Below are 112572 nucleotides of genomic sequence, written 5' to 3'. Positions count from 1 at the left end.
CGCCCAGGGCCGGCAAGGCGTGGACTGACGATGGGCAGCCTCATGAGCGGCGCGGCCTCAAGCATCGGGCGCGCAATGACACCCGTCCGGTGCCGATCCCGCCGCCGCTCGTCGCGCTCCTGCATCGGCACATCACCGAGTACGGCATGGCCCCGGATGGCCGACTGTTTCGAGGTCTGCACGGTGGGCCGTTGTCCGAGTCCGTCTATGACCGTTGGTGGAAGCTCGCGCGGGAGAAGGCGCTGACCCCCGCTCAGGTCGCCTCGCCTCTGGCACGCCGCCCGTACGACCTGCGCCACGCGGCTGCCTCGCTCTGGCTGAACGCTGGCGTCCCGGCTACCGAGGTCGCTCGTCGACTGGGCCACAGTGTCGCCGTGTTGCTGCGGGTCTACGCCAACTGCATCGACGGGGGAGAGGATGGAGTTAACGACCGGATCGGTAAGGCGCTCAGTTGAGGTGTTCCCGCTGCGGGAGCATCGCGGGAACACGGGGGGTTGAGTGCTCATGATCGATGCAAAGTGGCTGCTCAGGGGCGGTGTGGTTCCCAAGATCGTGCGTTCCCTGTAAATCCGTCGCGAAAGCTACAGAGGTTCGAATCCTCTACCCGCCACCAGGTGCACAAAGAAGCCCCTGACCAGCGTTAACGCCGGTCAGGGGCCTCTTTCGTTGGTTGCGCTCGGTCTCACCGAGGACCCTTCGAATGGCCACGGTGAGGGTCCGAATGCAAACGTGTCGCTCCCGTTCAAGCTCTACCTGCTGAGCGGGGAAGGGGTCCTCGGCTTCTACCCGGTGGTGGAGCGCACCCTCACCATCAAAGGGTGAGCCGATGGCGAGCTATGACCTGGTGGGGCAAGGACGTGCCGCTCTTTCACTATGCCGTGACCGACGACGACACGTCCGACGGCACACAGTTCGTCGAGGTTGCCCGCCAGTGGTCCGACTCGGTGTGGTCGACCATCGGTAGGCGTTGCCCGGGATCTGCTGGCCGGCGGTGAGGACGTACCGCCCACCGGGGCCGCGTCGGGTGACGAAGAGCGGCCCGCCGACTGAGGTTGCCCGGCACCTGGGCCACGGCGTCGCCGTCCTGCTCCGGGTCTACGCCAACTGCATCGACGGGGGAGATGACATCATGAACGACGAGATCAGCGATGCGCTCGCAGATGCGCCGGCGGTTCGACCCGGCAGAGGTGGGACTCGGGATCAATAGAGAGTGCGGTGCACCGTCGATCGAGAGCGGCTTGACCAGGTGGGGACACTCGTAATCATGTGGCGGCCATGTGTAGCTGGCTCGGCGTCGAGAGTTTCAGGTCAGGCAGGCGGTACACGGTGAAGGTGCAGTCCGCCTACGGTCGGGGGGTGGCAACGGCGGGTGCCCGGAGCCTTGCACCAATACGGCGATATCGAGACTGCGCCATATGGTTGACGCTCATTCCTCTGCTTCTGGCGCTGGTACTTGCTGGCTGCGACCCAGAGGGAGAGGGTAAGGGCAAGGTCAAATACAAGCCTGCGCTGCTGCCGGTGGCCCTGACAGTCGGTCCGGATGGCGTTGCGGTTGAGGGCGAGGCGAGCATCGTCACCCCGATCGGCGAGTTCTCGATCGGAGCGGAGTACTCCCTCCCACCTCGAGATGGAAGCACGATCTACGTCTTGCTTCGGGATCGCAAGAAGGGTGCCACCGGGTTTGACAGGGTGTTCAAGGTCCAGACCGGACGCGACCAGCTCACCGTGGTCGTGAACGGAACCACCACCATCCAGGTCAAGGATGGCCAGGTGTTGATCGACGTCACCGGCGGCGCCGTCAAGAAGATCCAGTTCAAGCGAGTGGATCAAGCGAACGTGAAGGAAGGTGGGGACTCGTACTGGTCCAGCATCGGCGCGAAGTGGAGTCGGGGTTGGGACTCCTCCCTCTACAAACCCTTCGTGTTCACCCGCTGGGCATACGACGACTCGACAATCGACAAGTGGTGCGGCCTGGGGTTTGTCTGGTTCCTGCTGCGCTTGGCGCTCACCCTCGTGCTACTGCTCGTAGATCTGGTGCTGAGTTCGGTCTTCTTGCTGGCGCAGATCGCCTATTTGATCTTCGGCTCGACTGGACGGAACGTTGTCTGGGGGATTGCCATCCTGCTGGCGGTCGTCACGGTGATCCGCAGGTTCCTCTACTACTGATTTGGACGTTCTGCGCGTGGCAGATGGTGGGCGGCCAGCACCTCCAACCGTGCGGCGGGATGAGAAGGAGCAGGTCAGCACACCTGACGCGGCCAACATCACGAACGCCCTGTGGATCCGTCGCGAAAGCTACAGAGGTTCGGATCTTCTACCCGCCACCAGGTGTACGAAGAAGCCCCTGACCAGTGTCAGCGCCGGTCAGGGGCTTGCTTTGTCAGTCTCGCTTGCGTCTCACTCCGACCGGGTCGACCCAGCCCACCGTGTCGCACACGTGTCACCGTTCGATCATGTTCGCCTCAGGAGTGAAGCCCGATCCGTCGGCTGCCTGTCGGTCGGGAAACCGGGTGCACCAGGCCAGCGTGGCGTCGTCGTACGCCTTGGCGCGCGGCCACCGTCTGCCCTGCGGATCGCCGGCCTCTGCCGTCCGGACCCGCCGGATGATCCCGCTTGGCCCTTCCGCAGCGATGAGCGCGAGAACTGCCGGCCAGTCCGCCAGAGCGAACTGGTCCATGATGCGGCTGGCGCCGTCACTGAGCAGGACGGCACCCCTGAGTCCCGAGACAGGCCGGCTCCCGGTCAGCGCTTCCGCCGCCACCCCCGGATCGTCGGCGGCGACCCAGAACCCGCCGGGCCGGTTGCGATGGACGCGCATGGTTTCGATGTATTCGCGCAGCGACCGGTCGTGTTCTGGGCTCCCGTTCGGGGTGGCGTCCATCGCGGCGCGGTAGCGGCTGCCGACGGCGTCTACCCGCCCGTCGCTGACCACCTCGGGGGCGTTCCCGGCGTGGTCGAGGACCAGCACGGAGTCGGCAAGCGCGAGGTAGTCAGCGCGGTCGTCGTTGATCCGAAAGATGGTGACGGTTGCTGACGGACTGCTCGGGTCACTGATGTCGCAGGTGTCCCGGTGCGCGTCGGCAACCTGCGCGATCGCCTGACCGAGGATGGCGGTGAGGTCTTGGCCGTCGTCGGCCGCCAGTTGGGCGAGCAGCGCCCCGCCGAGCCGGCGGGTATACCAGGCGACGCCGTGAAGACAGGTCGATGTGGTGCCGGACAGGCCGGCACCGTCGAGCAGGACGACGGCATTCGGTACGGCACCGGTGAAGTCTTCGTTGGGCTGGTCGGGCTTGGCCGGGCTGGTTGCCATGACGACCTGCATCAGCGTCCTCCATGCGGTTCAGAGCCGATGATCCGATCCGACGGCGAGTATCGGTGGCCGGCTTCGACTCGGTGACCATCAGGACGGGCCGGCCATTCCACCCACCCGGGTACGAGGATTGCTGATCGATGTGAAGTGCGGGTTATCCGATTTCGGTGGACTGTCGTCGGGTCAGGGTGACCCCGGCGAGGACCAGGGCGATTCCGGCCACGATCGCGGTCGTGACGGCCTCGCGGAGGATCACCCATCCCAGAATCACGGCGACGACGGGCAGCAGGTAGGTGACCACCGAGGCGGCGGTCGGCCCCTCGTCGTCGATGATGCGGTAGTTCAGCAAGTAGGCGGCCCCGGTGCCGAGCACCCCGAGGACTAGCAGGCTCGCCACCGCGTCGAGCCGCCACACCGGCGACTCCAACCCGGCGAACGGCAGCGCCGGGACCAGCAGAACGGTGGCCGCGCCGAGCTGAGCGGCCGACAGCATGAGCGGCGGGATCCCGCGCCCGGTCAGGAAGCGGCCCATGTAGACGTAGCCAAGCCCGTAGCTGGCGGCTGCGGCGAGGCAGGCGAGGCCGCCCCAACTGGCGATCTCGCTCGCGGACTCCCACGGCGAGAAGATGACCACGACGCCGATGAACCCGAGGGCGAAGCCGGCGGCCTTCTTGACGGTGACGGCCCGGTCGACGCCGACGAGGAATGCCAGCAGCAGCGTCCACAGCGGCGTGGTCGCGTTCAGCACCCCCGCCACGTTCGACCCGATCGTCTCCTCCGCGACGCTGAACAACAGGTACGGCACGGCGTTGGCGACCAGGGCCGCGACGAACAGGTGACCCCAGAGCCGCCCCTGCCTCGGAAAGCGGAGTCCCCGGGACAGCGCGATCGGGGTCAGGACCAGGAAGCCGAGCAGGAGCCGGGCGAACACGATCTGCACCGGGTTGAAGCCGCGCAACGCGAGCTTGATCCAGAGGAAGCCGGAACCCCACAGCAGCGCGAGACCGGCCACCCGGGCGATGCCTGCCCGGGTGACCCGTTGACGTTCAGTCTTCAACGGGCATCTCGTAGTCCAGGCCGTTCACGTCGGCGCGCATGACGAACCGGGTCACCTCGAAGGCTCGTCCATCACCATCGAGACTCGTGTGCAGCAACTCGATCACGGGTACGCCCGGTGGGATCGAGAGCCCCTTCACCTCTTCCGGTGTCGGCATCCGGGCGCTCAGCTCCTCCCGGATGCGCGCGATCGGGTAACCCAGATCCTCGAACCGCTGGTAGATGCTGCCTCGGCCGAGCTTCTTCTCGGTCGCCAGTGGTGATCCCTCGACCACCGTGGTCGGGATGTAGGTCACGCCGACCTGCATGGGCTCGTCGTCGGCGAAGTACCAGTTCTCCCGCCGGATGACCTCTTGGCGGGCGTCGAGCCCCAGCCGCTGGGCGACCTCGGCTGGCGGCTGCACGGTGGTCACCGACCGGCACTCAGTGTGCGGGGTGCGTCCCTGCCGTTCCACCTCGATGCGGAACGGTGAAAGCCCGGTCTCGTTCCGCGCCCGGCGGGAGTACCGGTCCCGGCCCATCCTCATCAGCGGACGCCGCAGGCGTACGAACACGCCTCGGCCGTGTTGGGCCTGGGCGAGGCCCTCGGCCTGCAAGATGCCCAACGCCTCCCGGGCGGTGTTGCGGGCCGTGGCGTATCTGGCTGCCAGATCGCGTTCGGAAGGTAACTGGTCGCCGTCGCCGAGGTCACCGCGCATGATCGCGGCCCGTAGCTCCTCGGCGATGCGGCGGCTCGGAGGCTGCCGCTCCTGCTGGTCACTCATCGGATCACCACTCCTCAAGGTGGTACCCAGGCTAGCGCAACTGGCTCAAGCCAGCTATTGACAGCCTGCCACCCTTCATCGAAGCTGGCTTAAGCCAGTTGCCGCCAATGTCGGTCCTGTCGTGAGCCGGTCTTGGACTCAGGCCGTTCGGAGGGCCAGGCCACGCCGCTGGCAGCCAAGCAACCCGGGGTCCTCGCCCCCTTGCCTGTGGAGGTGTGATGTCCGGCACTCATCGTCGATGTGGTTGGTTCTCGTCCTGGCGGTCTCGAAGGCGCTCACCGTCGCGCCCCGGCCGTCACAGCGCCCCGACGGGCCCGCCCAACGCCGCTGCCCTGCCCACGCCGTGGTGGTCGGTGGAGGTGACCCGCGAACTGCCCACCCTGCGGTGTGCCCCACTGCTGACGGTGGGCCAGGCACGCCGGGGTAACGGTGGGCGGTGGCGGCGATGACCCGTACCAGTAAGCCGACCACCAGCCACCCGCCGTGGTGTACCCCCGAGCGCTGCGGTTTCCTGGTCCCGCCGGTGATGCCGCACATGGCCCGCCGGCACCGTGGCCCGATGCTGCGGGTCGGTGAGAGTCGGGCGAGTGGCCTCGTCGTCACGTACCTCATCAGCGCGGAAGTCCCGGGTGCGCCGCTCGTCGGGGTGCACGCGACCTGCCGGGCTGGCAACGCCTGGGCCGAGTTGTCGCTGCCCCAGGCCGCCGAGCTGGCGGACCAGTTGCGCGACCTGCTGACCCAGGCCGCCGACCAGGGTGATCCGGGCCGGGGCGACGGTGGCCCGTTGGGGGCCGATCGGGTCGCCGGTCAGGGTGACGGCCGTCCGGGGGCCGGCGATGAGTGAGGGTGGTCGGCCGGTCGTCTGTCCGGTGTGGTGCCGGGGGTGCGGGCCGAACGACCCGATGCACCGGGGGTTCCTCGCCACCGTGGGGCGGGAGCGGACCGGCTGGGTGAGCCTGCAACTGCTCGTCGACCGGTTCGTCCGGCGCGAGGCGGCGATCAAGCTCGACGCGACCCGGTACGGCGCCACCCAGGCCGTGTTGCTGTCGCTCGGGCAGGTCGACCGGCTCATCGAGGAGCTGACCCAGGCGCGTCGGCTGATGCGGGCACCGGGTGGCCGGGCGGGGGAGGGGCGGTGACCGTCGGCCCGCAGGGTCGGGCGCCGGCGGTGTCGGCGAGGATCGCGGGATGTCCGACGACCGCTTCATGCGCATCCACAGCCCCGAGTTCCAGGCGATGGCCGCGAGGGTGCTGCGGGCCACCGAGCTGACCTCCCGGCTGAACGTGCTGCCCTTCGCCGACGAGGCCGGCCGGGCGGAGCTGTTGGCGCAGCTCCTCGGCCGGCCGCTGCCGGCGCGGGTCACCATCTATCCGCCGTTCTACACCGATCACGGTCTCAATCTGGAGATCGCGGAGCGGGTGTTCATCAACCAGAACTGCACGTTCCTCGACTACGCCGGCATCCGGCTCGGCGAGGGCGTCATGGTCGGCCCGAAGGCCACCTTCATCACCCTCGGCCACCCGGTCGACCCCGTGCAGCGGCGGGAATGGCTGACCGGTGCGCCCATCGACGTGGCGGAGAACGTCTGGATCGGGGCCGGCGCGACGATCCTCCCCGGCGTCCGCATCGGCCGGGACGCCGTGGTGGCGGCCGGCGCCGTCGTCGCCGACGACATCCCGCCCGCCACCCTGGTCACCGGTCCCAAAGCGACGGTACGCCGCCAGTGGTGACCCCCACCCGCCTTGCCGGTGGGCCGGGGTGACCTCACCCGCCCCGCCCGGGGGCCGATGTGGCGGTATTCAGGCTGGCCGGATACCGCTACGTCGCCTCCCCTGAGTCGATCGTGGGTCCCGCTCCGCCCCCGTGGCGTCGGTTCCGTCACGCAGCCCGTCGCGGCCGGGTCGGTCAGCGGCCGTCGCGGTCGGGCCGCGCCGACTCCGGCGTGGCCTCGTGGCCGGGCATGCCGTGGGTACGCCGCCGCTGCTTCATCTCCGCCTCGTAGAGGTGCCGCCGGCCGCCGGCCAGCGTGTCCCGGGCGTACCGTTCGATCTCCTGGAACGTGGCGTAGTAGCCGTCGTCGAACTCCTCCACGATCTGGAAGGTCCACCGGCCGGGCAGCAGGTTGCGCCCCAGCAGCTCGTGTTCGACCCGGTCTGCCACCTCGTCGTGCCCGGCCCCGCGCAGCAACTCCACCACCTGGTCCAGGGTGAGATCCGCGCCGCCGACGAGCTGGTGCGCGGAGTAGAGGTGCCCGCGCACCCGGTGGATCGTCTCCAACGCCTCACTCAGCTTGCCCAACGCCTCGACCGTCGCGTCGTCGACTCCCGCCGGGCGCGCGTGCTCCTCGTCCATCGCACCGTTCTGACCTGCCATAACCCCCGACATACCCCCAAACCATCCCAGGTATCCCCTGGTCCCGGTGCCAGCAGCACGGCCGGGGTGGCCCGCAGGAACACCGCAGACCCCGGGGGCGGTCGTTCAGGCGGGGGTGATGGCTCAGCCGTTTCCCGCTGTGCCGCTGATCAGCCGCCGCGCCTCGGCGACCACGTCCGCATCGACTCCCGCAGCCGCATCGCCCGGGTACGGCTGCCCGTCGTGGACGACGGCCTCGACGATCTCGTACGCGTACTCAAGGTCGATGAGCCCGGCCGCCAGCGGAGTCCCGTCCCAGGTGATGAACCCGTACGCCCAGGAGGTGAGGGCGCGGGCGGTGATCGTCCGGTCGAGCAACCGGCGGGCCATGATCCGGACGGCTTCGTCCTCACCCGCCCGGCTGCCCTGCGGGAAGAAGGTCAGCGAGAGTTCTGCCAGCGCGTCGCCGAGCCACCGACGCAGTTCGTCGCTCTCGCTGCCCGGAGTGGGCGAAATGCCGGCCAGGATCCGGAGTGTCGGGGTGTCCACACCGGCCACCAGGCAGTCGCAGGCGGCCCCGATCACCCCGGCCGGCGTGCCCGACCCGATGCTCCACAGGACGGCGGCCTCCTGGAGACGGGTCAACGCATCGTCGGGTCGCATCGGCACATGGTCCGCTGTCCGGCCGACGATGTCTCGGGGATAACGCCCACGACAACCCATCGCACCGTTCGCGGTCGCGCGGTGGCGCGGCTTCCCGGCCGAGCGGTGACCCGGCCGGGCGGTGGCGCGGCCTCGCGGTGGCGCGGCCGGGCGGTGACCCGGCCGGGCGGTGGTCCGGCCGGGCGGTGGTCCGGCCGGGCGGTGGTCCGGCCGAGCGGTGGTCCGGCCGAGCGGTGGCGCGGCCGAGCGGTGGCGCGGCCGGGCGGTGGTCCGGCCGAGCGGTGGCGCGGCCGGGCGGTGGTCCGGCCGAGCGGTGGCGCGGCCGGGCGGTGGTCCGGCCGTACCCTCAGTCCGCCAGTCGGAACGCCAGCTGCGTCTGCCACGTGCTCCGGTCTGGGTCGTCGTCCGGGCCGAGGTGGAAGATCTCCAGCCGGCAGCCCCAGCGCTCACCCGCCGCGGTGTCGCTGACGTCCCAGCGCAACCCGTTGCGCTCCGCCCACTCCAGGAACGCCCCGGTCACCGCGACCAGTTCGTCGGGGTCGCCGACGTGGGTGGTGGTGAGGTAGCGGCCGGCCGGCAGCACGCCGGTCCGCATGGGCGTCTCGACGGTGATCTGCGCGTCGGCCGGGACCGGTACGCCCGCCTCGACCTCAAGCTCCCGCGCCATGTCGATCACGTGGTAGCGCAGGAAGTCCGGGCCGGCCGGGGTGATCCCCTGCGCCGCCAGCCAGCCGAACAGGTCCGACAGGGCGTCCGTGGCCTCGCCGATGGTGCCCATCGTCACCGTGCGTCGGATCCCCACGTAGGGCTGGACCGCCCGTTCCTCGATCACCGGCGTCACCGGTGTCTGCGATGTCATGGATTCACGACACCATCGGGGTGCGACATCACGGGGTCCGACCGCCTCTGGCGGGTGTTTCGCCTGCTCGCGCCGGCTCGCCACCGTTAGCGCGTTTTGTCGTTGATCTGGTGCGGAGTCCGTCGACTCCCGACAGGCCGCTTCCGTACCTGACGAAATGAGCTATGGTGATCGATGTGACGGTTCCGGGAGCAGTCGTCGCGACCCTCGAATACGACGGTCGCCCTGCCGCCCGGGCAACGGCCCCGCGCCGTTAAAGATCGGGTTTGCGTCGATAGTGACATTGGGCGATTCGTGGAGGCTGTTACCCGTCCTGGTGCCGCTGATCTGGCACGGGGAGGTGACGGCGGTGGTCCGAACGGCGGAACCTCTCCGCTGCTCGGACCAGCGCCGCTCTCCCCGCTTTTCTGGGTACCCGAGGTGTGGCACGATCGTGGAACCTCCACCATCCCCCGTGAACACTCTCTCGACAGGAGCAATCATGTCTGGTCGAAGGCTGGGCCGGCTGTTTGGCTCGCTCCTCGTGCTCGCCACCATCCTCGGTGGACTCGCCGTAGCCGGCGTCCAGTCCATCGACGGCAGCGCGCAAATGGCGGACGTCGTCTGGACGATGGGCGGCGCGCGCTAAGCCCCCGCGTCGTCCCCGCTCCCGGTGTCCTGGGGGTGACGTCTCTCAGGGAGAGGGTGGCGCATGGCCAGCCGAGATCAGCGGCGTAAGTCCACCGAACGCGCCTGGTTCATCACCGCCCCCTTAGCCTTGCTGGCCATCGTCTTCAGCACCGCGATCGGTGTCCTGCTTCCCGAGTTCGGGGAGTGGGGCCTGGCGTTCGTGCTCTTCGTGGCGATGACGGGGATCAGCATCCCGGTTCTCAACGTGATCGTCCGACGGCAGTCGGTCGGGGTGACGTTGACCGAGGTGCCCCTCGTCGTCGCGCTCTTCTTCCTGCCACCGTTGACGGTGGTGCTGATCTACACGCTCTCCGTGCTGATCTGGAGCGCGTCGCACCGGTTCGCTCCGGCCAAGCTGTGGTTCAACGTCGCGAAAGCGGCGGCGGCCACCTCGCTGGCCGGGCTGCTCCTGCTGGCCCTGCCCCCGATCGAGGGGGTCGGGCCGGGCACCTGGGGCAGCCTGTTCCTGGCGGTCAACACCATCACCCTGGTCAGCCTGCTCTCGGTGGCCGGGGTGCACGTACTGCTCCAGGGCTGGCAGGCCGGCCGGGAGGCGCTGCGTACCGCGCCGTCGGTCTTCCTCACCACCTCCATCAACGCCTCGGTCGGCCTGCTCGTCCTGATCGCGTTGAAGACCACCTGGTGGTCGGCGCTGCTGTTGGCCGCGTTGTTCGCGGCGTTGTTCCAGGTCTACCGCTCCTACTCGCAGTTCTTCCGGCAGCACCGCACCCTCACCGGCATGTACGACCTGACCCGGTTGCTCACCAACAGCGCCGAGGGGGCGATCGCCGACATCCTCCTCGACCGGGTACGGGGCCTGATGCAGGCCGAGTACGCCACCCTCTGGCTGCCCGCCCAGCGACGGCACCCCGAGGTGCTGCTGACCGCCCGGGTCGACACCCCGGGCCTGCTCGACGTCGCACCCACCCCGACGGTCTTCCGGGAACAGGCCCGTGAGCTGGGCAAGACGCTGTCCATCGGCCGGCTGCTCGGCGACGACACCGCGCTGCGTCGTGAGGTGGGCGCCCAGCAGGTCAAGGACGCCATCGTGGTGCCGTTGCGGTCCGGCCAGGCGGTGATCGGCACCCTGGAGGTGACCAACCGGCTCAGCGACATCGGCCACTTCACCACGAGCGACATCCCCGTCTTCGAGACCGTCGCCGCGCACGCCGCCGTCGCCCTGGAGAATTCCCGGCTGGTCGACCGGCTGCGGCACGACGCCTACCACGACGCGCTGACCGGCCTGCCCAACCGGCGGCGGATCACCGCCGCGCTGGCCGAGGCGGTCAAGATCCGCGCGCCGGGCGAGGTGGTCGCCGTGCTGCTCTTCGACGTGGACGGGCTGCGGCAGGTCAACGAGTCGTTGGGGCACGCGGCGGGGGACAAGGTCCTCGTCGAGGTGGCCGAGCGCCTGCGCGCCTGCGCCCCGTCGTCGGCCCTGGTGGGTCGGGCCGGTGGCGACGAGTTCCTGGTGACGCTGCGGTTGGAGAACGCCGAGGCGGCCCTGGAGTTGGCCGGCCAGCTCCGCGAGCAGATCCGCGACGAGATGGTCTTCGACGCGCTCACCCTCGACGTGGACACCGCCGTCGGGGTGACCGTGCATCCGGATCACGGCAGTGACGCCGCCGTGCTGCTGCAACGGGTCGACCTGGCGGCCACCGCGGCCAAGGCGGTGCCGGGCAGCGTGCAGCTGTTCAACCCGGCGCTGGAGTCGCGGTCGCTGCGCCGGCTCGGGCTCGCCGGTGACCTGCGTCGCGCCCTCGACGAGGGGGAGCTGGAGGTCTACTTCCAGCCGAAGGTGACCCTGCGGGACCGTCGCCTGCTCGGGGTGGAGTGCCTGGCCCGCTGGGAGCACCCGGCGCACGGCACGGTCTCCCCGGAGGACTTCGTCGCGGTGGCCGAGCACACCGGCCAGCTGGGTCGGCTCACCGAGTTCGTCCTACGCGAGGGGCTACGCCGCAGCCGGGACTGGAGCCACACCGGGCAGCCGCTGGCGGTGGCGGTCAACATCGCCGCCCGTTCGCTGACCGACCGGCACTTCCCGGACCGGGTGGGGGAGCTGCTGACCGAGTACGGCGTCCCGCCGCAGCTGCTGACCGTCGAGATCCCGGAGGCGGCGGTGCTGGACGGCACCGAGCGGCCCATCCCCACCCTGCGCCGACTGCGGGACCTCGGCGTCCGGCTGGCGGTCGACGACTTCGGCACCGGCAACTCGTCGCTGGCCCAGCTGCGCCGGCTGCCGGTGCACGAGGTGAAGGTCGACCAGTCGTTCGTGCAGGGCATGGCGACCGACCCCGGGGACCTGGCGATCGTCAACGCGGTGGTGTCGCTGTCCCAGCAGTTCGGCCTGTCCGTGGTGGCCGAGGGGGTGGAGAGCGAGCTGACCCTCGAACTCCTCCAGGACATCGGCTGCGAGATCGGGCAGGGCTTCCTGTTCAGCCGGCCGCTGCCGTACGAGCGGTTGGAGGCCTGGTTCGGTGCCCAGGCGGACCAGGAGGCGACCGGCGCGGATGAGCTGCCGAGGCTCCGCGTAGTGCCCTGAGCTGTGCCGACGCGGTATCGGGGGATCCCATTTCACCCCCGGCGCGGTGCCGTGTAATGTATCCCCTGCGCGACGCCCTCCGGGGTGATCGGGTAGGCCCCCTTAGCTCAGTCGGCAGAGCGTCTCCATGGTAAGGAGAAGGTCTACGGTTCGATTCCGTAAGGGGGCTCAGAGGGTCCTTTGGGACCCGCCTCGGCGGTGTAGCTCAGATGGCAGAGCAAGCGGCTCATAATCGCTGTGTCGCCGGTTCAATTCCGGCCACCGCTACTCTCGTCCTCCGGGCTCATCCCGGTGGTGAGTGGGACGGGCGCCACAGGCGCCCGCTTTGCGTGTCCAGGCATCGTCCGCGTAGGCTGATGCGCTGTAGTTGATATCCGTAGCGAGGAAGGCACTCCGCCGTGGCGAAGGCGACCGATGTCCGGCCGAAGATCACTTTGGCGTGTGTGGAGTGCAAAGAGCGCAACTACATCACGCGTAAGAACCGCCGTAACGACCCGGACCGCATCGAGCTGAAGAAGTTCTGCCCCCGGGACGGCAAGCACACGGTCCACCGCGAGACCCGCTGACCCTCGGCCGGCCACCGGCCGGCCCGGTCCGCAAGCGATCACCTCGGACGCCGATCCGCACGGATGGCGCGGCCTTCACAGCCGCCTGCCCGTACGGGTCGGCGTTCGTGCGTCCCGTGTAGGTTCGGCGGCATGTCCCTGGACCCGTCCTTCGTCGGCCGGACGTATCCGCCGACCGCCCCCTACCAGGTGGGCCGAGAAAAGATCCGCGAGTTCGCCACCGCCATCGGAGCGACCGAGGCGGCCCACCACGACCCGGCGGCGGCCCGTGCCCTCGGCCACCCGGACGTGGTCGCCCCGCCCACCTTCCCGGTCCTGATCACCATGGCCGCCAGCCAGCAGATCGTCGACGATCCGGCGCTCGGGGTCGACTACAGCCGGGTGGTCCACGGCGACCAGCGCTTCGCGTACACCCGGCCGGTGGTGGCCGGGGACGAGCTGGTCTGCGTGAACACCATCGAGGAGATCAGCAACCGGGGTGGGCACGCCTTCCTGACCACCCGCACCGACGTGACCACCTCGGCCGGTGAGCCGGTGGTCGCCGTCTGGTCCAAGCTCGTCGTACGTGGGGAGTCCTGACGTGGAACTGTCGACCCGGACGTTCCGGGTGACCCGGGCGGACCTGGTCCGCTACGCGGGCGCCTCGGGCGACTTCAACCCGATCCACTGGAACGACCGGACCGCCACCAGGGTGGGTCTGCCCGGGGTGATCGCCCACGGCATGTTCACCATGGCGCTGGTCGGTCGGGCGGTCACCGAGTGGGCCGGCGCACCCGACGCGGTGGTCGAGTTCGGGGTGCGCTTCACCCGGCCGGTGGTCGTCCCGGACGACGACGAGGGCACCGAGATCACCGTGGACGCGGTGGTCAAGGAGGTCACCGAAGCCGGGCTGACCAGGCTCGATGTGACCGCCCGGTGCGGTGCGGAGAAGATTCTCTCGCAGGCGCGGGCGGTCGTGCGGACGGCCGGCTGACGGCCTGTCGAAACGTACCGGGCGGGACCGGTTGGGAAAGTCGGGGCGGTACCCGTACACTGGTCCGCCGTGGGGCAAGTGACCCCTGCCCGGCCGTGCAGGTCGGGTGGGGAGAGCGTTGCCGCACAGGGGTGTAGCTCAATTGGCAGAGCAGCGGTCTCCAAAACCGCAGGCTGCAGGTTCAAGTCCTGTCACCCCTGCGCCTCAGGCCTGACCGTTCCCGTGGGTCGCGCCGCCGCAAGGCGGCGTCCGGCCCGTGGTGGTGGCATCGGCGGGGTGGTTCCGGGGCGACCCGGGGCCCTTCGTCCGGTCCGCCGGCCGCGGCCCGTCGCGGGACGGTTGGTCCGGCCGGCGTGACCAGCGCCGCGTACGCCTCCCGGCGTACGAACCGACATCCCGCGACGGAGGGCGAAGTGGCCGAGAGCAAGCGGCGCGGCGAGGACGCCGGCGACGACGGTCTGCGCGACGAGCGCGACGAGGTCGTCGACGAGGTGACCGCCGACAACGACGCCCCCGACGACGACGCCCCCGACGCGGACGAGCCGGTATCCCGGGGCGGCACCGCGACCCGGTCGCGGACCCGTGCGGGTGCTGCCGACAGCAAGCCGAAGACCCGGTCCGAGACCGACCGGGTGGGGCCGTTCGCCCGCATCGCGCGTTTCTTCCGCGAGGTCGTCGCCGAGCTGCGTAAGGTCATCTGGCCGACCCGCAAGGAACTGCTGACCTACACCGCCGTGGTGGTCACCTTCGTCGCGGTGATGCTGACGATCGTGGGCCTTCTCGACTTCGCCTTCGCGAAGGGCGTGCTGTGGGTCTTCGGCAGCCCCAGCTGACCGGCCGACTGAGCCGATAGTGACGGAAGTGAGCAAGCGTGCCTGAGTACGACGAGACCGCCGGGACCACGGACGACCAGTCCACGGTCGCGACGGCGGCGAGTGACGAGTCGGTCGAGGCCGCCAGCGAGCCGGAGTTCCCGACCACGGAGCCCGAGCCGGACGAGGACTACGACCCGGTCGCCGAGCTGCGCCAGAAGCTGCGCTACGCGCCCGGCGACTGGTACGTGGTGCACTCGTACGCCGGTTACGAGAACAAGGTCAAGACCAACCTCGAGACCCGGATCACCTCCCTCGACATGGAGGAGTTCATCTACCAGGTCGAGGTGCCGACCCGGGAAGAGGTCGAGGTCAAGAACGGCAAGCGTTCCCAGATCCAGGCGAAGGTCTTCCCCGGTTACATCCTGGTCCGGATGGAGCTGACCGCGGAGTCCTACTCGTGTGTGCGCAACACGCCGGGGGTCACCGGCTTCGTGGGGGCGACCGACCGGGCCGACCGGCCGGCACCGTTGAGCCTCGACGAGGTGCTCAAGTGGCTGGCTCCGGCGGTGGAGACCGAGCAGAAGAAGGTCAAGCCCGAGATCAGGGTCCTCGACTTCGAGGTGGGCGACTCGGTCACCGTCACCGACGGGGCGTTCGCCTCGCTGCCGGCGACGATCAGCGAGATCAACGCCGACCAGCAGAAGCTCAAGGTGCTGGTGTCGATCTTCGGCCGGGAGACCCCGGTCGAGCTGAACTTCAACCAGGTCGCCAAGATCTGACGACGTTCGTCGCCGGCGGTGGGGCAGCAGCCCGCCGCCGGCGACGTCGTTACTCCCGGCGCGGACCTCGGCGCGGGGCGCTGTCGGGCGCTGCGCTACTCTTGAACGTCGCTGTGGTACCGCGCTGACCGTGCGCGCCCGTGGCCGGCACCTTTCCCAGTTCCAAGCCCCAGGAAGTGACATGCCTCCGAAGAAGAAGCTCGTCAAGACGTTCACGCTTCAGCTGAAGGCGGGCCAGGCGACTCCGGCTCCGCCGGTGGGCCCCGCGCTCGGTCAGCACGGCGTGAACATCATGGAGTTCTGCAAGTCCTACAACGCGCAGACCGAGGCCCAGCGGGGCGACATCGTCCCCGCCGAGATCAGCGTGTACGAGGACCGGTCCTTCACCTTCGTCCTGAAGACCCCGCCCGCCGCCCGGCTGCTGCTCAAGGCCGCCGGCGTCGACAAGGGTTCCGGTGTGCCGCAGAGCCAGAAGGTCGGCTCGGTGAGCCAGGCCCAGGTGCGCGAGATCGCCGAGAAGAAGATGGTCGACCTCAACGCCAACGACATCGACCAGGCTGCGAAGATCATCGCCGGCACCGCCCGGTCGATGGGCATCGTCGTCAACGACTGACCCCGGTCGGTCCTCAAGATCAGTTCGTGGGAGGGCGCGCGTCACCCGCGGCCCGCCAGAGACCACAGGAGTAACCCGAGATGCAGCGCAGCAAGACGTACCGCAAGGCCGCCGAGGCGGTCGACAAGTCGAAGCTCTACACCCCGGCCGAGGCGGTCAAGCTCGCCAAGGACACCACCAGCGCCAAGTTCGACGCCACGGTCGAGGTCGCCATGCGCCTCGGCGTCGACCCCCGCAAGGCGGACCAGATGGTCCGCGGCGTGGTCAACCTGCCGCACGGCACCGGTAAGACCGCCCGCGTGATCGTCTTCGCCGCCGGCGCGAAGGCCGAGGAGGCCGTCGCCGCCGGTGCCGACGAGGTGGGCACGGACGAGCTGGTCGCCCGGATCCAGGGCGGTTGGCTGGACTTCGACGCGGCGATCGCCACTCCGGACCAGATGGCCAAGATCGGCCGGATCGCGCGGATCCTGGGCCCGCGCGGCCTGATGCCGAACCCGAAGACCGGCACGGTGACCATGGACGTCACCAAGGCCGTCTCGGACATCAAGGGCGGCAAGATCACCTTCCGGGTGGACAAGCACTCCAACCTCCACCTGATCATCGGCAAGGCCTCGTTCTCCGAGACCCAGCTGATCGACAACTACGCGGCGGTGCTCGACGAGGTCCTGCGCGCCAAGCCGTCCGCGGCCAAGGGCAAGTACCTCAAGAAGGTCACCCTGGCCACCACCATGGGTCCGGGTGTCCCGGTCGACCCGAACGTGGTGAAGAACCTCCAGGAGACCGGCGCCGAGGGCTGAGCCCGGCTTCTCCCGCGAAGGGCCCCGCCACGGACAGTGGCGGGGCCCTTCCGCATGTCGCACTGTGGCAGGCTCCTCCCATGCGACTGGAGGACGTCCGGCTTCGATACGGCCGGAGCGGCCCGTGGGTGCTGCGCGGCGTCACGGCCCGGCTCGACCCGGGCGAGGTGGCGGTGGTGCTCGGCCGCAACGGGGCCGGCAAGTCGACCCTGCTGCAACTCTGCGCGGGGGTGCTGCGGCCGGCCCGGGGCCGGGTGGTCGACCGGCCCCGGCACGTCGGCTGGGTGCCCGAGCGGTTCCCCGCCGACCAGCCCTGCACGGTGACCCGCTATCTGACCGCCATGGGCCGGGTCGCCGGCCTCGGCCGGGCCGACACCGACCGGGCCGTCGACCGGTGGACCGACCGGTTGGGGCTGACCCCGTTCCGCGAGGTCCGCCTGCCCGACCTGTCCAAGGGCACCGCGCAGAAGGTGGGCCTGGCTCAGGCGATGCTGCGCACCCCGGGCCTGCTGGTGCTCGACGAGCCCTGGGAGGGGCTGGACTCGGCAGCCCGGGGCCTGGTCCCCGAGCTGATCGACGAGGTGCTGGCCGACGGGGGAGCGGTCCTGGTCAGTGACCACCGCGGCGAGACGGTCCGGCTCCCCGGCGCCCGGCACTGGACGGTGGCCGACGGACTGGTCACCGAGGAGGCGGCCAGCGGCGATGGGGCCGTCGCCGTGGTCGAGGTCGCGGTGCCGGCCGCGCGGGTGGCCGGCACCGTCGCCCGGTTGCGCGCCGACGGCCACCACATCCTGCGGGTACGCGAACCCGCCACCCCGCCCACGCCGGTGCTCGTGCCGCCCACACCCGTCCCGTCCTCGTCGGTGGCTGACCCGTCTGCGGGGCGTCCCGGGGCCCCGGCCACCGGTGGGCCTGCGGGGGCGGCGGAGCCGTCGGTGGGCGTCCCGCCTCCTGACTCCGGGTCGACAGTCGACCCGGCGCGCAGTGGTCGGCCCGGGGAGGTGGCCCGGTGAGCGCGCTGGTCCGGATGCGGCTGGCCGGCTTCCTGCGTACCGGACGGGCGCTGGCACCGGTGCTGGCCGGCCTACTCGCCCTCGGCATCCTCTACGGCGGCGGCCGGGCCCGGCCGGCGGAGGCGTACGGCGTCAGCGCCGTCGTGCTCTTTCCGGTGCTGGCCTGGCAGGCCAAGATCCTGCTGGACGTCGAACCGGACGTGCAGCGCCGGCTGGCCATGGTGTCGGTAGGGCCGGCCCGCGAGTGGATCGCCGGGCTGCTCGCGGCCCTGGCCGCCGGGGTGGGCACGGTGCTGGTGGCGTTGGGATTCCCGTGGCTGGTCGGCGGGGTGACCACGCCAGGCCCGGGTGACCTGCCGGTGGTGGCGGCGCTGGCGCTCGGGCTCTGGGCCCACCTGCTTGCCCTGCTACCGGCGGTGGCCCTGGGCGCGCTGGCGAGCCGGGCGCTGACCCGCACCGCCGGCTACGGCGTCGCGGTGCTCGCGGTGGGTGCGGTCGGCACCCTGGCACTGGGCCTGCGCGGCTCGGTGGCGCCCTGGCTGGTGCCGCCGGTGCTGACCACCGCCCGGGTGCTCGCCGGTTCCCTGCCGGCCGGCACCGCCCTGCTGCTCTCCGGCTGGGCGCTCGCCTGGGCCGGGGTGGCGCTGACCGGCTACGCCTGGTGGCGACGGACCCGCCCCTGACCCGGACCTGGAGGCAGCGGTCCCCTGACCGTCCGCCGACCACCCACCCGTCGCGACCTGATGTGGCGGGGCCCGATCTGGTCCGATCCGGGCCGGCGTGGCATGGCTTCACTTGGTCCGTCGCGGCCTGATGTGGCGGGGTGGGGCCAGATCTGGTCGGATCTGGTCCGGTGTGTCATGGCTTCACCTGGTCCGACGCGGCCTGACGTGGCGGGGCCGGATCTGGTCCGATCTGGCCGGGCTGTGTCATGGCTCCGCCTGGTCCGACGCGGCCTGATGGGGCGGGGCGGGGCCCGATCGGGTCCGATCTGGCCGGGCTGTGTCATGGCTCCGCCTGGTCCGATGCGACCTGATGGGGCGGGTGGGGGCCGGATCTGGTCCGGCGTGGCATGGCTTCACCTGGCCGACGCGACCTGACGTGGCTGGGGTCGGCGCGGCCCTGTCCCGATCCGGCTCGACGTGGCCTGACGTGGTTGGCTCGGCCCGGCCTTCTCCTGATCCGGCTCGGTCTGGTCGGGCCGTTGCTGCTCGACCTCGCACTGTTCCCGACCTGCCGGCAACAGTCGCGGGCTCGCCAAGATCGTGCTCGATCCTGGTTGTAGTGGCCTCAGCGCCGCGCGAGACCACTACAACCAGGAAGCTGCACGATCTTGGCGCTGGCGCTGGCGCTGGCGCTGGCGCTGGCGTTGGGGTGGGTGCCGGGCCGGCCCGGCTGGGGCTGAGGGCCGGGCTGGCGCTGAGGGCCGGGCTGGGGCGAGAAGGTGGGGCGAGAGGGCGGGTGGGGGCGATTTGGCGATGGGTGGACGTGTCGCGTAACCTGGGCCGGTAGTTCCACCCAGAGACCGCTGGTCACCGTGCTTTGGCACGGTCGAAGGCTCCGCGACGACGGGCGACCCGCGCAGGGCGGTAAGCGTAATACGGTTCCTCACCGTGGTCTGCCGACCATGGTGATCGCTCCGGTCCTCGCCCCGCGCGCCCTGCGCCGGGGCTTTTTCGTTGTCGTGACGCCTTCGGCGCCGTCGCAGGGCCTTGTGCTCCCCGACGGCGACCAGCTCCGAGTAACGAGAGAGGAGGGACATGGCGGACAAGCCGATCCGGGCCGACAAGGCCACGGCCGTCGCTGAGCTGACCGAGAGCTTCCGTACCTCGGGCGCTGCGGTGCTCACCGAGTACCGTGGTCTGACGGTTTCCCAGCTCACCCAGCTGCGGCGCTCGCTCGGCAAGGAGACCACCTACACGGTCGCGAAGAACACGCTGGCAAAGCGTGCCGCGACCGAGGCGGGCATCTCCGGCCTCGACGAGCTGTTCACCGGTCCTACCGCGCTGACTTTCGTTTCGGGCGACGTCGTCGAGGCGGCGAAGGGTCTTCGCGACTTCGCGAAGGCCAACCCGAAGCTCGTCATCAAGGGCGGTGTCTTCGAGGGCAAGGCCATTTCCGCGGCCGAGGTCACGAAGCTCGCCGACCTGGAGTCCCGTGAGGTGCTGCTGGCCAAGCTGGCCGGCGCGATGAAGGGCAACCTGAGCAAGGCCGCGGCCCTGTTCCAGGCACCGCTCTCCAAGGCCGCCCGTGCGGCGGCCGCCCTGGCGGACAAGAAGCGCGAGCAGGAGGGCGCCGAGGCGGCCTGAGGCCGTCCCGGCGCACCACGTTCTTAATTTTCATTGCGAGAAAGGACGCCAGACATGGCGAAGCTCAGCACCGACGAGCTGCTCGACGCGTTCAAGGAGATGACGCTGATCGAGCTCTCTGAGTTCGTGAAGCAGTTCGAGGAGACCTTCGAGGTCACCGCCGCCGCCCCGGTCGCGGTTGCCGCTGCCGGTGGTGCCGGTGGCGCCGCCGCCGCTCCGGTCGAGGAGGAGAAGGACGAGTTCGACGTCGTCCTCGAGGCCGACGGTGGCAAGAAGATCCAGGTCATCAAGGTCGTGCGTGAGCTGACCGGCCTGGGCCTCAAGGAGGCCAAGGACGCGGTCGAGGCCGCCCCGAAGGCGATCCTGGAGAAGGTCAACAAGGAGACCGCCGAGAAGGCCAAGGCCAAGCTCGAGGGCGAAGGCGCCAAGGTCACCCTCAAGTGACCTGAGGTCGGCCTCGGGTCGACCTTGGCGGGGGCGGGCTCACGTGAGCCGTGGCACACCGCAAACTGAACGGGCGGTGATCCGACAACGGATCACCGCCCGTCATGCTTGGTGACTCCGGGTATCAGTGGCGTGAGCAGGGTGTTCGCACCCGGTGCGTGATGCGGTGGCGGCGCTGGCGGGTAGCCCGTCCGTGGGAAACCCGCCGAGCAGCCGGAAGCAGGCTCTTGACGTGGCCCCGACCTGCCAGGCACGCTGACACCAGCAAGACCTTCCGCGCTTGCGACGGCCACCTCTTGGGTATTGGCTGCGGCAGTACCAGCAGCCGCTGCATCCGAGCGGCCCGACAGGAACTCGCGTTCCGAGCGGCCGGTGCGACCCCGGTTTTCCGGGGTGCCGAGGCACGTTCCGCGACGACCTGCGGGATGGGCTGGACAGCGGTTAGCCTCTCGGCTACACTGCTAGTTTGCGCTGCCTTCCGACTTGACCCCTGCTCGGAAATGTCCGGTTACGGATATTTCTGGTGGGGTCATTGGAGTGCACGCGTACCAGCCGTTCTGCAGCACCGGTCCTCGGAAGGACGCATCTTGGCAGCTTCCCGCCCTGCGAAGACCAGTCGTACGTCGAGCGCTTTCGCTCCCCGCCGAGTTTCTTTCGGCAGGATCACCGAACACCTCGAGGTCCCCAACCTCCTTGCCATCCAGAACGAGTCCTTCGACTGGCTCGTCGGCAACGAGGCTTGGCAGGGCCGGTCGGCGGACGACCCGCACGCACGCTCGGGTCTCGCGGAAATCCTCGACGAGATCAGTCCCATTGAGGACTTCTCCGGCACCATGTCGCTGTCCTTCTCGGCACCGCGCTTCGACGAGGTCAAGGCCTCGATCGAGGAGTGCAAGGAGAAGGACCTGACCTACTGCGCCCCACTGTTCGTGACGGCGGAGTTCACCAACAACACCACCGGCGAGATCAAGAGCCAGACGGTGTTCATGGGTGACTTCCCGATGATGACGCCCAAGGGCACCTTCATCATCAACGGCACCGAGCGCGTCGTGGTCAGCCAGCTCGTCCGGTCTCCGGGCGTGTACTTCTCCAAGGAGCCGGACAAGACCTCCGACCGCGACCTCTCCAGCGTCAAGGTCATCCCCAGTCGGGGTGCCTGGCTGGAGTTCGACATCGACAAGCGCGACACGGTCGGCGTCCGCATCGACCGTAAGCGCCGGCAGGCCGTCACGGTCCTGCTCAAGGCCATCGGTTGGTCCGCCGAGCAGATCCGCGAGAAGTTCGGCTGGTCCGAGCTGATGATGACCACGCTCGAGAAGGACCACATCGCCGGCCAGGACGAGGCCCTGCTCGACATCTACCGCAAGCTCCGCCCTGGCGAGCCGCCGACCCGCGAGAACGCCCAGACCCTGCTCGACAACCTCTTCTTCAACCCGAAGCGGTACGACGTCGCCAAGGTCGGGCGCTACAAGTTCAACAAGAAGCTCGAGCTGAGCGTGCCGATCACCACGGGCACGCTCACCGAGGACGACGTCGTCGCCACCGTGGAGTACCTCTGCCGGCTGCACGCCGGTGAGGACGGCTACGAGGCCGACGACATCGACCACTTCGGCAACCGTCGCCTGCGTACCGTGGGCGAGCTGATCCAGAACCAGGTCCGGGTCGGTCTCTCCCGGATGGAGCGGGTCGTCCGCGAGCGGATGACCACCCAGGACGTCGAGGCGATCACGCCGCAGACCCTGATCAACATCCGCCCGGTGGTGGCGGCGATCAAGGAGTTCTTCGGTACGTCGCAGCTGTCCCAGTTCATGGACCAGACCAACCCGCTGGCGGGCCTGACCCACCGGCGGCGGCTGAGCGCGCTCGGCCCGGGTGGTCTGTCCCGGGAGCGGGCCGGCTTCGAGGTCCGTGACGTGCACCCGTCCCACTACGGCCGGATGTGCCCGATCGAGACGCCGGAAGGCCCGAACATCGGCCTGATCGGCGCGCTGTCCACCTTCGCCCGGGTCAACCCGTTCGGCTTCATCGAGACGCCGTACCGGAAGGTCGTCGAGGGTCGGGTCACCGACCAGATCGACTACCTGACCGCGGACGAGGAGGACCGGTTCGTCAAGGCGCAGGCCAACGCGCCCCTCAAGGCGGACGGCACGTTCGCCGAGGACCGGGTGCTGTGTCGCCGTAAGGGTGGCGAGACCGAGGACGTGGTCCCCGGTGCCGTCGACTACATGGACGTGTCGCCGCGGCAGATGACCTCGGTCGCGACCGCGATGATCCCGTTCCTGGAGCACGACGACGCCAACCGCGCGCTGATGGGCGCCAACATGCAGCGTCAGGCGGTGCCGCTGGTCAAGGCGGAGTCGCCGCTGGTGGGCACCGGCATGGAATACCGTGCCGCGGTCGACGCCGGTGACGTGGTGGTGGCCGAGGTCGGTGGCATGATCGAGGATCTCTGCGCCGACTACATCACCATCCACCAGGACGACGGCCACCGCCGGACGTACCTGCTGCACAAGTTCCGCCGCTCCAACGCCGGCTCCTGCGTCAACCAGAAGCCGGTCGTCTTCGAGGGCGACCGCGTCGAGGCCGGCCAGGTCATCGCCGACGGTCCGTGCACCGACGAGGGCGAGATGGCGCTCGGACGCAACCTGCTGGTGGCGTTCATGTGCTGGGAGGGCCACAACTACGAGGACGCGATCATCCTGTCGCAGCGCCTCGTGCAGCAGGACGTGCTCACCTCGATCCACATCGAGGAGCACGAGGTCGACGCCCGGGACACCAAGCTCGGCCCGGAGGAGATCACCCGGGACATCCCGAACGTCAGCGAGGAGATGCTCGCCGACCTCGACGAGCGCGGCATCATCCGGATCGGCGCGGAGGTCGTCCCCGGCGATATCCTGGTCGGCAAGGTCACGCCGAAGGGCGAGACCGAGTTGACCCCGGAGGAGCGGCTGCTCCGCGCGATCTTCGGTGAGAAGGCGCGTGAGGTCCGGGACACCTCGCTGAAGGTGCCGCACGGCGAGACCGGCACGGTCATCGGGGTGCGGACCTTCTCCCGCGAGGACGGCGACGAGTTGCCGCCGGGCGTCAACGAGCTGGTCCGGGTGTACGTCGCCCAGAAGCGCAAGATCCAGGACGGCGACAAGCTCGCCGGCCGGCACGGCAACAAGGGTGTCATCTCGAAGATCCTGCCGATCGAGGACATGCCGTTCCTGGAGGACGGCACCCCGGTCGACATCGTGCTGAACCCGCTGGGTGTGCCGTCCCGGATGAACATCGGCCAGGTCCTGGAGACCCACCTCGGGTGGGTGGCCAAGACGGGCTGGAGCGTGGACGGCGACGACACCGACTGGAAGCGTCAGCTCCGGTCGATCGAGGCGCACGAGTCCGAGCCGGACACCAACGTGGCCACGCCGGTCTTCGACGGTGCCCGCGAGGAGGAGATCTCCGGTCTGCTCTCGTCGACCCTGCCCAACCGGGACGGCAAGCAGCTGATCGGTTCCTCCGGCAAGGCGCAGCTGTTCGACGGTCGTTCCGGCGAGCCGCTGCCCGACCCGATCGCGGTCGGTTACATCTACATCCTGAAGCTCAACCACCTGGTCGACGACAAGATCCACGCGCGTTCGACCGGTCCGTACTCGATGATCACGCAGCAGCCGCTGGGTGGTAAGGCGCAGTTCGGTGGCCAGCGTTTCGGTGAGATGGAGTGCTGGGCCATGCAGGCGTACGGCGCCGCCTACGCCCTGCAGGAACTGCTGACCATCAAGTCCGACGACGTCCTGGGCCGGGTCAAGGTCTACGAGGCGATCGTCAAGGGCGAGAACATCCCCGAGCCGGGCATCCCGGAGTCGTTCAAGGTGTTGCTCAAGGAGCTCCAGTCGCTGTGCCTGAACGTCGAGGTGCTCAGCAGCGACGGGGTGGCCCTGGAGATGCGCGAGACCGACGACGAGGTGTTCCGGGCCGCGGAGGAGCTGGGCATCGACCTGTCCCGGCGCGAGCCGAGCTCGGTCGAAGAGGTGTAGGTGGTGGCGGTGGGGGTCGGCCGATTCGTTCGGGCGGTCAGGCGTGAGTCCGACGTGAGTCGGCCGGCCCCCACCCCCGCCCGTGATCTAGCTGTACAGACGACGACATAGGGGACATAGTGCTCGACGTCAACTTCTTCGACGAGCTGCGTATCGGCCTCGCGACCGCGGATGACATCCGCCAGTGGTCGCACGGTGAGGTCAAGAAGCCTGAGACGATCAACTACCGCACCCTCAAGCCGGAGAAGGACGGGCTCTTCTGCGAGAAGATCTTCGGCCCTCAGCGGGACTGGGAGTGCTACTGCGGTAAGTACAAGCGGGTCCGGTTCAAGGGCATCATCTGTGAGCGCTGTGGCGTCGAGGTGACCCGGTCCAAGGTCCGCCGTGAGCGGATGGGGCACATCGAGCTGGCCGCTCCGGTGACCCACATCTGGTACTTCAAGGGCGTCCCGAGCCGGCTGGGCTACCTGCTGGACCTCGCCCCCAAGGACCTCGAAAAGATCATCTACTTCGCCTCGTACGTCGTGACGAGCGTGGACGCCGAGGCGCGTCACCGTGACCTCTCGACGATCGAGAACGAGATCCTCGCCGAGAAGCGGCAGTCCGAGAACAGCCGCGACTCGGAGATCGAGAAGCGGGCCGCGAAGCTCGAGGCCGACCTGGCCGAGCTGGAGGCCGAGGGTGCCAAGGCGGACGTCCGGCGCAAGGTCAAGGAGGGCGGAGAGCGCGAGATGCGCCAGATCCGCGACCGGGCCCAGCGCGAGATCGACCGCCTCGACGAGGTCCTGGACACCTTCCGCAAGCTCGACTCGAAGCAGTTGGTCACCGACGAGCTGCTCTACCGCGAGCTGCGTGACCGGTTCGGCGAGTACTTCACCGGCGGCATGGGTGCCGAGGCCATCAAGGCGCTGGTCCAGAACATGGACCTCGACGCCGAGGCCGAGAGCCTGCGCGAGACCATCCGCTCCGGCAAGGGCCAGCGCAAGATCCGCGCGCTCAAGCGGCTGAAGGTCGTCGCGGCGTTCCTGAACACCCGCAACTCGCCGCTGGGCATGGTGCTGGACTGCGTCCCGGTCATCCCGCCGGACCTGCGCCCGATGGTGCAGCTCGACGGTGGCCGCTTCGCGACCTCCGACCTCAACGACCTGTACCGCCGTGTGATCAACCGGAACAACCGGCTCAAGCGGCTGATCGACCTCGGCGCCCCCGAGATCATCGTCAACAACGAGAAGCGGATGCTCCAGGAGGCCGTCGACGCGTTGTTCGACAACGGCCGTCGGGGCCGGCCGGTCACCGGTCCGGGTAACCGCCCGCTCAAGTCGCTGTCCGACATGCTCAAGGGCAAGCAGGGCCGGTTCCGGCAGAACCTGCTCGGCAAGCGCGTCGACTACTCCGGCCGTTCGGTCATCGTGGTCGGCCCCAAGCTGAAGCTGCACCAGTGCGGCCTGCCCAAGCAGATGGCGCTGGAGCTGTTCAAGCCGTTCGTGATGAAGCGGCTGGTCGACCTCAACCACGCGCAGAACATCAAGTCCGCCAAGCGGATGGTCGAGCGGCAGCGGCCGGTCGTGTGGGACGTGCTGGAAGAGGTCATCGGCGAGCACCCGGTGCTGCTCAACCGCGCGCCGACCCTGCACCGTCTGGGCATCCAGGCGTTCGAGCCGCAGCTGGTCGAGGGCAAGGCGATCCAGATCCACCCGCTGGTCTGCACCGCGTTCAACGCCGACTTCGACGGTGACCAGATGGCGGTGCACGTGCCGCTGTCGGCCGAGGCCCAGGCCGAGGCGCGGATCCTGATGCTGTCGTCGAACAACATCCTCAAGCCGGCCGACGGCAAGCCGGTCACCATGCCCACCCAGGACATGGTCATCGGTCTCTACCACCTCACCCACCTGACCCCGGGTGGCATCGGTGAGGGCCGGGCGTTCAGCTCGGACGCCGAGGCGCGGATGGCCTTCGACGCGGGCGAGCTGCACCTGCAGACCCCGGTCAAGATCCGGTTGCGGGACGTGATCGGTGTCGACAACGGCAACGGCGGCGAGCCCTGGGTCGCCCCCGAGGGCTGGGTCGAGGGTCAGCCGCTGACCGTGGAGACCACGCTGGGTCGGGTCCTGTTCAACGAGACGCTGCCGCAGGGCTACCGGTTCGTGAACTACGAGATCCGCAAGGGCCAGCTCTCCGCGATCGTCAACGACCTCGCCGAGCGCTTCCCGAAGGTGGCGCTGGCCGCCACCCTGGACGGGCTCAAGGAGGCCGGCTTCCACTGGGCCACCTGGTCCGGCGTCACCATCGGCATGGAGGACGTCATCGCGCCGCCGCGCAAGGCGGAGATCCTGGCGAAGTACGAGGCGGAAGCCGACCGGATCGACAAGCAGTACCAGCGTGGTCTGATGACCGCCGAGGAGCGTCGCGGCGAACTCATCGAGATCTGGACCAAGGCGACCAACGAGGTCGCCAAGGAGATGGACACCGCGCTGCCGCAGGAGAACCCGCTGTGGAAGATGATCAACTCGGGTGCCCGCGGTAACCTGCTCCAGCTCCGGCAGATCGCGGCGATCCGTGGTCTGGTGGCCAACCCGAAGGGCGAGATCATCCCGCGGCCGATCAAGGCCAGCTACCGGGAGGGTCTGTCCGTGCTGGAGTACTTCATCTCCACCCACGGTGCCCGTAAGGGTCTGGCCGACACCGCGCTGCGTACCGCCGACTCGGGTTACCTGACCCGTCGTCTGGTGGACGTCTCGCAGGACGTGATCATCCGCGAGGAGGACTGCGGCACCGACCGGGCGATCCCGATGCAGATCGGCGAGCGTCTGGAGGGCGGCCGGCTGGTCGTGCACGAGCACGCCGAGACCAGCGTGCACGCCCGTACCCTGGCCGACGACATCAAGGGGCCGGACGGCACCGTGGTGGCCCACCGGGGTCAGGACATCAACTCCATCGGGGTCGACAAGATCGTCGCCGCCGGGGTGGAGACGGTCCGGGTGCGCAGCGTGCTCACCTGCGAGTCGAAGCTGGGCGTCTGCGGTGCGTGCTACGGCCGCTCGCTGCCGACCGGCAAGACCGTGGACGTCGGCGAGGCGGTCGGCATCATCGCCGCCCAGTCGATCGGTGAGCCGGGTACCCAGCTGACGATGCGTACCTTCCACACCGGTGGCGTCGCGGGTGAGGACATCACCCAGGGTCTGCCGCGTGTGCAGGAGATCTTCGAGGCCCGGATCCCGAAGGGCAAGGCGCCCATCGCCGACACCCCGGGTCGGGTCCGGATCGAGGACGGCGAGCGGTCCCGCAAGATCATCGTGGTGCCCGACGACGGCAGCGAGGAGATCGTCTACGACAAGATCTCCAAGCGGGTCCGGCTGCGGACCCACGACGGGGACCACGTCGCGGTCGGCGAGAAGCTCACCGAGGGCACCATCGACCCGCACGAGCTGCTGCGGATCATGGGTCCGCGGGCGGTCCAGGTCCACCTGACCCAGGAGGTCCAGGAGGTCTACCGCTCGCAGGGTGTGCTCATCCACGACAAGCACATCGAGATCATCATCCGCCAGATGCTCAAGCGGGTGACGGTCATCGACTCCGGCTCGACCGAGTTCCTGCCGGGCGTGCTGGTCGACCGGGCGCTGTTCGAGTCGGAGAACCGCCGGCTCGTCGGTGAGGGTGGCGAGCCCGCCGCCGGTCGTCCGGTGCTGATGGGTATCACCAAGGCCTCGCTGGCCACCGACTCCTGGCTCTCGGCGGCCTCCTTCCAGGAGACCACCCGGGTGCTGACCGACGCGGCGATCAACTCGCGCAGCGACTCGCTGGTCGGCCTCAAGGAGAACGTGATCATCGGTAAGCTCATCCCGGCCGGTACCGGCATCAGCAAGTACCGCAACGTCCGGGTCGAGCCGACCGAGGAGGCGAAGGCCAAGGTCTACTCGATGACCGGCTACCCGGAGACCGACTACGGCTTCGGGCCGGCCAGCGGCCAGGCAGTTCCGCTGGACGACTTCGACTTCGGGTCGTACCGCTGAGCAAGTTCTGACGAAGGCCCCCGGCAGCACGCCGGGGGCCTTCGTCGTTTCCGGGGCCCGGCGGGACCCGCCATCGGGGCCGGGCCCGCCGGGGGAGTGCCCGGTACGACCGTCGGCCGGGCATGATGGTGGGCATGACGACCGCTGCGGGGCAGGTGCCGGTGGCGCACCAGCCGCCACGTCATCCACTCGACCCCGACCCGGTGCGCGCCACGAAGGCGCGGGCCGTCTTCGCGCTCGGGTTGATCGGGGCGTTGACCGGGCTCTTCGTCGGTGGGGTGGTGCCCGCCACGATCGCCCTCCAGTTGGCCCGGCAGGCCCGCCGGGAGGCGTACGCCTCGGGTGGTTTCCTCACCGGTGCGGCCTGGCTGCGGCGGGGGGAGCGGTTGGCCTGGGCGGGGCTGGTGCTGGTCGCGGTCGCGGTGGTGACGCTGGTGGTGATCGGCGTGGTCCGGCTGGCCGGGTCCCCCTACGGGCAGGACTTCGCGCCGAACGTCGACTGACCCGTCGGGGTGATGATCCGGCAGGGGGCACCCGCGGTGCGCGGCGGCGGTAGCCTGGCCGGTGTCCGTCGCGTGACGGTGGACCCCGCATCGCGACAGGAGGACCCCGTGACGGAACCGGCGCCGCCGTCGGGAGGCGACCCGGGCGGACCGCCCGCCGGCTCCCCGGGTCCCGGCAACGACTCCGGGGCACCCGACCGGCCCGATCCGTGGGCCGCCGGCCCCTGGGGGGCACCGTCGCTCCCCGGGCCCGTCCACGGCACCGGAATCCCGCCGGAGGCCGCTCCGATCGGGTACGCCCCTCCGCCGGCCCAGCCGGCCCCCTCCGCCGCCGGGCCGTTTCCGGCAGTTGGCGGATCACTGCGGGGCCCGCTGTCCCACCCACCGCCGGGCGGGGCCTACCCGGGGCCGGGTGGGTCGTATCCCGGGGCGGGGTCGTCGGGGATGCCGCCCGGGTCGTACCCGGGACAGCCGGCCGGGGCGGGCTGGCCGGCGCCCTCGGGACACCGACCCGGGCCGCTGCCCCCACCACCGCCGGACGCCCCGCGCCCCCCTAAGCGGGTCGAACCGGTCCCCGGCACACCCTTCGCGGTGGTCCACCTCGACGTTCCGGCGGTCACCTCCGGCCCGGCGGTGGGGTCCCTGATCGCCGGGGTGGTGTCGATCCTGGTGTCGTTCCTGGTGATCTGCTTCGGGGTCGGTGGGGCGCAGCTCGGCGGGGCCTGGGCGGCCGGCGCATTCACCGTGCCCGGCGCGCTGGCCGGCGCGGCGGCGATCGTCGCCGGGTTGCTGGCCCGTCGGCAGATCCGTCGGGCCGCGCCACCGCCGGCGGTGCGGTTCACCGGTCGGGGCCTGGCCACGGCCGGGATCAGTTGTGGCGGGGTGGGGCTGGTGCTCAGCCTGCTGGGGTTGGGGCTGGCGTTGCTGGTGCAGCTGGCGTGACCCCCGTCGCCCGGGGGTGACGGGCTGCGGCACGCGGCAGCCGGTACACTGGAGGTCCTAGGGGCCCGCCACGGGCGAGCAGCCAGGGCGTACGGCGTGGCCGACGGGGTTCTGAGACCCGGCGGACCAGCCCGTTTTGACCTGCGAGGCTGTGGTAGGTACTCTTTCCCCTTGCGCCCGGGCATGCCCGGGCAACTCGTGCGTGCGCGGGATCCGGATCGGTCCGGAGATCACGCGGCCGTACGACACAGCCCAGGACCCGGCGTGCGGACGACCACGCGCCGGTGACAGAAATCCGGTGCGCGCGCGAGCGACCGCGCTGGAACCGTGAATCGGGCGACACGCCCGACCGCGGGTGCCGGGACTTCCGTGAGGTGGTCCCGGTCGGAATGTAGGAGAGTCGGCCATCAGGTCGGCTAACGAGCAGACGGCGCGGTCGCGTGAGCGGCCGAAGGGAGCGGAGAAACCCGGTGCCCACCATTCAGCAGCTGGTCCGAAAGGGCCGCCAGGCCAAGACGACCAAGACCAAGACCCCGGCGCTGAAGGGATCCCCTCAGCGGCGCGGTGTGTGCACCCGCGTGTACACCACCACCCCCAAGAAGCCGAACTCGGCGCTCCGCAAGGTCGCTCGTGTCAAGCTCAGCAGCCAGATCGAGGTGACCGCCTACATCCCGGGCGTGGGTCACAACCTGCAGGAGCACTCGATCGTGCTCGTCCGCGGCGGCCGGGTGAAGGACCTCCCCGGCGTGCGTTACAAGATCGTCCGCGGTTCGCTGGACACCCAGGGTGTCCGCAACCGCAAGCAGGCGCGCAGCCGTTACGGCGCGAAGAAGGAGAAGAGCTGACATGCCGCGTAAGGGACCCGCTCCGCGGAAGCCGCTGGTCGCTGACCCGGTGTACAACTCGCCTCTGGTCACCCAGCTGGTCAACAAGATCCTGATGCGCGGTAAGCGTCAGCTCGCCGAGCGCATCGTGTACGCGGCCCTGGAGGGCTGCCGCGAGAAGAGCGGCACCGACCCGGTCGTCACCCTCAAGCGGGCGATGGACAACGTCAAGCCGACCCTGGAGGTGCGCAGCCGCCGGGTCGGTGGCGCCACCTACCAGGTGCCGGTCGAGGTCCGCCCGGCCCGCGCGACCACCCTCGGTCTGCGCTGGCTGGTGACCTACTCCAAGGCCCGCCGCGAAAAGACCATGATCGAGCGGCTGATGAACGAGCTGCTGGACGCGAGCAACGGTCTGGGTGCCGCCGTCAAGCGGCGCGAGGACACCCACAAGATGGCGGAGTCCAACAAGGCCTTCGCGCACTACCGCTGGTAACAGCCTGGTTCCGGCGCCGGACCGGCGCCGGAACCGCCATCGGTCGAGTCGAGACGACGATAAGTAGGGATTGAAGTGGCCGCCGCAGACGCGCTCGCCAACGTACGCAACATCGGCATCATGGCGCACATCGATGCCGGTAAGACCACGACCACCGAGCGGATCCTGTTCTACACCGGTATCACCTACAAGATCGGTGAGGTCCACGAGGGCGCTGCCGTCATGGACTGGATGGAGCAGGAGCAGGAGCGTGGCATCACGATCACCTCCGCTGCCACCAAGTGTGAGTGGAAGGGCCACACGATCCAGATCATCGACACGCCCGGTCACGTCGACTTCACGGTCGAGGTCGAGCGGTCGCTGCGGGTGCTGGATGGTGCGGTCGCGGTCTACGACGGCGTGGCCGGCGTGGAGCCGCAGACGGAGAACGTCTGGCGGCAGGCCGACAAGTACCACGTCCCGCGGATGTGCTTCGTCAACAAGCTCGACCGTACGGGCGCGGACTTCTTCCGCTGCGTGCAGATGATGATCGACCGGCTCAACGCCACCCCGCTGGTGCTCCAGATCCCGATCGGGCTCGAGGGCGACCACATCGGTGTCGTCGACCTGATCGGCATGCGCGCCCTCACCTGGCGCGGGGAGACCCAGAAGGGTGAGGACTACGCGATCGAGGAGATCCCGGCCGACCTGGCCGACTCCGCGGCCGAGTGGCGCGAGAAGCTGATGGAGACCCTGGCCGACGTCGACGACGCGGTGATGGAGAAGTACCTGGAGGGCGAGGAGATCTCCGTCGAGGAGATCAAGGCCGCCATCCGGCGGGCCACCATCGCCAGCAAGGCCAACCCGGTGCTGTGCGGCTCGGCGTTCAAGAACAAGGGCGTGCAGCCCATGCTCGACGCCGTGGTCGACTTCCTGCCGTCGCCGCTGGACGTCCCGGCGATCGAGGGTACGGCCACCGACGGCGAGACCCCGATGGTGCGTAAGCCGTCGAAGAACGAGCCGTTCTCCGGTCTGGCCTTCAAGATCCAGACGGACAAGCACCTCGGCAAGCTCACCTACGTCCGGGTCTACTCCGGCCTGCTCGAGTCCGGCTCCCAGGTGGTCAACTCCACCAAGGACCGCAAGGAGCGGATCGGCAAGATCTACCAGATGCACGCCAACAAGCGGGAAGAGCGTCCGTCGGCGCAGGCCGGCGACATCATCGCGGTGCAGGGTCTCAAGCAGACCACCACCGGCGACACGCTCTCCGACCCGGCGAACCCGGTGATCCTGGAGTCGATGACCTTCCCGGAGCCGGTCATCTCGGTGGCGATCGAGCCGAAGACCAAGTCCGACCAGGAGAAGCTCGGCACCGCGATCCAGCGGCTGGCCGAGGAGGACCCGACCTTCCGGGTCCGGCTCGACGAGGAGACCGGCCAGACGGTCATCTCCGGCATGGGCGAGCTGCACCTGGACATCCTGGTCGACCGGATGCGTCGCGAGTTCAACGTCGAGGCCAACGTCGGCAAGCCGCAGGTGGCGTACCGCGAGACCATCCGCCGCAAGGTGGAGAAGGTCGAGTACACGCACAAGAAGCAGACCGGTGGCTCCGGCCAGTACGCCCGCGTCATCGTGAGCATCGAGCCGCTGCCGCTGGACAACGAGTCGCCGACCTACGAGTTCGCCAACGCGGTCAGCGGTGGTCGTATCCCGCGGGAGTTCATCCCGTCGGTCGACGCCGGTGCGCAGGACGCCATGCAGTACGGCATCCTCGCTGGCTTCCCGCTGGTCGGCGTCAAGCTGACCCTGCTGGACGGCCAGTACCACGAGGTCGACTCGTCGGAAATGGCATTCAAGATCGCCGGCTCGATGGTGATGAAGGACGCGGCCCGCAAGGCCGACCCGGCATTGCTCGAGCCGATGATGGCCGTTGAGGTCACCACTCCCGAGGAGAACATGGGTGACGTCATCGGCGACCTCAACTCCCGCCGCGGCATCATCCAGGCGATGGAGGAGCGCAGTGGCGCCCGCATCGTGAGGGCCCTGGTGCCGTTGTCGGAGATGTTCGGCTACGTCGGCGACCTGCGGTCGAAGACCCAGGGCCGGGCTAGCTACAGCATGCAGTTCGACTCCTACGCCGAGGTTCCGCAGAGCGTGGCGAAGGAGATCATCGCCAAGGCGACGGGTGAGTGACGCTCATCCGCTGCTGATCCGGTGAGTCGGGGCAGGTCGCGGGCGGGAATCCCGTCCGCGACCACCTCGGTCGGGTTGGATGAATCCGGGCCTGTAGGCTTCATCGCCGCAGAACCCACCAAGCTCTCCGGCCGCAGGCCGGAAAGGCTGTCGACAGAGTCCTAAGCGCCGTCCGGCGCGCCGGGGCGCGAACCAAGAAGTCCACAGGAGGACACCAGTGGCGAAGGCTAAGTTCGAGCGGACTAAGCCGCACGTCAACATCGGCACCATTGGTCACATCGACCACGGTAAGACGACGCTGACGGCGGCCATCACCAAGGTCCTGCACGACCAGTACCCGGACCTCAACCCGTACACGCCGTTCGACGAGATCGACAAGGCGCCGGAGGAGAAGGCCCGCGGTATCACGATCTCGATCGCACACGTCGAGTACCAGACCGAGGCGCGGCACTACGCGCACGTCGACTGCCCCGGGCACGCCGACTACATCAAGAACATGATCACCGGTGCCGCGCAGATGGACGGCGCGATCCTGGTGGTCGCGGCGACCGACGGCCCGATGCCGCAGACCCGCGAGCACGTGCTGCTGGCCCGTCAGGTCGGTGTGCCGTACATCGTCGTGGCGCTCAACAAGAGCGACATGGTCGACGACGAGGAGCTCCTGGAGCTCGTCGAGCTTGAGGTCCGCGAGCTGCTGTCGGCGCAGGAGTACCCGGGTGACGACCTGCCGGTCGTCCGGGTCTCGGCGCTGAAGGCCCTCGAGGGTGACCCCGAGTGGACCGGTCGCCTGCTGGAGCTGATGAACGCGGTCGACACCGCGATCCCGCAGCCCGAGCGTGAGACCGAGAAGCCGTTCCTGATGCCGATCGAGGACGTCTTCACGATCACCGGTCGTGGCACGGTCGTCACCGGTCGCGCCGAGCGCGGCATCCTCAAGCCGAACGAGGAGGTGGAGATCGTCGGCATCCGCGAGAAGTCGCAGAAGACGGTCTGCACCGGCATCGAGATGTTCCGCAAGCTGCTCGACGAGGCCCGCGCGGGCGAGAACGTCGGTCTGCTGCTGCGTGGCATCAAGCGCGAGGACGTCGAGCGCGGCATGGTGGTCGTCAAGCCGGGCACCAGCACCCCGCACACGGAGTTCGAGGCGACCGTCTACATCCTCTCCAAGGAGGAGGGCGGCCGGCACACCCCGTTCTTCCAGAACTACCGTCCGCAGTTCTACTTCCGGACCACGGACGTCACCGGTGTCGTCACCCTCCCCGAGGGCACCGAGATGGTCATGCCGGGCGACAACACCACGATGGCCGTGAAGCTCATCCAGCCCATCGCGATGGAGGACAACCTCAAGTTCGCGATCCGCGAGGGTGGTCGTACGGTCGGCGCGGGTCGCGTCACCAAGATCATCAAGTGAACTAGGTAACCCCGATTAGCGTTGCCGCCGGTCGTGCGGCATACTGGTCAGGTTGCGTAACGACGGTTAGTCGCCCGTGTCCGGCGTAAGTTGGACCTCCGGGACACTGACAATCGCGCGTAGGGTGGTTGATCGCCCCTGGCGGTCAACCACCCTCGCACGGCGTCCAGATCGCTGTGATGCGATCGGCGTCCAGACCCACCGGGTGACCAGATAGCTGCTCCGGAGACCCGGGGCGGAGCCTGGTCCGAGGGCGCGACACGCCCGACCGCGGGGGTCGGCGAAGCGGTCCTGTGCCAGCCGGTACAGGCACCCGCAACACAGCGGCATCGAGAGAAGGAACAGAAGCCACCATGGCGGGACAGAAGATCCGCATCCGGCTCAAGGCCTATGACCACGAGGTCGTCGACTCCTCGGCGCGGAAGATCGTCGAGACGGTGACGCGCACCGGGGCGCAGGTCGCGGGCCCGGTGCCGCTGCCCACGGAGATCAACCGTTTCTGCGTCATCCGCTCGCCGCACAAGTACAAGGACTCGCGCGAGCACTTCGAGATGCGTACGCACAAGCGGCTGATCGACATCATCGACCCGACCCCGAAGACGGTCGACTCGCTCATGCGCCTCGACCTGCCGGCTGGCGTCGACATCGAGATCAAGCTGTAGGGACCGGACAAATGGACAGGCAAGTCAAGGGGATCCTGGGCGCCAAGCTCGGTATGACCCAGGTCTGGGACAACAACAAGGTTGTGCCCGTGACCGTGGTTCAGGCCGGCCCGTGCGTCGTCAGCCAGGTGCGTAGCGCCGAGAAGGACGGTTACTCCGCGGTCCAGCTCGCCTACGGCACGATCGACCCGCGTAAGGCCAAGAAGCCGCTCGCCGGGCACTACGCCAAGGCGGACGTGGCGCCGCGCCGGCACATCGTCGAGCTGCGCACCTCGAACGCCGCGGACTACTCGCTGGGCCAGGAGGTCACGGTCGAGGAGTTCCCGGTCGGCGTGACCATCGACGTCACCGGCAAGACCAAGGGCAAGGGCTACGCCGGCCCGATGAAGCGGCACGGCTTCCACGGCCTGCGCGCCAGCCACGGTGTCGAGCGTAAGCACCGCTCGCCGGGCTCCATCGGCGCCTGCGCGACCCCGGGTCGCGTCTTCAAGGGCACCCGGATGGCGGGCCGGATGGGTGGCGTGCGCTACACCGTCCAGAACCTGACCGTCCAGGCGGTCGACACCGAGAACAACCTCCTGCTCGTCCGTGGTGCCATCCCCGGCCCCAAGGGCGCGCTGGTCCTGGTCCGCACCGCGGCCAAGACGAAGGTGAAGAAGGGCGGTGTGGCCAAGTGACCACCGTTGACGTCCGCAACGCCGAAGGCGCCACGAGCGGCTCCGTCGAGCTGCCCGCCGACATCTTCGACGTCCAGGCCAACATCGCGCTGATGCACCAGGTCGTGGTGGCTCAGCTCGCGGCGGCCCGGCAGGGCACCCACAAGGTCAAGACCCGCGGCGAGGTCGCCGGTGGCGGCAAGAAGCCGTACAAGCAGAAGGGCACCGGTCGGGCCCGGCAGGGCTCGATCCGCGCGCCGCAGTTCGCCGGCGGTGGCGTGGTCCACGGCCCGACGCCGCGCGACTACAGCCAGCGGACCCCGAAGAAGATGAAGGCCGCCGCCCTGCGTGGCGCCCTCTCCGACCGGGCCCGCGCCGGCCAGGTGCACGTCGTCGAGGCGTTCGTCTCGGGCGAGAAGCCGTCGACCAAGGCGGCCCTGGCGACGCTGGCCAAGCTGACCGAGGCCCGTCGGGTCCTGGTCGTGCTGAGCAGCACCGACGAGCTGAACTGGGTGTCGCTGCGCAACGAGCCGCGGGTGCACCTGATCGAGTCCGGCCAGCTCAACACGTACGACGTGCTGGTGGCCGACGACGTGGTCTTCACCAAGGACGCCCTGGACGAGTTCCTGGGCGTGCCCGCGGAGGACGGCCCTGCGGCCGAGTCCGCCGCCGAGACCACCGAGGAGGGTGGCAAGTGAGCACGATCGCCGACCCGCGGGACATCATCGTCGCGCCGGTCGTCTCGGAGAAGAGCTACAGCGAGCTGAACCGGAACTGGTACACCTTCCTGGTGCACCCGGACGCGAACAAGACCGAGATCAAGATCGCTATCCAGCAGATCTTCAACGTCCGCGTCCTGACGGTCAACACGCTCAACCGCCAGGGCAAGCGCAAGCGCACCAAGACCGGCTTCGGTCAGCGCAAGGCGACCAAGCGGGCGATCGTGAAGCTGGCTGACGGTGACCGTATCGAGGCCTTCGGCGGCCCGGTCAGCTGAGGGGTGTAGACAATGGCTATCCGTAAGTACAAGCCGACGACGCCGGGCCGACGCGGCTCCAGCGTCGCCGACTTCGCCGAGATCACCCGGTCCACGCCGGAGAAGTCCCTGCTGGCTCCGCTGCCCAAGAAGGGTGGCCGCAACGCCCACGGCCGGATCACCACCCGGCACCACGGCGGCGGTCACAAGCGGCAGTACCGCCTGATCGACTTCAAGCGGGTCGACAAGGACGGCGTGCCGGCGAAGGTCGCGCACATCGAGTACGACCCGAACCGCACCGCGCGTATCGCGCTGCTGCACTACGCCGACGGCGAGAAGCGCTACATCCTCGCGCCGAAGGACATGAAGCAGGGCGACCGGGTCGAGTCCGGTCCGGGTGCCGACATCAAGCCGGGCAACAACCTGCCGCTGCGCAACATCCCGGTCGGTACCACCATCCACAACGTGGAGCTGCGTCCGGGCGGCGGCGCCAAGCTGGCCCGTTCGGCCGGCGTCGGCATCCAGCTGCTCGGCCGGGAGGGCGTCTACGCGACCCTGCGTATGCCGTCCGGTGAAATCCGGCGGGTCGACGTGCGCTGCCGCGCCAGCATCGGCGAGATCGGCAACGCCGACCAGTCGAACATCAACTGGGGCAAGGCCGGCCGGATGCGCTGGAAGGGCAAGCGCCCGACCGTCCGTGGTGTCGCGATGAACCCGGTCGACCACCCGCACGGTGGTGGTGAGGGTAAGACCTCCGGTGGTCGTCACCCGGTGAACCCGCAGGGTAAGCCCGAGGGCCGCACCCGTCGTAAGGGCCAGCCGAGCGACCGGCTGATCGTCCGCCGCCGCTACGCCACGCGTAAGCGCGGCTGAGGGAGATAGAGCATGCCTCGCAGCCTGAAGAAGGGCCCGTTCATCGACGACCACCTGCTCAAGAAGGTGGAGACGCAGAACGACAAGGGCTCGAAGAACGTCATCAAGACCTGGTCGCGCCGCTCGACGATCATCCCCGAGATGCTCGGGCACACGATCGCCGTGCACGACGGACGCAAGCACGTCCCGGTGTTCGTGACCGAGGCCATGGTCGGGCACAAGCTCGGCGAGTTCGCGCTGACCCGCACGTTCAAGGGTCACGAGAAGGACGACCGGAAGAGCCGCCGGCGCTGACGCCGCGGGCATACGGATAGAGGAACAAGGGGTTACAGCGATGCCAGGAAAGGGCGACGCTCCGGTGCTTCCGGGCGCGCGGGCGGTTGCGCGACACGTGCGCATCTCGCCGATGAAGGCGCGCCGGGTGGTCAACCTCGTCCGCGGCCTGCCCGCGAAGGAGGCGCTCACGGTGCTGCAGTTCGCGCCGCAGGCGGCGAGTGAGCAGGTGTACAAGGTGCTCGCGAGCGCGATCGCCAACGCGGAGAACAACGAGCGGCTGGACCCCGACGCGCTGCTCGTCAGCGAGGCGTTCGTCGACGAGGGCCCGACGATGAAGCGGTTCCGGCCGCGGGCGCAGGGCCGGGCGTACCGGATCCGCAAGCGCACCTGCCACATCACCGTGGCGGTCGAGGCGGTCGCGCCGGCCGCGCCGAAGAAGTCCGCGGCGAAGAAGGCGGCACCGGCGCAGCAGGCCGAGCCCGCGGCGACCGAAAGTAAGACGGAGGGTGCCGAGTAATGGGTCAGAAGGTTCACCCCACTGGATTCCGGCTCGGCATCTCGACCGACTGGAAGTCCCGCTGGTTCGCGGACAAGCTCTACAAGGACTACATCGGCGAGGACGTCAAGATCCGCCGGATGATGTCCAAGGGGCTCGAGCGCGCCGGCATCTCCAAGGTCGACATCGAGCGCACCCGGGACCGCGTCCGGGTCGACATCCACACCGCCCGGCCGGGCATCGTCATCGGCCGTAAGGGTGCGGAGGCCGACCGGATCCGCGGCGAGCTGGAGAAGCTCACCGGCAAGCAGGTGCAGCTGAACATCATCGAGGTGAAGAACCCCGAGTCGGACGCGCAGCTGGTCGCCCAGGGTGTCGCCGAGCAGCTCTCCAGCCGGGTCAGCTTCCGTCGGGCCATGCGCAAGTCGATGCAGTCGGCGATGAAGAACCCCGTCTGCAAGGGCATCCGGGTGCAGGTCTCGGGCCGCCTCGGTGGCGCCGAGATGAGCCGCACGGAGTTCTACCGCGAGGGTCGGGTCCCGCTGCACACGCTGCGGGCCAACATCGAGTACGGCTTCTTCGAGGCCCGTACCACCTTCGGCCGGATCGGCGTGAAGGTCTGGATCTACAAGGGCGACGCCGTCCCGGGCCGGGAGGCCCCGGCCGAGGCCGGTCCGTCCCGCCCGCGTCGTGGTGAGCGTGGCGACCGGCCCGAGCGGCCGCGTCGTGGCCGGTCGGGTTCGTCCGGTACGACCGCCGGCGGTACCGAGGCCGGCCGGGCTGCCGCGACCACCATCGCGCAGCAGGCCGAGACGCCGAGTGGCGAGCCCGTCGACAGTTCCGCTGTCGCCGCGGCCGCCACCCAGCCGGCAGAAACGCAGCAGGAGGGCTGACAGATGCTGATGCCGCGCAAGCCCCCGAAGGGCTTCCGCAAGCCGCACCACCCGGACCGCCACGGCGCGTCCAAGGGCGGTAACCGGGTGGTGTTCGGCGAGTTCGGGATCCAGGCTCTCGAGCCGGCGTACGTGACGAACCGGCAGATCGAGTCGGCACGTATCGCCATGACCCGGCACATCAAGCGTGGTGGCAAGGTCTGGATCACGGTCTTCCCGGACCAGGCCCTCACCAAGAAGCCGGCCGAGACCCGGATGGGTTCCGGTAAGGGCTCGCCCGAGTGGTGGGTCGCGAACGTCAAGCCGGGGCGGGTGCTCTTCGAGATGTCCTTCCCCAACGAGCAGATCGCGCGAGAGGCGATGCGTCGCGCGATCCACAAGCTCCCGATGAAGTGCCGCATTGTTACGCGCGAAGTGGGTGAATCCTGATGGCAGCGGGCGTCAAGCCTTCCGAGCTGCGTGAGCTCTCCGAGGAGGAGCTGGTCACGAAGCTGCGCGAGGCCAAGGCGGAGCTGTTCAACCTCCGCGTGCAGGCCGCCACCGGTCAGCTGGACAACAACCGGCGGTTGCAGGTCATCCGTCGGGAGATCGCCCGGATCTACACGATCATGCGTGAGCGCGAGCTGGGTCTCTCGGCCGCGCCGACTGAGGTGACTGCATCATGAGCGAGACCGAGAACACCACCGCCGACGTGCGGGCCCGCCGTAAGGTTCGTGAGGGCCTGGTGGTCAGCGACAAGATGGACAAGACCGTCGTGGTCGAGGTCGAGGACCGCGTCAAGCACGCGTTGTACGGCAAGATCATGCGTCGTACCCGCAAGCTGAAGGTGCACGACGAGCCGAACGCCGCCGGCATCGGCGACCGGGTCCTGATCATGGAGACCCGGCCGCTGTCCGCCACCAAGCGTTGGCGCATCGTGGAGATCCTCGAGAAGGCCAAGTAGCGAAGGCTCGAGCTCGGCCGGTTTCGGTCGGGCGCAGGTTCCGCCAGGCTCCGGCCGCCCTCGACGGGCGGCCGGAGAACCGGCAGACATAGGAGATAGACGTGATTCAGCAGGAGTCGCGACTGCGCGTCGCCGACAACACGGGTGCCCGGGAGATCCTGTGCATCCGGGTTCTCGGTGGCTCCGGTCGGCGCTACGCGAGCATCGGCGACGTCATCGTGGCCACCGTCAAGGACGCGATCCCGGGTGCCGGTGTGAAGAAGGGCGACGTCGTCAAGGCCGTCGTCGTCCGCACCGCCAAGGAGAAGCGGCGGCCGGACGGCTCGTACATCCGTTTCGACGAGAACGCCGCCGTCATCATCAAGGACGGCGGGGACCCGCGCGGGACCCGCATCTTCGGCCCGGTGGGTCGTGAGCTGCGGGACAAGCGGTTCATGAAGATCATTTCCCTCGCGCCGGAGGTGTTGTGACCGTGAAGGTCAAGAAGGGCGACACGGTCATCGTCATCGCCGGCAAGGACAAGGGTGCCAAGGGTAAGGTCATCGCGGCCTACCCACGGCAGGACAAGGTCCTCGTCGAAGGCGTGAACCGGGTCAAGAAGCACACCCGTATCAGCACCACCCAGCGTGGCGCCAAGACCGGTGGCATCGTCACCCAGGAGGCCCCGATCCACGTCTCGAACGTGCAGGTCCTGGACTCCGACGGGAAGCCGACCCGGGTCGGTTACCGCTTCGACGACAACGGCCAGAAGGTCCGCATCGCGCGTAGCACCGGTAAGGACCTGTGATGACCACGGCTACCGAAACCAAGACCCTGCCGCGCCTCAAGGAGCGGTACCGCAACGAGATCGTGGCCAAGCTGCAGGAGCAGCACAACTTCGGCAACCCCATGCAGGTGCCGCGGTTGGTCAAGATCGTCGTCAACATGGGCGTCGGCGAGGCCGCCCGCGACGCCAAGCTGATCGACGGCGCCGTGCGCGACCTGGCCACGATCACCGGCCAGAAGCCGCAGGTGCGGCGGGCCACCAAGTCGATCGCGCAGTTCAAGCTGCGTGAGGGCATGCCGATCGGCGCGAAGGTGACCCTGCGCGGCGACCGGATGTGGGAGTTCCTGGACCGGCTGCTGTCGATCGCGCTGCCGCGTATCCGTGACTTCCGCGGCCTCGACGGACGCAAGCTGGACGGGCACGGCAACTACACGTTCGGCCTGACCGAGCAGTCGGTGTTCCACGAGATCGACCAGGACCGGATCGATCGCCAGCGGGGCATGGACATCACGGTGGTCACGACCGCCACGACCGACGACGAGGGCCGGGCGCTGCTCAAGCTCCTGGGCTTCCCGTTCAAGGAGAACTGAGATGGCCAAGAAGGCGCTGATCCTCAAGGCCGCCGCGAAGCCGAAGTTCTCGGTTCGCGCGTACACCCGCTGCCAGCGGTGCGGGCGTCCGAAGGCGGTCTACCGCAAGTTCGGTCTCTGCCGGGTGTGCATCCGGGAGATGGCCCACCGCGGTGAGCTGCCCGGCGTGTCCAAGGCTTCCTGGTAATAGCCCGGCGCGCTTCGCGCGTCAGCTGAACTGTCTCTTCGCCGTAGGCCCCGGGCCGTGCCCGGGGAACCCCGGCGAGAAAGGTTGACGAATTTCATGACGATGACCGACCCGATCGCAGACATGCTCACGCGTCTGCGTAACGCCAACCAGGCGTACCACGACCGGGTGACGATGCCCTACTCGAAGATCAAGGCGAACATCGCCGAGGTCCTCAAGGCCGAGGGTTACATCGCCACCTGGTTGGTCGAGGAGCCCGAAGAGGGTGCCGTCGGCAAGCGACTGGTCGTCGAGCTGAAGTACGGCCAGAACCGGGAGCGGAGCCTGGCCGGCATCAAGCGCGTGTCCAAGCCCGGTCTCCGGGTGTACGCCAAGTCGGACGGGCTCCCGCGGGTGCTCGGCGGGCTGGGCGTGGCGATCATTTCGACGTCCCAGGGGCTGCTCACCGACCGGCAGGCCCGCAAGCGGAGCGTTGGCGGGGAAGTCCTCGCCTTCGTCTGGTAACGGGAGACAGGTAGAAATGTCGCGTATTGGACGTAAGTCGATCCCGGTGCCTTCCGGCGTCGACATCACGATCGAGGGCCAGACCGTCAAGGTCAAGGGCCCCAAGGGCGAGCTGTCGCACACGCTCGCCGAGCCGATCAAGGCGGAGCGGGGCGAGGACGGCCAGTTGCACGTCAACCGGCCGAACGACGAGCGCAAGGCCAAGGAACTGCACGGCCTGAGCCGTACCCTGGTCGCCAACATGATCGTCGGCGTGACCGAGGGCTACCGCAAGAGCCTGGAGATCGCCGGCACCGGTTACCGGGTCACGGCCAAGGGCAAGGACCTCGAGTTCGCGCTCGGGTTCTCGCACCCGGTGCTGGTCCCCGCGCCGGACGGCATCACCTTCACGGTGGAGCGGCCGACCCTGTTCCACGTGGCCGGCATCGACAAGCAGCAGGTCGGTGAGGTCGCCGCCAACATCCGGAAGATCCGCCCGCCGGAGCCCTACAAGGGCAAGGGCGTCAAGTACCAGGGCGAGGTCATCCGCCGCAAGGCCGGAAAGGCAGGTAAGAAGTGAGCGCCACGCTGCTCAAGCGCCGCCGCGGCGTCGCCGCCAAGCGCGCCGTCGGCCGTGCGCGTCGACACTTCCGGGTCCGCAAGAACGTCAGCGGCACCGCCGAGCGTCCCCGCCTGGTGGTCACCCGCTCCCTGCGGCACATCGTCGCCCAGATCGTCGACGACACCAAGGGTCACACCCTGGCGTCGGCCTCGACCCTGGACGCGTCGCTGCGCGGTACGGACGGCGACAAGAGCGCCCTGGCCGGCAAGGTCGGCGGTCTGCTCGCCGAGCGGGCCAAGGCGGCCGGTGTGTCCAAGGTCGTCTTCGACCGCGGTGGCAACCGGTACGCGGGGCGGGTCGCCGCGCTTGCCGACGCCGCCCGCGAAGCCGGGCTCGAGTTCTAGAAACCCCGTCACGAGAGATAAGGAAGGCTGCTGATGCCAGGTCAACAGCGCCGTGGCGGCGGGTCCGGTGGCAACGAGGGTGGTCGCCGCGACAACCGCCGTGAGGGCGGCCGCGGAAACGCGCCCGTCGAGAAGACCCCGCACCTCGAGCGGGTCGTCGCGATCAACCGCGTCGCCAAGGTCGTGAAGGGTGGTCGTCGCTTCAGCTTCACCGCCCTGGTGATCGTGGGCGACGGCGACGGCACGGTCGGCGTGGGCTACGGGAAGGCCAAGGAGGTGCCCGCGGCGATCGCCAAGGGCGTCGAGGAGGCCAAGAAGCACTTCTTCAAGGTGCCGCGGATCGGTCAGTCGATCCCGCACCCGATCCAGGGTGAGGCCGCGGCCGGCGTCGTGCTGCTCAAGCCGGCGTCCGCCGGTACCGGCGTCATCGCCGGTGGCCCGGTGCGTGCCGTGCTGGAGTGCGCGGGCATCCACGACGTGCTCTCCAAGAGCCTCGGCTCGTCCAACCCCATCAACATCGTGCACGCCACGGTGGCGGCGCTGAAGGGGCTCGAGTCCCCGGAGGCCGTCGCGGCCCGTCGTGGCCTGCCGGTCGAGGACGTCGCGCCGGCCGCCATGCTGGCGTCGCGGGCGGGGGTGGCGTCCTGATGGCACGCCTGAAGGTCACCCAGCTCCGGTCCGCGATCGGGCGTAAGCAGAACCAGCGGCACTCGCTGCGTTCGCTCGGCCTGAAGCGGATCAACGACGTGGTGGTCAAGGAGGACCGTCCCGAGATTCGGGGCATGATCTTCGCGGTCAGCCACCTCGTGAAGGTCGAGGAGGTCGAGTAATGACGATCAAGGTTCACCACCTGCGTCCGGCCCCGGGCGCCAAGACCGCGAAGACCCGGGTGGGTCGCGGTGAGGGCTCCAAGGGCAAGACCGCCGGTCGCGGCACCAAGGGCTCCAAGGCCCGTAAGAACATCTCGGCGGCGTTCGAGGGTGGGCAGATGCCCATCCACATGCGCCTGCCGAAGATGAAGGGCTTCAAGAACAAGTTCAAGGTCGTCTTCCAGGTGGTCAACCTGGACCGGCTCGCCGAACTGTTCCCCAACGGCGGCCAGGTCGGCCCGCTGGAGCTGGTCGAGGCCGGCGCGGTCCGCAAGGGCCACCCGGTCAAGATCCTCGGCACCGGCGATCTCGGCGGGGTGACCCTCCAGGTGTCGGCGCAGGCGTTCAGCGCGTCGGCCAAGGAGAAGATCACCGCCGCCGGCGGCTCGGTCACCGAGCTGTAGGACAGGCAAACCAGGGCGCCCGCTCAGTTCTCCGTAACTGGGCGGGCGCCCTGGTCTCCCCGGAGCCTGTGCGCCGGGTAACATCGGATTCGGTTTATGTAGCCGGGCACACCTGCCCGGAGCGGGATCGGGCTGTTAGAGTCCCTTCCCAGCCATGGATATCGGGCACTCGCCCGGCACCCACCCCGACCCGCCAGGGACCACCACCGGGCGGCCCGCGCGCAGGAGGAAGAAGTTGCTGTCCGCCTTTCTCAGTGCGTTCCGTACGCCTGACCTGCGCAAGAAGCTGCTGTTCACAGTAGGCATCATCGCGGTCTACCGGCTCGGCGCCACTCTGCCCAGCCCCGGCGTCTCGTACGGCAACGTGCAGAAGTGTCTCGACAGTCTGCAGGGCCAGAACACGGGCGTGCTCAACCTGCTCGACCTGTTCTCCGGCGGCGCGCTGTTGCAGCTCTCGGTCTTCGCGCTGGGCATCATGCCCTACATCACCGCGTCGATCATCCTGCAACTGCTGACAGTGGTCATCCCCCGGCTGGAGCAGCTCCGCAAGGAGGGCCAGGCCGGCCAGGCGAAGATCACCCAGTACACCCGCTACCTGACCCTCGGCCTGGGCATCCTCCAGTCGTCGGCGTTCGTGGCGCTGGCCCGTTCCGGCCAGCTGTTCCAGAACCGCTGCGACCAGTTCCCGATCGTGCCCGAGGGCACCGGCATCCCGGACTGGCTGACCCTCAGCATCCTGGTCATGACGATGACCGCCGGCACCGGCATGGTGATGTGGCTCGGCGAGCTGATCACCGACCGGGGCGTCGGCAACGGCATGTCCGTCCTGATCTTCACCTCGATCGCGGCCCGGCTCCCCAGCGAGGGCTGGAAGATCAAGACCAACGAGGGCTGGGGCAAGTTCGCCCTGGTGCTCGCCCTGGTCCTGGTGGTCATCACCGCGGTCTGCTTCATCGAGCAGGCGCAGCGCCGCATCCCGGTGCAGTACGCCAAGCGGATGATCGGCCGGCGGATGTACGGCGGCACCTCCACCTACATCCCGCTCAAGGTGAACCAGGCCGGTGTCATCCCGGTCATCTTCGCCTCGTCGCTGCTCTACCTGCCGCAGCTGGCGCTCCAGTTCTTCGACCAGACCGACCCGGGGAAGACCCAGGCCTGGATCCAGAACAACATCGTGCAGGCCGACGCGCCGCTGCACATCGTGATCTACTTCCTGCTGATCATCTTCTTCACGTACTTCTACGTCTCGATCACGTTCAACCCGACCGAGGTCGCGGACAACATGAAGAAGTACGGCGGCTTCGTGCCGGGCATCCGCCCCGGCAAGCCGACCGCCGACTACCTCGACTTCATCCTCAGCCGGATCACCCTGCCGGGCGCGCTCTACCTGGGCATCGTGGCGGTCCTGCCGAACTTCTTCTTCATCTGGCTGAACAGCCAGCAGTTCCAGAACTTCCCGTTCGGCGGCACCGCTGTGCTCATCATGGTCGGCGTCGGTCTGGAGACCGTGAAGCAGATCGAGAGCCAACTCATGCAGCGGAACTACGAAGGGTTCCTGCGGTAGATGCGACTCGTTCTGGTTGGCCCGCCGGGCGCGGGCAAGGGCACACAGGCGGAGTTCGTCGCCGCACACCTCTCGGTGCCGAAGATCTCCACCGGTGACATCTTCCGGGCCAACGTCTCCCAGGGGACGCCCCTGGGGGTCGAGGCGAAGCGGTACATGGACGCGGGCAAGCTGGTTCCGGACGAGGTGACCATCAACATGGTCCGGGACCGGCTCGCCGAGCCGGACGCCTCCGAGGGTTTCCTGCTCGACGGCTTCCCGCGCACCACGCCGCAGGCCGCCGCGCTGGACAAGCTCCTCGCCGACCTGGGCACCGCCCTGGATCTGGTGCTGGAGCTGGTGGTCGACGACGACGAGGTGATCCGGCGGCTTTCCGGCCGGCGCACCTGCCGGGGTTGCGGCAAGATCTGGCACGTCGAGTTCGACGCCACCACCAAGGACGGCATCTGCGACCGGTGCGGCGCCGAGCTGTTCCAGCGCGACGACGACAAGCCGGAGACCATCGCAGCCCGCCTGCGGGAGTACGCCGACAAGACCGCGCCGCTGGTCGACTACTACGGCGCCCAGAACAAGCTGGTCGGGATCGACGCCACCGGCCCGGTGGAGGACGTCACCGTCCGTGCCATCGACGCGCTGCGCTCGTACGGCGGCTGACCGCCCGCCGCAGCCCGGCGGATAGAGTGCGAACAGCGGGGTACGCCACGTGCCCCGCTGTTTCGCTGTGTAATCGGCAACGAAAGGTGACTGCTCCATGCGCCGTGCCCAGCTGGACATCCAGCTGAAGACCTCTGACCAGATCCAGAAGATGCGCGCCGCCGGCCTGGTGGTCGCCGAGGCCCTGCGTCGGATGAGCGCGGCAGTCGCCCCCGGGGTCAGTACGGCCGACCTCGACGCGATCGCCGAGGCGACCATCCGGGAGGCGGGCGCGGTCCCCTCGTTCAAGGGCTACCACGGCTTTCCCGCCTCGATCTGCTCGTCGGTCAACGAGCAGGTGGTGCACGCGATCCCGGCAGCCGACCAGGTGCTCCGGGAGGGCGACCTGATCTCGATCGACTGCGGCGCGGTGCTGGACGGCTGGCACGGCGACGCGGCGGTCACCGTCGGGGTGGGCGAGGTCGACCCGGCGCTGCTGAAGATGGCGTCGGTCGCCGAGGACGCCATGTGGGCCGGGATCGCCGCCGCCGCCCGGGGTGCCGCGAACGGCCGGGGCCGGCTCACCGACATCTCGCACGCCGTCGAGACCGCGGTCCGCCGGGGTGGCCGGTACGGCATCGTCGAGGGCTACGGCGGCCACGGCATCGGCACCGAGATGCACCAGGACCCGCACGTGCTCAACCACGGCCGCCCCGGCAAGGGTCCCCGGCTGGTGCCGGGCATGGCGTTGGCGATCGAGCCGATGATCACGATGGGTTCCCCACGTACCGTCGAATTGTCCGACGGGTGGACGGTGGTCACCCGGGACCGGTCGATGGCGGTGCACGTCGAGCACTCGATGGCGCTGCTGGAGGACGGGGTCTGGGTGCTGACCGCGTTCGACGGCGGACGGGCGCGGCTCGGCGACCTGGTGACCGCCCGGCAGCCTGCCGATTCCCCGGCCACCTGACCGGTCATCACGCCTCTCCGCCCTGCGCCTCTTCGCCCTGCTGGCCCATGAGTAAGGCCCGCTGAGGAGCGTCCGGGCCCGCCCCCTGCCGGGCGCTGTCAGCCTTGTCCGGGCTCCCTCGTCGCCGACCCGGTCGGGGCGTGTCCGGATGGGGGTGTCCGGACGGCGCGGTGCCGAGCTGTGCTCGTCTCGGCGGTTCACGCCGCCATGGTCCGTCTGCGGAGGGCAGCTGCCGAACCAGGGGGCACACCGCCGCCGTCCGCCGCTGCCGCCTGCCGTCCGCCGCTGCCGCTGCCGCTGCGTGAAGCGTGGCCGGCTGTCGTACCGGGCCCGATGGGCCGGTGCCAGTTGACCACCCCGGGTCCTTTCGAGCTGATGGCGTTGACGACTCAACCGTCGGTAGGGGTAAGCACATGAATGTCGAGTGGCAGCCTGAGCAGGGGGAGGACCTCTCGGCGGCGGTCCCTTCCTGACCGAGCCCCTCCTGACCGAGGTGGGGGTGCTGGCTGAATCGCTGATGTCATCAGGTCGAAAGGGCCCGAGGACAGATGCGGTGGGGGAGGGCGGTCACCGGTGGGCGGACGGGCAGCCCCTCGAGTGGAGAGTCGGGCGGCCCGTCGACCGCATGGGGTCGCTACCGGAGGAACCGCCCGGTAGCAGCGGTCGCGCTGGCCGGTGCCGGTGCGGGCGTCGTAGCCGGATGGGCGTCCAGCTGGCCGTGGCCGTGGTGGTGGCCGTGGCCGTGGTGGTGGCTGTGGGTGTGGTGACGGTGGCGGGGCCGTGGTGGTGGGGCCGTGGTGGTGGTCTTGGCGGTGGTGATGGCCGTGGCGGTGGTGATGGCCGTGGCGGTGGTGGCCGAGGTGGTGACTTTGGTGGTGGTGGTGGCGGGGCGGTGGCGGTGGCCGTGGTGGTGGTCTTGGCGGCGGTCGCGGGGTGGTGGCGGTGTGGCCTCTGGTCCGGCAGCCGACCTGTGGCCCGGTGGGCGGTGACGGTTCGGCGGCGGTGGACCCGTGGTGTCATGCTTGCCGGCATGGAGAGGCGGGCCGGCATGCAGGAGCGGGACCGGATGCGGGCGGCGGACACCGACCGGGAGGCGACGGCGGAACGGCTCCGGGTCGCCCTGGAGGAGGGCCGGCTCGACCTGCACGAGTACGACGAACGCCTGCAACAGACGTACGGGGCGAAGACCTACGCGGAACTGGACACCGTCCTGGCTGATCTGCCGGCACCGGCGTCCGCGCAGCGCTCCGCACTGGCCCCGCTCGACCCGCTCAGCCCGCAGGCCCCGCTCGACCCGCTGGCCCCGCCGGTGTCCGGTTCCGGGGCGTCGGTGCCCGACCGGGAGGTGACGCCGGAGCCGCCGGTGACCGGGGGCACCGCAGTAGGTGAGCCGGTACCTGTGGGTGTCGGCTCCCGCCGGTGGCCGGTCGAGGTGTGGGTGCCCTGGCTGCGGGTGGCGGCCCTGCTCACCGTGATCTGGGCGATCTCCTCGGTCGGCAGCCGGGAACTGCTGTTCTACTGGCCGGCATGGGCGCTCGGCCCGTGGGGGGTTCTGCTGCTCCTGCGTACCACTGGCGGGTTCGCCGGCGGTGCTCCCGCCCGGCGGGACCGCCGGCGGGTGGCGCGCGACACGCGGCGGCGCAAGCGCCGCGAGTAGCGCCGCAACGACCGCCGACCGCCGGGCGTTGCGTGGGAGGGTGTGCCCAGTTTCGTCCGGTTGGGTGACACCCCTGGTGGCCGGTTTGGCGACCACCAGTGGGCGGGCGTACACTTTCAGATCGGCGCACAGCGTCCACTCCGGCATGCCCACCCCGCGCTTCGGTGGGAGCCCGGAGCCGCGGCTGGCGCGGGCCCCCGATGACCATCGGGAGGTCCGTGTAAGGCGTTGTGGGCCGTCCGGAGCAACCGACGTCAGGACAGCGGAGTACATGCCGAAAAAAGACGGAGCCATCGAGATCGAGGGTCGGGTCATCGAGCCTCTGCCGAACGCAATGTTCCGGGTGGAGCTCGCGAACGGCCACAAGGTGCTGGCTCACATCAGCGGCAAGATGCGGCAGCACTACATCCGCATCCTGCCGGAGGACCGGGTCGTCGTCGAACTCTCGCCGTACGACCTGACCCGCGGGCGCATCGTCTACCGCTACAAGTAAGCCTGACGGCGGCCGGGAAGTCCCCGTGTCCGTCTTCGACGTCCGGAGTCGCGGTCATCGCGTCGCCGGGCCAGATGGGAAGTAAGGCAACCGTGAAGGTCAAGCCGAGCGTCAAGAGGATCTGCAACAAGTGCCGGGTTATCCGCCGGCACGGCCGGGTCATGGTGATCTGCACCGACCCGCGCCACAAGCAGCGCCAGGGCTGATCCGATTCCGCCGTCCGTGACGAACGGAGGGCGGCGGACCGGTCCGGGTCGCGCAGATCCGACGACAACACGTCACCAGCTCGTCCCAGCCGCGGAACGTACGCATGCGTACCTTCTCGTGGCCAACCCCCGGTCGGAGGCCGGGGCCCGCTCGGGCAGCGGCCGTTCGGTCGCCGGCGCACACCGCGTCGGAGTCGGACAGGTCGGTAGCGGGGTGGGACGGGTCCATACCTCCGCCACACATCACGAGGAGTACGCCCGCACATGGCACGTCTAGTCGGCGTGGATCTCCCCCGCGAAAAGCGGATGGAGATCGCGCTCACCTACATCTTCGGGGTCGGTCGCACCCGTGCCCAGGAGACGCTCGCTGCTACCGGCATCTCGCCGGACAAGCGCGCTCGGGACCTCACGGACGAGGAGCTGGTCCAGCTCCGCGACCACATCGAGTCGAACTACAAGGTTGAAGGCGACCTGCGCCGCGAGGTCGCCGCTGACATCCGCCGCAAGGTCGAGATCGGCTGCTACGCCGGCATCCGGCACCGCCGGGGCCTGCCCGTGCGTGGCCAGCGGACGCGGACCAACGCCCGCACCCGCAAGGGCCCGAAGCGGACCGTGGCCGGCAAGAAGAAGCCCGGCAAGAAGTAATTTCCCAGCCGGGATTCAGGCGAAGAGCCAGCAGTCGATCGAGAACCCATACAGGAGCGCAGAAGACTTATGCCACCTAAGGCTCGTGCCGGAGCCGCAGTCAAGAAGGTCCGGCGCAAGGAACGCAAGAACGTCGCCCACGGGCAGGCGCACATCAAGAGCACGTTCAACAACACCATCGTGTCCATCACGGACCCGACCGGTGCGGTCATCTCCTGGGCCTCCGCGGGCCAGGTTGGCTTCAAGGGCTCCCGCAAGTCGACCCCGTTCGCCGCGCAGCTGGCCGCCGAGGCCGCCGCGCGTCGGGCGATGGAGCACGGCATGCGCAAGGTCGACGTGTTCGTCAAGGGCCCCGGCTCCGGCCGGGAAACCGCCATCCGCTCGCTGCAGGCCGTCGGGCTGGAGGTCGGCCAGATCGCCGACGTCACCCCGCAGCCGCACAACGGGTGCCGTCCGCCGAAGCGTCGCCGGGTCTGAGAGGTTAGAGAGAGATGGCTCGTTACACCGGTGCTGACTGCCGCCGTTGCCGGCGGGAGAAGATGAAGCTGTTCCTCAAGGGCAGCAAGTGCGATGGCCCGAAGTGCCCGTTCGAGTCCCGGCCGTTCCCGCCCGGGCAGCACGGTCGTGGCCGCACGAAGGAGACGGAGTACCTGCTCCAGCTCCGTGAGAAGCAGAAGGCGCGTCGGGTCTACGGCGTGCTGGAGAAGCAGTTCCGCGGGTACTACGAGGAGGCCGTGGCCAAGCAGGCCAAGACCGGTGAGGTCCTCCTGCAGATCCTCGAGTCGCGCCTCGACAACGTGGTCTACCGGGCCGGTTACGCGCACTCGCGGGACATGGCCCGCCAGCTTGTCAAGCACGGTCACTTCACCGTGAACGGCAAGAAGGTCGACATCCCGTCGTACCGCGTCAAGGAGCACGACATCATCGAGGTCCGGGGCAAGAGCAAGGAGCTCACCCCGTTCATCGTGGCGCAGGCCCAGGCCGGCTCGAAGACCGTTCCGGCGTGGCTGGAGGCGATCCCGAGCCAGATGAAGGTCCTGGTGCACTCGCTCCCGGCCCGTCAGGTGATCGACACCCAGGTCCAGGAGCAGCTGATCGTCGAGCTCTACTCCAAGTAGGGCCCGTTGCGGTGGCCCGTCCTGCGGGGCGGGCCACCGGAACAGTTCGTGTCGTGGACGTCATATAGCGGGCGTCCCGGAAGAGAAGAGAAAAGATGCTCATCAGCCAGCGACCGTCTCTCTCCGAAGAGTCGATCAACGAGACCCGTTCCCGGTTCACCATCGAGCCGCTGGAGCCCGGCTTCGGCTACACCCTGGGTAACTCGCTGCGGCGTACGCTGCTGTCGTCCATCCCGGGTGCCGCGGTCACCTCGATCAAGATCGACGGTGTGCTGCACGAGTTCACCACGATCCCCGGGGTCAAGGAGGACGTGGTCGAGCTCGTCATGAACATCAAGGAGCTCTGCGTCAGCTCCGAGCACGACGAGCCGGTCAGCATGTACCTGCGCAAGCAGGGTCCGGGCGACGTCACCGCAGGCGACATCCAGCCCCCGGCCGGTGTCTCGGTGCACAACCCCGACCTCAAGCTCGCCACCCTCAACGGCAAGGGCCGGCTCGACATGGAGCTGACCGTCGAGCGGGGTCGCGGCTATGTGACGGCGGCGCAGAACAAGCAGGCCGGTGCCGAGATCGGCCGGATCCCGGTCGACTCGATCTACTCGCCGGTGCTCAAGGTGACGTACCGCGTCGAGGCGACCCGCGTCGAGCAGCGGACCGACTTCGACCGGCTGATCATCGACGTCGAGACCAAGCCGTCGATGGGTCCGCGTACCGCGCTGGCCTCCGCCGGTTCGACGCTGGTGGAGCTGTTCGGGTTGGCCCGGGAGCTGGACGAGACCGCCGAGGGCATCGACATCGGGCCGTCCCCGCAGGACGCCCAGCTGGCGGCGGACCTGGCCCTGCCGATCGAGGAGCTGGACCTCACGGTCCGTTCCTACAACTGCCTCAAGCGCGAGGGCATCAACTCCGTTGGTGAGCTGATCGGGCGTACCGAGGCCGACCTCCTCGACATCCGCAACTTCGGTCAGAAGTCGATCGACGAGGTCAAGATGAAGCTCGCCGGGATGGGTCTGGGGCTGAAGGACTCGGCCCCGAACTTCGACCCGGCACACGTCGTGGACGCCTTCGGCGAGGCCGACTACGACACCGACGACTATCGCGAGACCGAGCAGCTCTAGTCCGCGCTGCCGCCACACCTGAGGAGCACCAAGCATGCCCACGCCCACCAAGGGCCCCCGCCTCGGCGGCAGCCCCGCGCACGAGCGGCTGATGCTGGCCAACCTGGCCACCGCGCTGTTCCAGCACGGCAAGATCCAGACCACCGAGACGAAGGCCCGGCGGCTGCGTCCGCTGGCCGAGCAGCTCATCACCAAGGCCAAGCGGGGCGACCTCGCCTCGCGGCGGCGGGTGCTGGGCGTCGTCAAGGACAAGGACGTGGTCTACTCCCTGTTCGACCAGATCGCGCCCCGGTACGCCAACCGCAACGGTGGCTACACCCGGATCGTGAAGACCGGCCCGCGCAAGGGTGACGCCGCTCCCATGGCGATCATCGAGCTGGTGGAGGAGCTTCAGGTCGCCGAGCCCAAGGCGAACAAGAAGACCGCCGCCCGCAAGGCCGCCCAGCAGGACAAGGTCGAGGCGCTCGCCCCGGCCGAGGAGACCCCGGCGGCCCCGGCCGACCAGGACTCCGAGGCGCCGGTCTCGGCGTCCGGTGACACCGCCGCCGCCCGCGAGGACAGCGACGAGGCTACCGAGACCGAGGCCACCGAGAAGAAGGCCTGAGCAACGGCAGCACCGTCGGGCCCGGCATCCCTTCCTGGGGTGCCGGGCCCGATGTCGTGAACGGGAGGTACGAGGTGGACGAGCGGATCCGGCTGCGGCTGGACGTCTCGTACGACGGCACCGACTTCTCCGGCTGGGCGGTCCAACCGACCCGGCGCACCGTGGCCGGGGTGCTGGTGGAGACGCTGGATCTGGTGCTCGGGGCGGGTGCCGTCACCGGGTTGACGGTGGCCGGGCGGACCGACGCCGGGGTGCACGCCACCGGGCAGGTCTGCCACCTCGACGTGCCCGTCGTCGTCTGGGCGGAGCACCGGGGGCGGCTGTTGCGCCGGCTGGCCCGGCTGCTCCCCGGTGACGTGCGGGTCCGGGCGATGACCGAGGTGCCCGTCGAGTTCGACGCCCGCTTCTCGGCGACCTTCCGCCGGTACGAGTACCGGGTGACCGACGCACCGTGGGGTGTCGAGCCGTTGCGGCGTCGGGACACCCTCGCCTGGCCCCGACCGTTGGACCTGGGCGCCCTGAACGTCGCGGCGGCCGGGCTGGTGGGGGAGCACGACTTCGCGGCGTACTGCCGGCGCAAGGAGAACGCCACCACCCTGCGTGAGGTGACCCGGCTGGACTGGCGGCGGGACCCGGACGGCATCCTGGTCGCCACCGTGCAGGCCGACGCGTTCTGCCAGGCGATGGTGCGCAGCCTGGTGGGGGCGATGCTGACCGCCGGGGACGGTCGACGCCCGGTCGGGTGGCCGGCGGGGCTGCTGGCCCGGCGGGAACGCTCCAGCGAGGTGACGGTCGCGCCGGCGCACGGGTTGACCCTGGTGGCCGTCGGCTATCCAGACGACCCGGCCGAGTACGCCGACCGCGCCGACCGTACCCGCCGGTTGCGGCTCCCCGTCCAGTCCTGAGGCCGGGGGACGGTCGGGTCCCGGGCGGCGGGATCCCCGTTTCCTCCGGGCCGGGTACGACGCAGGCCCGGCCGCGACGGCCGGGCCTGCGTCGGTGGTCGTCAGTCGCCGGGCAGTTCGTCGGTGTCCGGGTCGCCGGCGCGGGGGGTCGCGGTGGGGGTGGGGGTCTTCCGGTTCCCGGCGTGCGGGGTGGCCGAGGGGCTGGTGGCCTTGGCGGTGGGTTGGTCGACGCTGACGCCGGCTGCCCGGCGGTCCAGGACGCCCTTGTCGAGGTGCAGTTCGACCAGGTCGTAGATGATCTCGCGGACGGTCTGGTCGCCGGCCGGGACGGCACCGGCGTCGTCCCTGGTCACCAGGCAGTAGGCGACGTAGTGGCCGCGCACCTGCCAGGCGACGCGGGCGGCGGCGGTGGCGACCGATTCGGTGTCCTCCCCGGCGGGCATGCCCCGGAACCGGCCGCGCCGGTCGTCGAGCAGGGGGCGGATCCGGTCCCGGACGCGTTGCGCGGTGGCCAGGTCGGTCAGGTTGAGCAGGCCGACGGTGACCAGGTGGTCCTCGTCGGGGGAGCGCAGGGTGGCCCGGACCACCTGGCTGCACCCGAGGGTGACCAGCAGGTCGGCTATCTCGCCGGTGGCCGCGACGGCGCAGTTGGCGTTCGACTGGGTCTTGAGCACCTGGTATTCGTGCCGGTCGACGCCGATGACCAGCTTGCTGCCGGGGAAGACCTCCTTGGCGGTCAACGGCTGCCGGTCGACCTCCCGGGAGTCCAGTGGCCCGTCGGCCTGGTCGTCGGGGGTGGCGGTGCCCGGTGCCGTCGGCGCGGCCTGCCCGTTCGGCGACGTGTCGTCGGTCGGGGTGCGGTCGATGAGCAGGACGGCCCCGCCGAGCCCGCAGAGGCCGAGCAGCATCAGCACGGCGGCCCCGCCGACGACGATCTGCCAGCCGCGGCCACCCCGGCGGCCCCGGCCGTCGCCGGAGCGGCGGGACCTGGCGCGGTCCGGTGCGGACGTCGCGCCGGGCACCTGGACGGCGGACCGGATCGGGACGGGGTCGACCGTCGGCGGGGCCGGTTGGTTGACCCGGGGCAGCGACGGTGCCGGGAAGCGGGACGGGGAGGGCCCGGCCGCCGTGGTCGGCGGGGGCTGGAACAGCGGCAGGTCCGCGTCGGGCCGCGGGTTCTCCTCGAATGCGTCCTCAGCGGACTCGTACCGATATACCATGTCGCCCAGAGTAGGGTTCATTGCCCCTTTAGGGGGTAATAACAGGAAATACGGTCTGCGGCGCGTCGGGTGAGGACGCCGGCCGACGGCAGCCCCGCTCCGGACCGGTGGAACAATGCCCCGGTGACCGGCGACCACTACTTCACCGCGGAGCCCAGCGCCCCGGCCCACCCCCGCGAGGTGGAGTTCCACGTCGCCGGGCGCGACTACGCACTCGCCTCCGCCAGCGGGGTCTTCTCCGCCACCCGGCTCGACCCCGGCACCGCCGTCCTGCTGCGCAAGGCCGACCTGCCGACCGCCGCCACCGGTGGCCACCTGCTCGACATCGGCTCCGGGTTCGGCCCGATCAGCTGCGTGCTGGCCGACCTCGCGCCGACCGCCACCGTCTGGGCGGTCGACGTCAACGAACGGGCCCGCGCGCTGACCGCCGCGAACGCCGCCCGCATCGACGCCGCCGACCGGGTCCACGCGGTCACCCCCGACGAGGTGCCGGCCGACGTCACCTTCACCCAGGTCTGGTCCAACCCGCCGATCCACATCGGCAAACCCGAACTGCACGGACTGCTGCGCCGCTGGCTGCCCCGGCTCGCCCCGGACGGCGTCGGCTGGCTGGTGGTGGCCCGCCACCTGGGCGGCGACTCGCTGCACCGCTGGCTGCTCGACGAGGGCTTCGCGGTGACCCGGCACGCCAGCCAGAAGGGCTACCGGGTGCTGCGGGTCACCCGGTAATCCGGTGTCGTCCGGGCCCACGCCTCGGGCAGGATGCCCGCGTGGGATACGTGGACGTGGCAGCGGTCGGGCACATCCTCCCGGACGGTCGGGAACTCTTCGCCGACGTGTCGTTCCGGGTCGGTGAGGGGGCCAAGGTCGCCCTGGTCGGGCCGAACGGCGCCGGCAAGACGACGCTGCTGAGGATGGTCGCCGGGGACCTGCCGGTGCGCACCGGCGCGGTCGCGCGGGCCGGCGGGCTCGGCGTGATGCGGCAGTTCATCGGCATGATCGGTGACGACTCGACGCTGGCCGACCTGGCCCTGTCGCTGGCCCCGCCGGCGCTGCGCGACGCCGGCCGCCGGCTCGTCGACACCGAACAGGCCATGCGCGCCGCCGAGCTGCGCGGCAAGTACAGCACCGCAGCCGGCAAGGCCCAGCTGGCGTACGCGGACGCGCTGGCCGCCTGGGGCGAGGCCGGCGGGTACGACGCCGAGGTGCTCTTCGACACCGTCACCACCACCGTGCTCGACCTGCCCTGGGACGCGTCCCGGGACCGCCCGGTGCGGACCCTGTCCGGTGGCCAGCAGAAGCGCTTCGCCCTGGAGCTGCTGCTGCGGGGCACCGACGAGGTGCTGCTGCTCGACGAGCCGGACAACTTCCTCGACGTGCCCGGTAAACGTTGGCTGGAGCAACGGCTGCGCGAGTCCACCAAGTCGGTGCTGTACGTCTCGCACGACCGGGAGCTGCTGGCCCGTACCGCCGACCGGGTGGTCGCCGTCGAGGGGGGCAGCGCCTGGGTGCACCCGGGGAGCTTCGCCAGCTGGCACGAGGCCCGCACCGCCCGGCACGCCCGCCTCGACGAGTTGCGCCGCCGCTGGGACGAGGAGCACCAGAAGCTGCGTGAGCTGATGCTGATGTACAAGCAGAAAGCCGCGTACAACGACGGGCTCGCCTCCCGCTACCAGGCGGCGCAGACCCGGCTGCGCAAGTTCGAGGAGGCCGGGCCGCCACCCGTACCGCCGAAGGACCAGGACATCCGGATGCAGCTGGCCGGCGGGCGGACCGGCAAGCGCGCGGTGATCTGCGAGCAGCTGGAGCTGGACGGCCTGACCTACCCCTTCGACCTGGAGCTGTGGTACGGCGACCGGGTGGCGGTGCTCGGGGCCAACGGCACCGGCAAGTCGCACTTCCTGCGCCTGCTGGCCCGGGGCGGCACCGACCCCGACCCGGCCAACGGCCCGGTCGACGGGGCCGCCGCGCTGGCCCCGGTGGCACACGGCGGGGTGGTCCGGCTGGGTGCCCGGGTCCGCCCGGGGCACTTCTCGCAGACCCACGACCGGCCGGAGCTGATGGCCAAGACCCTGGTCGAGGCGCTGTGGCGGGGCGACGAGCACCGGGCCGGAATGGACCGGCACGCGGCGATGGCGGCGCTGAGCCGCTACGAGCTGGCCGGCCAGGGCGACCAGCGGTTCGGCACCCTGTCCGGCGGCCAGCAGGCCCGGTTCCTGGTGCTGCTGCTGGAGCTGTCCGGGGCGACCCTGCTGCTGCTCGACGAGCCGACCGACAACCTCGACCTGGCCTCGGCCGAGGCGTTGGAGGCGGGACTGGCCGCGTTCGCCGGGACGGTCGTCGCGGTCACCCACGACCGCTGGTTCACCCGCTCGTTCGACCGGTTCGTGCTGTTCCGGGGGGACGGTGAGGTGGTGGAGACCCCGGAGCCGGTCTGGGACGTGGGCTGAGTCACCCACGCGGACCGTGAGGTGCCGACCCCGGCCGGTCGTCGGGCGGGGTCGGGGCCGGTCCGGGCGGCATAGGGTGGATCTCGTGACTGAGATGACCTACCGCCGGTTGGGCGACTCCGGGCTCGTGGTGTCCGTGGTCGGCATCGGCTGCAACAACTTCGGCCGCAAGCTCGACATCGACGGCACCCGGGCGGTGGTCGACGCCGCGCTCGACGCCGGGATCACCTTCTTCGACACCGCCGACATCTACGGCGAGCCCCCGGGGGGTTCCGAGGAACTGCTCGGGCAGGCCCTCAAGGGCCGCCGGGACGACGTGGTGCTGGCCACCAAGTTCGGCATGTCGATGGGCGGGCGCAACGGCCGCGACTTCGGGGTACGCGGGTCCCGGCGGTACGTGGTGCGGGCCGTCGAGGCGTCGCTGCGCCGGCTCGGCACCGACCACATCGACCTGTACCAGCTGCACGAACCCGACCCGGACACCCCGATCGACGAGACGCTCGCCGCGCTGGACGACCTGGTCCGCGCCGGCAAGGTGCGCTACCTGGGCAACTCCAACTTCTCCGGTTGGCAGATCGCCGACGCCGACTGGACGGCGAAGACCCGGGGGCTGACCCGGTTCGTCAGTGCGCAGAACCACTACAACCTGCTCCACCGCGACGCCGAGGTCGAGATCATTCCGGCCTGCGAGCGGTTCGGCCTGGGCCTGCTGCCGTTCTTCCCGCTCGCCAACGGGCTGCTCACCGGCAAGTACCGGCGGGACACCGCCCCACCCGCCGGCAGCCGCCTCTCCGGCGGTGGCCGGTACGCCGAGCGGCTCGCCGCAGCACGCTGGGACACCATCGAGGCGCTGGAGACGTTTGCGGCGCAGCGGGGGCTGACGCTGCTCCAGGTGGCCATCGGCGGGCTGGCCGCCCGACCGGCGGTGGCCTCCGTCATCGCCGGGGCCACCACCGCCGAGCAGGTCCGGGCGAACGCCGCCGCCGGCACCTGGCAGCCCACCGACGACGACCTCGACGCCCTGGACGCCCTGCTCTGACCGACCCGGGTCGGACGCGGTCGGGCCCGGACACCGGTGAGGTGTCCGGGCCCGATTCGGTCCCGCCCGGGGTGGGCGCCCGGCCGGCCGTCAGCCGCCCAGGCCGGCCGGGTGGTCCCCGGGCCCGGGGACGGCCCGACGGCGACGCCACCACAGCAGCGCCACCCCCGTGACGGCGACCACCGCCAGCCCGCCGACCAGCCACGACCACCGCCCGACGCCGGCCGTCTCCGGCCCGGCCGCCGGGCGCGCGGCGGCGACCGGCGACGGCGACTGGGCCGCCCGGGCCTGCACCTGAGCGGTCGCCGTGCTCTGGTAGGGGGCGGGGGCGCGGACCGTCACCCGCCAGTCGCCGGGGGAGAGCAGCGGGCCGCTGCTGTAGAAGCCCTGCCCTTCCCCGGACGGCTCGATCTGCACCGGCCCGGCCGTCCGGCCACCCTCACCCTCGGCGGTCACGGTGAGCCGGACCGGCTGGTCCAGCCGGTGCCCGTCGGCGTACACGGCCATCACGGTCACCCCACCGGCGCCGTCACCGGCCACCGTCAGCTTGACCTTTCCGCCGTGCGCCGCCGCCGGACCCGCCGGCAGGGTCACCAGGGCCGCCACGACCAGCGCGGCGAGGGCTCTCAAGGTACGCATCGACGTCTCCCTTGCGATGTGGAGGGGCCGCCCCCACCGTCGGTGTCGACGGTGGGAGCGGCCCCGTGGTGCTCCTTACAGCGAACCGCCCTTGGCGATCCGGGTGGGGTCGGCACCGAGCCGGCCGGCCCCGTTGACCGACTTGTTGTCGTTCGCCTTGACGCCGGCCTTGGTGGCCGCGCCACCGAGCCGGACGATCATGGCGTCGGCGTCCCGGACCAGCACGTCCCGCACGTCGGTGTCGGTCACCACCGCGGGGTCGGTGGCCAACGCCTTGAAGGCGGTCAACTGCTGCACCGCCCGCTTGTCGTTGCCCGCCGCCTCGGACTCCCGTACCGCGTCCAGCTTGTTGGACAGCTGACGGTGCGCCTTGGTGGAGAGTCGTCCGGTCGCCTTGAACCGGTCCAGCAGGTTCTGCATGTCCCGGAACGAGGTGGTGACGAAGAACCGGACCGTCGAGGTGGTGGAGTTGCCCGCCTTGTCGGTCGCGGTCACCGTCAGCTCGTGCAGGCCGAGCGGCAGCTCGTACAGCGCCTGCAGGGTGCCGCTGGCGTACGCCCGGCCGTCCAGCACGCCGGAGGTCGTCTTGATGCCGGAGGTCGGGTCGACCGCCTGCCACGAGATCCGGACGTCCTGGCTGTCACCGTAGAGCTGGCCGTCGGCGATGCCGGAGACCAGCAGCGTCGGCTTGGTGCCGTCGATCTTGACGACCGCCGACTTCAGCGCCTCGACGTTGCCGGCGGCGTCGGTGGCCCGGTACAGCAGCTCGTGCGTGCCGTCCCCGGTCACCTCCACCGGCGTGGTGTACGCCGTCCAGGCGCCACCGTCGAGCGACCACTCCAGCTTCTTGACCCCGGAACCGGCGTCGGTGGAGGTGATCACCACCGGGACGGTGCCGTTGTGCCAGCCGTCGTCGTTGGCCGGGGCGAACGACGACGAGCTGACCGGCGCGGTGGCGTCGATCTTCACGGCGACCTTCTTCGTCGCCTCCACGTTGCCGGCCGCGTCCGTCGACCGGAACCGCACCTCGTGGGTGCCGTCCCCGCTGACCTGCACCGGCTCGGTGTACGCGGTCCACGTGGTGGCCCCGTCGAGCTGGTACTCGGTGCTCGCCACCCCGCTACCGCCGGCCTCGTCGGCCGCCGCCAGCGTCACGGTGACCGGGCCGGTGTGCCAACCCTCGGTCGGGGTGCCGGAGACGGTGGCCGTGGTCACCGGGGCGGTCGTGTCGGCCGCCCTGGTGGAGAGCCGGAAGTAGTCGAACGAGGCCGTCTTCGAGGTGACCGCGTTCGCACCGAGGGTGAACAGACCGATCTTCGGGGTGGCCCCGACGGCGGTGTTCGTCACCGTCTCGAACGTGGTCCACTCCTGCCCGTCCGCCGAGTACGACGCGGTGAAGGTGTCACCGGCGCGGGCGAGGCGCAGGTACCACACCCCCGAGGTCAGGTTGGAGACCTGGGGCTGCGGGTTCTGCGTCACCCCGGCGAGTTCGCCACGGAACTCGATCCGCCGGGAGACCGCCTGCCCGGCCTGGTTGTCCACGATGTAGTCCAACTTGACGTAGTTGTCGTCGTCGGCGTGAACGATCAGACCGGCCTGCTGGTACTGCTCGGCCAGGGCACTGCCGTCGACCTTCGTCTCCAGGGTCCAGTCACCGCTCGGCGCGGTCTGGAGGATGAAGTTCTTCGGCCCGGTGTTGTTGGTGCCGTAGATGTCACCGGACGGCACGTCGATCTTCAGCGCACCGTCGACCACCCGGTAACCGGCCGGGTCCTCACGGAGCACCGCGTTCCACCGGCACTTGTCGAGCGTGGTGCCGGTGAACTCGTCCGACGGGGTGACCGGGCCGGCCGGGGCGTCCGGCGAGACCAGGAACGAGTCGAACACCGCGTCCACCACCGGGGCGGTGGTGCCACCGTTGAGGGCGAGCAGGCCGATGCGCGGGTTGGTGATGCCGGCCAGCGCGGCGGACCGGCCGACCGGGGTGAACGTGACACCGTCGGTCGAGAACTGCGCGGTCAGGTTGGTGCCGTCGCTGATCAGCCGCAGCCAGATGGTGTCACCGGCCGGGGCGGCCACGGCGTCGGCCGCGTCGTTACGCGGAGTCCCGGCGGTCTCCCGGATGAACTCCACCTTGCGCGAACCGCCGTAGAGCAGGTCCACCTTGGCGTAGTTGTCGTCGTCGCCGTAGATCAGCAGGCCGGCCTGCTGGTAGTCGGCGGTGACGGGCACGGTGACCTTCGTGGTGGCCTGCCAGGCCCCGCTGGGTGCGGGCTGGAGCACCAGGTTGGTCGCGTCGTTACGGGAGCCGTACAGGTCACCCGAGGAGGTGGGCAGCCGCAGCGCCCCACCGGAGACCGAGTAGAGCTGGTTCTCCCGGACCACCGTCCAGCGGTCCTTGTCCAGGGTGTTGCCGGTGAACTCGTCCGACCGCGCGCCGAGGCACGAGTTGGTCGGCGCGTCCACCTTGACCGGGACGGTCGCGTAGGACTTCGCACCCCGGTTGTCCGTCACCGTCAGGGTGGCGGTGAAGGTGCCCGGGGTGGTGTAGGTGTGGGTGGCGTTCAGGGTCGTCGCCGTCCCGCCGTCACCGAAGTCCCAGGCGTACGTCAGCGGGGTGTCACCCTCGGTGTCGGTGGCCGTGCCGGTGAAGGCGACGGTGACCGGCGCGGTGCCGGTCGCCGGGGTGGCGGTGGCCGTCACCTGCGGCGGCGCGTTGTCGGTGACGCCCCGGCCGATGAAGTCCATCCAGTTGACGTTGAACAGCGAACCCGCGCCACCGGCCGGGTCCTTGGCGACGAAGTACAGCGAGCCCTCCGCACCGGCCGTCACCGGCGCGGTCACGTCGACGAACTGCTGCCAGCCGCCCGTGCCCGGCACGGTGGCCGTGGCCACCACCGGTCCGTCGACGGCACCGGCGTGCACGTCGATCCGACCGCCCTGGACCTCGGAGGCCACCCGGAACCGGATCTGCTCGACCCCGGTCAGGTTGGCCGGTACGAGCGACCACCAGTCGCCGTCCTCGATGAAGCCGATGTTCTGGCCGCCACCGGCGGGGTCGGTGGTGGTCTCCTTCTGCACGCCCGGGTCACCGCCGCCGGTGCTGCCCGGGGCCCGCCCGGTGGCCGTGTAGTACTCGGCCTGCTTGCGCTTGGGCTGGAGGATCTCGATCGCCCGACCGGTCAGCGGGCCGGCGCCGCCGGTGCCGCCGTCGTCGGTGTAGGTGGCCTCGAAGACCGCGAAGACGTTGGCCTCCGCGCCGTGACCCGACGCCAGCGAGGTCTGCACGGTGCCGGTGCAGCCGGTGTGCTGCTCCAGCGGGTGGGCGTGCTCGTCGTGGCCGAGCAGCACCTGCAGCTGCACCCGGTCACAGTCGACGGTGCCGTCCTCCGGGTCGGTCACCTTGATCGTGTACTTGACCTGGTCGCCCCACTCGAAGAAACCGCCGCTGGGCGGGAACTCGATGGTCACCGTCGGGGCGGTGTTGCCGACCGTCACCGGCACGTTCGCCACGGCCGTACGGCCCTTGGGGTTGGTGACGGTGAGCTGCGCGGTGTAGTCGCCGGCCGCGGTGTAGGTGTGGGTGGGGTTCGCCTCGGTGGAGGTCTGCCCGTCACCGAACTTCCACGCGTAGGTCAGCGTGCCGCCGTCCGGGTCACGGGACCCGGCGCTGGAGAAGTTCACGGTCAGCGGCGCGGCCCCGGAGGTGGGGTCGGCGCTGGCCTCGGCGATGGGGGCGCGGTCACCGGCGGTGTAGTCGATCCGGTAGATCCCGGAGTCGTCGTTGTTGCCGCCGAAGCCGGTGCCCCACTCGATCATGTAGAGCGCGCCGTCCGGACCGAACTCGAAGTCCATCGGGCGGATCATCGGCATGCCGGTGAGCAGCTGGTTGATGTCGATCAGCGTCTTGCCGTCCGTGCTGACCTGCATCGTGTACATCTTCGACTGGTTCCACTCGCCGAGCAGCGCCTTGCCGTCGTAGTACGCCGGCCACTTGCGGCTCGACGTGCTGTCGGCGTCGTACCGGTAGACCGGGCCGCCCATCGGGGCGCCGCCGCCGCCGATCTCGGGGAAGCGCGGGTCGCCGGCGTAGCCGTAGTCCACCGTCGCCGCGATGGCCGGCGGCAGGTTGGTCAGGCCGGTGTTGTTGGGCGAGTCGTTGACCGGTGCGGCGCAGTCGAACTTCGCCCCGCTCGGCCCGGACGGGAAGGTGTAGTCGTTGTACGCCTTGTTGTTGCCGGTGCAGTACGGCCAGCCGTAGTTGCCGGCGGTGGCGACGATGTTCCACTCCACCAGGCCCTCGGGGCCCCGGTTCGGGTTGGCCGTCGAGGCGTCCGGCCCGTAGTCGGCGACGTAGAGGGTGTCGGTCTTCTGGTCGACGCCGATCCGGAACGGGTTACGGAAGCCCATGCCGAAGATCTCGGGACGGGTCTTCGCGGTGCCCGGGGTGAACAGGTTGCCCGCCGGGATCGTGTAGGTGCCGTCGTCCTCCGGGTGCACCCGGATCACCTTGCCGCGCAGGTCGTTGGTGTTGCCGGCGCTGCGCTGCGCGTCGTAGTCCTGCCGACCGGCCCGCTCGTCGATCGGGGTGAAGGCGCTCGACTCGAACGGGTTGGTGTTGTCGCCGGTGGCCAGGTAGAGGTTGCCCTGCGAGTCGAAGGTCATGCTGCCGCCGGCGTGGCAGCAGGTGTTGCGCTGCGTGTCGACCTGGAGGATGACCTTCTCGGTGGCCTTGTCGATGGTGTCACCGTTGACGGTGAACCGGGACAGGTAGTTGCGCGGGGCGCCACCGGCCGGTGCGTAGTACAGGTAGATCCACTTGTTGGTGGCGAAGTCCGGGTCGAGGCGCAGCCCGAGCAGGCCGTCCTCGTTGCCGGTGAAGACGTCCAGCCGGGTCGCGGTGACCGTGTTGCCGGTGTCCGGCTTCACGATCTGCACCCGGCCGTCGCGCTCGGCGTAGAACACCCGGCCGTCCGGAGCGATGTCCAGCTCCATCGGGTTGTTGGTGTTGCTGTCGAGGGTGACCTTCTCGAAGTTCGAGGTCTTGGAGGCGCCGCAGTCGGCGTTCTCGACGCCGGCCGCGGTGCGGATGCCGCCGAGCAGGTGGCTGAGGAACTCCGGCTCGGTGTACGACGCCTGGGTGTGGCCGCCGCCGGTGTACCAGGACCGACCGCCGTCGTAGTCCTGGCACCAGGCGGTGGGGTGGTCGGCGCCCATCGCGCCGGCACCCGGGCTGTAGGACTTCTCGTCCAGGCTGGCCAGCACGTGCACCTTGGAGCGCGGGTTGGTGCGGAAGTTGTACCACTCGTCGAACCGGGACCAGCGGTCCGGCAGGTCGGCGGTCGACGGGTGCGCGTGGTCCTCGACCTTGACGGTGGCCTGCTGGTTGGCGGGGTGGCCGGAGAAGTACGCGCCGACCAGGTTGCCGTACCAGGCCCAGTCGTACTCGGTGTCGGAGGCGGCGTGCACGCCGGCGTAGCCGCCGCCGGCCTTGATGTAGCGCTCGAACGCGGCCTGCTGGGTGGCGTCGAGGACGTCACCGGTGGTGGAGAGCCAGATCACCGCCTGGTATTTCGCCAGGTTGGTGTCGTTGAAGGCGGCTCCGTCCTCGGTGGTGTCGACGGTGAACCCGTTGTCGGTGCCGAGCTTCTGGATCGCGGCGATGCCGGCCGGGATGGCGTCGTGCCGGAAGCCGGCGGTCTTGGAGAAGACCAGGACCGAGAAGGGGTCGGCGGCAGCTGCCGCCGGTGCCGGTGCGGCCTGTGGCTGGGCCGCCGCGACGGGAGCGGCCTGGGCGGCGGTGCCGCCGATCAGGCCGCTGGCGAGTAGGGAGAGGGCCAGTAGACCGGCACCCAGTGGGCCGCGACGGGCGCGGCGATGGCGGGATGGAGACACTCCATGCTCCTTTTGTCCGTGCTGGACAGTGGTGGGGGCATGGGGACGACTCGCCGCAGACCGTCCCCGGTCGGATCGGTGTGGGCCCGCCGAGGTCCGCACCAGTGGCGATCAGGTGCGGGCCACGCCGAGGCTCCGCACCGGAATAATGTCGATCGGTTGAACAAATTAGCGCCGCTGGATTGGTTTCCGGCAAGGCATGAGCATGTAACGATTCGGTATCGGCGACTCGCTTTTCCGGCTTATGTGGATACAAGCCCACAACCGTACGCATCGATGGTCCTGGATCAATCTAACACCCCTTGGCGGATCAGCGGATCTGTCGTACGGTCACAGGCACGTGACCCACGGGAGCCCGGTACACCGGGCTGAGAGGGGGGCTGAGAGCCCCCGACCGTCGAACCTGATCCGGGTAATGCCGGCGCAGGGAGGAGAGTTGCCGTGCCGTCCCTCGGCCGACTGCATCTGATCACCGACACCCGCCCCGGGTGCGACCCGCTCGCCGTCGTACGGGCCGCCCTCCCGGTGGCCCGCGCCGACCTCGTCGTCCAGGTCCGGGTGACCGACGACACCACCGACCGGCAGGCGTACGACCTGGCCCGACGGGTACGCGCGCTCTGCGTGCCGTACGAGGCGACCTGCCTGGTCAACGACCGGCTGCACGTCGCCCTCGCGGTGGACGCCCACGGCGGCCACGTCGGCGCGGACGACCTGCCCGTCGCGGCGGCCCGCCGGGTCCTCGGCCCCGCCGCCGTGCTCGGCGCGACCGCCCGGGAACCGGACGCCGCCGCCCGGGCCGTCGCCGCCGGGGCCAGCTACCTGGGCGTCGGCCCGTGCCACCCCACCGCCACCAAGACCGGCCTGCCCGACCCGATCGGCCCCGCCGGCATCCACGCCGTCGTCGCCGCCGTCGCCGTGCCGGTGATCGCCATCGGCGGGGTCACCGCCGCCACCGTGCCGGCGCTGCGCGCCGCCGGGGCGTACGGGGTGGCGGTGGTCGGGGCGCTGTCCACCGCCGCCGACCCGGGCCGGGCCACCGCCGAACTGATCGCGGCACTGACGTGCTGACCCGGCCCGACGTCGCCATCGTGGGCGCGGGGCCGGTCGGATTGGCGATCGCCTGGCGCTGCGCCACCCGGGGCCTGCGGGTGACCGTGCACGACCCGGCCCCCGGCTCCGGCGCGTCCCGGGTCGCCGCCGGGATGCTCGCCCCGGTCGCCGAGGCGTACTTCGGGGAACGGGAGCTGACCGGGCTGCTCACCGCGTCCGCCGCCCGCTGGCCGGGTTTCGCCGCCGACCTGACCGCCGCCACCGGCAGCGAGTTCGGCTACCGCACCGACGGCACCCTCGTCGTCGGGCTCACCGGGGACGACCTGGCCGAGGCCCACCGGCTCTGGTCGTACCAGCAGGGGTTGGGGCTGCCGATCAGCGCGCTGCGGCCGTCGCAGCTGCGGGAGCGCGAACCGGCGCTGACCCCCCGGCTGCGCGGCGGGGCGGTCGCCCCCGGCGACCACCAGGTCGACCCGCGCCGGCTGGTCGACGCGCTGCGGGTCGCCGCCGAGCGGGCCGGCGCGACCCTGCTGCCCGGCGCGGTGACCCGACTGGCCGAGGTGGACGCGCCCGTCGTCGTGGTCGCCGCCGGCTGCGGCGCCGCCGCGCTGACCGGGCTGCCGGTCCGCCCGGTCAAGGGCCAGGTGCTGCGGCTGCGCGCGCCCGACCACCGCCCGCCCGGCTTCCGGCACGTCATCCGGGGGTACGCCGACGGCGAGTCGGTCTACCTCGTCCCCCGCGACGACGGCGAGGTGGTGCTCGGGGCGACCGTCGAGGAACGCACCGACACCGAGGTGACCACCGGGGCGGTGCTGCGGCTGCTCCGCGCCGCCGTCGACCTCGTCCCCGAACTCGCCGAGTACGCGTTGACCGAGGCCACCGCCGGGCTGCGCCCCGGCACCCCGGACAACGCGCCGATCCTCGGCCCGCTGCCCGACCGGCCCGGCGTGCTCGCCGCCACCGGCCACCACCGGCACGGCATCGTGCTCACCCCGGTCACCGCCGACCTGATCACCGACCTGATCGTCACCGGTCAGCCGGACCCACTGCTCACCCCCTTCACCGCCGACCGGTTCCACTGAGGAGGAAGACGTGCGACTGATCGTCAACGGCGTCGGACGCGAGCTGACCGGCGGCACGACCGTCGCGGACCTGGTCGCCACGGTCACCGGGCAGCGGCGCGGAATCGCCGTCGCGGTCAACGGCGAGGTGGTCCCCCGGGGCGGCTGGCCCGCCACCGAGCTGCGCGACGGCGACCGGGTCGAGGTGCTCAGCGCCGCCCAGGGCGGGTGACCCGGATGCCCCTCACCATCGCCGGACAGACCTTCACCTCCCGGCTCATCCTCGGCACCGGCGGCGCGGCCAACCTGCACGTGCTGGAACAGGCGATCCGGGCCGCCGGCACCGAACTGGTCACCCTCGCCCTGCGCCGCGTCGACACCGCCCCCGGCACCGCCGGTGGCCTGCTCGACCTGCTCGACCGGTGCGCGGTGCGGCTGCTGCCCAACACCGCCGGCTGCTACACCGCCGCCGAGGCGGTCAAGGTCGCCAGGCTGGCCCGGGAGGCGTTCGACACCGACTGGGTCAAGCTGGAGGTGATCGGCGACGAACGCACCCTGCTCCCCGACGGGGTGGAGCTGCTGCGGGCCGCCGAGGAACTCGTCGCCGACGGCTTCGTCGTGCTGCCGTACACCTCCGACGACCCGGTGCTGGCCCGCCGGCTGGCCGACGTCGGCTGCGCGGCGGTGATGCCGGCCGGTGCGCCGATCGGTTCCGGACTGGGCATCACCAACCCGCACCACATCCGGCTCATCCGGCAGAGCGTCGACGTGCCGGTGATCCTCGACGCCGGGATCGGCACCGCCTCCGACGCGGCGCTCGCCATGGAACTGGGCTGCGACGGGGTGCTGCTGGCCAGCGCCGTCACCCGGGCCGCCGACCCGACGGCGATGGCCACCGCCATGCGGTACGGCGTACGGGCCGGACGGCTCGCGTACAACGCCGGGCGGATACCCCGCCGCTTCCACGCCCTCGCCTCCACCCCCGACGACGGAAGACCCGACCTGTGACCCGCCCGACCGCCCCACCCCTCCTCCGGCCGGCCGGGGTGGTGCTGCTGACCGACCGGCGGGCGGCACGCGGCGACCTCGTCGATGTGGTCGCGGGGGCGGTACGCGGTGGGGTGCGGTGGGTGGTGCTGCGGGAGAGAGACCTGCCCCGCGCCGAACGGGCGGCGATCGCCGTCGACCTGCGGGCCGTCCTGGCCGGGACCGGCGGCACCCTGATCGTCGCCGGCCCCGACCCGCTCGACGACGGCTCCGACGGCTCCGACCCGCCCGGCCCGGACCCGGGTGGTGCCGGTGGGGCGGTGCATCTGGCAGCAGCCGGGCCGTACCCGCCGCCGACCGTGCGGCTCGTCGGTCGGTCCTGTCACGACCCGGCCGAGCTGGCCCGGCTCAGCACCGAGCACTACGTGACGCTCTCGCCGGTCTGGACCACCCGCAGCAAACCCGGCTACGGCCCACCCCTGCACCCGGACGGGCTTCGCCGGCTGGTCCGGCTCAGCCCGGTGCCCGTCCTCGCCCTGGGCGGTATCGAGACGCCGCAGCAGGTGACGGCCTGTGTCGAGGCGGGTGCGGTCGGGGTGGCGGTGCTCGGCGCGATCATGCGGGCCGCCGACCCGACCGAGGTCGCCGCGACCCTCACCGGTGTCTTCGCCCCGCGCCCGACGGACCGCACCCCGATCAGCGACACGTGGCCCGAGGAGACGACATGACACCGACGACAGTGCTCACCATCGCCGGTTCCGACTCCGGCGGCGGCGCCGGCATCCAGGCCGACCTGAAGGTCTTCGCCGCCCTCGGCGCGTACGGCACCAGCGTGCTCACCGCCGTCACCGCGCAGAACACCCGGGGCGTGGACGCCGTGCTGCCGTTGCCCCCGCGCACCGTCACCGAGCAGCTCGACAGCGTGCTCGGCGACTTCGCGGTCCGGGCGGTGAAGACCGGGATGCTCGGTACCCCGGCGGTCGCCGACGCGGTGGCCGAGGCGGCGAAGGCGGGCCGGCTGCCGCACCTCGTCGTCGACCCGGTGCTCGTCGCCACCAGCGGACACCGGCTCGGGGTGGTCGCGGCCGTCGAGCGGCTGCTGCCGTACGCCCGGGTGGCGACGCCGAACTGCGCGGAGGCCGCCGCCCTCACCGGACGCCCGGTGACCACGGTCGAGGAGATGGTCGCCGCGGCGCAGACCCTGGCGGCCGGCGGCCCCGAGTACGTGGTGGTCACCGGCGGCGACGTCGACGCGGCCGGCGAATCGGTCGACGTGCTGGCCGGCGGCGGAACGACCACCCTGCTGCGCGCCCCCCGGGTGGACACCCGGCACAGCCACGGCACCGGCTGTTCGTTCTCGGCGGCGATCGCCGTCCGGCTGGCCGCCGGCGATCCGGTGCCCGTCGCGGTCGCCACCGCCAAGGAGTACGTGACCCGCGCGCTGACCGGCGCGCGGGGTTGGGAACTGGGCGCGGGACGCGGCCCGCTGGACCACTTCGGCTGGTCCCGATGACCAACAGGGAGGCTGTCATGCAGGCACGTCGCAAGGTCTACGTCGAGGGGTCCCGGCCGGACGTCCGGGTGCCGTTCGCCGAGGTGGAGCTGGCCGGGGACAACCCGCCGCTGCGCCTCTACGACACCTCCGGCCCCGGCTCGGACCCGGAGGTGGGGCTGCCGCCGCTGCGCGGACCATGGATCGCCGAGCGGGGCGACGTCGCGCCGGTCCGGGGCGCCGGCACCCCGCTGGCCGGCGTCGACGCCAGGCGACCCACCCAGCTCTGGTACGCCCGCGCCGGGGTGGTCACCCCGGAGATGGAGTTCGTGGCGATCCGGGAAGGGCTGCCGCCGGAGCTGGTGCGCGACGAGATCGCCGCCGGCCGGGCGGTGCTGCCACTCAACGTCAACCACCCCGAGTGCGAGCCGGCGATCATCGGCAAGGCGTTCCTGGTGAAGGTCAACGCCAACATCGGCACCTCGGCGGTGACCTCGTCGGTCGCCGAGGAGGTGGAGAAGCTGACCTGGGCCACCCGGTGGGGCGCGGACACCGTGATGGACCTGTCGACCGGCAAGCGGATCCACGAGACCCGGGAGGCGATCGTGCGCAACTCGCCGGTGCCGATCGGCACCGTGCCGATCTACCAGGCGCTGGAGAAGGTCGGCGGCGACCCGGTGAAGCTGAGCTGGGAGGTGTTCCGGGAGACCGTCATCGAGCAGGCCGAGCAGGGCGTCGACTACATGACGGTGCACGCGGGGGTGCTGCTGCCGTACGTGCCGCTGGCCGTCGACCGGGTCACCGGGATCGTCTCCCGGGGCGGCTCGATCATGGCGGCCTGGTGCCTGGCGCACCACGAGGAGAACTTCCTCTACACCAACTTCCGCGAGCTGTGCGCGATCCTCGCCCGCTACGACGTGACGTTCTCCCTCGGCGACGGGCTGCGCCCCGGCTCGATCGCCGACGCCAACGACGAGGCCCAGTTCGCCGAGCTGCGCACCCTGGGCGAGCTGACCCGGATCGCCTGGGAGTACGACGTGCAGGTGATGATCGAGGGCCCCGGTCACGTGCCGATGCACAAGATCAAGGAGAACGTGGACCTCCAGCAGGAGTGGTGCCACCAGGCCCCGTTCTACACCCTCGGCCCGCTGACCACCGACATCGCCCCCGCGTACGACCACATCACCTCGGCGATCGGGGCCGCGATGATCGGCATGTACGGCACCGCCATGCTGTGCTACGTCACCCCGAAGGAACACCTCGGCCTGCCCGACCGGGACGACGTGAAGGCCGGCGTGATCGCGTACAAGATCGCCGCACACGCGGCCGACCTGGCCAAGGGGCACCCCGGCGCGCAGGCCTGGGACGACGCGCTGTCCAAGGCGCGGTTCGAGTTCCGCTGGGAAGACCAGTTCAACCTGTCACTCGACCCGGAGACGGCCCGCTCCTACCACGACGCGACCCTCCCGGCGGAGCCGGCGAAGACCGCCCACTTCTGCTCCATGTGCGGCCCGAAGTTCTGCTCCATGAAGATCACCCAGGAGCTGAAGGAGTACGCCGCCCAGGGCATGCAGAACAAGTCAGCCGAATTCCGCTCCACCGGCAACCGCGTCTACCTCCCCCTCGCCTGACCCCCGCCCCCGTCTCCGCCCCGCCCCCTGCCCCCGCCCCGCCCCGCCCCCTGCCCCCGGCCCCGGTGATCAAGAAGTTTGCGTCACGGGACGGCCGGAACTTGACGTAAACCTCTTGATCACCGGGGCGGGGGTGAGGCGGGGCGGGGTGGGGGTGGGGCGGGGTGAGGGGGGTTAGTCGTGGTGGTGGTGGCGGCCGGTGGTGCGTAGGGAGCGGCGGCCGCTCTCCCGTTCCGGTTCGTTATCGGCGAGGGGCTTGCTCAGGCCGGCGACCCAGTCGACGTACTCGTCGTCGGCCGTCGCCGGCTCCGCGGGAGGATCGCCTGCCGACTCACCCTCGGGTGACCGGTTCCGTCGGAACAGTCCGCGTCGGCCCTTGGCCCGGCCGGCTGGCTGCTGACCGTCGCCGCCGCTCGGAGTTGGGCCGGCGGGAGCCGCACCGGGGGAGGTGTCGTCCACCGGCGCGGTGCTGCGGGAGCTGTCTCCTTCCCACCGGAGGCTGACCGGCCCCGGGGGCTCCGTGCGCTCGGTGGTGTCCGGTTCGGGAAACGGCAGGGAGGCCCGGGCTGGTTCCGGGCGGGGGGAGCCGGCCGCGCCACCCGTACCGCTGAGGTCTGGTAGTTGGTGGCGGGGGCGCGGCATGCTTTCGACACCGTCCGGTGGGACGTGCCGCGTTCCGGCCCTCGCCGGGCCCGCTTCGGCGGCCGTCGCATCGGGACGGGCACCGCCCGGCCCGGCGACACCCGGGCGGTCGGACGCAGTGCTGCCCGTCCCGCTGCGGCCCTGTCGGGTGGGCTGCGGCCCGGTGCTTTCCAGCCCACCGCTGGCAGGCCGGGTGTGGCGGGGTTCGGTGACGGCCGGTCGGTCCGTCTCCGCGCTGCCGCCGCGGGTGGCTGGATCGGGCGCTTGCTGACCGGTCTCGGCCACCGGGACGACGGCGGCGGGACGGGTCCGGCTGGTCCGCTTCGCCCGTGGCCTGGGCGCGGCTTCGGATTCGTCTCCCGTGGCCGGTCCGGTCGCCTTGCGCTGCTTCGCCGCGGTGGGTGCGGTCTGGCTGGTCTCGGCCCGCGTCGACCTGGCGGGGGCCGGTTCGACCTGGGCCGGCTCGACCCTGGGCGGTTCGATCCTGGGCGGTTCGATCCTGGCCGGTTCGATCCTGGCCGGTTCGACCCGGGGCGGCTCGGTCGGAGTCGGCCCGGTCTGTGTCAGCCGGCCCGGAGCCGCTCCGGCCCGAGTCGGCTCGCTCGACGTCTCCTCGGTCAGCGTCGGTTCGGTCCGAGCCGGCCCGGTCGGGGTCACCCTGCTCTGGGCGGGCCCGGTCGGGGTCGGCTCGGTCGGGATCGGCCTGGTCGGGGTCGAGCCGATCCGGGACGGTCCGCCCAGGGTCGGGGCGGGGCGGGTCGCCGGCCGGTCGGTGACGGTAGCGGCGGGATCCGGCCAGTCCCAGTGGGCGGGGGTGCGGCCGACGCCCGGCGGCTCGGGGTCGAAGGCCCGTGCGGCGGCGCTCAGCTCCACGGTGACCGCCTCGTCCGAGCCGGTTCCGGCCGCGCTGCCGATCCCGGTCGTGCTGCGTGTCCCGGTCGTGCTGCCGGCCCCGGTCGTGCTGCCGGCCCCGGTCGTGGTGCCGGTCCCGGTCGGGCCGGTTGCCGGGGAGACCGCCCCGGTCGGGTCGGGCCGGGGCGGGTCGGGGGCGGTGGGCAGGGGCGCGAGGATGTCGGTCGGCTCGATCGCCGCGTCGTCGGCGTCGTCGGCGGTGCCGGCGGCCGGTCGGGCGGGCAGCAGCGGCCAACGCAGCAGCGTGGCGGCGACCGAGCCGAGCGCACCGGTGGCGACCGCGATCACCGCGGCGTAGTAGGGGGCGAGTTGGTAGCGGTCCACCGGGTCGCCCGGCCCGGCGGTGAGGTAGGCGAAGGCGAGCAGCACCGGGCCGGCCGCCCCGGCGGCCCCGCCGATGAGCGGGACGTGCCCCCGCCGCCGGGCCAGTCCACCGGTCACCGCCCCGGCAACGAGTGCGACCACGGGCAGCAGCAGCATCGCCAGCCACGGCGCCCGGTCCGGGCCGAGCCAGGCCGGCTCCAGTACCCCCAGGCGTACGGTGTGCAGCGGGTCGGTGGAGAGCACGCCCGGTGCGGCCGAGACGAGCGCGACCAGCCAGACCGCCCCGCCCATCAGGGCGACGTTCCAGCCCAGCGGGGGGCGCAGCAGGACGGCCGAGGCGGCAGCCGCACCGACCACCGCCCCGGCGACCGCGCAGATGCCGACCGCCCAGACCGGGTCGACGGCGCTCAGCTCGGCGGCCCGGGCGGGTTGCATGCACAGCGGGGCGACGACCAGCGCGCCGAGCGCGGCGGCCCCGGAGATCGCCAGCTGTAAGGGGGTGTCCTGCGGCAGCCCTTCACGGCGGACGAGCCGGCCGGTGAGGACCGCGCCGACCACGGCGGCGGTCACCGCGAACCAGCCCACCCAGGCGAGCTGGGCCGGCCACCGGTTGACGTCGGTGAAGTCGCCGGTGAGTCGGACGATGCCGAAGCCGTACGCGATGCCGAGCTGGCCGGCCCCGGCCAACATGCTCACCCCGAGTGCGGTGAGCAGCAGTTTGCCCCACGTCCGAAAGGCCATGTCGCGCACGTTACGGCCCGGTGCGCCCGATCGCCACTGTGGCGCGGCGCGGCCGGGACCAGCTGTTACCCAAGCGCTACCAGCGACTACTTGAGTTCCACCAGGCGGGCCAGGTAGGTCGTGTCCCCGACATTGGTGAGCATGTGGACGGCACCCGGGTCCCGGTAGACCACCCCGCCGGTGGGCTCGTCGGCGTCGATCCTGGTCCCGTCGATCGTCTGCACCACGTTCTTCGCGCCCTCGATCGCCACCACCAGGTACGGGTGGTCGTGCCGGTGCAGCGGCTGCCGCTCACCCGGGGCGAGCCGGATGTGCCACACCCGGACCCGGTCGTTCTCGAAGACGATCTCCTGGCCGACCGGGCCGAGTTCGAGGTCGTGGGTCACGTCGGTCATCGGGTTCCGTCCAGTTGGGGGAGCACCTCGGCGGCGATGAGCTCCAGGTGGTCGAGGTCGTCGAGTTCGATCAACCGCAGGTGGACCCGGGTGGCCCCGATCGCGGCGAACTCGCCGATCCGGTCGACCAGTTGGGCGGGGGAGCCGACCACCGGGTCCTCCGGCGGCAGGGCGCTCTTGACGTGCAGCGGTGCGGCCCGGCGCTGGGCTTCGGCGTCGGTACGCCCGATCGCCACCACGATCCCGGCGGAGAGCACCAGCGGTGCCCGTCCCGACCCGGTCCGGCCGGTCCGGTCGCACGCCTCCCGTACCCGGTCGTACGCCTCGGCGGTCTCCTCGACCGACTTGAACGGCATGTTGAACTCGTCGGCGTACCGGGCGGCGAGGTCGGGGGTGCGTTTCGGGCCCCGGCCGCCGATGATGATCGGCGGGCCGGGCTGTTGGACCGGCTTGGGTAGGGCCGGGGCTTCGACGAGCTGGTAGTGCTCGCCGGCCCAGCTGTAGGTCTCGCCGACCGGGGTGCGCCACAGCCCGGTGACGATCTCCAGCTGCTCGGCGAGCCGGTCGAAGCGTTCGCCGACCTTGGGGAAGGGGATGCCGTACGCGGTGTGTTCCCGTTCGTACCAGCCGGCGCCGATGCCCAGCTCGACCCGGCCGCCGCTCATCTGGTCGACCTGGGCGACCATCACGGCCAGCGGGCCGGGCAGCCGGAAGGTGGCCGAGGTGACCAGGGTGCCGAGCCGGATGCGGGAGGTTTCGCGGGCGAGTGCGGCCAGGGTCAGCCAGGCGTCGGTGGGGCCGGGCAGCCCGGGTTCGTCGCCCATCGCCCGGTAGTGGTCGGCCCGGAGGAACCCGTCGAAGCCGCCGGCCTCGCAGAGCTGGGCGAACCGGAGCTGGTCGTCGTAGCTGGCGCCCCGGTGCGGCTCGGTGAAGATCGCCACTCGCACGGTCATCGTCCCTCCACCCCGGCGGTCGCCGGTGTCTCCCGTTCCATCAGCAGTTCGTGCAGGTCGGCGCTGACCCGGGCGACATCGGCCAGGTGGGCGTTGCGGCCGAGGGTGCGGGGCCGGGGGATGTCCACGTCGACGATCTTGCGGATCCGCCCGGGGCGGGGGCTGAGCACGACCACCCGGTCGGCGAGCAGCACCGCTTCGTCGATGGAGTGGGTGACGAAGACGACGGTCGCCCCGGTCTCCATGTGCACCCGTTGCAGTTCGCCGGAGAGTTCCTCCCGGGTGAGCGCGTCCAGGGCGGAGAAGGGCTCGTCCATCAGCATCACCCGGGGTTCGCCGATCAGCGACCGGCACAGCGACACCCGCTGCTGCATGCCACCGGAGAGTTCGTGCGGCAACCGCTTCTCGAAGCCGGCCAGGCCGGAGAGTTCCAGCAGTTGGCGGGCGCGTTCGCGGTGCTTGGCGCGGCTCCAGCCGAAGATCTCGGCCGGCAGCAGCACGTTGTCGAGCACCGTGCGCCAGGGGAGCAGGGCGGGTTTCTGGAAGAGCATCGCGACGTCCCGGCGGGGCCGGGTGATCGGGCTGCCGGCGACGGTGATCTCGCCGCTGCTGACGGGCAGCAACCCGGCGATCATCCTGAGTAGAGTGGACTTGCCGCAGCCGGAGCGGCCGAGCACGGCGACGAACTCGCCCTCGGCCACGTCGAGGTCGATCCCGCGCAGCGCCTCCACCCGCCCGGAACGGCCGTCGAAGGTACGCGACACATCGGACAGTCTGATCATCGCCGTCGGTCTCCCCTGAGTCGGCGGTCAGGAATCCGACAAGGATATCCCCAGCGTGCCGGCCGCTCACCGTCCGGGGTGGAGTCGAGTTGTTTCCGTTCCGCAACCCGATCCGCCTGGTGTGGTGACGGTAAGTGTCTCGTACGCTGTGCCAGCGAAGAGTCCCTTCACGACGGCTGCGTCGGCGCCCCCTCACGCCGTCCCGCCGGAACGACAACCCCCTCCGGGCACACCGCCCGGTCGGAAAGGACATGGTGCACAGATGACAAGGCTGACCCGCACGGTCGCCGCGGCCACCCTGGCCACCGCCCTCGCTCTGGTATCCGCCTGCAGTGGCGGGTCCGACTCGGCGGACGCAAAGACCGGCGACGGCAAGTCGCTGGAGAAGGTGACCTACCTCACCTCGTTCGGCAACTTCGGTCGCGACTCGTACGCCTGGGTGGCGAAGGACAAGGGCTTCTTCAAGGAGGCCGGCTTCGAGGTGGAGATCAAGCCCGGTCAGGGCACCGGCGCGGTCATCCAGACCATCGTCGGCGGCCAGGCCGACTTCGGTCCGATCGACCTGACCGGCGGCCTGCTCCAGGTCGGCAACGGGGTGGCCAAGGACTTCGTGGCGGTCGCCGCGATCCAGCAGCGCACCATGGCCGCCATCGTCTCGGTCGAGGGCAAGAACATCGCCACGCCGAAGGACCTGGAGGGCAAGAAGCTCGCGGACACCCCCGGCTCCGTCGTGCGCAACCTCTTCCCGACGTACGCCCGGATGGCCGGGGTGGACTACAACAAGGTCACCTGGGTCAACGGTGACGCGCAGACCCTGATGGGCACGCTGGCCTCCGGCCAGGTCGACGGCATCGGCCAGTTCGTCGTCGGTCAGCCGACCGTCGAGGCGGTCACCAAGAAGAAGCCCGTCGTGCTGCCGTACAGCAACGTGATGCAGGACCTCTACGGCAACGCGCTGATCACCTCCAGCAAGATCGCCAAGGAGAACCCGGAGAAGGTGAAGAAGTTCACCGCCGCGCTGCTCAAGGGCCTTGAGTACGCCCTGGCCAACCCGCAGGAGGCGGCCGAGATCCTGAAGAAGAACGTGGACACCACCAACCCGGCCGCCGCCGCTGCCGAGTTGCAGCTGATGGCCGGCTACGTGCGTTCCAGCAACTCCGGCACCGCGATCGGCACGCTGGACAGCGACCGGGTCGCCAAGAGCATCGCGATCCTCCAGGGCGCCGGCGCGCTCAAGTCGAACATCACCCCGGACCAGATCATCGACTTCAACCTCGTCCCGAAGGCCTGATCGACGCCGAGGTGCCACGGGGGTGCGACCCAGCGGGACGACCGGTGGGCGCACCCCCGTTCGCGTGCCGGCCAGCGTGCCGGCAGGAGAGGAGGATCCTGTGACGGACTCGATCCGGACCCGTCCCGTACCCGGGTCGGCCGGACCGCCGACCCCCACGGTTCAGGCCGCGCCCCCACCGCGCGCCCGGTCACCCTGGTCCCGGGTACGCCCGGCGGCGGTCGGCCTGCCGCTGGCCGGCCTGGTGGTCACGGTGGCCGTCTGGTGGGTGGTCACCTCCGGGCTGCACCTGGTGCACCCGTCGTCCCTGCCGCCACCGCAGGCGGTCTGGACGTCCCTGACCGTATCGGCGGACGTGCTCTTCCCGGCGCTGGGCACGACGACCCTGATGACGGTCCTCGGTTTCCTGCTGTCGACGGTCGCCGGGGTGCTGATCGGGATGGCGCTGGCCGCCTCCCGGCGGGCCGAGCGGATGTTCGCCCCGCTGCTGGTGGCGATCAACGCGGTGCCCAAGATCGCGCTGGGGCCGCTGCTGGTGGTCTCGGTCGGCTGGGGTTCGAAGCCGATCCTGACCATGGTGTTCCTGCTCTGCTTCTTTCCGATCGTGCTCTCCACCGCCACCGGGCTGACCACCACCCCGGCGGACCTGGCCGAGCTGGCCCGGTCGCTGAACGCCTCCTGGTGGCAGTCGTTCCGCAAGGTGCGGTTCCCGGCCGCCCTGCCGCAGATCTTCGTCGGGCTGAAGGTGGCGATGCCGCTGGCCGCGATCGGCGCGGTGATCGGGGAGTTCTACTCCGACAAGCCGGGCCTGGGCTACCAGATCCTCCAGTACAACGGGGTCGGCGACACCGCCACGGCCTGGGCGGCGATCGTGCTGATCGCGGCGATGAGCATCCTGCTCTATTCGGCGTTGTCGCTGGTCGAGCGGCTGGCCCTGCCCTGGGTCCGGGCCACCACCTCGGCCCGCTGACCCCCGCAGCCACCCGACCCGAAGCACCGACGGGCCGGCCCCACCCGGGGGCCGGCCCGTCGGTCGGGGGCGGTCAGCTCGCCAGCCGCCACCGGCCGCCCCGGGCCACCAGGGTGGTCAGCGCCTGCGGCATCAGCCCGGAGTGGTTGTCCGGGGTCATCCGGATCGGCCCGGACAGGCCGTCCAGCTGGGACGTCTCCAGCACGTCCCGCAGGCCGTCCCGGTTGACCCGGCCACTCGGGCCGCCGGCCCGTACCGCCGAGTCGGCGATCAGCTGGACGGCGTCGGCGGCGAACGACGAGAGGCCGTTGTAGCCGCCGAACCGGGCCGTGTAGTCCTGGAACCACTGCCGGCGGGCGGCCTTGGCCGGGGTGGTGGCGATGACGTCGTCGATCACCATGGTCTGGGTGAAGATCAGGGTGGCCCGCTCGGTGGCCCGGCCGGAGCCGCCCAGGAAGAGGTCACCGGCCGCGGCGGCGTCGAGGAAGAGCGACCCGGAGTAACCGGACTGGTCGGCGGCGGTGGCGGCGAGGGTGGCCTGCTCCGGCGGGGTCCAGATGACCAGCCCGGTGGGCTCGCGGTCGACCAGCCGGCGAACCGGTGCGGCGAGTTCGGTGTCGGTGGTGCGTACCGCCTCGGCGCGGACCCGCTTGATGCCGACCTTGCGGAACTCGCCCTCCAGCGCGGTCAGTCCCTCGCGGCCGTAGTCGTCGTCGCTGTGCAGGATGCCGACCTCGGTGATCCCGCGCCGCCGCAGTTCGGCGGTGAGCGCGGCGGCGCTGTCGCCCGCGTTCGGCGCGAGCTTGAACACGTACCGGCGTTCGGGGACGGGGCTGGCGACCGCGCCCGACGGCGCGAGTGCGATCGTCGGCACCTTCCGTTCGTTGATGGTGCGCGCGGCGCCGACGGCGCATTCGTTGCAGCCGCCCATGATGATGGCGTTGACCGTGGAGTCGTTGCTGAAGTCGCCGATGTTGCGCAGCGACTCGTTGGCGTCGGACCGGTTGTCCTTGACCACCAGTTTGATCTTCCGGGAGCCCAGGGCGCCGGAGGAGTTCAACTGCTCGACCTTCAGATCCAGGGCGCGCTGGTACGCCTTGCCGACCGGCGCGGCGACGCCGGAGAGTTCGAGATCGGCGGCGATCGTGATCGGGCTGTCGTCCTCCTCTGTCGCGCCGAACGAGCAGCCGGTGAGCGTGGTGGCCAGCACGGCCGATGCGAGCGCCACGATGGTCGCGGAGCGGATGGGGCTCAACTCAGTCCTCCAGGTGCGGCGCGGGACGGACCCGGTCACCGCCGCTAGTCCGTCCTCAGTGGAGAAACGGGATTGTGTGCCGTACGGTGTGCGCGAAAGCCTGCAAAACCTTGCCAATGCCGGGGCGTGCGGTCAAGCGCGGATGCTGTCGGCGGTTTCGGGACGCGAATCTCACATTGTGGGGACATCAGATATTTACCCATGCTCACTCATCAGAGGCGTACGAACACTCTGGAGTGACATGCCCTGTTCAGGGGTGGCCTGCTAAGCAGGGAAAACGGTGATCAGCATGCTGGTCGACCGATTCCTGTCCGAACGCGGCTTCCCAAACAGGATCTTCTCTGATGAAATCGCGGCCGTGCCGCGCGTGGCGCTGTCCGTCGCACCAGGCGCGGGTCGGCGGGTCAGGCGTGTGGAAGATACGACGGAGGCGATGTCGTGAGCACCGGACCGACGACCCTGCCCGAGCCAGGCGAAAGCGCCGGAACCGAACGGGAGCGCCGACTGCCCCGGCTTCGGGATGCGCGGATTCGTTCCAAACTCGCCCTCATTCTGGTCGTACCGGTCGCAGCGGTCATCGCACTGGCGACAATCCGACTCGTCTCCACTACCGAGGGTGCGGTCGACGCCACCCAGATCCGTTCGCTGACCGCGCTCTCCATCGACGTTTCGGCGCTCACGCAGGATCTGCACAAGGAGCGGATGGCCGCCGCCGGTTACCTGGCCAACCCGCAGCTGCTCCCGGACGACTACAACCTGCGGGTCCGGGCCACCGGTGAGCGGATCAACGCCTACCGGGCCGAGCGGGCCGACCTCGGTGAGGTCCCGGCCGCCGTGCGGGACCGGCTCAAGGTGATCGACGACCACCTGCGCACGCTCGACGCGACCCGGCAGGAGGTGCTCGACCGCCGGCAGATGCCCGTCGCCGAGGCCACCCTGCGGTACGGCGTGATCCTCACCGACCTGGTCTCGTACGGCGACACCCTGGCCCAGCTGGCCGGCCAGGAGAGTCTCGCGGACGCCCGCCGCGCGGTGGCCGCGTTCAGCCGGGCCAAGTCCGCCGTCGCCGAGGAGGAGGCGGTCGCCTACACCGCGCTGGTCAGCGGACGCCTCGACGAGGAGCAGTTCTCCTCGTTCGTGGCGACCCTGACCAGTCAGCAGGAGGCACTGCTCGGCTTCTCCCTCGCCGCCGACCCCACCCAACGTGCGCTGGTCTTCAGCGCGGTCTCCGGTGACGCCGTCGGCCTCGCCGACCGGGTGGCCGCCGACATCACCCGCTCGGTCGGCCAGCGCAGCCCGATCAGCGCCGGTGACGCCAGCGCCGCGATCGGCGCGGTCAACGACCTGATGCGGTGGACTGAGATCCAGCTCCAGGAGACCCTGCTCGCCCGCTCCGAGCAGGCCCGCAGCGACGTCATCCAGCAGGCCGTCATCGAGACGGTGCTGGTGCTGCTCACCCTGATCGTCGCGATCACCCTCGCCGTGGTGCTGGCCCGCTCGCTCAACCACTCGCTGCGCCGGCTGCGGGAGGGTGCCCTCTCGGTGGCCAACCACGACCTGCCGGACGCGGTCAAGCGGTTGCAGAACATGGGCAGCGTCGGCGACGGCGGGGTCGAGGAGATCGTCCGCCAGGTGCGGGACCCGATCCGGTTGACCAACCGGGACGAGGTCGGCCAGGTGGCCCTGGCGTTCAACGTGGTCCACCGGGAGGCCGTCCGGGTCGCCGCCGAGCAGGCCGCGCTGCGGACCAGCGTCTCGGCGATGTTCCTCAACCTGGCCCGCCGCAGTCAGACCCTGGTCGACCGGATGATCGGCGAACTGGACGCGATCGAGCGCGGCGAGGAGGACCCGAAGCGGCTCGCCCAGCTCTTCGAACTGGACCACCTCGCCACCCGGATGCGCCGCAACGACGAGAACCTGCTCGTGCTGGCCGGTGCCGACTCGGCCGTGCCGCGCCGCGACGACGCGCTGCTGGTCGACGTGCTGCGCGCCGCCCAGTCCGAGGTGGAGCTCTACAACCGGATCGAGTTCGGCACCGTCGACACCGACATCTCGGTCGCCGCCCACGCCGTCAACGACGTGGTACGCCTCGTCGCCGAGCTGCTGGACAACGCCACCCGCTTCTCGCCGCCGACCACCACCGTCGTCGCCGACGGCCGGCGGATCCGCGACTACGTGCTGATCCAGATCGAGGACCGGGGACTCGGCCTCACCGACGAGCAGCTCGACTCGCTCAACCGCCGCCTCGCCGCCCCGCCGACCGTGGACGTGGCCGCGTTCCGGCTGATGGGTCTGGCCGTGGTCAGCCGGCTGGCCAGCCGCTACGGCGTCCGGGTGGAGCTGCGCCGCAACGTCGAGGGCGGCACCGTCGCCCAGGTGACGCTGCCCAACGCCACCGTGGTCCTGCCCGCCCACCGGGGCCGCGACCAGGCGGTCAGCCGCCCGCGCCAGCCGCTCGCGGTCGAGCAGCCGTCGCCCGCGTCGTCCGGCATCGGCGGCGCCTTCAGCGGTGCCCGCAGCGCGGCGGCGACGCTGAACGACCAGTGGCGCACCGCCCCACCGGCGCCCGCGCCGTGGCAGCCGCCGGTGGACGCCCGGGAGACCGCCCCCGCCGTGCAGTTCGGCGGCCCGGTCTCCGCCCCACCGTTCGCGCCGGTCCCCGCCCCGTCGGCCGACTCCGGGTTCGGGGCCTTCTCGGCCGGCAGCCCGACGGTGGCGAACCCGACCATCGACCCGCTGCCGCGTCGGGCCGCGCCGGGCGAGTCCGCCCCGGTGCTCCCGGTCGGCCCGGTCGCCGGTGCCACGCCCGCCCCGACGGAGTCCTACGGTGCGCCGGCCATGCCGTTCGCCGGTGCCCCGGCGGCGGCTCCGTACGCCGGTGCCCCGGCGGCCACCCCGTACGCCGGTGCGCCCGCCGCCACCCCGTACGCGGGTGCTCCGGCGGCCACCCCGTTCGCCCCGGCCGCCGCCGCGGCGGCGTTCGCCCCGGCGGCCCAGCCGGCCGCGTACGCCGCACCGGCCGCCCAGCCGTACACCGCACCGGCCGCGTCCTACACCCCGCCGGCGCCGGCCGCACCGGTGGTCGCCCGCCCGGACCGGCCGGCCGACTCGCCGATCTTCCGGGAGATGGAGGCGGTGTGGTTCCGGTCGCACGGCGACGACGCCACCGCGATCTTCACCCGGCCCCGCTTCGACGAGGAACCGCCGGCCGCACCGCCGCGGTCCAACGGCGCGAGCAAGCCGACCCGCCCGCCGCTGCCCACCCGGGTACCGACGGCACCCACGGCCGCCGGCACCCCGACCGTCACACCCGCCCCGGCGGCCCCGCAAGCGCCCGCCGCCACCGGACCCGTACCGCCGGCCCCCACCGCGGCGTCCACGTTCGGCACCACCGCGCCGGCCGCCCCCACCGCGGCGTCGACATTCGGCACCACCCCGCCGGCCGCGCCCGAGGCGCCGGCAGGCCCACCGGCCGCCGACGCCGACGCCTGGCGGACAGCGGCCGACGAGGGCTGGACCCGGGCCAGCCAGGCGGCCGAACCGGCCAACGCCGGCACCACCCGTTCCGGCCTGCCGAAGCGGGTGCCGCAGGCGCAGCTCGTCCCCGGCGGGATCGAGCCGAAGGAGGGCCGGGACCGCAGCCGCCGCACCCCCGACGAAGTACGCGGCCTGCTCTCGGCCTACCACCGCGGCGTGCAGCGCGGACGCACCGCAGGCGCGGACCTCAACAGCACCTCGACCAAGGAGACGAACCGATGAACAGGCCAGCTGCCATGCAGGACATGGGTTGGCTGCTCACCAACTTCGCCGACAGCGTGGCGGGCATCGCCCACGTGGTGGCGGTGTCCGCGGATGGGCTGCTGCTCGCCTCCTCGCGGGACCTGCCCACCGACCGGGCCGACCAGCTCGCCGCGATCACCTCCGGCGTGGTGAGTCTGACCGAGGGTGCCGCCCGGATGTTCAGCGCGGGCGGGGTGCTGCAGACAGTGATCGAGATGGACAGCGGTTACCTGTTCCTCATGTCGATCAGCGACGGTTCGTCGATGGCGGTGCTCGCCGCCCGCAGCTGTGACGTGGGTCAGGTCGGCTACGAGATGGCGTTGCTGGTCGAACGGGTGGGTGCGGCGTTGGTGCCGCTGCCCCGGGACGCCGTGCGTTCGTAGCACCGGTGAGGCCGGGCGCGACCGCGTCCGGCCGGAGGGACGACGCATCCGGGCCGGACCCGGGCGGAAGGAGGTGATCGCGGCATGGACCCCCGACGGGACCCGCGCGGGGCGTTGGTGCGTCCGTACGCGGTCACCCGGGGCCGCACCGAGCCGAGCCGGGACATCGCACTGGAGGCGGTGCTCACCTCCAGTGCGACCCAGGTGGCCGAGTCCCGCTTCGCCGGCCACGACAAGTACCGGATCGCCACCGTCTGCGAGGGCCGGGCGCAGTCGCTGGCGGAGATCGCCGCTTACACCCGGATGCCGTTGGGCGTCGCCCGGGTGCTGGTCGCCGACCTGGTCGCCGACGGTCTGCTCACGCTACACACTGCCGCTCCCGCCGAGGGGTTCGAGGAGCGAATGGAAATCCTTGGAAGGGTGCTAAGTGGACTTCGCAGGCTATGACCCCGTCGGGTCGCGCCAGAGCCGGGGAATCGTCTCCGCGAAGATCGTGGTCGCGGGCGGCTTCGGCGTGGGCAAGACGACCCTGGTCGGGGCGATCTCCGAGATCACTCCGCTGACCACAGAGGCGCTGATGACCGCCGCCGGCGTCGGCATCGACGATCCGTCGAAGGTGCCCGGCAAGGAGACCACCACGGTCGCCATGGACTTCGGCCGGATCACCATGGCGCAGGACCTGATCCTGTACCTGTTCGGCACCCCCGGGCAGACCCGGTTCTGGTTCATGTGGGACGAGATCATCCGGGGTGCGGTGGGTGCCGCCGTGCTGGTGGACACCCGGCGGATCACCGACGCCTTCGCCCCGTTGGACTACTTCGAGAACCGCAAACTCCCGTACGTGGTGGCGCTGAACCGGTTCGACGGCTCGGACCTGTACGAGCCGGACGAGGTCCGCGAGGCGTTGGCCATCTCGGCGGACGTGCCGCTGGTGATGTGCGACGCCCGGGACCGGGAGTCGGTCAAGCAGGTCCTGGTGACGGTGGTGGAGCACGCCATGCTCCGGCTCCAGGCCGAGCACGGCCGGGGCTTCCCGACGCCGGTGGGCTGAGCGCGGACGGTCACCGGTGGTGACGGCGCAGCCTCCGGGCCGGGGCGTCACCACCGGTGGTCCGCTGCCGGCTCACTCCACCCGGAGCCGGTAGCCGCGCTTGACCACGGTCTGCACCACCCGGGGTGCCCGCAGCCCCACCCGCAGCCGGGCCACCGCCATCTCCACCGCGTGCTCGTCGGCCCCCCGGGGCAGCGTGCGCAGCAGTTCGGTCCGGGACAGCACCCGACCGGGCTGGGCGGCGAGCGCCCGCAGCACCGCCATCGGCGCGGGTGCCAGGGGCCGCAGCTCCCCGTCGATGACGGCGGCGTGCCCACGCAGGGTCAGCAGGTGCCCGGCCGCCTTGACCGTGACGGTTCGGCGGGGCAGTTCGTCCACGATGGTGCGGACCAGCGCGCCGAGCCGGGCCCGGGTCGGCGCGCTGACCGGCACGCCCCGCCGCACCAGCGGTTCGGCGGTGACCGCGCCGACGCAGCTGACCAGCACGTCGCCCCGCAACGCGGCCAGCACCGTCTCGGTACGGTCCCCGGCGGCGCGCAGCAGCGCCTCCGCCGCCGGGGCGGAGGTGAAGGTGACGGCGTCGACCAGCCGGCCGGCGACGAGGTCGATCAGCCGGTGCAGCGGGGCCGGGTCGGTCGGTGGGGCCCACCGGTAGACGGGCACCTCGATCACGGTGGCCCCGGCGGCCTCCAGGGCCTCGGTGCACTCCGGTTGCCGGTCGCCGTGCAGTTGCATGGCGATCACCTGCCCGGCCACCCCACGTCGGCACAGGTGCTCGACCACCTCCTCGCAGCTCTCCGAGGCCGGCGACCACTGGTCGTGCAGGCCGGCGGCCCGGATCGCGCCGCGCGCCTTGGGGCCCCGGGCCACCACGTAGGCCCGGGACAGCACGTTCTTCAGCGGCTCGGCCAGCCCCCAGCCCTCGGCCGCCTCCAACCAGCCGCGCATCCCGATGCCGGTGTTGGCCATCAGCACGTCCGGTGGCCGGTCCAGGCAGGCCCGGGTGGCGTCCCGCAGGTCGGTGTCGTCGGCCAGCGGCACGATCCGCAGGGCCGGGGCGAGCACCACCCGGGCACCGCGCCGTTCCAGCAACGCGGCCAACTCGTCGCGTCGCCGGTCGGCGGTCACCCCGATGGTGAAGCCGGCCAGTTCGTCCCGCATCACTCCTCCTGTCGCAGCCGCACCTCGACCAGGCCGTCCCGGCAGCGGACGTCGTACCGGGGCAGGGTCACCCCGGGCAGGTCCAGGCACAGCCCGGTTCGCAGGTCGTACACCTGCTTGTGCAGGGGGGAGGCGACGGTGGGCACCCCGCCCCGGCTGCCGACGATGCCCCGCGACATCACGTACGCGCCGCTGAGCGGGTCGAGGTTGTCGACCGCGAACAGCTCGTCGTCGGTGCGGAAGATGGCCACCTGGACGCCGTCGACCAGGGCGGCGACGCCGCGCTCGGGTTCCAGCCTCTCCAGCGGGCAGACCGGGGCCCAGCCGATGGTGACGGTGTCGCTCATCGCCGCACCTCCGGCAGGCCGAGGACGACGGGCTGGCGACGCCGGGTGGGTGCCCCGGCGGGGGCGGCGGCCCCGTCCGGTGGTGCGGCCCCGGCGGCGACGGGACCGCGTGTCGGTACCGGCTGGCCGCGTTCCACGGCGAAGGTGATCGACGGGTCCGGCACCTCGGGGGCGTTGACGAAGGAGGTGAACCGGCGCAGCCGTTCCGGGTCGTCGAGCACGTCGCGCCACTCGTCGGAGTAGGACGTGACGTGCCGGGCCATCGCCGCGTCGAGTTCGGCGCAGAGCCCGAGCGAGTCGTCGACGATCACCGACCGGAGGTGCTCCAGGCCACCGTCCATCGCCTCGATCCAGGCGGAGGTGCGTTGCAGCCGGTCGGCGGTGCGGACGTAGAACATCAGGAACCTGTCGATCAGGGTGATCAGCTCGTCGGTGGTCAGGTCGGTGGCGAACAGGTCGGCGTGCCGGGGCCGGAAACCGCCGTTGCCGCCGAGGTAGAGGTTCCACCCGGTGTCGGTGGCGATGATGCCGAAGTCCTTGCTGCGGGCCTCGGCGCACTCCCGGGCGCAGCCGGAGACGGCGGACTTGAGCTTGTGCGGGGCCCGCAACCCCCGGTAACGCAGTTCCAGCGCGACGGCCAGGCCGACCGAGTCCTGCACCCCGTAGCGGCACCAGGTCTCGCCGACGCAGGACTTCACCGTGCGCAGCGCCTTGCCGTACGCGTGGCCGGACTCGAAGCCGGCGTCGACCAGCCGCCGCCAGATCTGCGGGAGCTGCTCGACCCGCGCGCCGAACAGGTCGATGCGCTGCCCGCCGGTGATCTTGGTGTAGAGCTGGAAGTCGCGGGCCACCTCACCGATCACGATCAGCTTGTCCGGGGTGATCTCGCCGCCCGGGATCCGGGGCACGACCGAGTAGCTGCCGTCGCGTTGCAGGTTGGCCAGGAAGTGGTCGTTGGTGTCCTGCAACGACGCCTGCTCGCCGTCGAGCACGTGCCCGGTGCCCAGCGACGCGAGGATCGAGGCCACCACCGGCTTGCAGACGTCGCAGCCCCGGCCCCGGCCGTGCTCGGCGACGAGCTGCGAGAACGTCCGGATGCCGCGCACCCGGACGATGTCGAACAACTCCTGCCGGCTGGCGTCGAAGTGCTCGCACAGCGCCGTGGACTGCTGCACCCCGGCCGCGTCGAGCAACTGCTTGAGCATCGGCACGCAGGAGCCGCAGCTCGTCCCGGCCCGGGTGCACGCCTTCAACGCCGGCACGTCGCACGCCCCGCCGGCGATCGCCGCGTCGATGTCGTCGCGGGTCACCGCGTTGCAGGAGCAGACCTGCGCCGCACCGGGCAGCGCGGTCACCCCGCCGCCGCCCTCGCCGGCCGGGGCCAGCAGCGTCAACGGGGGAGCGGGCAGCGGCCCGCCGACGCTGGCCCGCAACGTCGGGTAGGCGGTCGCGTCCCCGACCAGCACCCCGCCGAGCAGCGTCCGCGCGTCGTCGGAGAGGACCAGCTTCGCGTACGAGCGGGTGACCGGGTCGGTGAACGTGACGTCCAGGCAGCCGGGGGTGGTGCCGTGGGCGTCACCGAACGATGCCACGTCGACGCCGAGCAGCTTGAGCTTGGTGGCGCTGTCCGCGCCGGGGAAGGTGGCCGCGCCGCCGAGCAGCCGGTCGGCCACCACCTCGGCCATCGCGTAGCCGGGGGCGACCAGTCCGTGGCAGGTGCCGTCGACGGCCGCGCACTCGCCGACCGCCCAGATCCGCTCGTCGTCGCTGCGGCAGCTCCCGTCGACCAGCACCCCGCCCCGGGGGCCGAGGCCCAGCCCGGCGGCGCGGGCCAGCTCGTCGCGGGGCCGGATGCCGGCGGCCACCACCACCAGGTCGGCGTCGACCGTGCCGCCGTCGGAGAGGTCCAGCGCGGCGACCGTGCCGGTCGGGCCGGGCCGCAGCGCGGTGGTGCCCACCCCGAGGTGGGTGGTGACGCCCAGCTCCTCGACGTAACGCCGCAGCATCGCGCCGCCCGCCTCGTCGACCTGCACCGGCATCAGCCGGGGCGCGAACTCCACCACGTGGGTGCGCAGCCCCAGCAGCCGCAGCGCGTTGGCGGCCTCCAGACCGAGCAGGCCGCCGCCGATCACCGCCCCGGTCACCCGGCCCCGGGCGTGCTCCCGGATCGCCTCCAGGTCGTCCAGGGTGCGGTAGACGAAGACGCCCGGCAGGTCCATGCCGGCCACCGGCGGGACGAACGGGTACGACCCGGTGGCCAGCACCAGCGCGTCGTACGGGTGCTCCCCGGTCGCGGTGGTCACCACCCGCCGGTCCCGGTCGATCCCGGTGACCGGCTCGCCGAGGTGCAGCCGCACCCCCTCGTCGGGGGTGTGCAGGTTGAGCTCCTCGGCGGACACCCCGTCGAAGAACGCCGACAGTCGTACCCGGTCGTACGCCGGGCGGGGTTCCTCGGCGAGCACCGTCACCTGCCAGCGCCGGTCGTGGTCGCGGGCGCGCAGCGCCTCGACGAACCGTTGGCCGACCATGCCGTTGCCGACGACGACCAATCGTCCACCGGTCATCGGGTCACCTCCTCGTGATGTCATCACGGTCATCGGGTCGTCCCCACCGAGTCCACCTCGGACAGCCAGCCGACGATGCCCTCGACGGCCTGCCGGCAGCCTCCGCAGCCGGTCCCGGCCCGGGTCGCGGCGACCACCGCGTCGACGGTCCGGGCGCCGGAGCGCCAGCAGCGCACCAGGGTGCCCTTGTCGACGTCGTTGCACTGGCAGACGGTCACCGCGTCCGGCATCAGCGCCGGGGAGGCGGCGGGTGTCGCGGGGGCGCTGCCGAGCGACCGGCCGAGCAGCAGCGCCCGCCGGTCGGTGGGGACCGGGGCGCCCCGGTCGAAGAGCTGCACGACCGTGCCGACGGCCGGGTTGTCACCGAGCAGGATCGCCCCGGTCAGCCGGTCGTGGTGGATGCGCAGCCGGGCGTACGTTCCGCGGGCCGGGTCGGCGAAGGTCAACTCCTCGCCGGGGCCGCCCGTCGGGTCGCCCATCGCGGCCAGGTCGATCCCTGCGGCCTTGAGCCGGGTCACCACCGGGCGGGGCCGGTAGCGGGCCGCCGGGTCCTCGCCGGTGAGCAGCCGGGCGACCACCCGGGCCTGTGCCCAGGCGGGTGCGACGAGCCCGGTCGGGCCGCCGGTGCGGGCGCAGTCGCCGATCGCCGAGATCGACTCGTCGTCGGTGCGTAGCCGGTCGTCGACCAGCACCCCCCGGTCGACGGCCAGCCCGGCGGCGGTGGCGAGGTCGGTGTCGGGGCGCACCCCGCAGGAGAGCACCAGCAGGTCGGCGTGCAGGGTGGTGCCGTCGGCCAGGTCGAGCCTGACCCCGTCGTCGTCGGTGGCCAACCCGGTCGCCGGCACCCCCCGTCGGGTGGTGACGCCGAGCCCGGCGAGCGTGGCGGCGAGCACCTCCCCGGCGGCCGGGTCGAGCTGGCGTTCCATCAGGTGCGGGTGGGGGTGCACCACGGTCACCGCCAACCCCCGGGCGGCCAGGCCGCGCGCCGCTTCCAGGCCGAGCAGCCCACCGCCGAGCACCAGCGCGGTGCGGGCGGTGCGGGCGGTGGCGAGGATGCGGCGGCAGTCGGCCAGGGTGCGGAAGACGGCGACCCGGGGCGGCAGGGCGGCCGGGTCGAGGCCGGGCAGCGGGGGCACCACGGCCCGGCTGCCGGTGGCGAGGACCAGGTGGTCGTAGTCGATCCGGTCGCCGTCGGTGGTGTGCACCGTCCGGGTGGCCCGGTCGATTGCGGCGGCCACCACCCCGGTCCGCACGTCGGTGCCCTGCCCGGCGACCTCGGCCAGCTCGACGTCGGGCTCGTCGACCTTGCCGGCCAGCAGCGTGGAGAGCATGATCCGGTTGTACGCCCGGTGCGGTTCCGCCCCGAGCACGGTGACCTTCCGGTCGCCGTTGCGGGCGTGCAGCTCGGTGGCGAGCCGGGCGCCGGCCATCCCGTATCCGACGATCACGATCTGCCCGGTCATGCCCGCTCCACCCGGACTGCGCAGATCTTGAACTCGGGCATCCCGGAGACCGGGTCGAGGGCGTCGTTGGTGACCGAGTTGGCGCGCGCCGCCCCGGGCCAGTGGAACGGGGCGAAGACGGTGTCGGGTCGGATGGTCGGGCTGAGCCGGGCCGGTGCCCGCAGCTCACCCCGGCGGGAGGCGACCCGGACCTCGTCGCCCTCGGCCACCCCGAGCCGGTCGGCCAGGTCGGGGTGCAGCTCGACGAAGCCGTGCGGGGCGGCCCGGTGCAGCGCGGCCACCCGCCGGGTCTGCGCGCCGGACTGGTACTGGGCCAGCACCCGCCCGGTGGTGAAGTGCAGCGGGTAGTCGGCGCAGACCTCCTCGGCCGCCGGCCGGTGCTGCACGGCGTGGAACCGGGCCCGGCCGCTGGGGGTGGGGAAGGTGTCGGCGAAGAGCCGGGGGGAGTCCGGCCCGTCCGGGTCGGGGCACGGCCAGAAGACCCCGTCGGCGGATTCGATCCGGTCCCAGCTGACCCCGGCGTAGTCGGCGACGCCCCCGGCGGAGGCCCGCCGTAGCTCGGCGAAGACGACCCTCGGGTCGGTCGGGAACCGGTCCGGCGCGGTACGCGGGGCCGGGACGTGGTCCGGAGGGGTGCGCGGGGCCGGGACGGCGGGCCGGGTGGTCGTCGGTGTGGTCGGGGCCGGGCCGTCCGGCGTCGTCGCCGGGACCGGTGCGTCGTCGAGGCGGGCCGCGAGCTCGGCGAGGACGGTCAGGTCGGTGCGGACGCCGGGGGGCGGTGGGCGCAGCGCCCGGCGGCGCAGCACCCGACCCTCCAGGTTGGTCATCGTGCCGTCCTCCTCGGCCCACTGGGCCACCGGCAGCACCACGTCGGCCAGCTCGGCCGTCTCGGAGCGCAGGAAGTCGGCCACCACCAGCAGGTCCAGCCCGCGCAGCCGGGACTCGACCCGGGCCGCCCGGGGCGCGGAGACCACCGGGTTGGAGCCGAAGACCAGCAGTGCCCGGGGGCCGTCGGGGGTGCCGAGCGAGTCGAGCAGCTGGTAGGCCGGCACCCCGGGGCCGGGCAGTTCGGCGGGGTCGACTCCCCAGACCCCGGCGACGTGGGCGCGGGCCGCCGGGTCGTCGATCTTGCGGTAGCCGGGGAGCTGGTCGGACTTCTGGCCGTGCTCGCGTCCACCCTGGCCGTTGCCCTGACCGGTGAGGCAGCCGTAGCCGGAGTGGGGGCGGCCGGGCAGGCCGAGGGCGAGGGCGAGATTGACGTACGCGCTGACCGTGTCGACGCCCTTGGCGTGCTGTTCGGCGCCCCGGGCGGTGAGGATCATCGCCGAGTCGGCGGTGCCGAGCGCGCGGGCGGTCGCCTCCAGGTCGGCCACCGGCACCCCGGAGAGCCGTTCCACCTCGGCCGGCCAGTACCCCGCGACGGTACGGCGTACCGCGTCGAAGCCCTCGGTGCGGGTGGCGACGTACTCCCGGTCGATCAGCCCTTCGGTGAGCGCGATGTGCAGCAGCGCGTTGGCGACCGCGAGATCGGTGCCGGGCAGCGGTTGCAGGTGCAGGTCGGCCTGGCGGGCGGTGGCGGTGAGCCGGGGGTCGACCACGATCAGCCGGCCGCCCCGGGCCCGCTGGTCGGTCACGTGGCGCATCAGCGGCGGCATGGTCTCGGCCGGGTTCGCCCCGACCAGCAGCAGGGTTCCGGTGCGGCCCAGGTCGGTCAGCGGGAACGGCAGCCCCCGGTCGACGCCGAAGGCGCGCAGGCCGGCCGCCGCGGCGGAGGACATGCACCACCGGCCGTTGTAGTCGATGTGCCGGGTCCGCAGCGCCACCCGGGCGAACTTGCCGAGGGCGTACGCCTTCTCGTTGGTGAGCCCGCCGCCGCCGAAGACCGCGACCGCGTCCCGGCCGTGGGCCCGCTGGATGGTGCGCAGCCCGTCGGCGATCCGGTCCAGCGCGACGTCCCAGCTGGCCGGGCGCAGCGTGCCGGACGGGTCGCGGACCAGCGGGGTGGTCAACCGGTCGGGGTGGTCGAGCAGTTCGGCGGCGGTCCAGCCCTTCTGGCACAGCCCGCCGCGGTTGGTGGGGAACTCCCGGGGTCGGACCTCGATCCGGCCGTCGGTGTCCCGCAGGATCATGCCGCACTGGAGCGCGCAGTACGGGCAGTGCGTTTCCGTCTCCCGGGGCGGGGGCCCCGTTCGTGTCGCGGCGCGTGCACCGTCTGTCATGTCCGCAAAGCGTGCCGCCGGGCGGTTTCCGACCGGGGTCCCTTCTGTTTCGGTCCTGTCAAGAGCGGTTCACACCGCACGGGGGCAGGGGGCCGGTCAGTGGGGTCTATAATGTGAGACAAGTTTCTTAATATGTGAGAGGAGTGGATCGTGGACGTGACGGCGGCCTTCGATGCGGTGGCAGGTTCCTACGACGGGGCCCGCCGTCGGCTCGTCCCCTGCTTCGACGACTTCTACGGCACCGCCGTCGAGGTGGCCGCCCCACCGCTGCGGGCCGCGCTCGCCGCCGGGCGTACCCCCGAGGTGCTCGACCTGGGCGCCGGCACCGGACTGCTCTCCCTGCTGCTCACCGCGGCGCTGCCCGGGGTGCGGGTGACCCTGGTCGACGGGGCCGCGCGGATGCTCGCGGTGGCCGCCGACGGGCTGGCCGCCCGGGGGGTGGCGCACCGGACCGTCGTGGCCGACCTGGCCGACCCGCTCCCCGCCGGCCGCTACGACGCGGTGGTCTCCGCCCTGGCCGTGCACCACCTCGACGACGACGGCAAGCGCGCCCTCTACCAGCGGGCGGCCGACGCGCTCGTCCCCGGCGGGGTGTTCGTCAACGCCGAGCAGGTGGCCGGCCCCACCCCGACCCTGGACCGCCGCTACGACGACGTCTGGCTGGCCCAGACCGCCGCGCGCGGCTCGGACGCCGACGAGATCGCCGCCGCCCGGGAACGGATGCGGCACGACCGCCCGGCGTCGGTGACCGACCAGTGCCGGTGGCTGGTCGACGCCGGCCTGGTCGACGTGGACTGCTTCTACAAGGCGTGGCGGTTCGCGGTCTTCGGCGGTCGCCGTCCCGCCTGACCCGGACCCCTGCGGCGGGCGGGCCGGGCGGTGGCACCCGGCGGTTTGTCGGGTTGGTCGAGGTGGGCGAACGGAACGACCGACGGTCATACCAGGAGTAGGATCGCAGGCATGACTGCCAAGGTGACCCTCTCGTTCTCCGACGAGACGATCGAGGAGGCCCGCCGGTTCGCCAAGCGGGAAGGGCTCTCCCTCTCCGCCTGGATGGACCAGGCCGCCCGGGAGAAGGCGCTGCGGGAGGTCTTCACCGCCCACGCCGAGGCGGTCGGGCGGGCCGGGCTCGACCTGGAGTCCGCCGCCCTCGCCGACGCCCGCGAGGTGGGCATGGTCGCCGACGTGCTCTTCGGCGGTCGCCCGCGTGCTGCGTAGGGGAGAGGTCTGGCGCATCGAGGGCGCCCGGGAACGGCTCGGCCTGGTGATCAGCTCCGACGTCTACAACTCCACCGACGTGCCGATCGTGATCGTCGCCGAGGTGGTCGAGACCGCCCTGCTGCGCGACTCCCCGCTCGCCGTGCCGATGGGTGCCAACGTGGTGATGCCCGACCGGCTGTCGGCGCCGATGAAGAAGTGGTTCACCGAGTGCGTGGACGTCGCCGACACCGAGACCATGCAGCGGGTGGCCCGCGCACTGCGCATCCTCCAGGAGCTGTGACCCGCCCCGGCGGGAGCGGCGACCCAGCGCAACGGTGGGCCCCTCACCACCGGTTCCCGGTCGACGTGCGGTCTCCGTTTCCGGCCCGACCCACGTGGGGCACCGCCGGGAAACCGACCCTGCCTAGCGTCCTGCTCACATCGACGAGGAGGAGTCGCCGTGAGCACGCTCGCCAGCAGCAGTAACGCCGCCGCCGATCCACCGGCCGGCACCACCGATCCGCTGGCCGCCGCCACGGTCGGTCCGCCGGGCGACACCGACGTCCCGCCGACCGCCGACGCGGCCGTCACCGCCGACGCGGCTGCCACCGCCGCCGGACCCGACCGGCCCGCCGGGCGGCGGCACCGGATCGACGACTGGCGACCCGAGGACCCGACCTTCTGGCAGACGACCGGAGCGCCGATCGCCCGCCGCAACCTCTGGGTGTCGATCTTCGCCGAGCACGTCGGCTTCTCGGTGTGGAGCCTCTGGTCGGTCACCGTGCTCTTCCTCGGCCCGGCGTACGGCATCGACCCGGCGGGGAAGTTCCTGCTCACCGCCGTACCGGCCGCGCTGGGGGCGGTGCTGCGACTGCCGTACACCCTGGCGGTGGCGCGCTTCGGCGGGCGGAACTGGACCATCGTCAGCGCGCTGCTGCTGCTGGTGCCGGCGGTGCCGATGGCGCTGCTGCTGGAGCCGGGTGTGTCGTACACCACGCTGATGGTGCTGGCCTGCCTGACCGGGGTCGGCGGCGGCAACTTCGCCTCGTCGATGGCGAACATCAACCTGTTCTTCCCGGACCGGCTCAAGGGTCGCGCACTCGGACTCAACGCCGGGGGCGGCAACCTCGGCGTGCCGGCGGTGCAACTGGTCGGGCTGGCGGTGCTGGCCACCGCCGGGGCCGCGTACCCCCGGCTGGTGCCGGCGGTGTACCTGCCGCTGATCGTGCTGGCCGCGCTCGCCGCCGCCCGCTGGCTGGACAACATCCCGGACGCCCACAACGAACCCGGCGCGTTGCGGGAGGCCGCCCGCGACCGGCACACCTGGGTGATGTCCCTGCTCTACATCGGCACCTTCGGCTCGTTCATCGGTTTCGGCTTCGCCTTCGGCCAGGTGCTCCAGCTCCAGTTCGCCGAGCGGTTCCCCACCCCGGTCGACGCGGCCTGGCTGACCTTCCTCGGGCCGCTGATCGGTTCGTTGATCCGACCGTTCGGCGGTCAGCTCGCCGACCGGCTGGGCGGGGCCCGGGTGACGTTCTGGAACTTCGTCGCGATGGCCGTCGGCGCCGGCCTGGTGCTCTACGCCGCCCGGGAGCAGTCGTTCCCGCTCTACCTCGTCGGGTTCCTGGCGTTGTTCGTCTTCTCCGGCATCGGCAACGGGTCGACCTACAAGATGATCCCGGCGATCTTCCGGGTCCGGGCGGCGGCCGAGGCGGAGCTGACCGGCGACCCGGTCGCGGCGCAGCGCCGGGCCCGGCGACGCTCCGGGGCGCTGATCGGCATCGCCGGGGCGGTCGGCGCCTCGGGCGGGGTGCTGGTGAACGTGGCCTTCCGGCAGTCGTTCCTCACCTCGGGCAACGCGGACGCCGCCTACCTGGCCTTCATCGGCTGGTACGCGCTCTGCTTCGTGGTGACCTGGGTGGTCTACCTGCGGCCCGGCCCGGGTAAGCTGATCGGCGTGTGACCCTGGTCATCCGCCGAAACCGCAGGCCACGCCGGCCGACCCCCCGTTTTGACCAGCAGACCGGGCGCCGGGTATCGTTGCCTGCTGTTGTACGACATCCAGAGGCGTGCCGCTCAGGTACGCTTGGTCGTTCGTGCGCGCTGGTCCGGCCGGGAAGCCTCTGGTCACCTCGGCGCGCGACCCCAGACCGACGACGAGACAAGGTAGACCTGTGCGTACGTACAGCCCGAAGCCGGGTGAGATCGAGCGTCAGTGGCACGTTATCGACGCCTCTGATGTCGTGCTGGGCCGCCTGGCCACCCACGCCGCCACGCTGCTGCGCGGCAAGCACAAGCCGACTTTCGCGCCGCACGTCGACACGGGCGACTTCGTCGTCATCGTGAACGCGGGCAAGGTGGCGCTGACCGGCAACAAGCGGCAGACCAAGGTCGCCTACCGGCACTCCGGTTACCCGGGCGGCCTCAAGCAGATCGGCTACGAGGAGCTGCTGACCAAGCGGCCCGAGCGGGCCATCGAGCTGGCCGTGAAGGGGATGCTCCCGCACAACAAGCTCGGCCGTCAGCTGATCAAGAAGCTGAAGGTCTACGCCGGTGCCGAGCACCCGCACCTGGCGCAGCAGCCGGTGCCGTTCGAGATCAAGCAGATCGCGCAGTGAGCGAGGGCGAAGGAAACAGCATGACCGACATCACCGAGACCGAGGTTGCCCCGGAAGCCCCTGAGGCCACCGAGGCGCCCGCGCCCGTCGCCCGCGCGCCTCGTGGTGACCGGCCGATCCAGACCGTGGGCCGCCGCAAGGAGGCCATCGTCCGGGTCCGTATCGTCCCCGGCACCGGCAAGATCACCTGCAACGGCCAGGAGCTCGAGTCGTACTTCCCGAGCAAGGTGCACCAGCAGCTCATCAAGGACCCGCTGGTCACCGCCGAGAAGCTGGAGCAGTTCGACGTCATCGCCAACCTGCGTGGCGGCGGCACCACCGGCCAGGCCGGTGCGCTGCGGCTGGGCATCGCCCGTGCGCTGATCGTCAACGAGCCGGACGACCGCCCGGCCCTGAAGAAGGCCGGCTTCCTTACCCGGGACGCCCGGGTCAAGGAGAGCAAGAAGTACGGTCTCAAGAAGGCCCGTAAGGCGCCTCAGTACTCGAAGCGCTGATCACCACCAGCGCGTTGTACTTCTGACGGACGGCCGGGTCCGCCTCCCCTCCACGGGGAGGTGGCCCGGCCGTTTCCGTTTTCTCCACTCATCGCAGGTGCACCGGAGGTTCGCGGGTATGGGGCGGTTGTTCGGCACGGACGGCGTACGCGGGCGGGCGAACGTGGATCTCACCCCGGAGTTGGCGCTCGCGGTGGCGGTGGCCGCCGCGCACACGCTGGCCGAGTCGGACCGCAGCCACCCGCCGCTGGCGGTGGTCGGGCGGGACACCCGGGCCAGCGGCGAGATGCTGGAAGCCGCCGTGGTCGCCGGGCTCACCAGCGCCGGGGCCAGCGTGGTCCGGGTCGGCGTGCTGCCCACCCCGGCCGTGGCGTTCCTGACCGCCGAGGCCAAGGCCGACCTGGGCGTGATGCTGTCCGCCTCGCACAACCCGATGCCGGACAACGGGATCAAGCTGTTCGCCGCCGGTGGGCACAAGCTGCCCGACGAGATCGAGTTGCGGATCGAGGCGGCCGTCGAGGCGAACGCCACCACCGCCTGGGACCGTCCGGTCGGCGCGGGGGTCGGCCGGGTGCACGACCTGCTCGACGGTGCCGACCACTACGTGCAGCACCTCGTCGGTACCGTGCCGCACCCTCTCGACGGCATCAAGGTCGTGGTCGACTGCGCCAACGGCGCAGCCGCCGAGGTCGCCCCGGTGGCCTACCGGGAGGCCGGCGCCGAGGTCATCGCGATCCACGCCGAACCGGACGGCCTCAACATCAACGACGAGTGCGGTTCCAACCACCTCGACAGCCTGCGGGCCGCCGTGGTCGAGCACGGCGCACACCTGGGTCTCGCCCACGACGGCGACGCCGACCGCTGCGTGGCGGTCGACGCCACCGGCGCGGAGGTCGACGGCGACGAACTGATGGCGATCCTCGCGCTGGCCCTGCGCGACGCCGGTGAGCTGACCCAGGACACCCTGGTCGCCACCGTGATGAGCAACCTCGGCCTGCGGCTGGCCATGTCCGCGCAGGGCATCCGGCTGGTCGAGACCAAGGTCGGCGACCGGTACGTGCTGGAGGAGCTGCGCGCCTCCGGCCTCGCCCTCGGCGGCGAGCAGAGCGGCCACCTCGTCATGCCCGCGCACGCCACCACCGGCGACGGGGTCCTCACCGGCCTGCACCTGATGGCCCGGATGGCCGCCACCGGCCGGTCCCTGGCCGAGTTGGCCTCGGTGGTCACCAAGCTGCCGCAGGTGCTGATCAACGTGCCGGTCGGCGACCGCACCGCCGGTGCCACCGCACCCACCGTCAAGGCCGAGGTCGAACGGGCCGAGGCGGAGCTGGGGGAGACCGGCCGGGTGCTGCTACGGCCGTCGGGCACCGAACCGTTGGTCCGGGTGATGGTCGAGGCCGGCACCGAGGAGACCGCCCGGTCGGTGGCCGAACGGATCGCCGCCCAGGTCAGCGCCGCCAGCCCCGCCAACTGACCGTCCCCGTTCCGGGCGGGTCCCGCCTGGTCCACCCCTCGTTGTGCTGCCGGCGTCGCCGGTGGGCCCGGGGAGCGTCCCGGTGGCTGCCCCACCGCGTGCCCCCGGTTGTGCCGGTGCCGGCTGACCCTGCTGGCGGGCGCGACGATGCCGGCCCGCGCGGGCGGTCAGCGGGCGTCGGACGCCTGTCCCGCGCGGGTGGTCAGCGGGCGTCGGACGCTTGTCCCGCGCGGGTGGTCAGCGGGGGTCGGACAGGGCGCGTAGCCGGGCGACCGCCTCGGTCAGCACCTCGGGACGCTTGCAGAAGGCGAACCGGACCAACCGCCGGCCGGCCTCCGCGTCGTCGTAGAAGACCTGGGTGGGCACCGCCACCACACCGCAGCGTTCCGGCAGGGACCGGCAGAACTCCAACCCGTCCCGACCGCCGAGGCCGGTGATGTCGGCGGTGACGAAGTACGTCCCCTCCGGGGTGAGCACCGCGAAACCGGCGTCGGTCAGGCCACCGATCAGCAGGTCCCGCTGCCGTTGGAGGCTGTCACGGAAACCGGTGTAGTAGTCGTCGGGCAGGGCCAGCGCCACGGCGACCGCCGGTTGCAGCGGTGCCGCGTTGACGAAGGTGAGGAACTGCTTGACCCGCAGCACCGCCGACACCAGCGGGGCGGGGCCACTGACCCAGCCCACCTTCCAGCCGGTGCAGGAGAACGTCTTGCCGGCCGACGAGATGCGCAGGGTGCGTTCCCGCATCCCCGGCAGGGTGGCCAGCGGCAGGTGCGCGGCGGCGGCGTCGGTGAAGACGAGGTGCTCGTACACCTCGTCGGTGACCGCGTACACGTCGTGCTCCCGGCAGAGGTCGGCGAGCAGGGCCAGCTCCGGCGCGGTGAACACCTTCCCGGTCGGGTTGTGCGGGGAGTTCAGCAGCACCAGCCGGGTACGCGGCCCGAACGCGGCCCGCAGCTCGGCGGGGTCGAAGGCGTACCGGCCGTCGTCGCCGGGGCGCAGCGTCACCGGCCGTCGTACCGCCCCGGCCAGGGCGATCGACGCCGCGTACGAGTCGTAGTAGGGCTCGAAGCAGATCACCTCGTCGCCCGGCTCGCAGAGCGCGAGGATGCTCGCGGCGATCGCCTCGGTGGCCCCGGCGGTGACGATCACCTCGCCGTCCGGGTCGTAGTCCAGCGCCCAGAACCGCCGTTGGTGCGCGGCGACGGCAGCGCGTAGGGCGGGAATGCCGGGGCCCGGCGGGTACTGGTTGTGCCCGGAGCGCAGCGCCTCGGCGGCGGCGGCCAGCATCTCCGGCGGCCCGTCGGTGTCCGGGAAGCCCTGGCCCAGGTTGACCGCACCGGTCCGGACGGCGAGCGCGGACATCTCCGCGAACACCGTCGTCCCGAACGGACGCATCCGGGTCACCAGCGGGTCCACATCGGTCGACGTCGTCACGCCCGTCAGCCTACGGCCCCCGACCACCCCTGCCACCGGGTCCGGTCGCCGCCTTTCTTCCCCCGACGGGGTCTTTCCCTGGTCCGGCGGGTCAGCGGACCCGGTTGGCGTGGCACTGCACCTGCCAGTCGTCCGGGCCGGCCACGTCGGTGACCCGGGGTCGGGTGCCGACGGTGGTGGTGCACCGGAACCCGCCCGGGTTGCCGCCGGAACGGGTGGCGCTGACCAGCACCCGGTTCGGATCGTCGACACGCAGCGTCATCCGCCAGGGCAGCCGTACCTTGTCCTGTCGGATGAAGTAGCCGTCCCCGTCATAGAACTGGAGGTCGACGGAGCCGGTCCCGGTCACCTCGTACGTCACCGGGTACGGGCCGGGGCCGTCGGCCGGCGCGGTGGCGGGCGCGGGCGGCTGGAGCGGCTGCGGCGGGCTCCAGCTCGGCTCGGGTTCGTCGTCGTAGTAACCGTTGTCGTAGGGCTCCGCGGTTGCCGCGTCCGGCCCGGAGCTGCCCAGCAGGCGACCTCCCCCGCAGAAGCAGGCGCAGACGACGAGGACGAGCACCACGACCACGGCGGCAACGATGCCCACCACCGCACCGGTGCCGGTGGAGCTCCGCCCGCCCGGCGACGGGTGGGCCGGATAGGCGAACGGCGGCGGATACCCCGGCGGTGGCCAGCCGGGACCGGGTGGCCCGCCCGGCATTCCCGGGGCCGTGCCGGGCCACCCGGTGGGCGGGCCGCCGGACAGCCCGGGGGCCGCGCCGGGCCAACCGGTGGGTCCGGGGGCCGGACCGGGCCAGCCGGTGGGTCCCGGCGTCGGACCGGGCCAACCGGTGGGCGGGGGTGTGCCGGGCCAGCCGGGAGCGGGTGCGCCGGCAGGGTCGATCGGCGGGTCGGGAGGGACCGGCCCGGCGGGCGGGCTGCCGGCAGTCGGACCGCCGGGCCACGGGTCGGGGGCCGCCCAGGGCTGCGGGACCGCGAACGGGTCCGGTGGAGTCCAGGGGGAAGGGCCGGGCGACGGGTCGTTGGACGCCGCCGGGGCCGGGTCGCCGGGCGGGGGCGGGGGATCGCTGGGGGGTGGCGCGTCGGACATGGCGGCTCCGGGACGGAAGTGGAGGAAAGGGGCGAGCGGGCCGTCCCAGGGACGTTCCAGGGGTCGCCGAGAGACTCTCGTACCGCCGGGCCACTCGCAACCCCGTCCGGTCGGCCGGGTGCGCCGGTAGTCCGATTGCCGCCCGTCACCGACCGATCGCTCAAATTCGGTGATTGATTACCCGACTTCCGCGCACGCGAGGTGAGTGAAGCTGGGTTAGGCTGCGAACCATGTGTGGAATCGTGGGTTACGCCGGCGCACGTCCGGCGCTCGGCATCGTGCTCGACGGATTGCGGCGGCTGGAATACCGGGGCTACGACTCGGCCGGGGTCGCGATCGTCTGCGACGACGAGCTGCTCACCGAGAAGAAGGCCGGCAAGCTGGCCAACCTGGAGAAGGTCCTGTCCGAGCGGGCCGCCACCAACCCGGACGACTGCGCCGCCAGCCCGGTCGGCATCGGCGACGGCACCACCGGCATCGGGCACACCCGGTGGGCCACCCACGGCGGCCCGACCGACCGTAACGCCCACCCGCACCTGGCCCCCGACGGCCGGGTCGCCGTGATCCACAACGGCATCATCGAGAACTTCGCCAAGCTCCGCGCCGAGCTGGAGGACGACGGCGTCCAGTTCACCAGCGACACCGACACCGAGTGTGCCGCCCATCTGCTCTCCCACGCGCTCGCCGAGTTGCGGGCGGCCGGCGGGACCGACAGCCCGCAACTGCTCGCCGCCGCGATGCGGGTGGTGTGCCGGCGGTTGGAAGGCGCGTTCACCCTGCTCGCCGTCGACGCCGCCATTCCGGGTGCGGTGGTCGGCGCCCGGCGCAACTCGCCGCTGGTGGTGGGCCGGGGCGAGGGGGAGAACTACCTGGCCAGTGACGTGGCGGCGTTCATCGAGCACACCCGCGAGGCGGTCGAGCTGGGGCAGGACCAACTCGTCCTGATCACCGCCGACAGCATCGAGATCACCGACTTCGACGGTCAGCCGGCCACCGGCAAGGACTTCCACATCGACTGGGACTCCTCGGCCGCCGAGAAGGGCGGCTACGACTGGTTCATGCTCAAGGAGATCGAGGAGCAGCCGCAGGCCATCGCGGACACCCTGCTCGGCCGGCTCACCGAGACCGGCGAGATCGCCCTCGACGAGGTGCGCCTCAGCGACCAGGACCTGCGCGACGTCGACAAGATCTTCATCGTCGCCTGCGGCACCGCCTACCACTCCGGCATGGTCGCCAAGTACGCCATCGAGCACTGGACCCGGATCCCCTGTGAGGTGGAGCTGGCCAGCGAGTTCCGCTACCGCGACCCGGTGCTCGACCGGTCCACCCTGATCGTGGTGATCTCGCAGTCCGGCGAGACGATGGACACCCTGATGGCGCTGCGGCACGCCAAGGAGCAGAAGGCCCGGGTGCTGGCCATCTGCAACACCAACGGCTCCACCATCCCGCGCGAGTCCGACGCGGTGCTCTACACCCACGGCGGCCCGGAGATCGCCGTCGCCTCCACCAAGGCGTTCCTCACCCAGCTGGTCGCCTGCTATCTGATCGGGCTGCACCTGGCCCAGGTACGCGGGATCAAGTTCGCCGACGAGGTCGGCGCGGTGGTGGCCCAGCTCCAGGAGATGCCGGGCAAGCTGCGGGAGCTGCTGGGCCGGATCGAGCCGGTGCGGGAGCTTGCCCGGGAACTGAAGTCCGAGCCGACGGTGCTGTTCATCGGCCGGCACGTCGGCTACCCGGTGGCCCTGGAGGGTGCGCTCAAGCTCAAGGAGCTGGCGTACATGCACGCCGAGGGGTTCGCCGCCGGTGAGCTGAAGCACGGGCCGATCGCCCTGATCGACCAGGGCACCCCGGTGATCTGCGTGGTGCCGTCCCCGGTCGGCCGGGGCATGCTGCACGACAAGATCGTCTCCAACATCCAGGAGGTCCGGGCCCGGGGTGCGCGGACCATCGTGATCGCCGAGGAGGGCGACGAGGCGGTGGTGCGTTACGCCGACCACCTGATCTATGTGCCGCGTACGCCGACCCTGCTCGCGCCGCTGGTCACCACCGTGCCGTTGCAGGTGTTCGCGGCCGAGATCGCCGCTGCCCGGGGCCACGACGTCGACCAGCCGCGCAACCTGGCGAAGTCGGTCACCGTCGAGTAGGTGACCCCGCGCCACCGATGGCGGCCCGGTCACCGGCCGAGCACGATCCGGGCCATCCCGTCCAGGGCGGGGTTGCCGGGCTCCCAGTAGCTGGTGTGGCCGTACCGGCCGCTGGGGAAGGTCCGGCCGCCGAAACCCGGATCGCTCGGGTCGTGCCCGAACCACAGTTGGTGGTCGTCGGGGCGTAGCAGCCAGGCGGCGCTGGCCAGCGGCGAGGCGGCCAGCACCGCCCGGCCGGCCAGCTCCCGGGGCGGCTCGACCAGCCTGATCACGTCGTCGCCGGCGGTGCTCGACCAGACCTGCTGCGGTGGCAGGCCGAGCGCCCCGGCCCGGTCCACCCCCACTCCGGGTGAGCCGACGAAGGCCAGTGCGTCGGCGGCCAGCCCGTGGTCCCGGGCGGCGCTGCCCACCACCAGTGAGCCGTAACTGTGCCCGAGCACGGTCTGCCGGGCCGGGGGCCCGTCGTGGGTGGCGCGCAGCCCTTCCTGGAAACGGTGCAGCGCCGGACCGGCGTCCCGGGCCTGGGTCGACGAGGACGCCTCGGGCAGGAAGTCGGGGGCGTCGTAGTCCAGCCAGAGCACCGCCGCCGTCTCCGCACCGGGGGCGATGGCGGCGCACCTGGCCTGCACCCGGGCGGCCCGGCCCAGCTCACCGGGGACGTCGGCGAGGTCGCTGGTCATCCCCGGCACGTAGGTGAGCACCCGGCCGGCCCGGTCCGGATTGCCCAGCGCGACGATCGCCCGGCCGTCACCGCGCGGGTCGAACCCGAGCAGGTAGGCCCGGGGCGGTGAGGTGGCGGCCAGCCGACCGGCGAGCCCGTCCAGGACGGCCAACGCCGCATCGATCCGCCGCCGACCGCGCCCGCCCGGCGTCGCCCGGCGGGCGGTCAGCAGCGCCTCCCGGTGGCCGGCCAGCAGCAGCCGGTTCGCCTGGTCCCGGGCCGAGGTCGGCACCCCGTCGCGCGGGCCGATCCGGGTCGGCTCGTGCAGCACCAGCCAGCGCCGCTGGGGCGGGGTGAGGGTGGCCCACCAGGCCCGGACCGTCGCCGCAGTGGCGTCGTCGGCCGGTCGGCCCGGTGGTGGCCGCTCGACCCAGCCGGTGCGGGCCGCTCCGGACAGCTCAGCCAGCCGGGAGGCCGCCTCCCGGTCGGCCGCGTCGGCCAGCGCGAGCGCCTCCCGCAGCGCCGCCGCCACGTGCCCCACCGCCACGGGCGAGCCCACCCCGCCGCCGCCTGCGCCCGCCGCCCCGTTGCCGCCCCCGGCACCCGCGCCGCCGCCGGCGGCGCTCCCACCGGCGCGGGGGTCCGGGGCCGGACCACGGGCCTGGCCCCCCGCGCCGACGCCACCGCCCGTCGGAGAAGGGCGGGCACCCACCCCGACCGGGAGCTCACCCGCCTCGGGGCCGCGCCAGAGCAGGGGTGCCGCCCGGACGCCGCCGTGCCGGTCCACCGCCACGCCGGTGCGGTCGGCCAGCGCCACCGCCTCGGCGAGCCGGGCCTTCGCCACCCGGAGCCGACCGGCGAACTCGGCGAGCACCTGGTCGACCTCGACCAGCGCCGGCAGGATGGTGGCCAGTTCCGACTGGAGCCCGTCGAGCCGCCCACCGGCCGCTGTCGCCGCCCCGCCGGACCAGCCCGCCCGCAACGCCGCGGCCCGGTCGGCCAGCCCGGCCCGTCGCCGCCCGACCGGTGCGTCCACCCCGCGCCAGGCCACCCCCGCCGCGTCCCAGTCACCCGGGGAGGCGGACCAGAGCTGGGCGTACCCGATCATCGGGGTCGGCCGACCAGTCGCCCGGCGGCCCGGTCGTCGGCCGCCGTGTACGCCTCGGCGGCGGCGCGCAGGGCCGCGCCGGCCTCCGCCACCCGGACGCCGAGCGCCCCGTGCCACGCGTGCACCGCCGACTCCAGCCCGGCCAGGGCGGAGCCGGCCCGCCACCCCGGTGCGGACAGCACCAGGCCGGGTCGGCCCGCCAACCCCTGGGCCAGCGCGTACGCCTCGTCGACCAACCCACCGGCCGCCACCCGCAGCACCGACAGGTCGACCTCCACCGGCTCGTTCGTCACCCGCCCGCCTCCTCCACCCCCGTGGTCGGTCCCGCCGCCCGACTGCCGCACCGACGCTAGGTGGACGGGCAGCCGGTGGACCTGCCCTGTGGACGACGGGCGGCGGTCGTACCCCCGGGTTGTCCACAGGTCTTGCCCGGGGCGTCACCGGTGGCTAATCTGCCGCCCGGCCGCCGGTAGGGTGATCTCGGCCACGACGGAGCCGGGACGTGGGTCGAACCGGCCGTCCCTCCGCGACGGGACACCGTGGCCGGGAAGACGGCCGGCGGCAGGGACGGGGACGGCATGAGACCGGTGTGGCGGGTGTCGGACGTACGTGCGGCGGAGGCCGGCCTGATGGCCACCCTCCCGCCCGGGACGCTGATGCAGCGGGCGGCGGCCGGGCTGGCCCGGCGTTGCGCCCTGCTGCTCGCCGGCCGGGGCGGGGTCTACGGCGCGCGGGTGCTGGTGCTGGCCGGTTCCGGCGACAACGGCGGCGACGCGCTGTACGCGGGCGAGCGGCTGGCCCGGCGCGGCGCGCAGGTCGCCGTGCTGGCCACCGCCCCCGGCCGGACGCACGCCGACGGGCTGGCGGCGCTGCGGGCCGCCGGTGGCCGGCTGGTCGACGCCCCACCGCCCACCGTCGACCTGGTGCTCGACGGGATCGTCGGGATCGGGGGCAGCGGTGGGCTGCGGCAGGCCGCTGACGACCTCGTCACCGGCCTGCCCGCGCTGCGGGGACGCGACGGCGGCCGGGCCACGGTCGTCGCGGTGGACGTGCCCAGCGGGGTGGCGGTGGACACCGGGGACGTGCCGACGGACGGGTCCGGTCGGCCCCGCGCCGTCCGGGCCGACGTGACGGTGGCGTTCGGAGCGCTCAAACCCGCCCTGGTGGTCGGCCCGGCGGCCCCGCTCGCCGGGCAGGTCGAGCTGGTCGACATCGGGCTCGGGCCGTGGTTGCGCGGCACCCCCGCATCGTGGGTGACCGAATGGTCGGACGTGCGCGACTGGTGGCCCCGCACCGGGGCGTCCTCGGAGAAGTACAGCCGGGGCGTGGTCGGGGTGGCCACCGGGTCGCGGACCTACCCGGGGGCGGCGGTGCTCTCGGTGGGTGGCGCGCTGGCCGGCCCCACCGGGCTGGTCCGGTACGCCGGTGGCGCCCGGGGCGAGGTGGTCCGGCAGCACCCGTCGGTGATCGCCACCGACCGGGTCGCCGGGGCCGGCCGGGTGCAGACCTGGGTCTGCGGCTCCGGCCTGGGCACCGACGAGCAGGCCGGGGCGGAGCTGCGCGCGGTGCTGGCCGCACCGGTGCCGGTGGTGCTCGACGCCGACGCGTTGACCCTGCTGGTGGACGGTTCGCTCGCCGGCCGGCTGCGTAACCGGGACGCCCCGATCGTGGTCACCCCGCACGACCGGGAGTTCCGCCGGCTCTCCGGGGAGGAGCCGGGGGCCGACCGGGTCGCCGCCGCGCTGCGGCTGGCCGCCTGGATGAACGCGACGGTGCTGCTCAAGGGGGACCGCACGGTCGTCGGCACGCCCGACGGCCGGGCGTACGTCAACCCGACCGGCAGCCCCGTGCTGGCCACCGGGGGCACCGGGGACGTGCTGGCCGGGTTGCTCGGTTCGCTGCTCGCCGCCGGGCTGGCCCCGGAACGGGCGGCGGTCGTCGCGGCGTACCTGCACGGGCTGGCCGGTCGGGAGGCGGCCCGGGGTGGCCCGGTGACCGCGCCGGACGTGGTGGCCGCGTTGCGCCCGGTGGTGGCCCCGCTGCTCTGACCGGCCCGGGTCGGCGTCCACCGGCCGGTGATCAGCGACGCCAGTAGGCTGGGCGTATGTGGCAGGCCGAGGTACGCGTCGATCTGGACGCGATCCGTGCAAACGTGACCCGACTCCGGTCGGGCACCAGCGCCGAGCTGATGGCGGTGGTGAAGGGCGACGGGTACGGCCACGGCATGGTCCCGTCGGCGCGGGCCGCGCTCGACGCGGGGGCGGACTGGCTGGGGGTGTGCACCCTCGACGAGGCGTTGACCCTGCGCCGGGCCGGGATCACCGTGCCGGTGCTGGCCTGGCTGCTCGACCCGGGGCTGCCCCTGCACGAGGGGGTGGCGGCCGGGGTGGACCTGGCCGCCGCGAGCCTGTCCCAGCTCGACGAGATGGTCGCGGCGGGCCGGGCCGCCGACCGGCCCGCCCGGCTGCACCTCAAGATCGATACCGGCCTGTCCCGGGGTGGCGCCACCGTGGCCGACTGGCCGACCCTGCTGGAGGCCGCCGCGAAGGCCCAGGCCGACGGCCTGGTCGAGGTCGTCGGCGTGTGGAGCCACTTCGTGTACGCGGACTCGCCCGGCCACCCCACCACCGACCGGCAGCTGGCGGTGTTCCACGAGGGGCTGGCCATGGTCGACCGGGCCGGCCTGCGCCCGCGTTACCGGCACCTGGCCAACTCGGCGGCCACCCTGACCCGACCCGACACCCACTTCGACCTGGTCCGGCCCGGGATCGCCGTGTACGGGCTGTCACCGATCGCCGGGCAGCAGTTCGGGTTGCGTCGGGCGATGACCGCGCGGGCCCGGGTGATGCTCACCAAACGGGTCCCCGCCGGCACCGGCGTGTCCTACGGGCACACCTACACCACCGAGGGGGAGGCGAACCTGGCGGTGGTGCCGCTCGGCTACGCCGACGGGGTGCCCCGGCACGCCTCCAACGTCGGCCCGGTGCAACTCGGCGGGAAACGACGCACCATCTCCGGCCGGGTCTGCATGGACCAGTTCGTGCTCGACTGCGGTGCCGACGAGGTGGCCGCCGGTGACGTGGCGACCCTGTTCGGCAGCGGCGACGACGGGATGCCCACCGCCGACGACTGGGCCGAGGCGGTCGGCACGATCAACTACGAGATCGTCACCCGGTTCGGCGGGGTCCGGGTGCCCCGGATCTACGACGGGGAGCGACCGTGAGCGCGGTCAGCCGGTTCCGGGTGCCCCGGCCGAGGACCGCCGCCGGGAAGGTGGCCGGCGTGGTCGGGGCCGCGGTCGGGGTGGCCGCCGCCGGGCTGGCCGCCGGGGTGGCCACCGAACGCGCCCTGGTCCGCCGGCTCAAGGCCGACCCCGCCGACCCGTACGCGGGGGAGGACTTCGGCGCGCAGCGCTACGACGAGGCGTACCGGCTGGAGTTGCCGGACGGCACCGACATCCACGTCGAGGTGGTCGAGCCGACCCGGCCGGTGCCGGGGCACCCGACGGTGGTGCTGGTGCACGGCTTCTGCCTGGACATGGGGACGTTCCACTTCCAGCGTCAACTGCTCGCCGAGCGGGGCGACTACCGGGTCGTCGCGTACGACCAGCCGGGGCACGGCCGGTCGGGGCGGTTGGAGAGCGGCGAGTACGACCTCGCCGCGCTCGGGCACACCCTGCGCCGGGTGATCGACCGGACCGCCCCGGAGGGGCCGTTGGTGCTGGTCGGGCACTCGATGGGCGGGATGACCATCATGGCGTTCGCCGAGGCGTACCCGGAGTTCTTCGGTGACCGGGTGGTCGGCACGGTGCTGATGGCCACGTCGGGCGGGTTGCTCGCCGAGACGAAGCTGGTCGCGCCCGCGCTGCTCGGCCGGGTCGGCTCGCCGGTGCTGTTCATGATGAGCACCACCACCCGGTACGGCGGGCTCGTCATCGACCGGGCCCGGAAGTCCACCTCCAACGTGGCCTGGCTGCTGACCCGCCGCTACGGCTTCGGCACCCCGAAACCGAGCCCGGCCCTGGTGTCGTACGTGGAACGGATGAACTCCCGCACGTCGGCCGACACGGTGACCCGCTACCTGCGCACCCTGGCCACCCACTCCCGGTTCCCGGCGCTGGCCGCGCTGAGCGGCACACCGGTGCTGGTCGTGGTGGGCGACAAGGACATGATCACGCCGGTGGTCCACTCGGACGAGATCGTCCGTCGGCTGCCGCACGCCGAATACCTGAAGATCCGAGACAGCGGGCACGTGGTGATGCTGGAACACGCCGACGAGGTCAACGCCGCGCTGGAACGCTTCCTGGAGGCGCTGTGAACTGGCCCGTCGTCCCTGCGCCGGTCGCCGGCGGACCGGACCGACCCGGGGTGGCCCGGTGACCGTACGCGTCACGCTACCCACGGTCGACGACACGCACGCCTTCGGCCGGCGGCTCGCCGGGGTGCTGCGCGCCGGTGACCTGCTGCTGCTCACCGGCCCGTTGGGGGCCGGCAAGACCGCGCTCACCCAGGGCCTCGGAGCCGGCCTGGGGGTACGCGGCGACGTCACCTCGCCGACCTTCGTGATCGCCCGGGTGCACCGGCCCGACCCGGCACGCGGCGGCACGGTGGCCCTGGTGCACGCCGACGCGTACCGGTTGGGTGACGCGACCGACCCGCGCGCCGAGATCGACGACCTGGACCTCGACGCCTCGGTGGACGACTCGGTGACCGTGGTCGAGTGGGGCGAAGGGCTGGTCGAGCAGCTCGCCGACGCCCACCTGCGGGTCCGCATCGACCGGCGCGACGACGACACCCGGGTGGTCGAGTTGGAGCCGGTGGGCGGGGACTGGTCGCGACGGTTGACCGCGCTGGGCTGACCGGCTCCGGGAGGGCCGCCCTGCGCCGAGGGCTGTCGTACCCGCTGCCTAGAGTGCCGTGGACTTCGTTGTGAAAGGTTGCCGATGCCCGACGACACCCCCACCCTCGACCTGCTGTCGCTGCTGCCGCAGGAGTGGCGTGCCGTGCTCACCCCGCACCTGGACCCGGCCCGGACGGCGGCGCTGGCCGAGTTCGTCGCCCACGAGTACGCCACCCAGACCGTCTTTCCGCCGCTGGACGATCTCTTCTCGGCCTACCGGCTGTGCGGTCCGCAGCAGTGCCGGGTGCTGATCCTCGGCCAGGACCCCTACCACAAGGCGGGGCAGGCGCACGGGTTGAGCTTCAGCGTCCGCGAGGGGGTGTCCGTGCCGCCGTCGTTGCGCAACGTCTTCAAGGAGTTGAGCGAGGACCTCGGTGTGCCCAAGCCGCGCAGCGGCAACCTGGACGGCTGGGCGGCGCAGGGTGTGCTGCTGCTCAACGCGGTGCTCACCGTCCGGCAGGCCAGCCCCGGTTCGCACGCGAACAAGGGGTGGGAGGAGTTCACCGACGCGACGATCCGGGCCCTGGACGCCCGGGACGAGCCGGTGGTCTTCCTGCTCTGGGGCGGCTACGCCCGCAAGAAGGCCGCCCTGGTCACCAACTCCCGGCACGTCGTGCTGGAGGCCGGCCACCCGAGCCCGATGAACCCGCGCGGCTTCCTCGGCAGCCGCCCGTTCAGCGCCACCAACAAGGCCCTCGCCGACGCGGGTGCGCCTCCGATCGACTGGGAGCGCACGGCCGGCTGACCCACGCCGACACCGTCCCACCGCGCGCCGCCGGCTGACGTCGGCGGCGCGCGGTGGCCACGTGTGATGGCCGCGTGCGGTGGCGGCGTTCAGTGGCGGCGATGCGGTGGCCACGTGCGGTGGCGGCGTGTGGTGGGGCGGGTGCGGTGGCTTCGTTTGGTGGCCACGTGCGGTGGCGGCGTGTGGTGGGGCGGGTGCGGCGCTCGGCATCGTCGGCGCGGTGCTCACCGCCCGGTCCGAGCGGTCGGGCCGATGTCCGGGGTACGCCCGTCGGCCGCACGTTGCCGGTGCCGGCGCAGCAACGCGGCGGCCCGCGGGTCGGTCAGCTCCACGGCGACCAGCGGGACCACCCGGTAGCTGCGCTCCCCGTGCCGCACCTCGATGGCCTCCGGGAACTCGTCGCACATCTGGGCGCGGATCTCGCCGTACCGGGTCATCCAGTGGTGCTCACCCGGCTCCTCCGGTTCCAGGTAGAGGCCACCGAACTCACCCCACCTGGCGTTCCAGCGCTGTCCGTAGGCGACGGTCAGCCAGGCGGTGAACCGGGCGGAGTCGCGCCACCGCACGGCGATCTCGACCGCGTCGACGGGTACGGGCGCGCCCTGGAGCAGCGCGGCGGTGCTGCCGGTCAGCAGGTGGGGTAGCTCGCCCAACCGGTCGAGCAGCCGGTCCAGCCCCAACTCGTCGAGCCGGTCGGCGGGTGACCGCCCGGCCAGTGCGTCCATCTCGGCGTCGAGGTGGCTGTCGAGCTGCTCGACGGTGACGGCGAGTTGCCGGCCGAGGGCGGCGAAGAGGCGCTCCACCAGCGGGATGGCCGGCACCCTTTCCCCGCGCTCGATGCGGGCCACCGCGCTCTGGCTCACCCCGGCCCGATCCGCCAGTTGCCGCTGGGTGAGCCGTTGGACATGGCGTTCCCGCCGCAGGATGGCGGCGATCTCCGTGGCGAGGCGACTACTCTCTGGCATCTCCGCATGATGATGTGCCGACAGTGCGTGGTATGCCTGTGCGTCATGAATATGACGCACAGGCATACCTCGTGTTTTGACCGTCGGGGGGATTCGTGGTGGTGGAGGTCTAGCGGAATGGGGAGGACCCTGTCCATGATCTGAGTTCTCACACAAAGATCATCAATGGGCAGGGTCCTCGATGAGGAGCG

Annotated in this window: 114 protein-coding genes, 3 tRNA genes, 1 pseudogene and 1 riboswitch (1 of these 119 only partly in view); of the genes and pseudogenes, 94 read left to right on the top strand and 24 right to left on the bottom strand. The window is 71.5% G+C overall.

Annotated features, from left to right (window positions below):
- The 3 genes and pseudogenes from JQN83_RS17670 to JQN83_RS17660 form a co-directional block, all read left to right on the top strand.
- A protein-coding gene (locus JQN83_RS17670; protein WP_307799386.1) for a tyrosine-type recombinase/integrase crosses the window boundary here: on the top strand, window positions 1-455 show its end. It extends 985 nt beyond the left edge of the window; 455 of the gene's 1440 nt are visible here — the last part of the coding sequence; its start codon lies off the left edge, out of view; its stop codon occupies window positions 453-455.
- Window positions 456-694: 239 nt separating this feature from the next.
- Window positions 695-995: pseudogene (locus JQN83_RS17665) on the top strand (GntR family transcriptional regulator); the annotation flags it as partial.
- Window positions 996-1419: 424 nt separating this feature from the next.
- On the top strand, window positions 1420-2166 hold the full coding sequence (locus tag JQN83_RS17660) for a hypothetical protein (RefSeq protein WP_208568230.1): 747 nt from the start codon (window positions 1420-1422) through the stop codon (window positions 2164-2166).
- A gap of 274 nt (window positions 2167-2440) precedes the next feature.
- Here the strand turns inward: JQN83_RS17660 and JQN83_RS17655 are convergent, their stop codons facing one another.
- The 3 genes from JQN83_RS17655 to JQN83_RS17645 all read right to left on the bottom strand — a co-directional run bounded on the left by JQN83_RS17655 (window position 2441) and on the right by JQN83_RS17645 (window position 5130).
- Window positions 2441-3322: a protein phosphatase 2C domain-containing protein gene (locus JQN83_RS17655; protein ID WP_208568229.1), complete on the bottom strand. Its 882-nt coding sequence runs from the start codon at window positions 3320-3322 to the stop codon at window positions 2441-2443.
- 142 nt (window positions 3323-3464) lie between these two features.
- Window positions 3465-4367, bottom strand: a complete 903-nt coding sequence (locus JQN83_RS17650) for a DMT family transporter (RefSeq protein WP_208568228.1) — start codon at window positions 4365-4367, stop codon at window positions 3465-3467.
- Window positions 4357-5130, bottom strand: coding sequence for a GntR family transcriptional regulator (locus JQN83_RS17645; protein WP_208568227.1), 774 nt, complete (start codon window positions 5128-5130; stop codon window positions 4357-4359). Before JQN83_RS17645 ends, JQN83_RS17650 begins: the two co-directional genes overlap by 11 nt.
- Window positions 5131-5575: 445 nt before the next feature.
- Between JQN83_RS17645 and JQN83_RS17640 the strand changes: the two genes are divergently transcribed.
- The 3 genes from JQN83_RS17640 to JQN83_RS17630 are packed head-to-tail and all read left to right on the top strand — an operon-like array spanning window position 5576 to window position 6861.
- Window positions 5576-5974 (top strand): hypothetical protein, encoded by a 399-nt coding sequence (locus JQN83_RS17640; protein WP_208568226.1) that lies wholly within the window; start codon window positions 5576-5578, stop codon window positions 5972-5974.
- Between the two features lie 58 nt (window positions 5975-6032).
- On the top strand, window positions 6033-6269 hold the full coding sequence (locus JQN83_RS17635) for a precorrin-4 C11-methyltransferase (protein ID WP_208568225.1): 237 nt from the start codon (window positions 6033-6035) through the stop codon (window positions 6267-6269).
- A gap of 49 nt (window positions 6270-6318) precedes the next feature.
- Complete coding sequence (locus JQN83_RS17630; RefSeq protein ID WP_208568224.1) at window positions 6319-6861, top strand: DapH/DapD/GlmU-related protein; 543 nt, start codon at window positions 6319-6321, stop codon at window positions 6859-6861.
- A gap of 175 nt (window positions 6862-7036) precedes the next feature.
- On the opposite strand, the gene JQN83_RS17625 is transcribed toward JQN83_RS17630, so the two are convergent.
- The 3 genes from JQN83_RS17625 to JQN83_RS17615 all read right to left on the bottom strand — a co-directional run bounded on the left by JQN83_RS17625 (window position 7037) and on the right by JQN83_RS17615 (window position 9005).
- The gene (locus JQN83_RS17625; protein WP_208568223.1) at window positions 7037-7483 is read right to left on the bottom strand and encodes a hypothetical protein; all 447 of its coding nucleotides are present in this window, start codon (window positions 7481-7483) and stop codon (window positions 7037-7039) included.
- 144 nt (window positions 7484-7627) lie between these two features.
- Window positions 7628-8146, bottom strand: coding sequence for a hypothetical protein (locus tag JQN83_RS17620; protein WP_208568222.1), 519 nt, complete (start codon window positions 8144-8146; stop codon window positions 7628-7630).
- 346 nt (window positions 8147-8492) lie between these two features.
- Window positions 8493-9005, bottom strand: coding sequence for a GyrI-like domain-containing protein (locus JQN83_RS17615; RefSeq protein ID WP_208568221.1), 513 nt, complete (start codon window positions 9003-9005; stop codon window positions 8493-8495).
- A 481-nt stretch (window positions 9006-9486) separates the two neighbouring features.
- Here JQN83_RS17615 and JQN83_RS17610 point away from each other — a divergent pair, with 481 nt between their 5' ends.
- The 58 genes from JQN83_RS17610 to truA all read left to right on the top strand — a co-directional run bounded on the left by JQN83_RS17610 (window position 9487) and on the right by truA (window position 54852).
- Window positions 9487-9633, top strand: a complete 147-nt coding sequence (locus tag JQN83_RS17610; RefSeq protein ID WP_169733070.1) for a hypothetical protein — start codon at window positions 9487-9489, stop codon at window positions 9631-9633.
- A 63-nt stretch (window positions 9634-9696) separates the two neighbouring features.
- Complete coding sequence (locus tag JQN83_RS17605) at window positions 9697-12216, top strand: putative bifunctional diguanylate cyclase/phosphodiesterase (protein WP_208568220.1); 2520 nt, start codon at window positions 9697-9699, stop codon at window positions 12214-12216.
- A 96-nt stretch (window positions 12217-12312) separates the two neighbouring features.
- Window positions 12313-12385: transfer RNA gene (locus tag JQN83_RS17600), tRNA-Thr, on the top strand.
- Window positions 12386-12410: 25 nt separating this feature from the next.
- A tRNA-Met gene (locus JQN83_RS17595) sits at window positions 12411-12483 on the top strand.
- 131 nt (window positions 12484-12614) lie between these two features.
- Window positions 12615-12782 (top strand): 50S ribosomal protein L33, encoded by a 168-nt coding sequence (gene rpmG / locus JQN83_RS17590; RefSeq protein WP_013288652.1) that lies wholly within the window; start codon window positions 12615-12617, stop codon window positions 12780-12782.
- Window positions 12783-12914: 132 nt separating this feature from the next.
- Entirely contained in the window at window positions 12915-13361 is a 447-nt protein-coding gene (locus tag JQN83_RS17585) for a MaoC family dehydratase N-terminal domain-containing protein (RefSeq protein ID WP_208568219.1), read from the top strand.
- Window position 13362: 1 nt separating this feature from the next.
- Complete coding sequence (locus JQN83_RS17580; protein WP_208568218.1) at window positions 13363-13755, top strand: MaoC/PaaZ C-terminal domain-containing protein; 393 nt, start codon at window positions 13363-13365, stop codon at window positions 13753-13755.
- Window positions 13756-13882: 127 nt separating this feature from the next.
- Window positions 13883-13955 (top strand) — tRNA-Trp (locus tag JQN83_RS17575).
- 213 nt (window positions 13956-14168) lie between these two features.
- Window positions 14169-14588, top strand: coding sequence for a preprotein translocase subunit SecE (secE, locus tag JQN83_RS17570; RefSeq protein ID WP_208568217.1), 420 nt, complete (start codon window positions 14169-14171; stop codon window positions 14586-14588).
- 38 nt (window positions 14589-14626) lie between these two features.
- Window positions 14627-15349, top strand: a complete 723-nt coding sequence (gene nusG, locus JQN83_RS17565; RefSeq protein ID WP_208568216.1) for a transcription termination/antitermination protein NusG — start codon at window positions 14627-14629, stop codon at window positions 15347-15349.
- Window positions 15350-15530: 181 nt separating this feature from the next.
- Window positions 15531-15962, top strand: coding sequence for a 50S ribosomal protein L11 (gene rplK / locus JQN83_RS17560; RefSeq protein ID WP_208568215.1), 432 nt, complete (start codon window positions 15531-15533; stop codon window positions 15960-15962).
- Window positions 15963-16042: 80 nt separating this feature from the next.
- Entirely contained in the window at window positions 16043-16759 is a 717-nt protein-coding gene (gene rplA, locus JQN83_RS17555; protein ID WP_208568214.1) for a 50S ribosomal protein L1, read from the top strand.
- Window positions 16760-16839: 80 nt separating this feature from the next.
- Entirely contained in the window at window positions 16840-17772 is a 933-nt protein-coding gene (locus JQN83_RS17550) for an ABC transporter ATP-binding protein (protein ID WP_208568213.1), read from the top strand.
- On the top strand, window positions 17769-18455 hold the full coding sequence (locus JQN83_RS17545; RefSeq protein ID WP_208568212.1) for a hypothetical protein: 687 nt from the start codon (window positions 17769-17771) through the stop codon (window positions 18453-18455). Before JQN83_RS17550 ends, JQN83_RS17545 begins: the two co-directional genes overlap by 4 nt.
- Window positions 18456-19532: 1077 nt before the next feature.
- On the top strand, window positions 19533-20081 hold the full coding sequence (gene rplJ / locus JQN83_RS17540; RefSeq protein ID WP_088644793.1) for a 50S ribosomal protein L10: 549 nt from the start codon (window positions 19533-19535) through the stop codon (window positions 20079-20081).
- Between the two features lie 54 nt (window positions 20082-20135).
- The gene (rplL, locus tag JQN83_RS17535; RefSeq protein ID WP_091276487.1) at window positions 20136-20525 is read left to right on the top strand and encodes a 50S ribosomal protein L7/L12; all 390 of its coding nucleotides are present in this window, start codon (window positions 20136-20138) and stop codon (window positions 20523-20525) included.
- Between the two features lie 587 nt (window positions 20526-21112).
- Window positions 21113-24544 (top strand): DNA-directed RNA polymerase subunit beta, encoded by a 3432-nt coding sequence (gene rpoB / locus JQN83_RS17530; protein WP_208568211.1) that lies wholly within the window; start codon window positions 21113-21115, stop codon window positions 24542-24544.
- 119 nt (window positions 24545-24663) lie between these two features.
- A complete protein-coding gene (locus JQN83_RS17525) occupies window positions 24664-28554 on the top strand; it encodes a DNA-directed RNA polymerase subunit beta' (RefSeq protein WP_208568210.1) in 3891 nt (1296 codons plus the stop codon).
- A gap of 134 nt (window positions 28555-28688) precedes the next feature.
- Complete coding sequence (locus JQN83_RS17520) at window positions 28689-29057, top strand: hypothetical protein (RefSeq protein WP_208568209.1); 369 nt, start codon at window positions 28689-28691, stop codon at window positions 29055-29057.
- Between the two features lie 519 nt (window positions 29058-29576).
- Entirely contained in the window at window positions 29577-29999 is a 423-nt protein-coding gene (locus tag JQN83_RS17515) for a hypothetical protein (protein ID WP_208568321.1), read from the top strand.
- A gap of 470 nt (window positions 30000-30469) precedes the next feature.
- Window positions 30470-30844, top strand: a complete 375-nt coding sequence (gene rpsL / locus JQN83_RS17510) for a 30S ribosomal protein S12 (RefSeq protein WP_007465318.1) — start codon at window positions 30470-30472, stop codon at window positions 30842-30844.
- 1 nt (window position 30845) lies between these two features.
- On the top strand, window positions 30846-31316 hold the full coding sequence (gene rpsG, locus JQN83_RS17505) for a 30S ribosomal protein S7 (protein ID WP_091242043.1): 471 nt from the start codon (window positions 30846-30848) through the stop codon (window positions 31314-31316).
- 75 nt (window positions 31317-31391) lie between these two features.
- The gene (fusA, locus tag JQN83_RS17500) at window positions 31392-33488 is read left to right on the top strand and encodes an elongation factor G (protein ID WP_208568208.1); all 2097 of its coding nucleotides are present in this window, start codon (window positions 31392-31394) and stop codon (window positions 33486-33488) included.
- Between the two features lie 217 nt (window positions 33489-33705).
- Window positions 33706-34899 (top strand): elongation factor Tu, encoded by a 1194-nt coding sequence (tuf, locus tag JQN83_RS17495; protein ID WP_204924855.1) that lies wholly within the window; start codon window positions 33706-33708, stop codon window positions 34897-34899.
- A gap of 353 nt (window positions 34900-35252) precedes the next feature.
- Window positions 35253-35561: a 30S ribosomal protein S10 gene (rpsJ, locus tag JQN83_RS17490; RefSeq protein ID WP_007073037.1), complete on the top strand. Its 309-nt coding sequence runs from the start codon at window positions 35253-35255 to the stop codon at window positions 35559-35561.
- 11 nt (window positions 35562-35572) lie between these two features.
- Window positions 35573-36238 (top strand): 50S ribosomal protein L3, encoded by a 666-nt coding sequence (gene rplC, locus JQN83_RS17485; protein ID WP_208568207.1) that lies wholly within the window; start codon window positions 35573-35575, stop codon window positions 36236-36238.
- Window positions 36235-36915 carry a 50S ribosomal protein L4 gene (gene rplD, locus JQN83_RS17480; RefSeq protein ID WP_208568206.1) on the top strand — a complete coding sequence of 227 codons (681 nt, stop codon included), beginning with the start codon at window positions 36235-36237 and terminating at the stop codon, window positions 36913-36915. The genes rplC and rplD overlap by 4 nt, the downstream gene beginning before the upstream one ends.
- Window positions 36912-37214 carry a 50S ribosomal protein L23 gene (gene rplW / locus JQN83_RS17475; RefSeq protein WP_007465304.1) on the top strand — a complete coding sequence of 101 codons (303 nt, stop codon included), beginning with the start codon at window positions 36912-36914 and terminating at the stop codon, window positions 37212-37214. Before rplD ends, rplW begins: the two co-directional genes overlap by 4 nt.
- 12 nt (window positions 37215-37226) lie before the next feature.
- Complete coding sequence (gene rplB, locus JQN83_RS17470; protein WP_091242024.1) at window positions 37227-38066, top strand: 50S ribosomal protein L2; 840 nt, start codon at window positions 37227-37229, stop codon at window positions 38064-38066.
- Between the two features lie 12 nt (window positions 38067-38078).
- Entirely contained in the window at window positions 38079-38360 is a 282-nt protein-coding gene (gene rpsS / locus JQN83_RS17465) for a 30S ribosomal protein S19 (protein WP_088647003.1), read from the top strand.
- Between the two features lie 40 nt (window positions 38361-38400).
- Window positions 38401-38859, top strand: coding sequence for a 50S ribosomal protein L22 (gene rplV / locus JQN83_RS17460; RefSeq protein ID WP_088647002.1), 459 nt, complete (start codon window positions 38401-38403; stop codon window positions 38857-38859).
- Entirely contained in the window at window positions 38859-39731 is an 873-nt protein-coding gene (rpsC, locus tag JQN83_RS17455) for a 30S ribosomal protein S3 (RefSeq protein ID WP_088647001.1), read from the top strand. The genes rplV and rpsC overlap by 1 nt, the downstream gene beginning before the upstream one ends.
- Window positions 39732-39734: 3 nt before the next feature.
- On the top strand, window positions 39735-40160 hold the full coding sequence (rplP, locus tag JQN83_RS17450) for a 50S ribosomal protein L16 (RefSeq protein WP_088647000.1): 426 nt from the start codon (window positions 39735-39737) through the stop codon (window positions 40158-40160).
- Complete coding sequence (rpmC, locus tag JQN83_RS17445; protein ID WP_013288628.1) at window positions 40160-40396, top strand: 50S ribosomal protein L29; 237 nt, start codon at window positions 40160-40162, stop codon at window positions 40394-40396. The genes rplP and rpmC overlap by 1 nt, the downstream gene beginning before the upstream one ends.
- Window positions 40393-40674, top strand: a complete 282-nt coding sequence (gene rpsQ, locus JQN83_RS17440; RefSeq protein WP_208568205.1) for a 30S ribosomal protein S17 — start codon at window positions 40393-40395, stop codon at window positions 40672-40674. Before rpmC ends, rpsQ begins: the two co-directional genes overlap by 4 nt.
- A gap of 101 nt (window positions 40675-40775) precedes the next feature.
- A complete protein-coding gene (gene rplN / locus JQN83_RS17435; RefSeq protein WP_007073026.1) occupies window positions 40776-41144 on the top strand; it encodes a 50S ribosomal protein L14 in 369 nt (122 codons plus the stop codon).
- Window positions 41141-41461 carry a 50S ribosomal protein L24 gene (rplX, locus tag JQN83_RS17430; protein ID WP_208568204.1) on the top strand — a complete coding sequence of 107 codons (321 nt, stop codon included), beginning with the start codon at window positions 41141-41143 and terminating at the stop codon, window positions 41459-41461. The genes rplN and rplX overlap by 4 nt, the downstream gene beginning before the upstream one ends.
- Window positions 41461-42030 (top strand): 50S ribosomal protein L5, encoded by a 570-nt coding sequence (gene rplE / locus JQN83_RS17425; RefSeq protein WP_204957695.1) that lies wholly within the window; start codon window positions 41461-41463, stop codon window positions 42028-42030. The genes rplX and rplE overlap by 1 nt, the downstream gene beginning before the upstream one ends.
- Window position 42031: 1 nt before the next feature.
- The gene (locus JQN83_RS17420; RefSeq protein ID WP_007073023.1) at window positions 42032-42217 is read left to right on the top strand and encodes a type Z 30S ribosomal protein S14; all 186 of its coding nucleotides are present in this window, start codon (window positions 42032-42034) and stop codon (window positions 42215-42217) included.
- A gap of 96 nt (window positions 42218-42313) precedes the next feature.
- On the top strand, window positions 42314-42721 hold the full coding sequence (gene rpsH, locus JQN83_RS17415) for a 30S ribosomal protein S8 (RefSeq protein WP_067301438.1): 408 nt from the start codon (window positions 42314-42316) through the stop codon (window positions 42719-42721).
- Between the two features lie 16 nt (window positions 42722-42737).
- Complete coding sequence (gene rplF, locus JQN83_RS17410; RefSeq protein ID WP_208568203.1) at window positions 42738-43280, top strand: 50S ribosomal protein L6; 543 nt, start codon at window positions 42738-42740, stop codon at window positions 43278-43280.
- Window positions 43277-43666, top strand: a complete 390-nt coding sequence (gene rplR / locus JQN83_RS17405; protein WP_208568202.1) for a 50S ribosomal protein L18 — start codon at window positions 43277-43279, stop codon at window positions 43664-43666. Before rplF ends, rplR begins: the two co-directional genes overlap by 4 nt.
- Window positions 43667-43699: 33 nt before the next feature.
- Window positions 43700-44314, top strand: coding sequence for a 30S ribosomal protein S5 (gene rpsE / locus JQN83_RS17400; protein ID WP_088646996.1), 615 nt, complete (start codon window positions 43700-43702; stop codon window positions 44312-44314).
- Complete coding sequence (rpmD, locus tag JQN83_RS17395) at window positions 44314-44496, top strand: 50S ribosomal protein L30 (protein ID WP_067301451.1); 183 nt, start codon at window positions 44314-44316, stop codon at window positions 44494-44496. Before rpsE ends, rpmD begins: the two co-directional genes overlap by 1 nt.
- Complete coding sequence (rplO, locus tag JQN83_RS17390; protein WP_088646994.1) at window positions 44496-44939, top strand: 50S ribosomal protein L15; 444 nt, start codon at window positions 44496-44498, stop codon at window positions 44937-44939. The genes rpmD and rplO overlap by 1 nt, the downstream gene beginning before the upstream one ends.
- 235 nt (window positions 44940-45174) lie before the next feature.
- Window positions 45175-46503: a preprotein translocase subunit SecY gene (secY, locus tag JQN83_RS17385; protein WP_208568320.1), complete on the top strand. Its 1329-nt coding sequence runs from the start codon at window positions 45175-45177 to the stop codon at window positions 46501-46503.
- The gene (locus JQN83_RS17380; RefSeq protein ID WP_208568201.1) at window positions 46504-47157 is read left to right on the top strand and encodes an adenylate kinase; all 654 of its coding nucleotides are present in this window, start codon (window positions 46504-46506) and stop codon (window positions 47155-47157) included.
- Window positions 47158-47254: 97 nt separating this feature from the next.
- Entirely contained in the window at window positions 47255-48106 is an 852-nt protein-coding gene (gene map, locus JQN83_RS17375; protein ID WP_208568200.1) for a type I methionyl aminopeptidase, read from the top strand.
- Between the two features lie 794 nt (window positions 48107-48900).
- Window positions 48901-49095 (top strand): hypothetical protein, encoded by a 195-nt coding sequence (locus JQN83_RS33845; protein WP_208568199.1) that lies wholly within the window; start codon window positions 48901-48903, stop codon window positions 49093-49095.
- A 41-nt stretch (window positions 49096-49136) separates the two neighbouring features.
- Window positions 49137-49763, top strand: a complete 627-nt coding sequence (locus tag JQN83_RS17365; RefSeq protein WP_244252669.1) for a DUF1707 SHOCT-like domain-containing protein — start codon at window positions 49137-49139, stop codon at window positions 49761-49763.
- Window positions 49764-50034: 271 nt separating this feature from the next.
- Window positions 50035-50256, top strand: coding sequence for a translation initiation factor IF-1 (gene infA, locus JQN83_RS17360; RefSeq protein WP_007073013.1), 222 nt, complete (start codon window positions 50035-50037; stop codon window positions 50254-50256).
- Window positions 50257-50348: 92 nt separating this feature from the next.
- Window positions 50349-50462 carry a 50S ribosomal protein L36 gene (rpmJ, locus tag JQN83_RS17355; protein WP_012184307.1) on the top strand — a complete coding sequence of 38 codons (114 nt, stop codon included), beginning with the start codon at window positions 50349-50351 and terminating at the stop codon, window positions 50460-50462.
- Between the two features lie 264 nt (window positions 50463-50726).
- Complete coding sequence (gene rpsM, locus JQN83_RS17350; protein ID WP_091241981.1) at window positions 50727-51107, top strand: 30S ribosomal protein S13; 381 nt, start codon at window positions 50727-50729, stop codon at window positions 51105-51107.
- Window positions 51108-51176: 69 nt separating this feature from the next.
- Window positions 51177-51584 carry a 30S ribosomal protein S11 gene (gene rpsK / locus JQN83_RS17345; RefSeq protein ID WP_030329919.1) on the top strand — a complete coding sequence of 136 codons (408 nt, stop codon included), beginning with the start codon at window positions 51177-51179 and terminating at the stop codon, window positions 51582-51584.
- A 14-nt stretch (window positions 51585-51598) separates the two neighbouring features.
- Window positions 51599-52225: a 30S ribosomal protein S4 gene (rpsD, locus tag JQN83_RS17340; protein ID WP_067301470.1), complete on the top strand. Its 627-nt coding sequence runs from the start codon at window positions 51599-51601 to the stop codon at window positions 52223-52225.
- Between the two features lie 95 nt (window positions 52226-52320).
- Complete coding sequence (locus tag JQN83_RS17335; protein WP_007073009.1) at window positions 52321-53343, top strand: DNA-directed RNA polymerase subunit alpha; 1023 nt, start codon at window positions 52321-52323, stop codon at window positions 53341-53343.
- Between the two features lie 34 nt (window positions 53344-53377).
- Window positions 53378-53947 (top strand): 50S ribosomal protein L17, encoded by a 570-nt coding sequence (gene rplQ / locus JQN83_RS17330; protein ID WP_208568198.1) that lies wholly within the window; start codon window positions 53378-53380, stop codon window positions 53945-53947.
- Window positions 53948-54021: 74 nt separating this feature from the next.
- Entirely contained in the window at window positions 54022-54852 is an 831-nt protein-coding gene (truA, locus tag JQN83_RS17325) for a tRNA pseudouridine(38-40) synthase TruA (RefSeq protein ID WP_208568197.1), read from the top strand.
- 101 nt (window positions 54853-54953) lie between these two features.
- Here the strand turns inward: truA and JQN83_RS17320 are convergent, their stop codons facing one another.
- Window positions 54954-56072: a hypothetical protein gene (locus tag JQN83_RS17320; protein WP_208568196.1), complete on the bottom strand. Its 1119-nt coding sequence runs from the start codon at window positions 56070-56072 to the stop codon at window positions 54954-54956.
- Window positions 56073-56195: 123 nt separating this feature from the next.
- Between JQN83_RS17320 and JQN83_RS17315 the strand changes: the two genes are divergently transcribed.
- From JQN83_RS17315 to JQN83_RS17305, 3 genes are all read left to right on the top strand, one after another.
- Window positions 56196-56801, top strand: a complete 606-nt coding sequence (locus JQN83_RS17315) for a class I SAM-dependent methyltransferase (RefSeq protein WP_208568195.1) — start codon at window positions 56196-56198, stop codon at window positions 56799-56801.
- Between the two features lie 41 nt (window positions 56802-56842).
- Window positions 56843-58522 carry an ABC-F family ATP-binding cassette domain-containing protein gene (locus JQN83_RS17310; protein ID WP_208568194.1) on the top strand — a complete coding sequence of 560 codons (1680 nt, stop codon included), beginning with the start codon at window positions 56843-56845 and terminating at the stop codon, window positions 58520-58522.
- A 76-nt stretch (window positions 58523-58598) separates the two neighbouring features.
- The gene (locus JQN83_RS17305; RefSeq protein ID WP_208568193.1) at window positions 58599-59561 is read left to right on the top strand and encodes an aldo/keto reductase; all 963 of its coding nucleotides are present in this window, start codon (window positions 58599-58601) and stop codon (window positions 59559-59561) included.
- Window positions 59562-59651: 90 nt separating this feature from the next.
- Here the strand turns inward: JQN83_RS17305 and JQN83_RS17300 are convergent, their stop codons facing one another.
- On the bottom strand, window positions 59652-60200 hold the full coding sequence (locus tag JQN83_RS17300; protein ID WP_208568192.1) for a hypothetical protein: 549 nt from the start codon (window positions 60198-60200) through the stop codon (window positions 59652-59654).
- Between the two features lie 75 nt (window positions 60201-60275).
- On the bottom strand, window positions 60276-66095 hold the full coding sequence (locus JQN83_RS17295) for a ThuA domain-containing protein (protein WP_208568191.1): 5820 nt from the start codon (window positions 66093-66095) through the stop codon (window positions 60276-60278).
- A 337-nt stretch (window positions 66096-66432) separates the two neighbouring features.
- Window positions 66433-66542, top strand: a riboswitch (TPP riboswitch).
- Between JQN83_RS17295 and thiE the strand changes: the two genes are divergently transcribed.
- From thiE to thiC, 7 genes are all read left to right on the top strand, one after another.
- On the top strand, window positions 66537-67163 hold the full coding sequence (gene thiE / locus JQN83_RS17290; RefSeq protein ID WP_208568190.1) for a thiamine phosphate synthase: 627 nt from the start codon (window positions 66537-66539) through the stop codon (window positions 67161-67163). It overlaps the preceding riboswitch by 6 nt.
- Window positions 67157-68227: a glycine oxidase ThiO gene (thiO, locus tag JQN83_RS17285; RefSeq protein WP_208568189.1), complete on the top strand. Its 1071-nt coding sequence runs from the start codon at window positions 67157-67159 to the stop codon at window positions 68225-68227. The genes thiE and thiO overlap by 7 nt, the downstream gene beginning before the upstream one ends.
- 10 nt (window positions 68228-68237) lie before the next feature.
- Entirely contained in the window at window positions 68238-68438 is a 201-nt protein-coding gene (gene thiS, locus JQN83_RS17280; RefSeq protein WP_208568188.1) for a sulfur carrier protein ThiS, read from the top strand.
- Between the two features lie 5 nt (window positions 68439-68443).
- A complete protein-coding gene (locus tag JQN83_RS17275; protein ID WP_208568187.1) occupies window positions 68444-69214 on the top strand; it encodes a thiazole synthase in 771 nt (256 codons plus the stop codon).
- Window positions 69211-69921 carry a thiamine phosphate synthase gene (locus JQN83_RS17270; RefSeq protein WP_307799378.1) on the top strand — a complete coding sequence of 237 codons (711 nt, stop codon included), beginning with the start codon at window positions 69211-69213 and terminating at the stop codon, window positions 69919-69921. Before JQN83_RS17275 ends, JQN83_RS17270 begins: the two co-directional genes overlap by 4 nt.
- Window positions 69918-70706, top strand: coding sequence for a bifunctional hydroxymethylpyrimidine kinase/phosphomethylpyrimidine kinase (gene thiD / locus JQN83_RS17265; protein ID WP_208568186.1), 789 nt, complete (start codon window positions 69918-69920; stop codon window positions 70704-70706). The genes JQN83_RS17270 and thiD overlap by 4 nt, the downstream gene beginning before the upstream one ends.
- Window positions 70707-70723: 17 nt before the next feature.
- On the top strand, window positions 70724-72316 hold the full coding sequence (thiC, locus tag JQN83_RS17260; protein ID WP_208568185.1) for a phosphomethylpyrimidine synthase ThiC: 1593 nt from the start codon (window positions 70724-70726) through the stop codon (window positions 72314-72316).
- Window positions 72317-72490: 174 nt separating this feature from the next.
- On the opposite strand, the gene JQN83_RS17255 is transcribed toward thiC, so the two are convergent.
- The 4 genes from JQN83_RS17255 to JQN83_RS17240 all read right to left on the bottom strand — a co-directional run bounded on the left by JQN83_RS17255 (window position 72491) and on the right by JQN83_RS17240 (window position 77065).
- Window positions 72491-74935 carry a hypothetical protein gene (locus tag JQN83_RS17255; RefSeq protein WP_208568184.1) on the bottom strand — a complete coding sequence of 815 codons (2445 nt, stop codon included), beginning with the start codon at window positions 74933-74935 and terminating at the stop codon, window positions 72491-72493.
- An 86-nt stretch (window positions 74936-75021) separates the two neighbouring features.
- Entirely contained in the window at window positions 75022-75330 is a 309-nt protein-coding gene (locus tag JQN83_RS17250; protein WP_145921730.1) for a cupin domain-containing protein, read from the bottom strand.
- On the bottom strand, window positions 75327-76277 hold the full coding sequence (locus JQN83_RS17245) for an LLM class F420-dependent oxidoreductase (RefSeq protein WP_208568317.1): 951 nt from the start codon (window positions 76275-76277) through the stop codon (window positions 75327-75329). Before JQN83_RS17245 ends, JQN83_RS17250 begins: the two co-directional genes overlap by 4 nt.
- A gap of 2 nt (window positions 76278-76279) precedes the next feature.
- Entirely contained in the window at window positions 76280-77065 is a 786-nt protein-coding gene (locus JQN83_RS17240) for an ABC transporter ATP-binding protein (RefSeq protein WP_208568183.1), read from the bottom strand.
- 262 nt (window positions 77066-77327) lie between these two features.
- Between JQN83_RS17240 and JQN83_RS17235 the strand changes: the two genes are divergently transcribed.
- Window positions 77328-78356 carry an ABC transporter substrate-binding protein gene (locus JQN83_RS17235; RefSeq protein WP_208568182.1) on the top strand — a complete coding sequence of 343 codons (1029 nt, stop codon included), beginning with the start codon at window positions 77328-77330 and terminating at the stop codon, window positions 78354-78356.
- Window positions 78357-78456: 100 nt separating this feature from the next.
- Window positions 78457-79326, top strand: a complete 870-nt coding sequence (locus JQN83_RS17230) for an ABC transporter permease (protein WP_208568181.1) — start codon at window positions 78457-78459, stop codon at window positions 79324-79326.
- Window positions 79327-79399: 73 nt separating this feature from the next.
- Here JQN83_RS17230 and JQN83_RS17225 read toward each other — a convergent pair whose 3' ends face one another.
- Entirely contained in the window at window positions 79400-80581 is a 1182-nt protein-coding gene (locus tag JQN83_RS17225; protein ID WP_208568180.1) for an ABC transporter substrate-binding protein, read from the bottom strand.
- Window positions 80582-80861: 280 nt separating this feature from the next.
- On the opposite strand from JQN83_RS17225, the gene JQN83_RS17220 reads away from it, so the two are divergent.
- The 5 genes from JQN83_RS17220 (at window position 80862) to JQN83_RS17200 (ending at window position 85795) form a co-directional block, all read left to right on the top strand.
- Window positions 80862-81023 (top strand): hypothetical protein, encoded by a 162-nt coding sequence (locus JQN83_RS17220; protein WP_208568179.1) that lies wholly within the window; start codon window positions 80862-80864, stop codon window positions 81021-81023.
- A complete protein-coding gene (locus JQN83_RS17215) occupies window positions 81020-84340 on the top strand; it encodes a sensor histidine kinase (protein ID WP_208568178.1) in 3321 nt (1106 codons plus the stop codon). Before JQN83_RS17220 ends, JQN83_RS17215 begins: the two co-directional genes overlap by 4 nt.
- A complete protein-coding gene (locus tag JQN83_RS17210) occupies window positions 84337-84744 on the top strand; it encodes a roadblock/LC7 domain-containing protein (protein ID WP_067313320.1) in 408 nt (135 codons plus the stop codon). The genes JQN83_RS17215 and JQN83_RS17210 overlap by 4 nt, the downstream gene beginning before the upstream one ends.
- An 84-nt stretch (window positions 84745-84828) precedes the next feature.
- Complete coding sequence (locus JQN83_RS17205) at window positions 84829-85191, top strand: DUF742 domain-containing protein (protein ID WP_067313317.1); 363 nt, start codon at window positions 84829-84831, stop codon at window positions 85189-85191.
- Window positions 85172-85795 (top strand): GTP-binding protein, encoded by a 624-nt coding sequence (locus tag JQN83_RS17200; protein ID WP_208568177.1) that lies wholly within the window; start codon window positions 85172-85174, stop codon window positions 85793-85795. Before JQN83_RS17205 ends, JQN83_RS17200 begins: the two co-directional genes overlap by 20 nt.
- Window positions 85796-85867: 72 nt before the next feature.
- On the opposite strand, the gene JQN83_RS17195 is transcribed toward JQN83_RS17200, so the two are convergent.
- Genes JQN83_RS17195 through JQN83_RS17175 form a run of 5 tightly spaced genes read right to left on the bottom strand, consistent with a single transcriptional unit; the run spans window position 85868 to window position 93549 of the window.
- Entirely contained in the window at window positions 85868-86956 is a 1089-nt protein-coding gene (locus JQN83_RS17195) for a uroporphyrinogen-III synthase (protein WP_208568176.1), read from the bottom strand.
- Entirely contained in the window at window positions 86956-87303 is a 348-nt protein-coding gene (gene nirD / locus JQN83_RS17190) for a nitrite reductase small subunit NirD (RefSeq protein ID WP_208568175.1), read from the bottom strand. The genes JQN83_RS17195 and nirD overlap by 1 nt, the downstream gene beginning before the upstream one ends.
- Window positions 87300-89867, bottom strand: a complete 2568-nt coding sequence (gene nirB / locus JQN83_RS17185) for a nitrite reductase large subunit NirB (protein ID WP_208568174.1) — start codon at window positions 89865-89867, stop codon at window positions 87300-87302. Before nirB ends, nirD begins: the two co-directional genes overlap by 4 nt.
- Before the next feature lie 29 nt (window positions 89868-89896).
- Window positions 89897-91330 (bottom strand): FAD-dependent oxidoreductase, encoded by a 1434-nt coding sequence (locus tag JQN83_RS17180; protein WP_208568173.1) that lies wholly within the window; start codon window positions 91328-91330, stop codon window positions 89897-89899.
- Complete coding sequence (locus JQN83_RS17175; RefSeq protein ID WP_208568172.1) at window positions 91327-93549, bottom strand: molybdopterin oxidoreductase family protein; 2223 nt, start codon at window positions 93547-93549, stop codon at window positions 91327-91329. Before JQN83_RS17175 ends, JQN83_RS17180 begins: the two co-directional genes overlap by 4 nt.
- A gap of 150 nt (window positions 93550-93699) precedes the next feature.
- Between JQN83_RS17175 and JQN83_RS17170 the strand changes: the two genes are divergently transcribed.
- The 7 genes from JQN83_RS17170 to glmM all read left to right on the top strand — a co-directional run bounded on the left by JQN83_RS17170 (window position 93700) and on the right by glmM (window position 99335).
- A complete protein-coding gene (locus JQN83_RS17170; protein ID WP_208568171.1) occupies window positions 93700-94398 on the top strand; it encodes a class I SAM-dependent methyltransferase in 699 nt (232 codons plus the stop codon).
- 111 nt (window positions 94399-94509) lie between these two features.
- Entirely contained in the window at window positions 94510-94767 is a 258-nt protein-coding gene (locus tag JQN83_RS17165) for a DUF6364 family protein (RefSeq protein ID WP_091241872.1), read from the top strand.
- Complete coding sequence (locus JQN83_RS17160; RefSeq protein ID WP_208568170.1) at window positions 94757-95050, top strand: type II toxin-antitoxin system PemK/MazF family toxin; 294 nt, start codon at window positions 94757-94759, stop codon at window positions 95048-95050. The genes JQN83_RS17165 and JQN83_RS17160 overlap by 11 nt, the downstream gene beginning before the upstream one ends.
- Window positions 95051-95398: 348 nt before the next feature.
- Window positions 95399-96712 (top strand): MFS transporter, encoded by a 1314-nt coding sequence (locus tag JQN83_RS17155; RefSeq protein WP_208568316.1) that lies wholly within the window; start codon window positions 95399-95401, stop codon window positions 96710-96712.
- 211 nt (window positions 96713-96923) lie between these two features.
- Window positions 96924-97367, top strand: a complete 444-nt coding sequence (gene rplM, locus JQN83_RS17150) for a 50S ribosomal protein L13 (RefSeq protein ID WP_030489638.1) — start codon at window positions 96924-96926, stop codon at window positions 97365-97367.
- A gap of 20 nt (window positions 97368-97387) precedes the next feature.
- On the top strand, window positions 97388-97861 hold the full coding sequence (gene rpsI / locus JQN83_RS17145; RefSeq protein ID WP_091241865.1) for a 30S ribosomal protein S9: 474 nt from the start codon (window positions 97388-97390) through the stop codon (window positions 97859-97861).
- A 118-nt stretch (window positions 97862-97979) separates the two neighbouring features.
- Window positions 97980-99335, top strand: coding sequence for a phosphoglucosamine mutase (gene glmM / locus JQN83_RS17140; protein ID WP_208568169.1), 1356 nt, complete (start codon window positions 97980-97982; stop codon window positions 99333-99335).
- 237 nt (window positions 99336-99572) lie between these two features.
- Here the strand turns inward: glmM and JQN83_RS17135 are convergent, their stop codons facing one another.
- Window positions 99573-100769 carry a pyridoxal phosphate-dependent aminotransferase gene (locus JQN83_RS17135; protein ID WP_208568168.1) on the bottom strand — a complete coding sequence of 399 codons (1197 nt, stop codon included), beginning with the start codon at window positions 100767-100769 and terminating at the stop codon, window positions 99573-99575.
- Between the two features lie 91 nt (window positions 100770-100860).
- Window positions 100861-101355, bottom strand: coding sequence for an MmpS family transport accessory protein (locus tag JQN83_RS17130; protein WP_208568167.1), 495 nt, complete (start codon window positions 101353-101355; stop codon window positions 100861-100863).
- 734 nt (window positions 101356-102089) lie between these two features.
- On the opposite strand from JQN83_RS17130, the gene glmS reads away from it, so the two are divergent.
- Window positions 102090-104003, top strand: coding sequence for a glutamine--fructose-6-phosphate transaminase (isomerizing) (glmS, locus tag JQN83_RS17125; RefSeq protein ID WP_208568166.1), 1914 nt, complete (start codon window positions 102090-102092; stop codon window positions 104001-104003).
- A 29-nt stretch (window positions 104004-104032) separates the two neighbouring features.
- Here the strand turns inward: glmS and JQN83_RS17120 are convergent, their stop codons facing one another.
- Together JQN83_RS17120 and JQN83_RS17115 are read right to left on the bottom strand one after the other, a co-directional pair.
- The gene (locus tag JQN83_RS17120) at window positions 104033-105772 is read right to left on the bottom strand and encodes an alpha/beta hydrolase (protein WP_208568165.1); all 1740 of its coding nucleotides are present in this window, start codon (window positions 105770-105772) and stop codon (window positions 104033-104035) included.
- On the bottom strand, window positions 105769-106065 hold the full coding sequence (locus JQN83_RS17115) for a hypothetical protein (RefSeq protein WP_208568164.1): 297 nt from the start codon (window positions 106063-106065) through the stop codon (window positions 105769-105771). The genes JQN83_RS17120 and JQN83_RS17115 overlap by 4 nt, the downstream gene beginning before the upstream one ends.
- A gap of 285 nt (window positions 106066-106350) precedes the next feature.
- On the opposite strand from JQN83_RS17115, the gene JQN83_RS17110 reads away from it, so the two are divergent.
- The 5 genes from JQN83_RS17110 (at window position 106351) to ung (ending at window position 111416) form a co-directional block, all read left to right on the top strand.
- Complete coding sequence (locus tag JQN83_RS17110; protein WP_208568163.1) at window positions 106351-107820, top strand: NAD(P)H-hydrate dehydratase; 1470 nt, start codon at window positions 106351-106353, stop codon at window positions 107818-107820.
- 56 nt (window positions 107821-107876) lie between these two features.
- Entirely contained in the window at window positions 107877-108995 is a 1119-nt protein-coding gene (gene alr, locus JQN83_RS17105) for an alanine racemase (protein ID WP_208568162.1), read from the top strand.
- Window positions 108992-110089 carry an alpha/beta fold hydrolase gene (locus tag JQN83_RS17100; protein ID WP_208568161.1) on the top strand — a complete coding sequence of 366 codons (1098 nt, stop codon included), beginning with the start codon at window positions 108992-108994 and terminating at the stop codon, window positions 110087-110089. The genes alr and JQN83_RS17100 overlap by 4 nt, the downstream gene beginning before the upstream one ends.
- 58 nt (window positions 110090-110147) lie before the next feature.
- Window positions 110148-110630, top strand: a complete 483-nt coding sequence (gene tsaE, locus JQN83_RS17095) for a tRNA (adenosine(37)-N6)-threonylcarbamoyltransferase complex ATPase subunit type 1 TsaE (protein WP_208568160.1) — start codon at window positions 110148-110150, stop codon at window positions 110628-110630.
- Window positions 110631-110714: 84 nt separating this feature from the next.
- Window positions 110715-111416 carry a uracil-DNA glycosylase gene (ung, locus tag JQN83_RS17090; protein ID WP_208568159.1) on the top strand — a complete coding sequence of 234 codons (702 nt, stop codon included), beginning with the start codon at window positions 110715-110717 and terminating at the stop codon, window positions 111414-111416.
- Window positions 111417-111640: 224 nt separating this feature from the next.
- On the opposite strand, the gene JQN83_RS17085 is transcribed toward ung, so the two are convergent.
- The gene (locus JQN83_RS17085; RefSeq protein ID WP_208568158.1) at window positions 111641-112381 is read right to left on the bottom strand and encodes a helix-turn-helix domain-containing protein; all 741 of its coding nucleotides are present in this window, start codon (window positions 112379-112381) and stop codon (window positions 111641-111643) included.
- Between the last annotated feature and the right edge of the window lie 191 nt (window positions 112382-112572).

Source organism: Micromonospora antibiotica, from assembly GCF_017599305.1.
Lineage (GTDB): Bacteria > Actinomycetota > Actinomycetes > Mycobacteriales > Micromonosporaceae > Micromonospora > Micromonospora antibiotica.
Note: the sequence above shows the minus strand (reverse complement) of the source record. Positions and strands in the feature narration are given on the sequence as shown.

What these genes read in the sequence shown, in the direction of transcription:
- JQN83_RS17620 (WP_208568222.1), bottom strand. Translation starts at nt 8,146, where the DNA reads ATGCGACCCGACGATGCGTTGACCCGTCTCCAGGAGGCCGCCGTCCTG.
- rpsQ (WP_208568205.1), top strand. Translation starts at nt 40,393, where the DNA reads ATGAGCGAGACCGAGAACACCACCGCCGACGTGCGGGCCCGCCGTAAG.
- JQN83_RS17300 (WP_208568192.1), bottom strand. Translation starts at nt 60,200, where the DNA reads ATGCGTACCTTGAGAGCCCTCGCCGCGCTGGTCGTGGCGGCCCTGGTG.
- JQN83_RS17195 (WP_208568176.1), bottom strand. Translation starts at nt 86,956, where the DNA reads ATGCGGGACGAACTGGCCGGCTTCACCATCGGGGTGACCGCCGACCGG.
- rpmD (WP_067301451.1), top strand. Translation starts at nt 44,314, where the DNA reads ATGGCACGCCTGAAGGTCACCCAGCTCCGGTCCGCGATCGGGCGTAAG.
- JQN83_RS17235 (WP_208568182.1), top strand. Translation starts at nt 77,328, where the DNA reads ATGACAAGGCTGACCCGCACGGTCGCCGCGGCCACCCTGGCCACCGCC.
- rpsH (WP_067301438.1), top strand. Translation starts at nt 42,314, where the DNA reads ATGACGATGACCGACCCGATCGCAGACATGCTCACGCGTCTGCGTAAC.
- alr (WP_208568162.1), top strand. Translation starts at nt 107,877, where the DNA reads ATGTGGCAGGCCGAGGTACGCGTCGATCTGGACGCGATCCGTGCAAAC.
- map (WP_208568200.1), top strand. Translation starts at nt 47,255, where the DNA reads ATGCGCCGTGCCCAGCTGGACATCCAGCTGAAGACCTCTGACCAGATC.
- JQN83_RS17120 (WP_208568165.1), bottom strand. Translation starts at nt 105,772, where the DNA reads ATGATCGGGTACGCCCAGCTCTGGTCCGCCTCCCCGGGTGACTGGGAC.
- JQN83_RS17175 (WP_208568172.1), bottom strand. Translation starts at nt 93,549, where the DNA reads ATGACAGACGGTGCACGCGCCGCGACACGAACGGGGCCCCCGCCCCGG.
- rplO (WP_088646994.1), top strand. Translation starts at nt 44,496, where the DNA reads ATGACGATCAAGGTTCACCACCTGCGTCCGGCCCCGGGCGCCAAGACC.
- glmM (WP_208568169.1), top strand. Translation starts at nt 97,980, where the DNA reads ATGGGGCGGTTGTTCGGCACGGACGGCGTACGCGGGCGGGCGAACGTG.
- rpsS (WP_088647003.1), top strand. Translation starts at nt 38,079, where the DNA reads ATGCCTCGCAGCCTGAAGAAGGGCCCGTTCATCGACGACCACCTGCTC.
- JQN83_RS17420 (WP_007073023.1), top strand. Translation starts at nt 42,032, where the DNA reads ATGGCCAAGAAGGCGCTGATCCTCAAGGCCGCCGCGAAGCCGAAGTTC.
- rplE (WP_204957695.1), top strand. Translation starts at nt 41,461, where the DNA reads ATGACCACGGCTACCGAAACCAAGACCCTGCCGCGCCTCAAGGAGCGG.
- JQN83_RS17255 (WP_208568184.1), bottom strand. Translation starts at nt 74,935, where the DNA reads ATGGCCTTTCGGACGTGGGGCAAACTGCTGCTCACCGCACTCGGGGTG.
- JQN83_RS17365 (WP_244252669.1), top strand. Translation starts at nt 49,137, where the DNA reads ATGGAGAGGCGGGCCGGCATGCAGGAGCGGGACCGGATGCGGGCGGCG.
- JQN83_RS17180 (WP_208568173.1), bottom strand. Translation starts at nt 91,330, where the DNA reads ATGACCGGGCAGATCGTGATCGTCGGATACGGGATGGCCGGCGCCCGG.
- rpsC (WP_088647001.1), top strand. Translation starts at nt 38,859, where the DNA reads ATGGGTCAGAAGGTTCACCCCACTGGATTCCGGCTCGGCATCTCGACC.
- JQN83_RS17625 (WP_208568223.1), bottom strand. Translation starts at nt 7,483, where the DNA reads ATGGACGAGGAGCACGCGCGCCCGGCGGGAGTCGACGACGCGACGGTC.
- JQN83_RS17610 (WP_169733070.1), top strand. Translation starts at nt 9,487, where the DNA reads ATGTCTGGTCGAAGGCTGGGCCGGCTGTTTGGCTCGCTCCTCGTGCTC.
- rplK (WP_208568215.1), top strand. Translation starts at nt 15,531, where the DNA reads ATGCCTCCGAAGAAGAAGCTCGTCAAGACGTTCACGCTTCAGCTGAAG.
- thiC (WP_208568185.1), top strand. Translation starts at nt 70,724, where the DNA reads ATGCAGGCACGTCGCAAGGTCTACGTCGAGGGGTCCCGGCCGGACGTC.
- thiD (WP_208568186.1), top strand. Translation starts at nt 69,918, where the DNA reads ATGACACCGACGACAGTGCTCACCATCGCCGGTTCCGACTCCGGCGGC.
- JQN83_RS17520 (WP_208568209.1), top strand. Translation starts at nt 28,689, where the DNA reads ATGACGACCGCTGCGGGGCAGGTGCCGGTGGCGCACCAGCCGCCACGT.
- nirD (WP_208568175.1), bottom strand. Translation starts at nt 87,303, where the DNA reads ATGAGCGACACCGTCACCATCGGCTGGGCCCCGGTCTGCCCGCTGGAG.
- JQN83_RS17640 (WP_208568226.1), top strand. Translation starts at nt 5,576, where the DNA reads ATGACCCGTACCAGTAAGCCGACCACCAGCCACCCGCCGTGGTGTACC.
- JQN83_RS17645 (WP_208568227.1), bottom strand. Translation starts at nt 5,130, where the DNA reads ATGAGTGACCAGCAGGAGCGGCAGCCTCCGAGCCGCCGCATCGCCGAG.
- rplP (WP_088647000.1), top strand. Translation starts at nt 39,735, where the DNA reads ATGCTGATGCCGCGCAAGCCCCCGAAGGGCTTCCGCAAGCCGCACCAC.
- rplJ (WP_088644793.1), top strand. Translation starts at nt 19,533, where the DNA reads ATGGCGGACAAGCCGATCCGGGCCGACAAGGCCACGGCCGTCGCTGAG.
- rplA (WP_208568214.1), top strand. Translation starts at nt 16,043, where the DNA reads ATGCAGCGCAGCAAGACGTACCGCAAGGCCGCCGAGGCGGTCGACAAG.
- JQN83_RS17380 (WP_208568201.1), top strand. Translation starts at nt 46,504, where the DNA reads ATGCGACTCGTTCTGGTTGGCCCGCCGGGCGCGGGCAAGGGCACACAG.
- rplQ (WP_208568198.1), top strand. Translation starts at nt 53,378, where the DNA reads ATGCCCACGCCCACCAAGGGCCCCCGCCTCGGCGGCAGCCCCGCGCAC.
- rpsI (WP_091241865.1), top strand. Translation starts at nt 97,388, where the DNA reads ATGACCGACATCACCGAGACCGAGGTTGCCCCGGAAGCCCCTGAGGCC.
- JQN83_RS17210 (WP_067313320.1), top strand. Translation starts at nt 84,337, where the DNA reads ATGAACAGGCCAGCTGCCATGCAGGACATGGGTTGGCTGCTCACCAAC.
- JQN83_RS17320 (WP_208568196.1), bottom strand. Translation starts at nt 56,072, where the DNA reads ATGGTATATCGGTACGAGTCCGCTGAGGACGCATTCGAGGAGAACCCG.
- rplC (WP_208568207.1), top strand. Translation starts at nt 35,573, where the DNA reads ATGGACAGGCAAGTCAAGGGGATCCTGGGCGCCAAGCTCGGTATGACC.
- rpsE (WP_088646996.1), top strand. Translation starts at nt 43,700, where the DNA reads ATGCCAGGTCAACAGCGCCGTGGCGGCGGGTCCGGTGGCAACGAGGGT.
- rplL (WP_091276487.1), top strand. Translation starts at nt 20,136, where the DNA reads ATGGCGAAGCTCAGCACCGACGAGCTGCTCGACGCGTTCAAGGAGATG.
- rpsK (WP_030329919.1), top strand. Translation starts at nt 51,177, where the DNA reads ATGCCACCTAAGGCTCGTGCCGGAGCCGCAGTCAAGAAGGTCCGGCGC.
- JQN83_RS17205 (WP_067313317.1), top strand. Translation starts at nt 84,829, where the DNA reads ATGGACCCCCGACGGGACCCGCGCGGGGCGTTGGTGCGTCCGTACGCG.
- rpsD (WP_067301470.1), top strand. Translation starts at nt 51,599, where the DNA reads ATGGCTCGTTACACCGGTGCTGACTGCCGCCGTTGCCGGCGGGAGAAG.
- JQN83_RS17550 (WP_208568213.1), top strand. Translation starts at nt 16,840, where the DNA reads ATGCGACTGGAGGACGTCCGGCTTCGATACGGCCGGAGCGGCCCGTGG.
- rplF (WP_208568203.1), top strand. Translation starts at nt 42,738, where the DNA reads ATGTCGCGTATTGGACGTAAGTCGATCCCGGTGCCTTCCGGCGTCGAC.
- JQN83_RS17085 (WP_208568158.1), bottom strand. Translation starts at nt 112,381, where the DNA reads ATGCCAGAGAGTAGTCGCCTCGCCACGGAGATCGCCGCCATCCTGCGG.
- JQN83_RS17250 (WP_145921730.1), bottom strand. Translation starts at nt 75,330, where the DNA reads ATGACCGACGTGACCCACGACCTCGAACTCGGCCCGGTCGGCCAGGAG.
- JQN83_RS17110 (WP_208568163.1), top strand. Translation starts at nt 106,351, where the DNA reads ATGAGACCGGTGTGGCGGGTGTCGGACGTACGTGCGGCGGAGGCCGGC.
- rplB (WP_091242024.1), top strand. Translation starts at nt 37,227, where the DNA reads ATGGCTATCCGTAAGTACAAGCCGACGACGCCGGGCCGACGCGGCTCC.
- rplV (WP_088647002.1), top strand. Translation starts at nt 38,401, where the DNA reads ATGCCAGGAAAGGGCGACGCTCCGGTGCTTCCGGGCGCGCGGGCGGTT.
- glmS (WP_208568166.1), top strand. Translation starts at nt 102,090, where the DNA reads ATGTGTGGAATCGTGGGTTACGCCGGCGCACGTCCGGCGCTCGGCATC.
- JQN83_RS17615 (WP_208568221.1), bottom strand. Translation starts at nt 9,005, where the DNA reads ATGACATCGCAGACACCGGTGACGCCGGTGATCGAGGAACGGGCGGTC.
- rpmC (WP_013288628.1), top strand. Translation starts at nt 40,160, where the DNA reads ATGGCAGCGGGCGTCAAGCCTTCCGAGCTGCGTGAGCTCTCCGAGGAG.
- rpsM (WP_091241981.1), top strand. Translation starts at nt 50,727, where the DNA reads ATGGCACGTCTAGTCGGCGTGGATCTCCCCCGCGAAAAGCGGATGGAG.
- JQN83_RS17335 (WP_007073009.1), top strand. Translation starts at nt 52,321, where the DNA reads ATGCTCATCAGCCAGCGACCGTCTCTCTCCGAAGAGTCGATCAACGAG.
- infA (WP_007073013.1), top strand. Translation starts at nt 50,035, where the DNA reads ATGCCGAAAAAAGACGGAGCCATCGAGATCGAGGGTCGGGTCATCGAG.
- JQN83_RS17605 (WP_208568220.1), top strand. Translation starts at nt 9,697, where the DNA reads ATGGCCAGCCGAGATCAGCGGCGTAAGTCCACCGAACGCGCCTGGTTC.
- JQN83_RS17240 (WP_208568183.1), bottom strand. Translation starts at nt 77,065, where the DNA reads ATGATCAGACTGTCCGATGTGTCGCGTACCTTCGACGGCCGTTCCGGG.
- JQN83_RS17165 (WP_091241872.1), top strand. Translation starts at nt 94,510, where the DNA reads ATGACTGCCAAGGTGACCCTCTCGTTCTCCGACGAGACGATCGAGGAG.
- nirB (WP_208568174.1), bottom strand. Translation starts at nt 89,867, where the DNA reads ATGACCGGTGGACGATTGGTCGTCGTCGGCAACGGCATGGTCGGCCAA.
- rpsG (WP_091242043.1), top strand. Translation starts at nt 30,846, where the DNA reads ATGCCGCGTAAGGGACCCGCTCCGCGGAAGCCGCTGGTCGCTGACCCG.
- JQN83_RS17275 (WP_208568187.1), top strand. Translation starts at nt 68,444, where the DNA reads ATGCCCCTCACCATCGCCGGACAGACCTTCACCTCCCGGCTCATCCTC.
- ung (WP_208568159.1), top strand. Translation starts at nt 110,715, where the DNA reads ATGCCCGACGACACCCCCACCCTCGACCTGCTGTCGCTGCTGCCGCAG.
- rpsJ (WP_007073037.1), top strand. Translation starts at nt 35,253, where the DNA reads ATGGCGGGACAGAAGATCCGCATCCGGCTCAAGGCCTATGACCACGAG.
- JQN83_RS17585 (WP_208568219.1), top strand. Translation starts at nt 12,915, where the DNA reads ATGTCCCTGGACCCGTCCTTCGTCGGCCGGACGTATCCGCCGACCGCC.
- JQN83_RS17635 (WP_208568225.1), top strand. Translation starts at nt 6,033, where the DNA reads ATGCACCGGGGGTTCCTCGCCACCGTGGGGCGGGAGCGGACCGGCTGG.
- JQN83_RS17655 (WP_208568229.1), bottom strand. Translation starts at nt 3,322, where the DNA reads ATGCAGGTCGTCATGGCAACCAGCCCGGCCAAGCCCGACCAGCCCAAC.
- JQN83_RS17630 (WP_208568224.1), top strand. Translation starts at nt 6,319, where the DNA reads ATGTCCGACGACCGCTTCATGCGCATCCACAGCCCCGAGTTCCAGGCG.